This window comes from Enterobacter sp. MEB024, from assembly GCF_030209635.1.
Taxonomy (GTDB): Bacteria; Pseudomonadota; Gammaproteobacteria; order Enterobacterales; family Enterobacteriaceae; genus Enterobacter; species Enterobacter ludwigii.
Genome location: NZ_JARVRQ010000003.1, coordinates 229723 through 345065 on the forward strand (window position 1 = coordinate 229723; position 115343 = coordinate 345065).

98 protein-coding genes, 4 tRNA genes, 1 riboswitch and 1 other annotated feature (1 of these 104 running past the window's edge) are annotated in these 115343 nt (G+C 52.1%); of the genes, 65 read left to right on the plus strand and 37 right to left on the minus strand.

Annotation, left to right across the window (positions count from 1 at the left end):
* Positions 1-18, minus strand: partial view of a diaminobutyrate--2-oxoglutarate transaminase gene (locus QRN24_RS07295; protein WP_014170865.1) — the beginning only. The gene continues 1359 nt to the left of window position 1, outside the view; only the first 18 of its 1377 coding nucleotides appear in the window; it begins with the start codon at positions 16-18; its stop codon lies off the left edge, out of view.
* Positions 19-511: 493 nt separating this feature from the next.
* A riboswitch (TPP riboswitch) is annotated at positions 512-609 on the plus strand.
* A gap of 35 nt (positions 610-644) precedes the next feature.
* Here QRN24_RS07295 and thiM point away from each other — a divergent pair.
* Genes thiM through QRN24_RS07310 form a run of 3 tightly spaced genes read left to right on the plus strand, consistent with a single transcriptional unit; the run spans position 645 to position 3001 of the window.
* Positions 645-1415 carry a hydroxyethylthiazole kinase gene (gene thiM, locus QRN24_RS07300; protein ID WP_284942547.1) on the plus strand — a complete coding sequence of 257 codons (771 nt, stop codon included), beginning with the start codon at positions 645-647 and terminating at the stop codon, positions 1413-1415.
* Positions 1412-2212: a bifunctional hydroxymethylpyrimidine kinase/phosphomethylpyrimidine kinase gene (thiD, locus tag QRN24_RS07305; protein ID WP_272755554.1), complete on the plus strand. Its 801-nt coding sequence runs from the start codon at positions 1412-1414 to the stop codon at positions 2210-2212. Before thiM ends, thiD begins: the two co-directional genes overlap by 4 nt.
* Positions 2213-2254: 42 nt before the next feature.
* The gene (locus QRN24_RS07310; RefSeq protein WP_014170861.1) at positions 2255-3001 is read left to right on the plus strand and encodes a GntR family transcriptional regulator; all 747 of its coding nucleotides are present in this window, start codon (positions 2255-2257) and stop codon (positions 2999-3001) included.
* On the opposite strand, the gene QRN24_RS07315 is transcribed toward QRN24_RS07310, so the two are convergent.
* From QRN24_RS07315 to QRN24_RS07325, 3 genes are read right to left on the minus strand one after another with little or no spacing between them, the layout of a single operon-like run.
* The gene (locus QRN24_RS07315; protein ID WP_047955866.1) at positions 2975-3928 is read right to left on the minus strand and encodes a PfkB family carbohydrate kinase; all 954 of its coding nucleotides are present in this window, start codon (positions 3926-3928) and stop codon (positions 2975-2977) included. The genes QRN24_RS07310 and QRN24_RS07315 overlap by 27 nt on opposite strands.
* Positions 3925-4929: an ADP-ribosylglycohydrolase family protein gene (locus QRN24_RS07320; protein ID WP_284942548.1), complete on the minus strand. Its 1005-nt coding sequence runs from the start codon at positions 4927-4929 to the stop codon at positions 3925-3927. The genes QRN24_RS07315 and QRN24_RS07320 overlap by 4 nt, the downstream gene beginning before the upstream one ends.
* Entirely contained in the window at positions 4926-6203 is a 1278-nt protein-coding gene (locus QRN24_RS07325) for a nucleoside permease (protein ID WP_284942549.1), read from the minus strand. Before QRN24_RS07325 ends, QRN24_RS07320 begins: the two co-directional genes overlap by 4 nt.
* 251 nt (positions 6204-6454) lie before the next feature.
* Between QRN24_RS07325 and fbaB the strand changes: the two genes are divergently transcribed.
* Positions 6455-7507 (plus strand): class I fructose-bisphosphate aldolase, encoded by a 1053-nt coding sequence (gene fbaB, locus QRN24_RS07330; RefSeq protein ID WP_014170857.1) that lies wholly within the window; start codon positions 6455-6457, stop codon positions 7505-7507.
* A 54-nt stretch (positions 7508-7561) separates the two neighbouring features.
* Here fbaB and yegS read toward each other — a convergent pair whose 3' ends face one another.
* From yegS to QRN24_RS07375, 9 genes are all read right to left on the minus strand, one after another.
* Positions 7562-8461, minus strand: coding sequence for a lipid kinase YegS (yegS, locus tag QRN24_RS07335; protein WP_014170856.1), 900 nt, complete (start codon positions 8459-8461; stop codon positions 7562-7564).
* Between the two features lie 248 nt (positions 8462-8709).
* Positions 8710-10071 (minus strand): prephenate-dependent tRNA uridine(34) hydroxylase TrhP, encoded by a 1362-nt coding sequence (gene trhP, locus QRN24_RS07340; RefSeq protein WP_014170855.1) that lies wholly within the window; start codon positions 10069-10071, stop codon positions 8710-8712.
* A 154-nt stretch (positions 10072-10225) separates the two neighbouring features.
* A complete protein-coding gene (locus QRN24_RS07345; RefSeq protein WP_014170853.1) occupies positions 10226-10558 on the minus strand; it encodes a YegP family protein in 333 nt (110 codons plus the stop codon).
* 135 nt (positions 10559-10693) lie between these two features.
* Entirely contained in the window at positions 10694-11416 is a 723-nt protein-coding gene (baeR, locus tag QRN24_RS07350) for an envelope stress response regulator BaeR (RefSeq protein ID WP_014170852.1), read from the minus strand.
* Positions 11413-12816 (minus strand): envelope stress sensor histidine kinase BaeS, encoded by a 1404-nt coding sequence (gene baeS, locus QRN24_RS07355; RefSeq protein WP_020883244.1) that lies wholly within the window; start codon positions 12814-12816, stop codon positions 11413-11415. The genes baeR and baeS overlap by 4 nt, the downstream gene beginning before the upstream one ends.
* Positions 12813-14228, minus strand: coding sequence for an MFS transporter (locus QRN24_RS07360; RefSeq protein WP_014170850.1), 1416 nt, complete (start codon positions 14226-14228; stop codon positions 12813-12815). The genes baeS and QRN24_RS07360 overlap by 4 nt, the downstream gene beginning before the upstream one ends.
* Positions 14229-17306: a multidrug efflux RND transporter permease subunit MdtC gene (gene mdtC / locus QRN24_RS07365; protein ID WP_284942550.1), complete on the minus strand. Its 3078-nt coding sequence runs from the start codon at positions 17304-17306 to the stop codon at positions 14229-14231.
* Positions 17307-20429 (minus strand): MdtB/MuxB family multidrug efflux RND transporter permease subunit, encoded by a 3123-nt coding sequence (locus QRN24_RS07370; protein WP_284942551.1) that lies wholly within the window; start codon positions 20427-20429, stop codon positions 17307-17309.
* Positions 20429-21637, minus strand: coding sequence for an MdtA/MuxA family multidrug efflux RND transporter periplasmic adaptor subunit (locus tag QRN24_RS07375; protein ID WP_047955864.1), 1209 nt, complete (start codon positions 21635-21637; stop codon positions 20429-20431). The genes QRN24_RS07370 and QRN24_RS07375 overlap by 1 nt, the downstream gene beginning before the upstream one ends.
* A 729-nt stretch (positions 21638-22366) precedes the next feature.
* Between QRN24_RS07375 and ecpA the strand changes: the two genes are divergently transcribed.
* The 8 genes from ecpA to QRN24_RS07415 all read left to right on the plus strand — a co-directional run bounded on the left by ecpA (position 22367) and on the right by QRN24_RS07415 (position 31661).
* The gene (ecpA, locus tag QRN24_RS07380) at positions 22367-22951 is read left to right on the plus strand and encodes a common pilus major fimbrillin subunit EcpA (RefSeq protein ID WP_020883247.1); all 585 of its coding nucleotides are present in this window, start codon (positions 22367-22369) and stop codon (positions 22949-22951) included.
* 51 nt (positions 22952-23002) lie between these two features.
* Entirely contained in the window at positions 23003-23680 is a 678-nt protein-coding gene (locus tag QRN24_RS07385) for an EcpB family pilus assembly chaperone (RefSeq protein ID WP_014170844.1), read from the plus strand.
* A 55-nt stretch (positions 23681-23735) separates the two neighbouring features.
* Positions 23736-26228, plus strand: a complete 2493-nt coding sequence (locus tag QRN24_RS07390) for a TcfC E-set like domain-containing protein (protein WP_284942552.1) — start codon at positions 23736-23738, stop codon at positions 26226-26228.
* 4 nt (positions 26229-26232) lie between these two features.
* Positions 26233-27849: a fimbrial adhesin EcpD family protein gene (locus QRN24_RS07395; RefSeq protein ID WP_072255707.1), complete on the plus strand. Its 1617-nt coding sequence runs from the start codon at positions 26233-26235 to the stop codon at positions 27847-27849.
* On the plus strand, positions 27849-28541 hold the full coding sequence (locus QRN24_RS07400; RefSeq protein WP_446681994.1) for an EcpB family pilus assembly chaperone: 693 nt from the start codon (positions 27849-27851) through the stop codon (positions 28539-28541). The genes QRN24_RS07395 and QRN24_RS07400 overlap by 1 nt, the downstream gene beginning before the upstream one ends.
* Positions 28542-28637: 96 nt before the next feature.
* Positions 28638-29366: a winged helix-turn-helix domain-containing protein gene (locus QRN24_RS07405; RefSeq protein WP_284942553.1), complete on the plus strand. Its 729-nt coding sequence runs from the start codon at positions 28638-28640 to the stop codon at positions 29364-29366.
* A complete protein-coding gene (locus tag QRN24_RS07410; RefSeq protein ID WP_284942554.1) occupies positions 29341-29814 on the plus strand; it encodes a FidL-like protein in 474 nt (157 codons plus the stop codon). Before QRN24_RS07405 ends, QRN24_RS07410 begins: the two co-directional genes overlap by 26 nt.
* 359 nt (positions 29815-30173) lie before the next feature.
* Complete coding sequence (locus QRN24_RS07415) at positions 30174-31661, plus strand: EAL domain-containing protein (protein ID WP_047743112.1); 1488 nt, start codon at positions 30174-30176, stop codon at positions 31659-31661.
* Positions 31662-31702: 41 nt separating this feature from the next.
* On the opposite strand, the gene yegD is transcribed toward QRN24_RS07415, so the two are convergent.
* Complete coding sequence (gene yegD, locus QRN24_RS07420; RefSeq protein WP_020883253.1) at positions 31703-33055, minus strand: molecular chaperone; 1353 nt, start codon at positions 33053-33055, stop codon at positions 31703-31705.
* A 130-nt stretch (positions 33056-33185) separates the two neighbouring features.
* Here yegD and alkA point away from each other — a divergent pair, with 130 nt between their 5' ends.
* Positions 33186-34058, plus strand: coding sequence for a DNA-3-methyladenine glycosylase 2 (gene alkA / locus QRN24_RS07425; protein ID WP_284942555.1), 873 nt, complete (start codon positions 33186-33188; stop codon positions 34056-34058).
* Here alkA and QRN24_RS07430 read toward each other — a convergent pair.
* Positions 34023-37352 carry a diguanylate cyclase gene (locus QRN24_RS07430; RefSeq protein ID WP_284942556.1) on the minus strand — a complete coding sequence of 1110 codons (3330 nt, stop codon included), beginning with the start codon at positions 37350-37352 and terminating at the stop codon, positions 34023-34025. The two genes, alkA and QRN24_RS07430, sit on opposite strands and share 36 nt — an antisense overlap.
* 343 nt (positions 37353-37695) lie before the next feature.
* Between QRN24_RS07430 and udk the strand changes: the two genes are divergently transcribed.
* The 3 genes from udk to asmA all read left to right on the plus strand — a co-directional run bounded on the left by udk (position 37696) and on the right by asmA (position 40883).
* Complete coding sequence (udk, locus tag QRN24_RS07435) at positions 37696-38337, plus strand: uridine kinase (protein ID WP_020883256.1); 642 nt, start codon at positions 37696-37698, stop codon at positions 38335-38337.
* A gap of 91 nt (positions 38338-38428) precedes the next feature.
* Positions 38429-39010: a dCTP deaminase gene (dcd, locus tag QRN24_RS07440; RefSeq protein ID WP_020883257.1), complete on the plus strand. Its 582-nt coding sequence runs from the start codon at positions 38429-38431 to the stop codon at positions 39008-39010.
* Between the two features lie 22 nt (positions 39011-39032).
* Positions 39033-40883: an outer membrane assembly protein AsmA gene (gene asmA / locus QRN24_RS07445; RefSeq protein ID WP_279261462.1), complete on the plus strand. Its 1851-nt coding sequence runs from the start codon at positions 39033-39035 to the stop codon at positions 40881-40883.
* 46 nt (positions 40884-40929) lie between these two features.
* On the opposite strand, the gene QRN24_RS07450 is transcribed toward asmA, so the two are convergent.
* Complete coding sequence (locus QRN24_RS07450; protein ID WP_020883259.1) at positions 40930-42513, minus strand: TerC family protein; 1584 nt, start codon at positions 42511-42513, stop codon at positions 40930-40932.
* Between the two features lie 692 nt (positions 42514-43205).
* On the opposite strand from QRN24_RS07450, the gene QRN24_RS07455 reads away from it, so the two are divergent.
* From QRN24_RS07455 to ugd, 34 genes are all read left to right on the plus strand, one after another.
* Positions 43206-44345 (plus strand): polysaccharide export protein, encoded by a 1140-nt coding sequence (locus QRN24_RS07455; RefSeq protein ID WP_014170829.1) that lies wholly within the window; start codon positions 43206-43208, stop codon positions 44343-44345.
* 6 nt (positions 44346-44351) lie between these two features.
* Positions 44352-44795, plus strand: a complete 444-nt coding sequence (wzb, locus tag QRN24_RS07460) for a low molecular weight protein-tyrosine-phosphatase Wzb (protein ID WP_014170828.1) — start codon at positions 44352-44354, stop codon at positions 44793-44795.
* Positions 44796-44797: 2 nt separating this feature from the next.
* Entirely contained in the window at positions 44798-46960 is a 2163-nt protein-coding gene (gene wzc / locus QRN24_RS07465; protein WP_284942557.1) for a tyrosine-protein kinase Wzc, read from the plus strand.
* 22 nt (positions 46961-46982) lie between these two features.
* Positions 46983-47825: a colanic acid biosynthesis glycosyltransferase WcaA gene (gene wcaA, locus QRN24_RS07470; RefSeq protein WP_014170826.1), complete on the plus strand. Its 843-nt coding sequence runs from the start codon at positions 46983-46985 to the stop codon at positions 47823-47825.
* The gene (wcaB, locus tag QRN24_RS07475) at positions 47825-48316 is read left to right on the plus strand and encodes a colanic acid biosynthesis acetyltransferase WcaB (protein WP_014170825.1); all 492 of its coding nucleotides are present in this window, start codon (positions 47825-47827) and stop codon (positions 48314-48316) included. Before wcaA ends, wcaB begins: the two co-directional genes overlap by 1 nt.
* Entirely contained in the window at positions 48313-49530 is a 1218-nt protein-coding gene (wcaC, locus tag QRN24_RS07480; RefSeq protein ID WP_014170823.1) for a colanic acid biosynthesis glycosyltransferase WcaC, read from the plus strand. The genes wcaB and wcaC overlap by 4 nt, the downstream gene beginning before the upstream one ends.
* Positions 49505-50725: a colanic acid polymerase WcaD gene (gene wcaD, locus QRN24_RS07485; RefSeq protein WP_284942559.1), complete on the plus strand. Its 1221-nt coding sequence runs from the start codon at positions 49505-49507 to the stop codon at positions 50723-50725. Before wcaC ends, wcaD begins: the two co-directional genes overlap by 26 nt.
* Positions 50726-50741: 16 nt before the next feature.
* Positions 50742-51488 carry a colanic acid biosynthesis glycosyltransferase WcaE gene (gene wcaE, locus QRN24_RS07490; protein ID WP_014170821.1) on the plus strand — a complete coding sequence of 249 codons (747 nt, stop codon included), beginning with the start codon at positions 50742-50744 and terminating at the stop codon, positions 51486-51488.
* A gap of 15 nt (positions 51489-51503) precedes the next feature.
* Positions 51504-52052, plus strand: coding sequence for a colanic acid biosynthesis acetyltransferase WcaF (gene wcaF / locus QRN24_RS07495; protein ID WP_020883264.1), 549 nt, complete (start codon positions 51504-51506; stop codon positions 52050-52052).
* A gap of 24 nt (positions 52053-52076) precedes the next feature.
* Positions 52077-53198: a GDP-mannose 4,6-dehydratase gene (gene gmd, locus QRN24_RS07500; RefSeq protein WP_014170819.1), complete on the plus strand. Its 1122-nt coding sequence runs from the start codon at positions 52077-52079 to the stop codon at positions 53196-53198.
* A gap of 2 nt (positions 53199-53200) precedes the next feature.
* Entirely contained in the window at positions 53201-54166 is a 966-nt protein-coding gene (gene fcl / locus QRN24_RS07505) for a GDP-L-fucose synthase (protein ID WP_014170818.1), read from the plus strand.
* Between the two features lie 2 nt (positions 54167-54168).
* Positions 54169-54648, plus strand: a complete 480-nt coding sequence (locus QRN24_RS07510) for a GDP-mannose mannosyl hydrolase (RefSeq protein WP_072126435.1) — start codon at positions 54169-54171, stop codon at positions 54646-54648.
* Complete coding sequence (gene wcaI / locus QRN24_RS07515) at positions 54645-55868, plus strand: colanic acid biosynthesis fucosyltransferase WcaI (protein WP_284942560.1); 1224 nt, start codon at positions 54645-54647, stop codon at positions 55866-55868. Before QRN24_RS07510 ends, wcaI begins: the two co-directional genes overlap by 4 nt.
* A gap of 3 nt (positions 55869-55871) precedes the next feature.
* Positions 55872-57308, plus strand: a complete 1437-nt coding sequence (gene cpsB / locus QRN24_RS07520; protein WP_014170815.1) for a mannose-1-phosphate guanyltransferase — start codon at positions 55872-55874, stop codon at positions 57306-57308.
* Between the two features lie 109 nt (positions 57309-57417).
* Positions 57418-58788 (plus strand): colanic acid biosynthesis phosphomannomutase CpsG, encoded by a 1371-nt coding sequence (gene cpsG, locus QRN24_RS07525; protein ID WP_032680630.1) that lies wholly within the window; start codon positions 57418-57420, stop codon positions 58786-58788.
* A gap of 62 nt (positions 58789-58850) precedes the next feature.
* Entirely contained in the window at positions 58851-60245 is a 1395-nt protein-coding gene (gene wcaJ, locus QRN24_RS07530) for an undecaprenyl-phosphate glucose phosphotransferase (protein ID WP_014170813.1), read from the plus strand.
* Between the two features lies 1 nt (position 60246).
* A complete protein-coding gene (gene wzxC / locus QRN24_RS07535; protein ID WP_068794794.1) occupies positions 60247-61725 on the plus strand; it encodes a colanic acid undecaprenyl disphosphate flippase WzxC in 1479 nt (492 codons plus the stop codon).
* A gap of 17 nt (positions 61726-61742) precedes the next feature.
* Complete coding sequence (wcaK, locus tag QRN24_RS07540; RefSeq protein WP_032678527.1) at positions 61743-63023, plus strand: colanic acid biosynthesis pyruvyl transferase WcaK; 1281 nt, start codon at positions 61743-61745, stop codon at positions 63021-63023.
* Entirely contained in the window at positions 63020-64240 is a 1221-nt protein-coding gene (gene wcaL / locus QRN24_RS07545) for a colanic acid biosynthesis glycosyltransferase WcaL (protein WP_014170810.1), read from the plus strand. Before wcaK ends, wcaL begins: the two co-directional genes overlap by 4 nt.
* Before the next feature lie 12 nt (positions 64241-64252).
* Positions 64253-65644 (plus strand): colanic acid biosynthesis protein WcaM, encoded by a 1392-nt coding sequence (gene wcaM / locus QRN24_RS07550; protein ID WP_025203690.1) that lies wholly within the window; start codon positions 64253-64255, stop codon positions 65642-65644.
* Between the two features lie 189 nt (positions 65645-65833).
* Entirely contained in the window at positions 65834-66829 is a 996-nt protein-coding gene (locus tag QRN24_RS07555; protein WP_284942562.1) for an NAD-dependent epimerase/dehydratase family protein, read from the plus strand.
* A gap of 215 nt (positions 66830-67044) precedes the next feature.
* Positions 67045-67941, plus strand: coding sequence for a UTP--glucose-1-phosphate uridylyltransferase GalF (gene galF / locus QRN24_RS07560; protein ID WP_284942564.1), 897 nt, complete (start codon positions 67045-67047; stop codon positions 67939-67941).
* A gap of 214 nt (positions 67942-68155) precedes the next feature.
* A complete protein-coding gene (locus QRN24_RS07565; protein ID WP_284942566.1) occupies positions 68156-68959 on the plus strand; it encodes a glycosyltransferase in 804 nt (267 codons plus the stop codon).
* Between the two features lies 1 nt (position 68960).
* Positions 68961-70022 carry a glycosyltransferase family 4 protein gene (locus tag QRN24_RS07570; RefSeq protein ID WP_284942567.1) on the plus strand — a complete coding sequence of 354 codons (1062 nt, stop codon included), beginning with the start codon at positions 68961-68963 and terminating at the stop codon, positions 70020-70022.
* Positions 70015-71109, plus strand: coding sequence for an O-antigen ligase family protein (locus QRN24_RS07575; RefSeq protein WP_284942569.1), 1095 nt, complete (start codon positions 70015-70017; stop codon positions 71107-71109). Before QRN24_RS07570 ends, QRN24_RS07575 begins: the two co-directional genes overlap by 8 nt.
* Positions 71096-72142, plus strand: coding sequence for a glycosyltransferase family 4 protein (locus QRN24_RS07580; protein ID WP_284942571.1), 1047 nt, complete (start codon positions 71096-71098; stop codon positions 72140-72142). Before QRN24_RS07575 ends, QRN24_RS07580 begins: the two co-directional genes overlap by 14 nt.
* Entirely contained in the window at positions 72139-73026 is an 888-nt protein-coding gene (locus tag QRN24_RS07585; RefSeq protein WP_284942573.1) for a glycosyltransferase family 2 protein, read from the plus strand. The genes QRN24_RS07580 and QRN24_RS07585 overlap by 4 nt, the downstream gene beginning before the upstream one ends.
* On the plus strand, positions 73023-73958 hold the full coding sequence (locus tag QRN24_RS07590; protein WP_284942575.1) for a polysaccharide pyruvyl transferase family protein: 936 nt from the start codon (positions 73023-73025) through the stop codon (positions 73956-73958). Before QRN24_RS07585 ends, QRN24_RS07590 begins: the two co-directional genes overlap by 4 nt.
* A complete protein-coding gene (locus QRN24_RS07595; RefSeq protein ID WP_284942577.1) occupies positions 73948-75387 on the plus strand; it encodes a hypothetical protein in 1440 nt (479 codons plus the stop codon). Before QRN24_RS07590 ends, QRN24_RS07595 begins: the two co-directional genes overlap by 11 nt.
* A gap of 11 nt (positions 75388-75398) precedes the next feature.
* Entirely contained in the window at positions 75399-76409 is a 1011-nt protein-coding gene (galE, locus tag QRN24_RS07600) for a UDP-glucose 4-epimerase GalE (RefSeq protein ID WP_284942579.1), read from the plus strand.
* A gap of 153 nt (positions 76410-76562) precedes the next feature.
* Positions 76563-77969: an NADP-dependent phosphogluconate dehydrogenase gene (gene gnd, locus QRN24_RS07605; RefSeq protein WP_023325612.1), complete on the plus strand. Its 1407-nt coding sequence runs from the start codon at positions 76563-76565 to the stop codon at positions 77967-77969.
* Positions 77970-78060: 91 nt separating this feature from the next.
* Complete coding sequence (gene rfbB / locus QRN24_RS07610; RefSeq protein WP_284942582.1) at positions 78061-79146, plus strand: dTDP-glucose 4,6-dehydratase; 1086 nt, start codon at positions 78061-78063, stop codon at positions 79144-79146.
* Positions 79146-80027, plus strand: a complete 882-nt coding sequence (rfbA, locus tag QRN24_RS07615) for a glucose-1-phosphate thymidylyltransferase RfbA (RefSeq protein WP_284942584.1) — start codon at positions 79146-79148, stop codon at positions 80025-80027. Before rfbB ends, rfbA begins: the two co-directional genes overlap by 1 nt.
* 239 nt (positions 80028-80266) lie before the next feature.
* A complete protein-coding gene (ugd, locus tag QRN24_RS07620; RefSeq protein ID WP_284942586.1) occupies positions 80267-81433 on the plus strand; it encodes a UDP-glucose 6-dehydrogenase in 1167 nt (388 codons plus the stop codon).
* A gap of 53 nt (positions 81434-81486) precedes the next feature.
* Here the strand turns inward: ugd and QRN24_RS07625 are convergent, their stop codons facing one another.
* Positions 81487-82491, minus strand: coding sequence for an NAD-dependent epimerase (locus QRN24_RS07625; RefSeq protein ID WP_284942587.1), 1005 nt, complete (start codon positions 82489-82491; stop codon positions 81487-81489).
* A 193-nt stretch (positions 82492-82684) separates the two neighbouring features.
* Here QRN24_RS07625 and wzzB point away from each other — a divergent pair, with 193 nt between their 5' ends.
* On the plus strand, positions 82685-83665 hold the full coding sequence (wzzB, locus tag QRN24_RS07630) for an LPS O-antigen chain length determinant protein WzzB (protein ID WP_284942588.1): 981 nt from the start codon (positions 82685-82687) through the stop codon (positions 83663-83665).
* A gap of 165 nt (positions 83666-83830) precedes the next feature.
* A complete protein-coding gene (gene tnpA, locus QRN24_RS07635; protein ID WP_284942635.1) occupies positions 83831-84265 on the plus strand; it encodes an IS200/IS605 family transposase in 435 nt (144 codons plus the stop codon).
* A gap of 71 nt (positions 84266-84336) precedes the next feature.
* Here tnpA and hisIE read toward each other — a convergent pair whose 3' ends face one another.
* The 9 genes from hisIE to hisL all read right to left on the minus strand — a co-directional run bounded on the left by hisIE (position 84337) and on the right by hisL (position 91553).
* Positions 84337-84948 (minus strand): bifunctional phosphoribosyl-AMP cyclohydrolase/phosphoribosyl-ATP diphosphatase HisIE, encoded by a 612-nt coding sequence (gene hisIE / locus QRN24_RS07640; protein WP_284942589.1) that lies wholly within the window; start codon positions 84946-84948, stop codon positions 84337-84339.
* Complete coding sequence (gene hisF / locus QRN24_RS07645; protein ID WP_078774582.1) at positions 84942-85718, minus strand: imidazole glycerol phosphate synthase subunit HisF; 777 nt, start codon at positions 85716-85718, stop codon at positions 84942-84944. The genes hisIE and hisF overlap by 7 nt, the downstream gene beginning before the upstream one ends.
* Positions 85700-86437: a 1-(5-phosphoribosyl)-5-[(5-phosphoribosylamino)methylideneamino]imidazole-4-carboxamide isomerase gene (gene hisA, locus QRN24_RS07650; RefSeq protein ID WP_025203708.1), complete on the minus strand. Its 738-nt coding sequence runs from the start codon at positions 86435-86437 to the stop codon at positions 85700-85702. The genes hisF and hisA overlap by 19 nt, the downstream gene beginning before the upstream one ends.
* Positions 86437-87027 (minus strand): imidazole glycerol phosphate synthase subunit HisH, encoded by a 591-nt coding sequence (gene hisH / locus QRN24_RS07655; protein WP_284942590.1) that lies wholly within the window; start codon positions 87025-87027, stop codon positions 86437-86439. The genes hisA and hisH overlap by 1 nt, the downstream gene beginning before the upstream one ends.
* Entirely contained in the window at positions 87027-88094 is a 1068-nt protein-coding gene (hisB, locus tag QRN24_RS07660) for a bifunctional histidinol-phosphatase/imidazoleglycerol-phosphate dehydratase HisB (protein ID WP_228176594.1), read from the minus strand. The genes hisH and hisB overlap by 1 nt, the downstream gene beginning before the upstream one ends.
* Positions 88091-89152 (minus strand): histidinol-phosphate transaminase, encoded by a 1062-nt coding sequence (gene hisC, locus QRN24_RS07665; protein ID WP_284942591.1) that lies wholly within the window; start codon positions 89150-89152, stop codon positions 88091-88093. Before hisC ends, hisB begins: the two co-directional genes overlap by 4 nt.
* Entirely contained in the window at positions 89149-90453 is a 1305-nt protein-coding gene (gene hisD, locus QRN24_RS07670; RefSeq protein ID WP_106504322.1) for a histidinol dehydrogenase, read from the minus strand. Before hisD ends, hisC begins: the two co-directional genes overlap by 4 nt.
* 5 nt (positions 90454-90458) lie before the next feature.
* Positions 90459-91358 (minus strand): ATP phosphoribosyltransferase, encoded by a 900-nt coding sequence (gene hisG, locus QRN24_RS07675; protein WP_000886595.1) that lies wholly within the window; start codon positions 91356-91358, stop codon positions 90459-90461.
* A gap of 45 nt (positions 91359-91403) precedes the next feature.
* Positions 91404-91527 (minus strand) — a sequence feature (His leader region).
* Entirely contained in the window at positions 91503-91553 is a 51-nt protein-coding gene (hisL, locus tag QRN24_RS07680; protein WP_001364200.1) for a his operon leader peptide, read from the minus strand. Its footprint overlaps the feature before it by 25 nt.
* A gap of 174 nt (positions 91554-91727) precedes the next feature.
* Here hisL and QRN24_RS07685 point away from each other — a divergent pair, with 174 nt between their 5' ends.
* The 4 genes from QRN24_RS07685 to plaP all read left to right on the plus strand — a co-directional run bounded on the left by QRN24_RS07685 (position 91728) and on the right by plaP (position 95152).
* The gene (locus QRN24_RS07685; protein ID WP_014170788.1) at positions 91728-92552 is read left to right on the plus strand and encodes an SDR family oxidoreductase; all 825 of its coding nucleotides are present in this window, start codon (positions 91728-91730) and stop codon (positions 92550-92552) included.
* Positions 92553-92593: 41 nt separating this feature from the next.
* Positions 92594-93523, plus strand: coding sequence for a LysR substrate-binding domain-containing protein (locus tag QRN24_RS07690; RefSeq protein WP_014170787.1), 930 nt, complete (start codon positions 92594-92596; stop codon positions 93521-93523).
* A 218-nt stretch (positions 93524-93741) separates the two neighbouring features.
* Positions 93742-93804 carry a membrane protein YoeI gene (yoeI, locus tag QRN24_RS07695; RefSeq protein WP_099458931.1) on the plus strand — a complete coding sequence of 21 codons (63 nt, stop codon included), beginning with the start codon at positions 93742-93744 and terminating at the stop codon, positions 93802-93804.
* Positions 93794-95152, plus strand: coding sequence for a putrescine/proton symporter PlaP (gene plaP / locus QRN24_RS07700; RefSeq protein WP_014170786.1), 1359 nt, complete (start codon positions 93794-93796; stop codon positions 95150-95152). The genes yoeI and plaP overlap by 11 nt, the downstream gene beginning before the upstream one ends.
* A 58-nt stretch (positions 95153-95210) precedes the next feature.
* Here plaP and sbcB read toward each other — a convergent pair whose 3' ends face one another.
* Entirely contained in the window at positions 95211-96647 is a 1437-nt protein-coding gene (gene sbcB, locus QRN24_RS07705) for an exodeoxyribonuclease I (RefSeq protein WP_410172486.1), read from the minus strand.
* Positions 96648-96845: 198 nt separating this feature from the next.
* Here sbcB and dacD point away from each other — a divergent pair, with 198 nt between their 5' ends.
* From dacD to QRN24_RS07725, 4 genes are all read left to right on the plus strand, one after another.
* Positions 96846-98012: a serine-type D-Ala-D-Ala carboxypeptidase DacD gene (gene dacD, locus QRN24_RS07710; protein WP_284942592.1), complete on the plus strand. Its 1167-nt coding sequence runs from the start codon at positions 96846-96848 to the stop codon at positions 98010-98012.
* A 131-nt stretch (positions 98013-98143) separates the two neighbouring features.
* Positions 98144-98617, plus strand: coding sequence for a DNA gyrase inhibitor SbmC (gene sbmC, locus QRN24_RS07715; protein WP_032678501.1), 474 nt, complete (start codon positions 98144-98146; stop codon positions 98615-98617).
* Between the two features lie 92 nt (positions 98618-98709).
* Entirely contained in the window at positions 98710-99768 is a 1059-nt protein-coding gene (locus QRN24_RS07720) for an FUSC family protein (protein WP_020883296.1), read from the plus strand.
* Between the two features lie 168 nt (positions 99769-99936).
* Positions 99937-100272, plus strand: a complete 336-nt coding sequence (locus QRN24_RS07725; RefSeq protein WP_008499467.1) for a DUF496 family protein — start codon at positions 99937-99939, stop codon at positions 100270-100272.
* Between the two features lie 49 nt (positions 100273-100321).
* Here QRN24_RS07725 and QRN24_RS07730 read toward each other — a convergent pair whose 3' ends face one another.
* The 3 genes from QRN24_RS07730 to emmdR form a co-directional block, all read right to left on the minus strand.
* Positions 100322-100654, minus strand: coding sequence for a gamma-glutamylcyclotransferase family protein (locus QRN24_RS07730; RefSeq protein ID WP_047355728.1), 333 nt, complete (start codon positions 100652-100654; stop codon positions 100322-100324).
* Between the two features lie 53 nt (positions 100655-100707).
* Positions 100708-100783, minus strand: a tRNA-Asn gene (locus QRN24_RS07735).
* Between the two features lie 80 nt (positions 100784-100863).
* On the minus strand, positions 100864-102342 hold the full coding sequence (gene emmdR, locus QRN24_RS07740) for a multidrug efflux MATE transporter EmmdR (RefSeq protein WP_425462589.1): 1479 nt from the start codon (positions 102340-102342) through the stop codon (positions 100864-100866).
* 190 nt (positions 102343-102532) lie between these two features.
* Between emmdR and QRN24_RS07745 the strand changes: the two genes are divergently transcribed.
* Positions 102533-102608 (plus strand) — tRNA-Asn (locus tag QRN24_RS07745).
* Between the two features lie 119 nt (positions 102609-102727).
* On the opposite strand, the gene QRN24_RS07750 is transcribed toward QRN24_RS07745, so the two are convergent.
* From QRN24_RS07750 to shiA, 3 genes are all read right to left on the minus strand, one after another.
* Positions 102728-104500, minus strand: coding sequence for an aminopeptidase P family protein (locus QRN24_RS07750; protein WP_284942593.1), 1773 nt, complete (start codon positions 104498-104500; stop codon positions 102728-102730).
* An 18-nt stretch (positions 104501-104518) separates the two neighbouring features.
* A complete protein-coding gene (locus QRN24_RS07755) occupies positions 104519-105973 on the minus strand; it encodes an AMP nucleosidase (RefSeq protein WP_014170778.1) in 1455 nt (484 codons plus the stop codon).
* Between the two features lie 73 nt (positions 105974-106046).
* Positions 106047-107363, minus strand: coding sequence for a shikimate transporter (shiA, locus tag QRN24_RS07760; protein ID WP_020883300.1), 1317 nt, complete (start codon positions 107361-107363; stop codon positions 106047-106049).
* A 191-nt stretch (positions 107364-107554) separates the two neighbouring features.
* Between shiA and ldtA the strand changes: the two genes are divergently transcribed.
* Positions 107555-108454 (plus strand): L,D-transpeptidase, encoded by a 900-nt coding sequence (gene ldtA / locus QRN24_RS07765; RefSeq protein ID WP_040017923.1) that lies wholly within the window; start codon positions 107555-107557, stop codon positions 108452-108454.
* 61 nt (positions 108455-108515) lie between these two features.
* Here ldtA and QRN24_RS07770 read toward each other — a convergent pair.
* Positions 108516-108591: transfer RNA gene (locus QRN24_RS07770), tRNA-Asn, on the minus strand.
* A 320-nt stretch (positions 108592-108911) separates the two neighbouring features.
* Here QRN24_RS07770 and nac point away from each other — a divergent pair.
* Positions 108912-109829, plus strand: coding sequence for a nitrogen assimilation transcriptional regulator NAC (nac, locus tag QRN24_RS07775; RefSeq protein WP_284942594.1), 918 nt, complete (start codon positions 108912-108914; stop codon positions 109827-109829).
* Between the two features lie 96 nt (positions 109830-109925).
* Entirely contained in the window at positions 109926-110876 is a 951-nt protein-coding gene (gene cbl / locus QRN24_RS07780; protein ID WP_073396092.1) for an HTH-type transcriptional regulator Cbl, read from the plus strand.
* A 287-nt stretch (positions 110877-111163) separates the two neighbouring features.
* Here cbl and QRN24_RS07785 read toward each other — a convergent pair whose 3' ends face one another.
* A complete protein-coding gene (locus QRN24_RS07785; protein WP_047744884.1) occupies positions 111164-111772 on the minus strand; it encodes a glutathione S-transferase family protein in 609 nt (202 codons plus the stop codon).
* 170 nt (positions 111773-111942) lie between these two features.
* On the opposite strand from QRN24_RS07785, the gene QRN24_RS07790 reads away from it, so the two are divergent.
* Complete coding sequence (locus QRN24_RS07790; RefSeq protein ID WP_151712446.1) at positions 111943-112851, plus strand: LysR substrate-binding domain-containing protein; 909 nt, start codon at positions 111943-111945, stop codon at positions 112849-112851.
* Between the two features lie 43 nt (positions 112852-112894).
* Here QRN24_RS07790 and QRN24_RS07795 read toward each other — a convergent pair.
* Positions 112895-112970, minus strand: a tRNA-Asn gene (locus QRN24_RS07795).
* Positions 112971-113134: 164 nt separating this feature from the next.
* Positions 113135-115324 carry a TonB-dependent siderophore receptor gene (locus tag QRN24_RS07800; protein ID WP_014170770.1) on the minus strand — a complete coding sequence of 730 codons (2190 nt, stop codon included), beginning with the start codon at positions 115322-115324 and terminating at the stop codon, positions 113135-113137.
* Positions 115325-115343: the final 19 nt, after the last annotated feature.

Below are 115343 nucleotides of genomic sequence, written 5' to 3' on the forward strand. Positions count from 1 at the left end.
GACTTTATCCGTCATCATATCACTCCTACAACCGCCGCTTCGTTATGAGCAACGATTGAATAAAAAGTTAAAAAACAGATGGGGGCCTGAAAAAAACGCCGCCAATATAGAGCCTTTTGTCACGAGGCTCAATGGTTAATTTGTTTACTGTTTTATGACATGCGGTACGGGGGAGGGAATATCCTCATTTTAAGAATAAAAATTGCGCTTTATGCCAAACAAAAACAGCCGGTTACGCGTATTTTGTCAGGACTGTAAAAAGAGAGAAAAGTGTGTGACAAATCGTGCCATTGAGGGACGTTAAGGGGGGCAGATAGCCCCTTTAAGCGCATTATCTCGACATTACCTGCAAAATACCGGGGTCACGACAGGTTGTTTTTATTCCCGGACATAGCGGTTACAGGCTTCTCATTACATCTGATTGGTATAACAAAATCATGAAAGCGAGAAATCAACAGGTCTTGCATCACTGGTACTCTTCCCCTAATCTGCCAAATGTAAGTGAATTCTTACCAATGACTCGGGGTGCCCTTCTTAAATGAAGGCTGAGAAATACCCGTATTACCTGATCTGGATAATGCCAGCGTAGGGAAGTCAGATGCCTTCCCGGTCATCGCTTCTTCACGCACGGCAGGAGCGATACCATGCAGCCTGACCTGCTCGATTTACACGTTTTACATCAGTTTCGAACCCGTTCCCCGCTTACCCACTGTATGACCAACGATGTGGTACAGACCTTTACGGCCAATGTGTTACTGGCGCTTGGCGCTTCTCCGGCTATGGTGATTGAAGCCGAAGAGGCCGAGCAGTTTGCCGCGCTCGCAGATGCCCTGCTGATTAACGTCGGGACGCTGACGGCGCCGCGCGCCCAGTCGATGCGCCGGGCGATTGAGCGTGCAGTGGCCGCAGGGAAACCCTGGACGCTTGACCCGGTTGCCGTAGGGGCGCTGACGTTCCGCACCCGTTTTTGCCACCAAATCCTCGCCCTGAAACCGGCGGCCATTCGCGGCAATGCCTCGGAAATTCTCGCCCTTGCCGGGATGAGTGCGGGCGGGCGCGGCGTCGATACCACCGACACGGCGGCGGCTGCGTTGCCTGCCGCGCAGGCGCTGGCTCGCCAGACGAATGCCATTGTGGTGGTCACCGGTGAACGGGATTACGTCACCGACGGGCAGCGCACCCGCACGGTCGTGGGCGGTGACCCGATGATGACCCGCGTGGTGGGAACGGGATGCGCGCTCTCGGCAGTCGTGGCGGCGAGCTGCTCGCTTCCCGGTGACCGGCTGGATAACATTGCCGCCGCTTGCGGATGGATGAAACATGCCGGAACGGCGGCCGTCGCCCGGTCTGGTGGTCCCGGCAGTTTTGCCAGCGCGTTCCTCGACGCGCTCTACACTCTGGAGGAACGGGTATGAAACGGATTAACGCCCTTACCATTGCCGGTACCGACCCAAGCGGCGGCGCGGGCATTCAGGCTGATTTGAAAACTTTCTCCGCACTCGGCGCATACGGCTGCTCGGTGATTACCGCGCTGGTGGCGCAAAATACGCGTGGCGTGCAGTCGGTTTACCGCATTGAGCCGGACTTTGTCGCCGCACAGCTGGATTCGGTTTTCAGCGATGTACGAATCGACACCACCAAGATTGGGATGCTGGCCGAGACCGACATTGTTGAAGCGGTGGCAGAACGGCTTAAACGTTACCAGGTACAAAACGTGGTGCTGGATACCGTGATGCTGGCAAAAAGCGGTGACCCGCTGCTGTCCGCCTCCGCCGTCGAGACGCTGCGAAGTAAGCTGCTGCCGCAGGTGGCGCTTATCACGCCTAATCTGCCTGAAGCCGCTGCGCTGCTGGATGCGCCGCACGCGCAAAATGAGCGCGAAATGAAAGAGCAGGGGAATGCGCTCCTGGCGATGGGCTGCGGCGCCGTGCTGATGAAAGGTGGTCATCTTGATGATGAAGAAAGCCCTGACTGGTTGTTTACCCACGACGGTGCGCTGCGTTTCACGGCCCCGCGGGTACAGACCAAAAACACCCACGGGACAGGCTGCACGCTCTCTGCTGCGCTGGCGGCTTTGCGCCCCCGTCGTGACAACTGGGGGGATACGGTCCGCGACGCTAAAATCTGGCTCTCCGAAGCGCTGGCAAAAGCCGATACTCTCGAGGTTGGTCACGGTATTGGTCCGGTACACCATTTTCATGCCTGGTGGTAAGCCGTATACTGGCAACACACACCAGGCCTGAGAAAAACAGAGATGGAACAAGCGCATACCCGGTTAATCGACCAACTGAATGAACGCATTGCCGCCCCGGACAACACGCCGCTGTATCTGAAATTTGCCGAAACGGTAAAAAACGCGGTACGCAACGGGGTGCTGGAGCATGGGAATATACTGCCCGGCGAGCGCGATCTCAGTCAGTTAACCGGCGTGTCGCGCATTACCGTGCGCAAAGCGATGCAGGCTCTGGAAGCCGAGGGCGTAGTGACGCGCGCCCGCGGCTACGGGACGCAAATCAATAACATCTTTGAATACTCGCTCAAGGAAGCGCGCGGTTTTTCTCAGCAGGTGGTGCTGCGCGGCAAAAAGCCCAACACGCTGTGGGTGAATAAACGGGTGGTGAAATGCCCGGAAGAGGTGGCCAGCCAGCTGTCAGTACCGCCGGAGAGCGAGGTCTTTTTGCTTAAGCGCATCCGCTATGTCGATGATGACGCCGTATCGATTGAGGAGTCCTGGGTGCCGGTAGGGTTGATTCACGATCCGGATGCAATTGGGATTTCCCTGTATGACTACTTCCGTAGCCAGAATATCTTCCCGCAACGCACCCGCTCACGCGTCAGTGCCCGCATGCCGGACAGCGAGTTTCAGACGCATATCCGTATGGATGACAAAATCCCGGTGCTGGTGATCAAGCAGGTTGCACTTGATCAGCAGAACCGACCCATTGAGTTCAGCATCAGCTACTGCCGTAGCGATTTATACGTCTTTGTGTGCGAGGAGTAACGCCTCGCGCCCTGGCGCACAGTCGCCGCCGCGGTGGCTAACGACCCAGGCCGCCACTGCATTGCCAAGCGTAACGGCATCAGCCAGCGACCATCCTGCCGCCAGCCCGGCAAGCGTGCCACCGGCGTGGCTGTCGCCCGCACCGATCGTGTCGACGACGGTTGCGGGAAACGCCGGAACGTAGCCCGATTTATCACCCTCAAACCAGGCGGCACCGTCTTTATCGTGGCGAATAATCAGCGCCGAACCAAAACGCTGTAGCCACTGCGGACCGAGTGTTTCAGCTTCCATGCCAAATCGTCCCGCTGCCATCTCCGCTTCCTGGCGATTAAGCGATACCATCGGCCTACAGGCCATGATCCGCGCCATCAGCGCATCAGGAATATCGGCAATACGCGGCCCAAAGTCGATAAACGCGGTAACGTTTTCCAGTCCCTCCAGCCAGGCCGTCAGGAGCTCTCCGCACGGTGACGCCAGCTGATAGCCTGAGAGGTAGACCAGGCTTTCAGGCGGCACGTGCAGCGCATCCAGCCAGCGCTGTTGCCACTGGTTCTCCACGCCGCTAAACGACATAAAGGTCCGCTCACCGTCCGGTTCGACCAGCGCCAGACACCAGCCGTTGTCGCCCGTTTCTACTTCGACGACGCTGTGCAGATCCTGTTTGGCCATGGCGTTACGGATGATGTCTGCCCACACTCCGTGACCGACGGGGAGCGCGTTTTGCGCGGCGATCCCGAGCCGTTTCAGCGCAATAGCAATATTCAGCGCACAGCCGCCGATATTGACACCCTGTTGTTTGAGTTCGATATCACACCCGCGCCAGGGCAGGGCATAGGCGTCGGCGATCACGTCGATGACCGCGGCACCCAACACCGTGACCGGGCGAGTGGCGTGCAGTGTTTCAAGGCGTGCAGCAAAAGCACTCATACGCCCTCCCTTTGCTCCCGGAAGTGCAGCAGTTTTTCACAATATTGATTAAAGTCGAGGCGGTTTACGGCGTCGAGTTCCTCCCTGTACGCCGGGTCAATCGCCTGTACGCCGTGAAGCGCACCGCAGATTGCCGTCGCCATCGCGCCGATGGTGTCCGTATCACCGCCGAGGTTGGCGCACAAAATGGCGCAGCGGTTCGGGTCGGTGCCTGCCAGTTCGACCATCGCAATCGCCGCTGGAACCGACTCAAGCGTGCTGGTGCCCGCGCCAATAAGCTGGTAAACCTGCTCGCTGGCGGAATCGATGCCGTTGGCTTCACGCACGGTCTTAAGGGCGAGCTCAATCCGTGCCGCCAGCGATGCGCTGAAGGTGGTTGTTTTCGCTTCCTGTGCGTAGCGGGCAATACCTGGCAGGGCATCGACGATGTTCTGCCAGCGTTCACCGTCAATGGCACGCGACACTGCCCAGGCTATCACCACCGCGCCGGCAATCGCGAGGTCGGATTTATGGGTCGGGCTGGAGGCCAGCGCCACCTCTGCGACAAAGTGCTCCAGACGCGTGGCCGGCAGCAGGCAGCCCAGCGGAGAGGCGCGCATCGCCGCACCGTTGGTGACGCCGTTGTTTTCCAGCTCACTGACCGGCTTGCCGTCACGAATAGCGTTAAGCGCAATCTTCGATGTCGGACCTAACACATTCTTGTTAAACGCATCGAACGACTCCGCCCAGTGCAGAATATGTTTGCCGATAACATCTGCGTTGATCTGCCCGTCGCATTCGATAATCGCATCCGCCAGGCATAACGCCATTGACGTATCGTCGGTGAATTCTGCCTGCTTAAAATAGCAGGCGGCGTTATTTTCAGCCGGTCCGGGTAAAAAACGGTCGATCCAGCCGAAGTGCGCTTTGACGCGCTTTCTCGGCCAAAGCTCCGACGGCATGCCCATCGCATCCCCTAACGCTTGCCCGTAAAGGGCACCGAGAACACGTTCTTGTTTCATTTAACTTCCCCTCGTGTCAGCGCGGTATCGCCTTCAACCACCTCAATTGCGGTGATCTCTTTGTCCGATTCGCGGAAAAACAGCATAAACAGCACGGCGATCACGGCAATCATGATCCCTCCGAATGCCCACATTCCGGCCCAGTTGAAGGTCAACCCATTCACCGGCTCTTTGTATGCGAACATTTTTTCCATCATCACGCCGCCCAGGCGGTAACCTAACAGGCTACCAAACCCCTGACAGCACAGCGTAATCAGGCCTTGTGCGGCGGTGCGCATATGCACCGGCGCTTTTTTATCCACGTAGATATACGCGGTCACATAGTAGAAGTCGTAGCTCACGCCATGCAGCAAAATGCCGAGGAACAGCAGGGTATAGGTGAAGTACTGGTCGGCACCACCGTAAACAAAGAAGCCATAGCGGATGGCGGCGGTGAGCAGGCCCAGCAGCAAGACCTTCTTAATACCAAAGCGTTTGGTGAAGAACGGCAGCGCCAGCATAAAGAAGATTTCGGAGAACTGGCCGAGCGTCATCCAGCCGGTGGCGTTTTTCATCCCCACTTCGGTGAGATAGCCGTTGGCAAAGATGTAATAGAAGGCCAGCGGCATTGCGAACAGAAATGAGCAGAAGAAGAACACCAGGAAGTTTTTATCGCGCAGCAGGATCAGCGCATCCAGCCCCAGCATGACTTTGAAATCCATCTTGCCGGTACTCTTCGGCGGGGTGTTCGGCAGGAACAGCGCAAAGACACCGAGCAGGGCGGAGCTGCCCGCCGTCATCAGCAGCGGAATATTGGTATCGGAAATGTCGTTATAGCCCATCATCTGCGGCAGGAAACCGCACGCCAGTCCCGAGGCGATCCAGCCGAGGGTGCCCATCACGCGGATACGCGGGAAATCAGCCTCCACATCATCCACATTGGCGAAGGCAATACTGTTGGTCAGCGCAATGGTCGGCATATAGGTCAGGGAGTAAATCAGCAGCAGCGGGAAAAAGGTGCTGAACTGGGTTTGCTGTGCGGCGAAGTACATCACGATGGCACCGGCGAACATCAGTACGGCCAGTACTTTCTGCGCAGCGAAAAAGCGGTCGGTCAGTGAACCCACCAGAATGGGGGAGAGGATCGCGGCAATCGCGGTACAGGCATAAGACCAGCCAATTTCCCCGGCGGTAAAACCGCTTTTGCTCAGCCACAGCCACAGCGGTACAAACCACGCGCCCCAGATAAACCATTCAACAAACATCATGAATGACAGTTGGACTTTCGTTTTCATTGTTTAATCCTGCATGTCAGAGAGGGTACGCCTTTAACATACCACCTAATAATACCTTTTAAATACCTTTGCGGTGATTGTTTGATCAATGTAACAGTTTTGTTGTACACGAATCGAGCCAGCAGATTGTGCTGAAAAAAAATGCAAATGGTGGAAAATCTGTTAAGTCGGTACCAGGCTTAGTCTGCCCATAACGCTATGGGTCTGGATAAACACTCACCGACATCACGTCGGGCTTACGGGAGCATCACATGACTGATATTGCGCAGTTGCTTGGCAAAGACGCCGACAGCCTTTTACAGCATCGTTGTATGACCATTCCAGCCGACCAGCTTTATCTGCCTGGCCACGATTACGTCGACCGCGTGATGGTTGATAACAACCGTCCGCCTGCGGTACTGCGAAATATGCAGACCCTCTATAATACCGGGCGACTGGGGGGAACCGGGTATCTTTCTATTCTGCCGGTTGACCAGGGCGTTGAGCACTCCGCGGGCGCCTCCTTTGCGGCGAACCCGCTGTATTTCGATCCGAAGAACATCGTCGAACTGGCGATAGAAGCGGGCTGTAACTGCGTGGCGTCCACCTATGGCGTACTGGCCTCCGTATCGCGTCGCTATGCCCACCGCATTCCATTCCTCGTCAAACTGAATCACAACGAAACCCTGAGCTACCCGACCGAATACGATCAGACGCTTTACGCTAGCGTAGAGCAGGCGTTCAATATGGGTGCGGTCGCGGTTGGGGCGACGATCTACTTTGGTTCTGAGCAGTCGCGTCGCCAGATTGAAGAAATTTCTGCTGCCTTCGAACGCGCGCATGAGCTGGGTATGGTCACCGTTCTGTGGGCGTATCTGCGTAACTCCGCATTTAAGAAAGACGGAGTGGACTACCACGTTTCTGCCGACCTGACCGGCCAGGCGAACCATCTGGCGGCAACCATTGGCGCGGATATCGTGAAGCAGAAGATGGCGGAAAATAACGGCGGTTATAAAGCGGTAAACTTCGGTTACACCGATGACCGGGTCTACAGCAAACTGACCAGTGAAAACCCTATCGACCTGGTGCGTTATCAGCTGGCGAACTGCTATATGGGACGTGCCGGGTTAATTAACTCCGGTGGTGCGGCGGGTGGCGACACCGATCTCTCCGACGCGGTGCGCACGGCGGTTATCAATAAGCGCGCGGGCGGTATGGGGCTGATCCTGGGCCGTAAGGCGTTTAAAAAATCGATGGCTGACGGCGTGAAGCTGATCAATGCCGTGCAGGATGTGTACCTGGACAGCAAAGTGACTATCGCTTAAGACTTTTTGTAAAACGCTGGCCGGGTCAGGCGTTACCGCCGCCCGGCCACACTGTCAACGCAGAAGCTGGCAGTCCGGTGGCAGCCGGCACTGTAGCGCGCCCGGTAACACCTCAATGCGGAACTGCTTTCCGCTCAGCGGCTCTCCGTCAAGATTAAACGTCATGCCGTGTGGGGCATTCACTTCAAACCACGCGGATTTACCGGCAATAATATTCGGGCTCTCCTCTGGCTGGGTCAGGGTGGTAAATAGCGCAGGCAGCAGGCCATCACCCGTGAAAATACGCAGCTGTAACTGACCATCATTGATCAGCGCCTCCGGGCATAACTGCTGTCCGCCACCGGCCTGACGGCCATTGCCGATACCAATCACCAGCGCATCACCCTGCCACTGAAAGTTCTCGCCGTGAATCTCACAGCGGTCCGGCTTTAGGGTATCCATGCGCATCAGGCCATGGATCAGATACGAGACGCCGCCCAGCGCTGCCTTCAGCTTTTCAGGGGTTTCGCTGGTAATGCGCGTCCCGAATCCACCGGTCGCCATATTAATAAAACAGGTTTTTTCATTCACCTGAGCAATATCCACGGCGGTGGCTTTGCCGAGGATAGCCAGCTGCAGGGCTTTTCCCAGTTCTTCCGGGATCCCGGCGCTGGTGGCGAAATCGTTGGCCGTACCGAGCGGCAAAATGCCCATCACCGGGCGGTCGGTTGCGGGAAGATCTATCAGGGCGCCGGCAATTTCATTAATGGTGCCATCGCCCCCGCCAGAAATAATGGTTTCGACCCCGAGCTTCAGGCCTTCGTCGATATAGCGTGCCGCATCACCTTTTTCCCACGTCACTCGCACGTGTATACGCGCACCGTCTTCACGCAAATCCGTCACTGCCTGGCGCAACAAATCGTTGCCCGCACTTTTGCCATTGAGAATCAATAAACTGTCTGGATAGATTGCCATCCGCGCTGCTCCCTTTTTTAGCGTTAGTAAGAGTGTATAGCAGGGAGGAAAAAAGCGGGTAAGAACAGGATGAAAGGGAAAAAATAAGCCCGCGTAAGGGAGATTACGCAGGCTAAGGAGGTGGTTCCTGGTACAGCTAGCATTTATGGGTTATGTTTTTCAGCGGGGGGATAATACCCGTATTGAACGAAGCGGTATGTGATCCGATTCTAAGAATTATCCCAGCGCGAAAAAATTTCCCTGCTTGACTATTTACTGTGCGGGTTACGGGTACTTTCACCGTTGAAATTACGCATCAGTAGCGCAAACTCCAGCTCCACTTCTTCGGGTACCGGCAGCCAGACGGTATGGCCATTGCCTGGCGCTACGTCAATTGCTTCGCCTTTACCGTTTTCCAGATGTTCCAGGGTGAAGTTCATGTTGCCCTGCGGGGTCATTAACTCCAGGCTGTCGCCTTTGGTGAATTTGTTCTTCACCGCCACGGCGGCCAGCGCACCTTTGCGCTCACCGGTAAAATCACCGACAAACTGCTGGCGCTCGGAAACGGAATAGCCGTGTTCGTAGTTCTGGTAATCGTCATGGGTGTGACGACGCAGGAAGCCTTCGGTATAACCGCGATGCGCCAGGCCTTCCAGGGTTTCCAGCAGGCTGGTATCGAACGGTTTACCGGCAGCGGCATCGTCGATGGCTTTACGGTACACCTGAGCAGTACGCGCGCAGTAGTAGTAGGACTTGGTACGGCCTTCAATTTTCAGGGAATGCACGCCCATCTGCGTCAGACGCTCAACGTGCGCAATCGCACGCAGGTCTTTGGAGTTCATGATATAAGTGCCATGCTCGTCTTCAAAGGCGGTCATGTACTCACCCGGACGTTTGGCCTCTTCAATCATGAACACGCTGTCAGTTGGCGCGCCGATGCCTAAGGTTGGCTCCACGTTGGTCACCGGGATCGGCTCATGTTTGTGGACGATATTGCCAATGTCGTCTTCTTTGCCTTCCTGAACGTTATATTCCCAGCGGCAGGCGTTGGTGCAGGTACCCTGATTCGGGTCACGCTTGTTGATATATCCCGAGAGCAGGCAGCGACCGGAGTAGGCCATGCACAGCGCGCCGTGAACGAAGATTTCGATTTCCATATCCGGCACCTGCGTGCGGATCTCTTCAATCTCTTCCAGCGAAAGTTCACGAGACAGAATGACGCGGGTCAGCCCCATCTGTTTCCAGAATTTCACCGTTGCCCAGTTAACGGCGTTGGCCTGAACGGAGAGGTGAATATCCATCTCCGGGAAGTTCTCCCGAACCAGCATAATTAAACCCGGGTCCGACATGATCAGCGCGTCCGGTCCCATATCAACCACCGGCTTCAGATCGCGGATGAACGTTTTCAGCTTGGCGTTATGCGGCGCAATGTTGACCACCACGTAGAATTTTTTGCCCAGGGCATGTGCTTCGTTAATGCCGAGCTGCAGGTTCTCGTGGTTGAATTCATTGTTACGCACGCGCAGCGAGTAGCGCGGCTGGCCAGCATAGACGGCGTCAGCGCCATAGGCGAAAGCGTAACGCATATTTTGCAGCGTTCCCGCCGGGGAAAGGAGTTCCGGTTTAAACATGTTTGTTCTCGTTCTGATGACAGGTCAGATCCGCATGCACCAAGTGCAGCGGTAAGGGGAGATCCCCCACTTTAAGGGCGGGCATTGTAGCGCTGAGGGACAGGGAGGTAAAGCGCCGGGTCGTACCATCGCTAACCCGGCCGGAGGCGTGTCGTCAGGTATTGTCTTTTACCGTCTGGCTTGAACCGTTAGTTTTGACCGACGCGATGCCTTTATCTCGCGACTGTTCCGAGGCATACATCTGGCTGCTGCCAATAACCTGATGATTCCCGGCCTTCAGATTGAAGTGGAATTTACCGTTGGTGGCCACTTTCTTCTCATAACGTTCATCAGAAGGGCTATTGGTGCGGACGGAGGCGATACCGTTTTCGGCGGAATTTTTGGTGGTGTAAAGCTCACTGGTCAGGATCGTTTCTCCGTTTCCTGCTTTGAGAACAAACCTGAACTGACCATCACTGCTTTTGTTTAACTCGAACCAACCAGACATAGGAACTCCTTGAACGAAGTGGAATTATCTGCACCAGTTATCAATAAGCGAACCGGTAATGTGAGTATGGTTGATTCTTCGTTGCTTTCCAGAAATGAAAAACCCGCCAGCAGGCGGGTTCGGTAAGCTAAATGCTCAGGCTATCCTGCACGCATCCGCTTCCCATCGGTAGCCCACGCCATATACCGCACGGATAAATGACTGCTCCGCATCGAGCGCTTCCAGCTTGCGGCGCAGGTTTTTAATATGGCTGTCGATGGTACGGTCAGTCACGACGCGGTAATCATCATACAGACGGTTCAGCAGTTGCTCGCGGGAGAAGACCTTCCCCGGCTCGTGGGAGAGGGTTTTCAACAGGCGGAATTCGGCGGGGGTGAGATCCAGCAGCTTGCCGCGCCAGCTCGCCTGGAAGCGGCTTTCATCGACGATAAGTGGGCTTTCCGCGTCCAGTACCTGCAGTTCTCGATGGGGCTTGCAGCGGCGCAGAATGGTTTTTACACGCGCGACCACTTCACGCGGGCTGTATGGCTTGCAGATGTAATCATCCGCGCCAATTTCGAGGCCCAGCAGGCGGTCGATCTCTTCGATTTTCGCCGTCACCATCACCACCGGCACGTCTGAGAAGCGACGAATTTCCCGGCACAGGGTCAGGCCATCGGTTCCGGGGAGCATCAGATCCAGCAGGATCAGGTCCGGCGGCGTCTGGCGCACATAAGGCAGCACCTGATCGCCATGGCTGATAAGCGTGGGGGCATAGCTTGCCGCGCGTAAATAGTCGATCAGTAACTGCCCGAGCTTCGGCTCGTCTTCGACAATCAAAATGCGTGGCGTGTTTTCGTCAATCGGTAACTCGGTCATGCTTCTCTCGATAAATCCCGTTCCAGAGGTAACTCTACTGTAATGCTTACCCCGCCAAAAGGCGAATGGGCGGCGCGGATCGTGCCATTATGGGCCTCGACGATGTTTACGCAAATCGCCAGTCCCAGACCGGACCCGCCGCTGGCGCGATTGCGGGAGCCTTCGGTGCGATAAAATCGCTCAAACAGTTTTTCCAGCTGTGCATCCTGCACGCCGGGGGCGGAATCCGCAAAGGTCAGGGCAAAATGCCCGTTTTCTTGTTTGCCGGAAATATGCAGGCCACCGCCGCTGTCGGTGTAGCGCAGGCTATTTTCCAGCAGATTGTTGAACAGCTGCATCAGGCGGTCTTTGTCGCCAAACACCACGGCGCTGTCAGGCAGTGAGAGATCGATTTTCAGGTTGCGGCTGGCGAAACGTTCGCGGAAGGCACCGCTTACCACCTCCAGCACGTTTATCACATCGACGGGCGCTTTCTGGTAGGCCAGCGCGCCTTCGTCCGACATGGAGAGCTGGTGGAGGTCATCGACCAGTTTGGTCAGCGTGCCCACTTCCGCCTGCAGCGAGGCCACCGATTCGGGAGTGAACTGACGCACGCCGTCCTGAATAGCTTCCAGCTCGCCGCGCAGCACCGCCAGCGGCGTGCGGAGTTCATGGGAAATATCGGCCATAAAATCGCGTCGCATCTGCTGGTTTTTTTCCAGGGTGCTGGCAAGCTGGTTAAAGTCCTGCGCCAGCTTACCGAGTTCGTCCTGGCTACGGGTATCGACGCGGGTGGAGAAATCCCCGGCGGCCAGCTTATGCGTCCCTTCCACCAGCCGTTTAACCGGCGCGAGCAGACCGCGGGCCAGCGGGAAGGTCGCGAGCGCGGCCAGTAGGGTGGAGAGCGCGACAATCAACCAGCTGGTGCGGCGCTGCTGGCGATCAAAGTTGATATCGGTGTTACGCGTCAGGCGTTCAACCGGCGAGGCGATCACCCAGCCGACGGTGGCGTTATTCACTGTGATCGCCCGCTTTGTGCCATCTGGCGGAATGGGCGCGCGCGGGCCAACCAGTACGCGCATATCCTGGTCTATCACCCAGAACTGGGTGCGCCAGCCGTGCGGCGGCATCCCGGGGCCCGGGCGATCGTCACCGGTATCATGCTCAAGCGAGCGCAGGATCTGGAATACGAAGCGGTCGTTATTGCGCAGAAAACGCCAGTTACCGTGCAGGGCATACTGATCGCTCAGTGCATCGCTCAGCCCCTGTAAACGCTGTTCATTTCCATGCTTGATGTAATCAATAAAACCCCGTTCGAAACTGACCCGCACGGCCCAGTGCATGGTGACCAGCAGCACGATACAGGTGGCAAATATCGCCACAAAGAGTTTACCGGTAATGCCCGGACGCCAGAATTTCATGGTGCACTCCTTTTGCCGTGTCGGATAACGACGTTCTTACGGGTATCATCCGGCACTCTGGCGAAGATGAACGCGGGCAGGGCGATAATCACCGCCATGCTGAGATAGGTATACAAAAAGACCTGATGGGCGACCGGCGTGTCGACGCTAAGGTGATGCTGTCCGTACATGCCGAGCAGTAAACCGGCAAGGGTCACCCCTACGCTCATGGAGAGCTGCATGATCATCGACAGCAGGCTGTTTCCGCTGCTCGCCAGGTCATCCGGGAGTGCTTTTAACGTCAGGGTATTCATTGATGAAAAGCGCACAGAGTTAATTATGCCCTGGCAGAACAACACCAGCGGCAGCGCGTAGTACCAGCCCAGCAGCGCCACAGCCATAAACAGCAGGCTCACCAGGGCTAACCCAAGCGTCGCGGCGACCAGGACGTGGCGATAACCAAAACGGTTAACCACCTGCACCACGATGCGTTTCATTCCCATGCTGCCAAGTACCATCGGGATCATCATCAAGCCGGCGTGAAACGGTGAAAATCCCATTCCAATCTGCAAAAAGACTGGCGTCATAAAGGGCAACATGCCGCTGCCGACGCGCCCGGCAAAGCTCCCGAACAGGCCCAGACGATAGGTGGGGTTTTTAAACAGATCGAGCGTGAACAACGCGCTCTCGTTACCTCTGGCATGCCAGAGATACCACAGGATAGCGGTAATGCCGAGCGCCACCAGAAGGCCAAGCGTCAGGGCGGAAATCCCGAGGCCTTTTTGGCCATCAAGCGCGAGGGTGAGCATCGCCATCCCCGCCGCCAGCAGGATAAAACCCAGGAAATCAAAGCGCCGGGTCTGCATGGTGTAGTTAGGCATCAGCATCAGGGTGGCAATCGCGCCGATGATGCCCACCGGCAGGTTGATTAAGAAGATCCAGTGCCAGGAGGCATACTCCACCAGCACTCCACCCAGCGCCGGGCCAAGCAGCGGGCCGACCTGGCCGGGCAGGGTGACGAAGGTCATTGCGGCCATGTACTGCTCGCGGGGCACAATCTTCATCACCGTCAGCCGCCCGACAGGCACCATCATCGCCCCGCCAATGCCCTGTAACGCGCGGGCCATCACCAGTTGATCCAGCGTATTCGCCTGGGCGCAAAACAGCGAGCCTGTGGTAAACAGCACGATGGCGGTGAAAAAGATATTCCGCACGCCCACTTTGTCCGCCAGCCAGCCGCTGGCCGGAAGCATAACGGCCACCGTTAATACATAGGAGACAATCACCATATGCATATGCAGCGGACTCTCCCCCAGGCTTTTTGCCATCGAGGGGAGGGCGGTATTGACGATGGTTGTATCCAGCGACTGCATAAAGAAGCCGAAGGCGACAATCCACAGCTGCCAGCGCACGTGACGTGGGAGGTCGGTCATTTATTCGGTTACCGTCGTTCTGTTTTTACGCGAAAAACGCACCCGCAGGCGGTCAAAGAACAGATAGACCACCGGCGTGGTGTAGAGCGTCAGCAGCTGGCTCATCACCAGCCCCCCGACAATGGTGATCCCCAGCGGCTGGCGCAATTCTGAGCCGTCGCCGCCGGAAATCACCAGCGGCAGCGCGCCAAACAGCGCCGCCAGCGTGGTCATCATGATCGGGCGAAAACGCAGCAGACAGGCCTGGAATATGGCCTCTTCTGGCGTCAGGTTGCCATTTCGCTGGGCGTCCAGCGCGAAGTCCACCATCATAATGGCGTTTTTCTTCACGATGCCAATTAACAGCATGATACCAATCAGCGCAATCAGGCTGAAGGGTGCGCCGAACAGCTCCAGCGCCAGCAGCGCCCCGACGCCCGCCGACGGCAGCGTGGAGAGAATGGTCAGCGGATGGACGTAGCTTTCATAAAGCACGCCCAGCACGATATAGACCGTCGCAATGGCGGCCAGAATCAAAATCACCTGCGAATTCATCGTCTCCTGGAACACCTGCGCGGTACCGGCAAAACTGCCGCGTACCGTGGACGGCACGCCAAGCTGGGTCATCGCACGGTTGATTGCATCGCTGGCCTCAGAGAGGGACGAACCGGCTGGCAGGTTAAAGGAGATGGTCGATGCCGCCGAAAGGCCCTGGTGGTTCACCGACAGCGGCGCGTTCGCCGGCTGCCAGCTGGCAAAGTAAGAGAGCGGGATCGCCTTACCGTCGTTATTAATCACAAACATGTTGTCCAGCGCGCTGATGTCCTGGGTGTAACGCGGGTCCACCTCCATCACCACCTTGTATTGGTTCATGGGCTGGTAGATGGTGGAAATCTCACGCTGGCCGAAGGCATTGTTCAGCAGGCTGTTGGCGGCATCGACGTTAATCCCCAGACGTGACATGGTTTCGCGATTGTAGGTCAGCGCCATTTCTGCGCCGTTGTCCTGCTGATCGGAGTTAACGTCCGCCAGCTGTGGCAGGGCGGCCAGCGCCTTGCGGATCTTAGGCTCCCACTCGCGCAGGGCGGCTAAATCGTCAGAGAGTAACGTGTACTGATAGCTGGCGTTAGCCTGACGCCCGCCGACGCGGATATCCTGAACGGCCATCAAAAACAGATTAGCGCCCGGCTCTTTGGCGAGCTTCACGCGCAGGCGGTCGATAACCTGCTGGGCGGTTTCATTGCGCTCGTCACGCGGCTTCAGGGTGATAAACATCATCCCACTGTTCACCCGCGAACCGCCGGTAAAGCCGGTTACGTTATCTACCGCTTTATCTTCGCGGATGATCTTCATAAAGTCCTGCAGCTTGCCGCGCATGGCCTGAAACGAAATACTCTGGTCTGCCTGGATCCCGCCCATCAGCACCCCGGTGTCCTGCTCCGGGAAGAAGGTTTTGGGGATAGAAATGTACATCCAGACGTTGAGCACGATGGTGCCAATCAGCACCAGGCCGACAATGCGCGTATGCCTCAGCACCCACTTCAGGGACTTGCCATAGCTCTCCTGCATCGCCAGCAGGAAGCGACCAAACCCCTTACGGCGCGGCTGAGAGTGGGGCTGGCTGCGTTTTAACATCCAGCCGCACATCATCGGCGTGAGCGTGAGGGACACGATCAATGAAATACCGATGGCGACCGAGAGCGTGACGGCAAATTCCCGTAACAGCCGGCCAGGCAGGCCGCCCATCAGCAGTAACGGCAGGAACACCGCCACCAGCGACAGGCTCATCGACAGTACCGTAAAGCTCACTTCACGCGTTCCCTGCAGCGCGGCCTGCAGCGGTTTCATCCCCGCCTCCAGATGGCGCGAGATGTTCTCCAGCACCACAATGGCGTCATCCACCACGAAGCCGGTGGCAATCGTCAGCGCCATCAGCGAAAGGTTGTTAAGGCTAAATCCGCACAGGTACATCGCCGCGAAGGTCCCGATCAGCGAGACAGGCACTGCCACCGCAGGGATCAGCGTGGCCCGGCCTGAACGCAGAAACAGGAAGACCACCAGAATCACCAGCGCAACGGAGATCACAAGCGTCTGCTCTACCTCTTCAAGCGAGGCGCGAATGGTGGGGGAGCGATCCTGGGCAATCTGCAGATCGATCGCCGCCGGGATGGTCTGCTGGAGTTCCGGCAATCTCGCGCGGATACTGTTCACCGTCTCAATAATGTTGGCTTCCGGCAGCTTGCGGATCATCAGCAAAATGGCCGGTTTGGCGTTGGTCATCCCGGCGTTGCGCACGTCCTGCACCGAGTCGGTGACGCTCGCGACATCGCTCAGGCGCACCGCCGCACCGTTGTTGTAGTGAATGATCAGCGGCTGGTATTCCGCAGCGGTTTTCAGCTCATCGTTAGTCTGGATCTGCCAGCGGTGGCTACTGTCCTCAATGGCCCCCTGCGGTTTGCGCACGTTTGCATTGCTGATGGCAGAGCGCACATCGTCCAGTGAAACACCCTGGTTAAACAGCGCCTGCGGGTTTAAGCCCACGCGCACGGCGGGCAGAGAGCTTCCGCCAACGCTGACATCACCCACGCCGTTAATCTGGGCGAGGGTCTGCGCCAGTTGGGTGGAGGCGAAATCGTACAGTTGCCCCTGCGAATAGGTGTCCGAGGTAAGCGTCAGGATCATGATCGGCGCATCGGACGGGTTCGCTTTACGGTAAGTCGGACGGCCCGGCATCCCGCTCGGTAGCAGGTTCTGCGCGGCGTTGATCGCCGCCTGCACATCGCGCGCGGCGCCGTTAATATCCCGGTCGAAGCTGAATTCCAGAATGATGCGTGTGCTGCCAAGCGAGCTGCTGGAAGTCATCTCGTTGACCCCGGCAATTCGCCCGAGTGAACGTTCCAGCGGTGTGGCAACCGACGAGGCCATGGTTTCCGGTGATGCACCGGGCAGCGAGGCGCTGACCATGATCACCGGGAAATCCACCTGCGGCAGCGGGGCCACCGGCAGCAGCCGGAAGCCCAGGACGCCGCACAGGGTGATGGCGAGTGAGAGTAAAATCGTCGCCACCGGACGATAAATGAAGAGGGCGAAAAACTTCATTTACGCCTCCTCTTCACGTTTCGGGAAGCGGCTTCTCGTCCACAGCGCCAGACGGTCGAACAGCAGATAAATGACCGGCGTGGTAAACAGGGTCAGGACCTGGCTTACCAGCAGGCCACCGACCATGCCAATCCCCAGCGGACGACGCAGCTCGGCCCCGACGCCGGTACTGAGCATCAGCGGCAGGGCACCTAACAGGGCGGCGAGGGTGGTCATCAGGATCGGGCGAAAACGCAGCAGGCAGGCCTGGAAAATTGCCTCGCGCGGCGACATCCCCTGCTCGCGCTCGGCGGCAAGGGCAAAGTCGATCATCATGATGGCGTTTTTCTTCACGATCCCGATAAGCAGGATGATCCCAATGATGGCAATCACGTCCAGCTCGCTCCCCGCCAGCATCAATGCCAGCAGTGCCCCCACGCCCGCCGTTGGCAGGGTGGAGAGGATGGTAATCGGGTGAATAAAGCTTTCATACAGCACACCGAGCACGATATACATCGCCACCACGGCCGCGACAATCAGCCAGATGGTGTTGCCCAGCGCGGCCTGGAACGCCAGCGTGCTGCCCTGGAACTGGGTCTGAATATCGGACGGGAAGTTCAACGTCTTCTCTGCGGCCAGAATGGACTCCACCGCTTCGCCCAGTGAATAACCGTCCGGTACGTTAAACGAGATGGTGGTGGACGGGAACTGATCCAGATGGTTAATCGACAGCGGTGTGTAGCGCTCTTCCACCGTCGCGATGGCGCTGAGGGGCACGATGCCTCCGTCTTTGCTGGTCAGGCGCACCGAATCGAGCGCGGCCAGGCCGGGCGTGTTTTCCGTGTTGTGTTCCAGCACCACGCGATACTGATTCGCCTGGGTATAGATGGTGGAGATCAGACGCTGACCGAATGCGTTATACAGCGCGTTATCCACGTCGGCCATGGTGATCCCAAGCCGGCTGGCGGTATCACGGTTGACGTTCACATATGCCGCCAGCCCTTTGTCCTGCCAGTCGCTGCTGACGTCCGAGAGCTGCGGCAGGGCGTTGAGTTTATCCACCAGTTGCGGTACCCAGGTGCTGAGCGCATCAAGGGTGGTGGCCTGCAGCGTGAACTGGTACTGGGTACGGCTCACCTGGGTATCGATGGTTAAATCCTGAATCGGCTGGAGGTACAGCTCAATACCCGGCACGCGCGCTACGGCAGTTTGCAGGCGGTCGATCACCGTCTGCACGCGGTCGTCGCGATCGTCAAGCGGTTTAAGGTTGATCTGCAGGCGGGCACTGTTCAGCGACGGGTTGGTGCCATCGACACCGACATACGAGGTCAGGCTCTCTACTGCCGGATCTTTCATGATGATCTCTGACACCTGCTGCTGACGCTGCGCCATGTTAGCGAAGGAGACCGTCTGCGGTGCCTGAAGCGTGCCCTGGATAATGCCGTTGTCCTGAATCGGGAAGAAGCCTTTCGGGATGAAAATCCACAGCATAACGCTGAGCGCCAGCGTACCAAGCGCCACGCCAAGGGTTGCCCATGGATGGTTAAGCACTTTCGCCAGCACCCGTCCGTAAGCGGCAATAATGCGTTCGAACATCCGCTCAGAGGCGCGCGAGAAGCGGTTTTGCTTGCGCAGGGAGGCATGGCTCAGCATACGGGCGCACATCATCGGCGTGAGGGTAAGTGACACCACGGCGGAAATCAGAATGGCGACGGCCAGCGTCACGGCAAATTCGCGGAACAAACGCCCGACGATATCGCCCATAAACAGCAGTGGGATCAGTACCGCAATCAGTGAGAAGGTGAGGGAGATAATGGTAAAGCCGATCTCGCCCGCTCCTTTCAGCGCCGCGACTAACGGTTTTTCGCCTTTTTCGATATAGCGCGAGATGTTCTCGATAACAACGATAGCGTCATCGACCACAAAGCCGGTGGCAATGGTAAGGGCCATCAGCGTCAGGTTATTTATCGAAAAATCGAGGAACACCATGACGGCAAATGTTCCCACCAGTGAGAGCGGCACGGCGACGGCAGGAATGAGGGTCGCCGGCACGTTACGCAGGAACAGGTAGATGATCATCACCACCAGCGCAATCGCCAGCATCAGTTCAAACTGGGTGTCAGTCACGGACGCGCGAATATTGGTGGTCCGGTCAGACAGCACTTTCACGCTCACTGACCTGGGCAGGCTTTCAATCAGCTGCGGCAGCATAGTGCGAATGCTGTCTGCGGTTTCAATGATATTAGCACCCGGCTGGCGCTGGACGTTCATCACGATTGCCTGCTGTTTGTTGGCCCAGGCGCCGAGCCAGCTGTTTTCCGCACCTTGCTCAACGGTTGCCACATCGCCCAGACGCACCGGCGCACCGTTCTGGTACGCGACGATCAGCTGTCGATATTCATCCGCAGACTGCATTTGATCGTTCGCCGAGAGGGTCACGGCCCGGGTTGGGCCATCAAGCGAGCCTTTCGCCGAGTTGACGTTGGCGTTACTGATGGCGCTGCGGATGGTTTCGCTGGTGAGGCCCAGCGCGGCAATGGCCTGGGCGTTGAGCTTCACGCGCACCGCCGGACGTTGACCGCCGGCAAGCGTAACCAGCCCCACGCCAGAGACCTGTGAAATTTTCTGTGCCACGCGCGTTTCGACCATGTCTTCGACCTGAGTCATCGGCATGGCGGAGGAGGTGACGGCGAGCGTCATGATCGGCGGATCCGCCGGGTTTACTTTGCTGTAGACCGGTGGATTGGGCAGGTCCGATGGCAGCAGGTTGGTGGCTGCGTTAATCGCGGCCTGTACTTCCTGTTCGGCAACGTCGAGTGAGAGCGTAAGCTGGAACTGCAGCGTCACCACGGATGCTCCGCCGGAGCTTTGCGAGGACATTTGCTTCAGGCCAGACATCTGACCAAACTGGCGCTCCAGCGGCGCGGTGATGGCAGACGTCACCACATCCGGGCTCGCACCCGGATAAAGGGTGACCACCTGGATGGTGGGATAATCCACTTCCGGCAGCGCCGAGACGGGCAGGAAGCGATAGCCAATAATCCCGGCCAGCAGGATCGCCACCATTAACAGCGTGGTGGCAACAGGGCGCAGAATAAACAGGCGTGAAGGCCCACCTGTAGAGCTCGGGGGCATAACCTGCATCAGGAAGTCGCTCCCTGCTTAGCAGGCTGTTGCTGGCCTTCAACCACTTCGACTTTCGCCCCCTCGGTGAGACGATCAATACCGTCGGTAACCACGCGGTCACCTGCGGAAAGGCCGGCGCTGATCACCACCGTCTGGCTGTCCTGAATGCCGGTTTTCACCAGATGCTTGCTGACGTTATTCTCACTGTTAAGCACCCAGACAAAGTTCCCTTCGTTGCCCATCTGCAGCGCCGCCGTCGGGATAACGACCGCATTTTCCTGCGTTGCGACCAGCATCCGCGCATTCACGAACTGATTCGGGAAAAGCGCATCATCCTGATTGTTAAAGCGGGCTTTTAACTTGATGGTGCCGGTGGTGGTGTCAATCTGGTTATCCAGACTGAGCAGGGTGCCTTCGCTCAATTTTTGCTTGTTGGTGCGATCCCAGGCCTCCACAACCAGCCCTTTGCCGGCTTTTTGCGCCTGAACCACGGTTGCGATGTCGCTCTCCGGCAGGGTAAAGACTAAATCGACAGGATGCGTCTGGGTGATGACCACGATACCGGTGGTATCGCCGCTGGAAATCTGGTTGCCAATATCAACCTGCTTCAGACCGACGCGGCCGTCAATCGGGGCGGTGATGCGGCTCCAGTCGAGCTGTAACTGTGCGCTGGCCACGGCGGCTTCGTCAGCTTTAAGGGTGCCCAGCGCTTCGCTGACCAGAGACTGCTGCGTATCCAGTTCCTGACGCGATACCAGGTTGGTTTTCACCAGTTGCTGATAGCGTGCCAAATCGCGTCGGGCGTTCGCGAGCGTGGCCTTGTCTTTCGCAAGCTGGCCCTGTGCCTGCGCGAGGGTGACTTTAAACTGGCTTGGGTCAATTTCCGCCAGTAAGTCCCCGGCTTTAACCTGCTGGCCTTCCTGGAAGTGAAGCGCCATCAGCTGCCCGTCCACACGGCTGCGAACCGTAACGGTGTTGGCGGCGGTAATGGTTCCCAGCCCGGAGAGATAACGGGGCACCGCTTTATTTACCGCAGTAGCCGCCTGAACGGGAGCCAGCGCACCGCCGCGCATGCCGTGACGCCCGCCACTCGCGGGACGCTGAGATGGGCTGCTGGCACTTGCAGAAGTGTCAGAAGAGTGATTGTGCCAGAACCAGGCGGCGGCAAGAGCCACCACAATGATGCCAGCGGCGATTGCCCAGCGGGATTTGTTACTGCCTTTCATCGTTATACGTTCTCATCCTGAATACTTCGGGGAATGATACTAGTTTAGTCAGGCAACACGGCAGAAAAATGGAGGAAATATGGAAGACTGTCTGGATTTGTCTGATTGGCAGGGGAAGGGGCGCGGCGTGAGGCGGCCTTCAAATCGGATCAATTGCCAGTGCATAATTTACCAGGAATATTCCCTGCCACCTGAAATATTCTTATTATTTATCTGCCGGGTGAGAAACGGAGAAAGATAACAATTGGTTTTATTATTTAATTTGTCTTTAGGAAAATTTCATTATTCATCATGTAAGGATCGGAATATTCTCTGTCATACCAATATTTTTCATCTTGTTATCAAATCATTAACAAACTAATGATTTTTTGCAATGTGACGTATTTATTTGATTTGAAATATGTTTTTGTTATTCCTTTCAATGCACCACTTTTGATTTGTATCAAAAAGCTAAAACAGTTTAAATTACCTAAAATTGCGATGATTATAGTTTTTTATTTTAAAAATGTTATTTAAATAGTTTTATATTTTTATTTAAGCGATCTCGTCATGAACGATTATGAGAAAAATCCTAACGACGGAGGTTTTTTTCGTCATTCGATTGGTTGTCCTGAAACATAATTCAAATAATACTTTTTTGGCGCGGTAAATCCCGTTCGCATTTAAATGGAGCTTCCAGGTTATTTATTAAATGGCACCTGGCAGTACGTTTGTTCTCAGGAGATGAAAATGAAAAAATTATTACTGGTGGCCTCTCTGGTTTCTGTATTTGCTGCTGCAAATGCTATGGCTGATGTTACGGCATCTGCCACCGCATCATGGGATGCAACGGCAACGAAAGATACAACCAGCCTGCTGGTCGTGACCCCATTGAACTCGCTGACGTTCCAGTATGCAGAGGGCCTGAATGGGTTTAACACTCAGGATGGCGCTTTTGATGTGACGATTCAGGGACAGGAAAGTGCAACCGATTTTGAACTGACTGCTCAGGTCATCAGCAATACGCTGACCAATGCAAGCGGTGATGCATCTACCCTGAATGTGGGCGTGGCATGGAATGGTCAGGCGCTGTCTAACTCTGCCGAAACCGTTCTGGTGAATGCGGCTTCCACTTCAGGTCTGGAAAGCCTGCTGGCCGATGGAGCCTATAACGGCGCTGAGCGTGTAAGCGATCAGTCCAGCTTCAAATTCTCCATCGCTTCAGCGACTTCTGACGGTTCGACTGCTGTAACTGACTATTCTGCGCTGCCAGATGGTTACTGGACGGGTGACGTAAAAGTTCAGTTCAATGCAACCTGGACCACTCCAGCGTAATGAATATTAATTCGGGAGAGGCTCTCTCCCGAATTTCGCAGGAATGCACTGATGAAGAAATATTTGCCACTCGCAGCGCTGGCAGGGATGGTCGTATCCTTTTCCAGTCTGGCGATTAATGTGGGTGATATCACGTCGATAATGACGGCCGATCAAAACGCGTTATCAAAAGAAATTATCAATACCACTGATTCCGCCCGCTATGTGAGCGTTACCGTAAAAAGGCTCTCTTCACCGCTGCCTGACGGAACAGAAATGCAATTTGAAACGTCGGGAGAATTACTTTCTACACCGGCGAGCCTTATTTTACCCGGTGATGCAAAAGATGTTTTTCGCTTTTTCTATAAAGGGCCAGAAGATGATAAAGAACGTTATTACCGGCTGCAGTGGGTTGACGAACCCGTAAGCGAAAGCGCATCGACTAAGGCTGGCAAAGCCGCGATTGCGACAGCGTCGGCAGAAATCGGGACAATACTGGTCGTGGCGCCACGCAAGGAACGATTTGAATACGGTCGTGACGGGGATGTCATCACCAACAAAGGCAACGTCTCGTTTCGGGTCATTGCTTACGGAGCCTGCAAAGAGGCGTCACAGGATCGGGGACGCGGGTGTCGCGAGCGTTATTACGTCATGCCAGGCACAAAAATAAGATTGCAGAAAAGCGATGTGTCAAACAGTCGCACCCGCATTGGGATTTGGCATGGCAAGCAATTTATTACAGTGAAGTAATACACGGCGTCATTTCCGGTACCAGTAATAAAAATACCGAAAAGTAAGGATGCGTATGTCTTTTAAATATCTTATAGGAGGGAGTTTATTACTCTCTTATGCGCTAACATCAGGGGTTGCGCATTCTGCACCGGTTAAGATTGGTAATTATGTTATTCCAGGGGCATTCGCGCGTTCTCTTGAACAGGGGATGACGGTCCCTGTTTATATCCGCTACCAGGAGACGGATACAAAAAGCCAACAAAAAATTGCTGATGCGGTCATCTCGCTGGTTGAGGGAAATATCGTTGTAAAATCCATTATGATTGCCGATTTGCCCAATAACGCGGTGCTTTCAGAGAAAACGCGCGAGATGGTGGAAAAAATAGGCGATGCGAAATTTATCGACAATACCTCTCTTGCCCTTTCGCGAGACGCACGGCTGAAATTAAACGTCTCCTCTTTTCATCTGGAGATGATTGTCAGCCGGGATGCCCTGACTGAAGCGGTAGTCGCCCGCAGTTCATTGCTGGGACCGTCCAGCGTTGATCGACTATCTAATGTGCTGAATTACAACTTTGGCACCTATTACAATGACTACCGCAATGGCAGCAGCTCTCGCAGTTATTTAACACTGGATAACACCACCTCGTTGAGAGAGCACCACCTCAATATCAATGGCTCGGTCTATGGTATTGGCGAGAGTAACCGCTCCAGCAAACTGTATCGTGCCATGTATGAGCGCGATTATGAGGGTTATCGTCTGGCGTTGGGCATGCTCGACACCTGGAACGTTCAGTCGATCGCCAGCCTCAATGCGCTGAATGGCGGCAAGATCTACGGCGTCAGCTACGGTAATAAAGGCAGTACGGTGGTTGAAAACACCTCCCTGTCCTTGATCCCAATAACCATATTTTTGCCGTCTGCCGGTGAAGTGCATGTGTTTCGTGATGGGCGCTTGTTAAGCGTTCAGAACTTCAACATGGGCAGCTACGAAATTGACACCAGCCGGTTCCCTTACGGTGTGTATGACGTCACGGTGGATGTCGTGGTAAATGGCCGGACGGTGAACACCCGCGTCAGTCGGGTGAATAAAATTTTTGCCCGCCAGCAGGCCGCAGGCCTGCATGAAGTCGCATGGCAAATTTTTGGCGGTTCACTTGATTACGACCGCGTGAGTTATAAGCGCAATCATTACCGTGATGCCAGCAGTGAACAGACCTGGATTGCGGGTGGTGCGGCCTCGTTAACCCTGGCAATGCTCTCCGGGCTCACCCTGAAAACGACAGGTTATGGGTTTGATGACAATGCCGTCAATGAAACGGACATTACCCTTAACGTCAACGAATATGTCAGTGTCGGGACACAAACGCTGGTGGCGAACGACGGAACATGGCGCAACGTCAGCAGCGCCAGTCTTAATGCTCCAGGCGGGTTTGGATCGCTGTGGGCGTCGCGGGAAGACAGCAAAATCGGTAACCGTCTGCCGGTGCAGGAGCGGGATAACTATTCGATTGGCGCAACATTGAACCTGAGCCGGTTTATTCCGCACGGTGGCACGTTAACGGTCAGCCAGACCGAAAACCGCTATTCCGGTAATACCTACCGGAACCTGGATTACAGTACCACCCTCTATGCGGGACGGTACGCTACAGTGGGGTTACGGGCCGGGATACAGCGCTATTACTACAACAATACGAATGATGACGGACGTCAGGAACGCTATGTCAGCCTGGATTTATCGCTGCCGCTGGCCTCGTGGATGAGTGTCGGGGTTTCACGCGATCGCTACGGCGCAACACAGGGCAATATCAGCGCGCGTAAACAATTTGAGGATAGCGTTATTACGTCTGCAGGCATTTCCGCCTCGACTCGCCTGAGTGGAGAGCAGAACTACGACAACAATTACGCTGTAAATGGCAACCTGAGTTATGACACCCGCTATAACGGCGGTACGGTTTCGGTGACCCGTTCAGCGGACAACTCGACCAATATGAACTTCTCCTCTCAGGGTTCCGTTGCCTGGGCGGGTGGGGATTTTGGTCTGAGCAAAGAGCGACAGCGCTCGGGAATTATTGTGAAAACCGATCTTGTGGGTGATGGAAAGCTGGCCGCAAAAATAAATAACCGAAATTATATTCTTAGCGGCAAATCGAGCTTTATTGCACTCCCGCCTTACGCGCAATACAAGCTGGAAATTATGAATGATAAAAACTCTGAAGACAGTTTTGACATTGTCTCGGGCCGTAAACAGGCGCTTAACCTTTATCCCGGTAACGTCGGCGTGGTGTCACCTGAAGTGAAAAGCATGGTGACCGTGTTTGGCCGGGTGCGATATCCCAATGGTGAACTGGCGTCAAATACCGACATTCATAACCACATTGGCAAAACGCGCACCGACGCGAAAGGTGAGTTCGCCATTGATATTGATAAGAAGTATCCCGTTATTACCCTGGTGTCCGCCAACGGTAATATCTGCGAAGCGGATTTAGATCTGGAAAAAGCCAGGGGCGCTGCGTGGGTAGGGGATGTTAAATGTGCACCGCAAACCACGATGGCGCAGAGATAATGCTATGAAAAAAAGTGCTTCCGTTTTTATTTCACTCCTGTTTTTGGCGGGGTTAATTCCCTTCTCCGCAAGGGCACTGACCGCCTCATCGTCAGGGGCGATCAACAACACGTTTTTATTTATCGAGAACGACATTGACGGTGAGTATTTCATTACGCCGTCCGCGTTAGATCCCCGTTTCAGCGGCTCAAATACCTGGGTTAAATACGGTACCTCCCAGGTCAGCCTCGGTTACCTGGGTTATGTCATTTGGACTGCGCCGGCCAATAATTATCAGGATATGTGGATTGATAATTCGCCCATTGATGCTCCTTTCACAGGAATACGCTGCTACCGAGGTTCGCAGTGTCCGACGACGGGCTACATTGCCGGGCAGGGGGTGGATAACAATGGTTTTTACCACGCGCAGGTTGGATCCGTGGCGGGGGTTATTGGCGGAGCGTATGGCTTTGCTTCGCTGAGCAACTCAGCCTATGAGTATTTTCGTAATATGCCGACGGGTGGCAGCGAAACCTATGTTTTTAACCGCTGCTATACCTCGGTTAACTATGATTACGCCTCAGGACAACGCTGTAAGGATCAGACAACAGGTCGCTGGAATTACATCAATTACACGTTAAACAAGCGGGGACATCTGGCGCTGGAATCAACAAGTGCCTTTCAGGAGCTGTGGATCGCCAGTGATGGAACCCCAAGTATCACAAATGATTCCGGATCCTGTGAGCTGGGTGTCGTCAGTAACGTTGATGGCGTAATTTGTAAAATGGTCAAATACAACCTTGAGCAGACGCAAAATTTGACGGCATCGTTGACATTCAGAGCGTATATCGATTCTGCTGCGTTGGGTTTTACCCCTTCCGCAACCACCGTGAAATATTCAGGAAATGGCTCGACATGGTATAACTTCAGCGCCTCGACGGCGTATTACAACGTCTTTTCGACATCTGGCCAGTATATCTATGTCTTTTTGTCGAAAACATTCCTTAAGAATCTGGTGGATGCAGGCGTCAGTATTACCAACAGCCAGCCCTTTACGTTTGCGTTTACGAATGCATTAACCCCGGAGTCAGGCTATTACCAGTTTACCCCCTCTTTGCAACTCAATATTGTGCCGAAGGAGTATGGGATTAGCATTGTCTCATCGAATAATACGGCCTCTGCCAGTGGAAGCGGCACCATCGGAGATGACGCGCCGATCGAGATGGATTACGTCGTCACCGTATCGGGACCCCGTCAGGCTGACAGTATTACGGCCCAGGTTATCGGGGACAGCACGACAATCAACGATACCCCTTACTGCCTGTTTACGTCGGCCCAGGGGGGGATAAACGTGCCTGTCCCTGCCTATCTGCAATACAACACCGCGTCGGGAAGCCCTACTCAGGTGAGGAACAGCTGCAGTGAAAATGCCATTAGTCTGAACGATGCGTTATGGCAACAGGTGCCATGGGATGCCAACAACACGGATGATGGCAGCTTTTTCAGCACCAACTTAACGCTGCTGTTCCCGATGAATGATTCCCGCTCAGCACTGACGGTGGCTGGCGCTGACTGGGAAGGCGTGGTCAGCGCCAGTGGTGAAATCAAAGTCACCGCGAACTGGCTGGGAGTAACAAAATGATGCGCTGGCGGAAGGTCACGGAGGGTGTGGTGGGACTCTGCATTGCGCTTTACACGCTTTCTGCCCACGCGCTGTATCTGGACTCCACGATCTATGATATCCCCGCAGAGCGGTCGTTCATTAGCAAACGTATTTACAACGACAGCCACAAACAGAATGTGTACAGCATTTCGGCGATTAAAATCGACCGTCCAGGACCGGGTGGGGAAAAGCGTCTGCCAATAGAGGACGGGGAGTTGCTGTTTACACCGCTCACGTTTTCGCTCGCCCCGGACGCCGGGGAGTATTTTAAGATCTTCTATCGCGGGCCCGAGGATGACAAAGAGCGTTACTACCGGATTCAGTTTCGCGAGATGCCGGTAACGCTGTTTGCTGAACGTCATTCAGGCAAAGCAAGTGAAGCTGTGCCCGCTATTGCATTGGATACGATACTGGTGGTCAGGCCCAGAAAGCTGACGCTAGGTTATACTCTGGATGAGCAAAAAGGGGCGCTGACAAATACCGGCAATACGTTTTTCAGGATCATCGTACACAAGGGATGCCAGTCAACCGATGACGAGGCGACGATGCGTTACCTGCTGCCTGGAGAGACCTACCGAAGCAGCGCGTTAAACACTAAAAATAAAAAATTCATCGTTGCGTTGAAAAAATATATACCGATAGGCGATGGTTGTTTTAAAAATAACAGTTAAAGTTTAAAGAAACAGTTCTTATATTGCTAACTGAACTCTGGGAATATATTCTGTACTGCGTGCTGGCATTGCCGCCGATAATAAAAGAGTTCCCGGATGAAAAAGATAATCAATGGTCATATTGTATACGATTCAGAGACCAGAGCGCTAAGTGTACAGGGAGAAAGAGTGGTTCTGTCCGCTGCAACGGCAAGATTACTGGAGCTCTTTATTGCGAACAACCGCAAACAATTACATCGGGATCTGATTATAGAAGAAGTGTGGGGAAGGTATGGGTTGATCCCATCAGGTCACAGTCTGAATAAAAATGTCAGTATTTTGCGCAAAACGTTAGCAGAACTGGGAATGGATAATCTGATCGCAACTATCCCCCGAGAAGGATTTGTTTTTCAGGCGCAGATCGAAAACGTAAAAGAAGATGCGTTGCCGCATAGCATCACTGCATTAACCTCCGCCACCAAACCCGGGTTAAGGCGATACGGTAAAACGATCGTTGGCGGAATATTAGGCATCAGCCTGGTGATATCTGGCTTTGTCCTTCTGCCAAAATTATTACGAGATACCGATGGTGTCGTGCATGTACAAAAATCCGGTTCCTGTGAAATATTTACGACAGATGATAATTCAGTTGAGAAAATATCCACTTTTTTGAATTCATCCCGATGGCAGCAATTCAAATCTATCTGCAAGGGAAGAAATAAGGTCATTGTGTTTTATGATGACAATGGATTGTCTGCAGGTAATAAACTAAAGGAATCATTTTTCAGTATTTGTACGTTAGGCTCCCGGGGAGTTGCACATGCGTGCGAAAATTATGTATTTTAGTCTTGCCGTAGTGCTTGTTATCATTTTTTTGTTTTTATTTAAACGTCATGAGGTTCCGGCAGCGCTGGTATGCTCAGCGAAGAACCATCTTGTGCTCAATACGCAAAAAACAGGTATGCACATCGAAGGGGAGGTATTGCTGGTTTTCAGGATATCATCTGCTGAAGAGGGGGTATTGTCACAAGTGGGCGTGATTAATGTTAATGGGAAAAGCTACGCCATTAACCGTTCCACGATGCTTAAATTTTTAGGTAATGAAAGTGACGGCTACATACGTACCCAACGGGTTTCTGTGATCAAAAATGATAATGATGATTTGCCTGATGAGATCACGGGATTAATTATGTCTAAGCAACACAACTTCTATTATAAAATAATGCATATTGCGCACAATGTGTACGGTATACGCGATTTGCGACGCACCCTGTTGGTGTGTCGGGCAGCGTAATCCTCAGAATAGGGTATCGTCTTATTCTGAAATAATAACCTATGTGTCGCATCATTTATGGTTTTTTATTTTGTTAAAATAGTGTTTATTATCACTAAAGTTTGTCAGAATGTGAATATAAGCGCATAAGTTTGTACTCATTTCGGACCTCAGAATTCGCTACCGATACAGCAAGAATATTCTTATCATTTCCCCTGCGCTCAGTTTTATTGCAAGGGGGATGAGCTACTACACACTATGCAATCTAAAGGCATTTTATTTGTTTTACCTTAAGTCTATGTGAATACCAGGTCAATTGTGAATACACTTTCCTGTTCGGGAAGGCTGCGTTTTACAATGAAAACGTGATGGTGATTATTATGAATAAGAAAAAGGTCTTCCTGCTCAGTTATGACATTTATCTTTTCGCCGGGCTTAGGGCTTTTTTGCCTAATCTGGTACTGGTCGACAGTCAGACATTTATATCAGAGTCAGACCTTTCTTTTCAGCAATACAACTCCTGTCTGTTAATTGTTGATAACCGGATGCCCTTTTTCCTGGTGAAGAAATGGCTACATCGTAACAGTAGCCAGTTTATCATGGTAAACAGCGTTGTTCTCAGGTTGAGCGAAAATGAGTGTATTAATCGAGGCTATGAATACAGTACCTCAATTGATGTAACACTGCATTATACGACCGTCATCGATATACTCACGCGTATACTGATGACCACCCCGCAACCGGAATCACGCGTAAAATCAGATGAGCTGGACGTTTTCGCGTTAACCGAATTTGAGGCAGACATGCTTAATGCCATGATGACGAAAGAGGGGCAGGCCGAATTCTGCCGGGCAAATTCATTGACCACAAAATCCCTGTATCGCTACCGGGATAAAATAACGCACAGGCTTGGTTTTAAAAATTTTATTGAATCTATTATTTTTCTTATCCGTAATGGTTTCCTGACTGAAAGAGATGTGGGGCAGAACAGTACGTTAATGCGCAAATCCACCGGGCGTAGTTATGATAATAATGATGCGGGGCGTCTGAGTCTGGCACTCAAAAATGATGAAATTTTACCTTATTATCAACCCGTTGTCGGTGCAGGTGGTGAGCTGTGTGGTATAGAGATTTTGGCCCGCTGGCCATTAGGGCATAATTACACGATTTCGCAGCGAGAATTTATTCCGCTGGCAGAAAGCTGTGGCCTGATTAACGAACTCACCAGCTATTTAATGCATAAAGTTGCCAGTGACTTAAAGCAAAAGAGCAACGGGTTAAATACACCGCTGTTTGTGGCGTTTAATGTCAGTCCAACCACGTTAAGTAACCCGGTGTTTTATTGGGAGTGCCTCAATTTTTTAGAGCTGACAGAATCGTTACCGGTGAAGCTCATGATTGAGATTACCGAAAATCAAACGCTGGCCGTGACGCCTGCAATAAAAGAACTGATCCGTTCACTGCGTAATCGCGGGGTGATGTTTGCTCTGGATGACTTTGGTACAGGATACGCGAATTTATGCTATCTGAATGAACTCGAACTGGATGTCATAAAAATTGATAAGACCTTTATCAACGCTATCCAGGCTGATAACCAACCGCTGCCGATGCTGGAATCGATTATTAATCTGGCGATGATTCTGGGGCTGCGTACCGTGGCGGAAGGGGTGGAGTACGCTTATCAGCGAGAGTGGCTTATCAGCAAACAGGTGGATTACCTGCAGGGGTATCATTTCCTGCCCCCGGTGCCGTTCGCTGATTTCCGGCGATTTGTCGAGCAAAGCCAGCCGACGACAAGAGAAGCGGCATGCAAAAAGGGCAGCGTGCTGCCAGGTAAAAAGGAAAATGTGCGTTTTAACGCGCTGTAAACGACGGAAGCCCTGCGCATTTCGAGGGCTTCCGTCGGGGCTTAACGGAACATCACCTGTGCCCAGCGGGCCAGACCTGCCGTTACGGAGCCAAAGTCATCGCCACCGGCAATCGGAATACCCGGAAGCTGTTCCGCCAGCGCTTTCTTGATAAGCGGTGAACGGGCGCTACCGCCGGTCAGGTAAATCACATCCGGCTTCTCTTTACCATTCTCCAGCGCCAGTTGCACCTGCTCGAGGATCCGCTGCAGCGGCTGGGCGAGTGCCGTTTCCAGCCCTTCCTGCGATATCGCGGTCGCCAGCTCATCACTGATAAAAGGTAATGAGACAGCGTGTTCAGCACGGTCAGAGAGGGCGATTTTGCTCTCTTCAGCGGTACGCACCACGCGATAGCTGAGACGCTGACGCCACACTTTATAGAGCAGGGCGACTTTATCCGCGTCCTGCGCGTCGCGTACCAAATCGTTCAGAAAGCGCCCGTTCGCGGTGCTGTAAAAATCACTCTGCGCCGGAACGTCGTTGATGGCGATGGCGTTCCACCAGGGCAGAATTGGCAGGGCAATGCCTTTTTCGGTTTGTCCGCCCATGCCGAGCAGCGGCATCAGGCTTTTAAATGCCAGAGCAATGTCCAGGTCGTTACCGCCTACGCGGCAGCCGCTGTGGCCCAACAGGCTGGTTTCGCGGTCACGACGCTGATGCCATTGTGGCCCCATCAGCAGTAAAGAGCAGTCGGTGGTGCCCCCGCCGATATCCACAACGAGCACGCGTTGCTCTTGCGTTAATGTGGCTTCAAAATCCAGCCCTGCCGCTACCGGCTCATACTGGAAGACCACGTCACGGAAACCGGCTCGGTGTGCGGCGCGCTCGAGGATCCCCTGCGCTTGCTGGTTAGCCTCTTCACCGCCCAGACCCTGGAAGTTGATCGGGCGACCAATAACGGCCTGCGTGATGGGATCGGGTACCTGGGTCTGCGCCTGGTTACGGATGTGCAGCATCATGGCGCACACCAGGTCTTCGAACATCGCCACCTGCTGTGGTTTTAATCCGCTGGCGCCCAGAAACGACTTCGGGGATTTAACGAAGTAAACCTCTTCCGGATCGTCAATATAATGGCCCAGCGATGAGAGGCCAAACTGCACGCTGGAAGGGGTCACGTCGATATCTTCGTCGCGGTTAAAACTGACCGCCCGGCGCAGCAGCGCCTGGGTTTCCGCCGCGGTAGCGGGAACCTGATGATGACGGAACAGCCATTCACTGACCGCTTCGCGAGTGGGTGCGCAGAGCATTGATGGCAGCAGCGTGCTCTCTTTTTCCATCTTCAGGAGCTGTGGTTGCCCGTTTTGCATAATGGCAACCGAACAGTTTGCCGTACCGTAGTCAAATCCAATAAACACGATTAGTCCCCATGCCAGTGAGAAGGGGCGAGACTTTAGCGAAATGTCTGCCTGGCGACAACAGGAATATGAAAGCAAGGCGAAACAAGGCCTTTCGGTTTATGCTGAGGGGAACAAAAAAGGAGCGATGATGTATACCCTGACCTGGCAACCCCCTTACGACTGGCAATGGATGTTTGGTTTCCTTGGCGCACGTGCGGTAGCGGGCGTAGAGACCGTCACGGACCACTATTACGAGCGCAGTTTCGCCTGCGAGGGGCATCAGGGGATATTTCGCGTTACGCCGGACAGCCAAACCCCTACGCTTACCGTGACGCTCAGCCCGGGCTTGATTCCGGTTGCGCAGACCTGCCTTGAGCGTATCGGGCGACTTTTCGATCTTGACTGCGATCCTCAGGCGATCCGCTCGACACTGGGGGATCTGGGGGCCACACGGCCAGGCTTACGGTTGCCGGGGGCGATGGATGCCTGGGAGCAGGGTGTGCGGGCGATACTCGGGCAACTGGTTAGCGTGGCGATGGCGGCAAAATTGGCTTCCCGCGTTGTCGCCCTGTGCGGGGAGCCGGTTGAAGACGCCCCGGGTTATCTCTGCTTCCCGACCCCGCACGCGCTGGCCGCAGCGGACCCGCTGGCGTTGAAAGCGCTTGGAATGCCGGTAAAGCGGGCGGAGTCGATCGTTCATCTGGCTCAGTCTGTGGTGGACGGGACGTTTCCGCTTTCCCCTCCTGCGGATATTGAGGCGGGAACGAAGGCCTTACAGCAGCGGCCCGGGATAGGACGCTGGACGGCAAACTACCTGGCCCTGCGTGGCTGGCAGGCGAAGGACGTTTTTCTGCCGGATGATTATCTGATTAAGCAACGTTTTGCCGGGATGACGCCTGCGCAAATTCGGCGCTACGCCCAGCGCTGGCACCCCTGGCGCTCGTATGCGTTGCTGCACATCTGGTATACCGATGGCTGGGCGCCATCAGTTGATGGCGAAATAGCTGGTATTAAGCAGTAGATCCAACGGCTGCGGCTCGGCGATGGTGTCGCCGTAAATAAAATCAATGCCGATGCCGGAGAGCGTGTCCATCATGATGGGCTGGTTACACGGACCGGCGATGGTTTTCATGCCCAGGCGCTGGGCGTGCCCCTGAACGATCGTCACCATCATCTCATCCATCAGGTTGCCATAAACATTCGTCACCATTTCCGTATCAAGCATCAGATAATCGGCCATATTGGCGCTGAGGTGGCTAAAGACGTTCATATCGCGTCCCACCTGGCTGAGCACGACGCGGCAGCCAGCATGGCGAAGCTTTTGCAGGCCCTGCTGCAGGTTCTCATCCGGGTTACATACCACGTCGGCAGCGATAACCAGATGCAGCAGACGGCCTGGCATGGGGCTCTTCTCCAGCAGGTCGACAAGTTCATCAACCAGCGTGACGCTTGCTAAACCTGCTTCAGACAGCGGAAGCGCGACCCCCATGCCTTTGTGGGCGACCTGTGCGGCGGAGGTGCGGAAAAACTCGTTGAAGATACGTCTGTCAAGGGCGTGCAACAGTTCAGGCTCCGCAAGTCCGGAGCGGAACGCATGCTCTTCCTGCACTTCGCCCTGGCTGGTCCACAGGCGTAATGAAATCAGCCAGAAGTTGCAGCTTTCCGGTATCCGTGGAGACGCGACGCTGCGGGCAATCATCATCAGATGATTGTCTTTAATCATGTGCCACTGCTCATCAAGCGACATCATGCTGCGCATGCCGTGGTCCCGTTCCTGCTGGGGTTCATAAACCGTGACGACGCCGCGTCCGCTGTTTTTCGAGGCGTAACAGGCGATATCCGCCTGCGACATGATTTCTGAAGCCTGACGGTTATTTTCATCAATCAGAGTGATACCCGCGCTGGCGCCGATCCGGTGCAGACGTCCTTCCCACATAAAGTGATAGTCATTGATGGTGTTAATCAGACGGCCGGTAATATAACGCGCGCTTTCGATATTGCAGTCCGGGAGCAACAACCCGAATTCGTCCCCGCCGAGACGAGCCAGCACGTCGCTGGAGCGGAGCATGGTCAATATTAATGACGAAAGCTCCCGCAGCAGAGCATCACCCGCCGCATGGCCTGCAGTGTCGTTGACGGCTTTAAAACGATCGAGATCGATAAACACCAGCGCATGGCGCTGGCGTGTCTCCTGTACGGTCTGTAAGAGCCGTTTGAGGTGGTTTTCGAAACTGACCCGGTTTGCGAGGTGGGTGAGGGCATCGTGCGAGGCACTGTAACTGAGCTGACGCAGCATTTTGCGCGATTCCGTCACGTCCTGAATCACGATCACGGAGCCAATGTTCTGCCCGTCCAGCGTACTGAGCGGGGTAATGCTGTAGTGGATATCGTAGTTGCCGCCGGTACGGCAGTTCAGCACCACGTCCTGGTCTATATCGGAACGAGACATATCGCCGCTGTGAATATTCTCCATCAGCGGTCCCTTTTCACCAAAGGTGATGTGCAACACTTTCAGGACAGGCTGCCCGATAGCCTCGGTCTGCAGCCAGCCGCTCATTTTCTCGGCAACCGGGTTCATAAAGGTGACATTCATGTCGATATCGGTACACAACACCGCTTCGCCGATGGAATCGAGGGTAATGTGCAAACGCTCTTTTTCCTGGAACAGCGCTTCGTTGAGCTGCTTCACCTCGGTCATGTCCATGTTGATGCCGAGCAGGCGTTCGACTTCACCCTGTTTGTTCAGTACCCGGTTCGCCAGAGAGCGTATATGGCGCACGCCTTCTTTAACACGAATGCGGAACTCAAGCTTAAACGGCAAACGTGAAATGAGGGAATCCCGGAGCACCTTTTCAGCGTGAGCGCGGTCTTCCGGGAGCATCGTTTCGTGCCAGAGCTGCCAGGTGGGCTTGATGTGCGGCGGGATCTCATACAGCTCAAACATCCGCTTATCCCAGCTGATAATGTCTGGCTCCAGATCCCACTCCCAGATGCCGATACCGCCCGCTTCGTTGGCGAGGGTGATGCGCTCCATCAGGCGTTTATTGACCCACTCGGTCTGCTTCAGGTCGTTAATATCTTCAATCTGGGCGATAAAATAGAGCGGTGAACCGTCGGTGTGGCGCACCACGGAGACGGCAAGCAGGGCCCAGACCACTTCACCATTGCGGGTGTAGTAACGCTTCTCAAGGGTGTAGGTGTTGATGTCGCCGTTGACCAGCTGCTCCAGCTGTTCGAGATCGGTATTCAAATCTTCCGGCCAGGTTAACTGCTGGAAGGTGAGGGCCTGAAGCTCCGTCTGACTGTATCCCAGGAAGTTACACAGGGCTTTATTGGCCTGAAGCCACTGCCCCTCAATGCTGACCAGCGCCATGCCGATGGCGGAATACTCCATCGCGTTACGAAAACGCGCTTCACTTTCGGTGATATGTTTGCGTTCGGCGCGAAAGGCATACATCACCATGGTCATAATATTGGCCGGCAACAGCATCATTAAAAAGGGCAGCCAGGGCGCGTTCAGCGTCACCAGCAGGTTTTGCGGCGTCATGGATACAGGGTTACGCGTCATGATCAGCGAGACCATCATTACGGTGACCAGAAACACCAGAAACGCCTCCATTCGCGGCAGGCGCACGGCGCTCCACATAAGCAGAACGATAACGCAGGTGAAGGGCCACGGCAGCCAGGTAATCGCCATCCAACTGAGAGCCAGCGTCACGGCCATGGTGGCCAGCGTTTCCAGCAGCAATTTTGGGTTGCGGTGACGCAGCAGATAATGTGGTTTAAACAGTAACCCTAACGGTACCAGCGCCAGCGCACCAATCGCTTCTGATAACACCCAGACGAGAAAATTACGCAGCGGCTCCGGACCCGGCACCAGAAGATACACCAGCACTCCGCCAACCAGCGGTGGCACCAGCGCACTGCCGATGGACAGACGGATCCAGTCATTCAGATTCTGCAGGGGGTTATACCACGGGAGCAGTTTACGCAGTAACACCGCGCCAATCACGGCTTCAACCACGTTGATAGCGGTATAGGTCGGGTTGATCGACGACCAGGAGAAAAGCATCCACGCGGCCAGGATATTGCCAAACGAGCAGGCCAGGGCGATACCCGGCCACATCTTTCCTGCATGACGGTAAAAGGCCACCATCATGATGGCGGTAGGGAACCAGAGCGGGGCGAGCAGGGTGCCGAAGCGGGTCAGCTCCAGCGAAAATAAGGTAAAGATAAAGGTGACCAGGCCCAGACAGACAAGTCGCAATAAAGGATGTGGGGTGGTAACCAAAACCCGCTGGTATTGTTTATTCATTACCGCTTTATCCAGAGACGCCATGCCGTCAGGAGAGAAGTCCGGACGAGTGAATTTGATAATTTGGTTTATGCTAGTACAAACAATTTACAATTCATATGGCGACTGCTCATAATTTGACATCATAGACTTATTAAATAGTTACTCGGTAAAAAATCCCCGACAAACGCTGAAAAAACGTGCGTTTAAATTTCACAAAGGGATCATTTCGTCGCTTTTCACCCTGTCTCGCAGAACCTGCGCTTTCGACTGGTATCATGCCCGCGAAATCCCTATAATTGCCGCGTTTGACGCTCCGGCGTCGTCCTTCCTTAACATCCAGGTTAATCAGGTCGCTAAATTTATGACTGATAAGTCTCATCAGTGCGTCATTATAGGCATCGCCGGCGCATCGGCTTCAGGTAAAAGTCTTATTGCCAGTACGCTTTACCGCGAACTGCGTGAACAAGTTGGTGATGAGCATATCGGCGTCATTCCCGAAGACAGCTATTACAAAGATCAATCCCATCTGTCGATGGAAGAACGCGTAAAAACTAACTATGACCATCCTAATGCGATGGATCACAGCTTACTGTTCCAGCATTTAGAAGCACTTAAAAGCGGCCAGGCAATTGAACTTCCCGTCTATAGTTATGTAGAACATACCCGTACGCAGGAAACGATCCGTATCGAACCGAAGAAGGTCATTATCCTTGAAGGTATTTTGCTTCTGACCGACTCCCGTCTGCGTGAATCAATGAACTTCTCGATTTTCGTCGATACGCCGCTGGATATCTGCCTGATGCGCCGCATTAAGCGTGACGTGAATGAGCGTGGACGTTCGATGGACTCCGTGATGGCGCAATACCAGAAAACTGTCCGCCCGATGTTCCTGCAATTCATTGAACCATCCAAGCAATACGCCGATATCATCGTGCCTCGCGGCGGTAAAAACCGCATAGCCATTGATATCTTAAAAGCGAAAATCAGCCAGTTTTTTGAATAAGCCGCGCGAATTGTGTACCGTTCAGGGATAACCTGGTTTTGCCCTGAGTCTTTATGGCTTCAGGGTACGATGCATGAAAGGAGAAAGTGCGATGCGTCTTTGTGATCGCGATATTGAAGCCTGGCTGGATGAAGGCCGTCTGTCTATTACACCACGTCCACCCGTGGAGCGTATCAATGGTGTGACTGTTGATGTGCGCCTGGGAAATAAATTCCGCACCTTTAGCGGCCATACCGCACCGTTCATCGACCTTAGCGGGCCGAAGGATGAAGTCAGCGCCGCGCTTGATCGCGTGATGAGTGATGAAATCGTTATTGACGAGGGCGAAGCCTTTTATCTGCATCCGGGTGAACTGGCGCTGGCGGTGACCTATGAATCCGTGACGCTGCCTGCGGACCTGGTCGGCTGGCTCGATGGCCGTTCTTCTCTGGCGCGACTGGGGCTGATGGTTCACGTGACCGCGCACCGTATCGATCCAGGCTGGTCGGGCCGTATCGTGCTCGAGTTCTTCAATGCCGGTAAACTGCCTCTGGCACTGCGTCCAGGGATGATGATCGGTGCGCTGAGCTTTGAACCGCTAACCGGTCCGGCAGATCGTCCTTATAACCGCCGTCAGGACGCTAAATATCGCGACCAGCAGGGTGCGGTCGCGAGCCGTATTGATAAAGACTGATCGTTAGTCCACTGAGGATGCTATGAGAAGAGTTCTGACAACGCTGATGATTTTGCTGGTGGTTCTGGTTGCTGGCCTTTCGGCGTTAGTCCTGCTTGTTAACCCTAATGATTTCCGTGCTTACATGGTGCGGCAGGTCGAAGCGCGTAGTGGTTATCAACTGAAGCTTGATGGGCCGCTGCGCTGGCACGTCTGGCCGCAACTCAGCATTCTCTCAGGCCGCATGTCGTTAACCGCGCCGGGTGCCTCCCAGCCGCTGGTCTCTGCCGATAACATGCGTCTTGATGTGGCGTTGATCCCGCTCTTTTCACACCAGTTGCAGGTCGACCAGGTGATGCTGAAAGGGGCGGTGATTCAGCTGACGCCGCAAACTGAAGCCGTGCGTGACTCGGATGCGCCGGTCGCCCCGCGGGAAAATACGCTGCCCGACGAGCCGACGGATACGGGCTGGTCATTTGATATAGCCAAACTGAAAGTCGCCGACAGCGTGCTGGTTTTCCAGCATGAGTCCGACGAGCAGGTAACCGTCCGTAACATCAACCTGAAGATGGAGCAGGACGCCCATCATGTTGCCTCGCTGGAGTTTAGCGGAAGGCTGAACCGCGATCAGCGCGATCTGAATCTGTCGCTGAACGCCAACGTGAATGCCTCAGATTACCCCCATCAGCTCACGGCGGATATTCAGCAACTGAACTGGCAACTGACGGGAGCCGATCTTCCTGCCCAGGGGATCACCGGTCAGGGAACGCTGCAGGCCGTGTGGCGCGAAGAGCAAAAACAGCTTGAGCTGGATAACCTCAATCTGCAGGCGAATGACAGCAGTCTGACAGGGCAGGCGAGCGTCACGCTTGAGGAGAAGCCGAAGTGGGTAATGAATCTGCAGTTTGACAAGCTCAATCTGGAGAACTTACTTCCGCCTCAGCCAGCGGGTGCAACCGACGGTAACGCCGCTCAGAATGGGCAAAGCCAGCCGTCCAAGCCGCGTCCGGTCATCTCCTCGAGTCTTGATCAGCCAGACTATAACGGTCTGCGTGGATTCACGGCCGATATCTTACTGAAAGCTAACAGCCTGCGCTGGCGCGGTATCGATTTTACCGACGTGAGCAGCCAGATGTTTAACCATAACGGTTTGCTGGTGATCTCCGAACTGAGCGGCAAAATGGGCGCCGGACATCTTTCTCTGCCGGGCACGCTGGACGTGCGTAAAGAGACGGCCAGCGCCGAATTCCAGCCGCGTCTCGACAACGTTGAGATTGGTACCATCCTTAAAGCCTTTAATTACCCGATCTCCTTAACGGGCCAATTGACGCTGGCGGGTGACTTCTCGGGGACAAAGATTGATGCTGAGGCTTTCCGCCGCGAATGGCAGGGGCAGGCCCATCTTGATCTGAAAGACTCCCGTATGGAAGGGCTTAACTTCCAGCAGCTGGTACAACAGGCGGTGGAGCGCAGCAGTGATGTCAAAGCCCAGGAAAACTACGACAGCGCAACGCGCCTCGACAGCTTTACCACTGACCTGACGCTGGATAACGGGCAGCTCACCCTCGACGGAATGCAGGGAACCTCTTCACTCCTGTCGTTAACCGGTGAAGGTAAGCTGGATCTGGTGAAAGAGACGGCGGATACCCGATTTAACGTGCGGGTACTTTCCGGCTGGCAGGGTGAAAATAAACTGATCGACTTCCTTAAAGAGACGCCGGTTCCGCTCACTGTCTATGGCAAATGGCAGGCGCTGAATTACAGCCTTCAGGTGGATCAGATCCTGCGCAAACATCTGCAGGACGAAGCGAAACGTCGTCTGAACGACTGGGCGGATCGGAATAAAGATTCACAGTCAGGGAAGGATGTGAAGAAGCTGTTAGATAAGCTTTGATGCCCGAGCGCCCGGTAGCGCACATGCTACCGGGCAAAACAACTCATTAAACCTCATAGTCCAGTTCTTCTTCATCCCGCAGTGGAATGAGCTGCACCTTCTGTACACGGTGGCTCTCAACCTGCAACGTTTTAAGCAGATAGTCGCCCACCTGAACCTCTTCTCCCGGTTGCGGGATACGCTGCAAATATTCCATCAGCAGACCGGCAATAGTGTGATACTCGCGTTTTTCATCCAGCGGTAGCGGCACATATTGCACCAGGTCTTCCAGCGGCATATGGCCGTTCGCCGTCCACGACCCGTCGGCATTTTTCTGGATGTCGTGGCGCGCATCAATCTCATCCACTTCGTTGGGCAAATTACCGGCGATGGTTTCCATGACGTCGCTGAGCGTGACCAGTCCTTCAACGGAACCGAATTCATCCACCACAAAGGCAAAGTGAGTGCGCGCGTTACGGAACTGCTCAAGAGCAGAAAGCAGCTGCAGTCCCTCAGGGAAGACCAGCGGCTGGCGTACCAGGGCACGCAGATTGAGTGCTTCACCGTGCAGCTGCTGTTGCAGCAGGTCGATGACGTGCACCACGCCCAGCAACTCCTCTTCCTCTTCACCGCCGGTGACAACCACGCGGGTGTGCTGGTTTTTATCCAGCAGTGCGCGAATGTGCTCCTCCGGTGCCGTCAGGTCGATATGCTCGATGTCATGCCGTGATGTCATGATGCTGCTGACCGTCCGCTGATTCAGATTGAGCACCCGCTCAATCATCAGTCGCTCCTGCGGATTAAAGATCAGCCCGTCACTGTGATCGGCAAGCATCGCGGCGGATTCCGCATCCAGTTCTGCATCCTCTTTTTTCCCGCTCAGCAGGCGCATGACCGTGTCGGCCGTGCGTTGACGTAACGTCTGATTCGCTGAGAGGAAGCGGCGACGGTTGAATATCGCCAGCTGGTTCAGCGCTTCAATCATTACTGAGAAACCAATGGCGGCATACAGATAGCCTTTCGGAATGTGGAATCCAAACCCGTCTGCCACCAGGCTAAAGCCAATCATCAGCAGGAAACTCAGGCAGAGAATAACAATGGTCGGGTGGCTGTTAACGAACCGGGTCAGGGCTTTACTTGCCATCACCATCAGCGTAATGGCAATGATCACTGCGGCCATCATCACGGCCAGGTGGTCAACCATCCCGACGGCGGTGATCACCGAGTCCAGTGAGAAGACGGCGTCCAGCACCACGATTTGCGCCACCACAGGCCAGAATTTTGCCCCGCGTCGCTGGGTCGGGTTTTCACTGTCTTTGCCTTCGAGCCGCTCATTAAGTTCAACCGTCGCTTTAAACAGCAGGAACAAGCCACCGAAGAGCATGATCAGGTCACGGGCGCTGAAGCTCAGGCCGTGAACGGAGAACAGAGGCTGTGTGAGCGTGACCAGCCAGGAGATAGAGGCCAGCAGCAGCAACCGCATCACCATCGCCAAAAGCAGGCCCGTTACGCGAGCGCGGTCACGCTGAGAAGGGGGCAGTTTTTCGGCGAGGATGGCGATAAAGACCAGATTATCAATACCGAGCACCAATTCGATGACAACCAGCGTCACCAGTCCGGCCCAGATTGATGGATCGGCAATCCATTCCATAGTAATAGCAATACCTTCTGTTATATGACGAATGTCACACTTCGATCATGGATAAAGCGGCGGGAAATTGCAATGCCGGGCTGAGATTTCTCTTAATAAGGCCGAACAAAAAGAGAGCAATACGCTGGCGCTGTAAATAAGGTAATTACGTATATTTTATTACGCACAGTACATTTTAGGATATATCGCAATTAATGGTTTTTATTGTTGCTTTGTCAATATAAAGAAAATCCTAAAAGGTCAAAACTTTGCTCTTAATATTAATCTTAAAAACAGTTATTAGGACAGTTGTCTCCTTGCCTGCTATTAGGTTAGCTGCAACAATTCCTCCAGCATCAAATGTTAAATCTCCTTGTTGCTATTATTGTTTCGGTCTTCAGGAATGGTTATTGATTATCCGTCGGGCGTTTTTGCGGCTGATATATTTCCAGAAGACCTTGTTCAAGAGGGTGTCTATCCATAACACATTGTTTAGTCAGTGGATTGGTAACTGAAAGCCAAGGGCGGTAGCGTGCCTGAAAGCGTGTGAATCAGCCTCGATTATTCTGTCAATAGCCAATGGATGAATAAGCTTTTTTTAGGACTGATGCCAGTTATATTTCTATTTGATTAACTGCATGCTGAAACCCAATACGACCCGGCTTATTTTAAATTGCACAGGATAATTACTCTGCCAAAGTGATAAATAATCAATGATGAAATCCAAAATGAAATTGATGCCATTATTGGTGTCTGTGACCTTGATGAGTGGTTGTACGGTCTTTCCCGGCAGCAATATGTCAACAATGGGTAAGGATGTGATCAAGCAGCAGGATGCCGATTTTGATCTCGACAAAATGGTGAATGTTTATCCACTCACGCCACGTCTGGTCGAACAATTACGCCCACGTCCGAATGTTGCTCAGCCGAATATGTCTCTGGATCAGGAGATTGCCTCCTACCAGTACCGCGTGGGGCCGGGTGATGTCATCAACGTCACCGTCTGGGACCACCCTGAACTGACCACACCAGCGGGCCAGTACCGTAGCTCAAGCGACACCGGTAACTGGGTACAGTCAGACGGCACCATGTTCTATCCCTATATTGGCAAGGTACACGTTGCCGGGAAAACGCTCGCCGAAATCCGCAGTGATATTACCGGCCGCTTAGCGCAGTACATCGCCGACCCGCAGGTGGACGTTAATATCGCCGCATTCCGCTCGCAAAAAGCCTATATCTCCGGACAGGTGAATAAATCCGGTCAACAGGCCATCACCAACGTACCGCTGACCGTTCTGGATGCCATTAACGCAGCCGGCGGTTTAACCGACGGTGCCGACTGGCGCAACGTGGTTCTGACGCACAACGGCAAAGAGCAGCGCATTTCGCTGCAGGCGCTGATGCAAAACGGTGACCTGACTCAGAACCGTCTGCTCTATCCGGGCGACATTCTCTACGTACCGCGCAATGACGATCTGAAAGTGTTCGTGATGGGCGAAGTTAAGAAACAGAGCACCCTCAAAATGGACTTCAGCGGCATGACCCTGACCGAAGCGCTGGGTAATGCAGAGGGTATTGATCTGACCACCTCCAACGCCACCGGTATCTTCGTGATCCGTCCGCTGAAAGGTGAGGGCAGTGCGAAAGGCAAGATTGCCAACATCTACCAGCTGGATATGTCCGATGCGACGTCTCTGGTGATGGCAACGGAGTTCCGTCTCCAGCCATACGATGTGGTGTATGTCACCACCGCACCGGTTGCCCGCTGGAACCGTCTGATCAACCAGTTGCTGCCAACCATCAGTGGCGTTCGCTACATGACGGATACGGCGCGCGACATTCATACCTGGTAATCCGCGATGTTTAACAAAATTCTGGTGGTATGCGTGGGGAACATTTGCCGTTCCCCTACGGCTGAACGGCTGCTGAAACTCTACCAGCCCGAACTGACCGTTGAATCCGCAGGGCTGGGTGCGCTGGTCGGTAAAGGTGCCGATGAGCGCGCAACGAGCGTGGCCCGCGATCATAACCTTTCGCTCGACGGGCACATCGCCCGTCAGGTCACCGGCCGCATGTGCCGGGAGTATGACCTGATCCTGACGATGGAAAAACGCCATATCCATGCGCTGTGTGATATCGCACCGGAGATGCGCGGCAAGGTGATGCTGTTTGGTCACTGGGACAATGAACGCGAAATCCCCGATCCATATCGCAAAAGCCATGAGGCCTTCGAGGCGGTATACACCTTACTTGACCAGTCTGCCCGTCAGTGGGCGCAGGCACTGAAAGCTCAGCAGGGATAACAATGACAGAAAAAACAAAACCTTCTGCCGCCCCGACTTCGGGCAGTGATGAAATCGATATTGGTCGCCTGGTCGGCACCGTCGTAGAGGCAAAGTGGTGGGTGCTTGGGATCACCGCCGTGTTTGCCGCGGCGGCCGTCGTCTATACGCTGTTTGCGACGCCCATCTACAGTGCCGATGCGCTGGTGCAGATTGAGCAGAATACCGGTAACTCGCTGGTGCAGGACATTGGCTCCGCACTGGCGAACAAACCGCCGGCCTCCGATGCGGAAATTCAGCTGATCCAGTCGCGCCTGGTTCTGGGTAAAACCGTTCACGACCTCGGCCTTGATATCTCCGTCACCAAAAATACCTTCCCGATCTTTGGTGCCGGCTGGGACCGTCTGATGGGACTCAGCAACGACACGGTCAAAGTGACTGACTTTGTGCTGCCAAAAGGAAGCGCGGATCAGACCTTTACCCTGACGGTGTTAGGCCCGAAACAGTACCAGTTGACCAGCGATGCGGGCTTTAGCGCGCGCGGTGAAGTGGGGCAGATGCTGACGAAAGAGGGTGTCAGCATGATGGTCAGCGCGATCCACGCCCAGGAGGGCGGTGAATTTACCGTGACCAAATTCTCCACGTTGGGAATGATTAACAATCTGCAGAACAACCTGACCGTCACTGAAAACGGCAAGGACACCGGTGTCCTGAGCATGACCTTTACCGGTGAAGATAAGGATCAGATCCGCGACATCCTCAACAGCATCACCCGTAACTATCTTGAGCAAAACGTTGAGCGTAAATCGGCTGAAGCAGCGAAAAGCCTGGCATTCCTCGCTAAACAGCTTCCGGAAGTCCGCGCCCGCCTGGATGATGCCGAGAACAAGCTTAACGCCTATCGTCAGGATAAAGACTCTGTCGACCTGCCGCTGGAAGCGAAATCCGTTCTCGACTCGATGGTTAACATTGATGCGCAGCTTAACGAGCTGACCTTCAAAGAGGCGGAAATTTCCAAGCTTTATACCAAGCGCCACCCGGCCTACCGTACGCTGCTCGAGAAACGCCGCACGCTGGAAGAAGAGAAGGCGAAACTCAACGACCGCGTCACTGCGATGCCTAAAACGCAGCAGGAAATCGTACGTCTGACCCGCGATGTGGAATCCGGACAGCAGGTGTACATGCAGCTGCTGAATAAACAGCAGGAGCTGAAAATCACCGAAGCCAGTACCGTTGGTGATGTGCGCATCGTTGACCCGGCCATCACCCAGCCTGGGGTGCTGAAGCCGAAGAAAGCCCTCATCATTCTCGGCAGCATTATTCTGGGTCTTATCCTCTCCATCGTTGGCGTGCTGCTTCGCTCGCTGTTCAACCGTGGAATCGAAAGCCCGCAGGCACTGGAAGAGAGCGGTATCAACGTCTACGCCAGCATCCCGCTGTCGGAGTGGCAAAAATCGCGTGACAGCGTCAAAACCACCAAAGGCGTTAAGCGTTACAAACAAAGTCAGCTGCTGGCAGTGGGTAACCCAACCGATCTGGCCATCGAAGCGATTCGTAGTCTGCGTACCAGTCTGCACTTCGCCATGATGCAGGCCAAAAACAACGTCCTGATGCTGACCGGTGTCAGCCCGTCAATTGGTAAGACCTTTGTTTGTGCCAACCTGGCGGCGGTAGTGAGCCAGACCAATAAACGGGTGCTGCTGATCGACTGTGATATGCGTAAGGGCTATACCCACGAACTGCTGGGTACCAATAACGTCAACGGGTTGTCGGAAATCCTGCTGGGCAAAGGTGAGATTAGCCAGAGTGCAAAACCGACGACGGTGCCGAAGTTTGACCTTATTCCGCGTGGTCAGGTGCCGCCGAATCCATCAGAGCTGCTGATGAGTGAACGTTTTAGCGAGCTGGTGGAGTGGGCGAGCAAAAACTATGACCTGGTGTTGATTGATACCCCACCGATTCTGGCGGTGACCGATGCCGCCATTGTGGGCCGCCATGCCGGCACCACGCTGATGGTGGCGCGTTACGCGGTGAACACGCTGAAGGAAGTGGAAACCAGCCTGAGCCGCTTCGAGCAAAACGGAATTGAAGTGAAAGGGGTGATCCTGAACTCCATCTTCCGTCGTGCGACCGGTTACCAGGATTACGGTTACTACGAGTACGAATACAAGTCTGACAGTCACTAATCGTTAGCTTTCGGGGAAGACCATGACTACACAACGCCCTTTAGTTTCTATTTATATGCCGACATGGAATCGTCAGCAGCTGGCGATCCGCGCAATAAAATCTGTGCTGCGACAGGATTACGATAACTGGGAACTGATCATCGTTGATGACTGTTCTTCCTCGTACGAACAGCTGCAAAAGTTTGTGACTGACCTTAACGACCCGCGCGTGGTTTACACGCACAACGAGATTAACTCCGGTGCGTGCGCGGTGCGTAACCAGGCGATTATGCAGGCTAAAGGCCAGTATCTGACCGGCATCGACGACGATGACGAATGGACGCCGAACCGTCTGTCGATCTTCCTGTCGCACAAAGCACAGCTGGTGACGCATGCGTTTTTGTATGCCAACGACTATGTCTGTCAGGGTGAAGTTTACTCGCAGCCTGCCAGCCTGCCGTTGTATCCGAAATCGCCTTACTCACGCCGCCTGTTCTATAAACGCAACATCATCGGTAATCAGGTCTTTACCTGGGCGTGGCGCTTTAAGGAGTGCCTGTTCGATACCGAGCTGAAGGCTGCGCAAGATTACGACATCTTCCTGCGCATGGTGATGGAGTATGGCGAGCCGTGGAAGGTGGAAGAGGCGACGCAGATCCTGCATATCAATCACGGGGAGATGCAAATCACCTCGTCGCCGAAGAAATTCTCTGGTTACTTCCACTTTTACCGCAAGCACAAGGACAAATTCGACCGTGCCAGCCGGAAGTATCAGCTGTTTACCCTCTATCAGATCCGCAATAAGCGCATGAACTGGCGCACGCTGCTCACGTTGTTGTCCGTGCGTAACGGCAAGCGTCTGGCTGATGGACTTCGGGGGAAATAATGTTTCTGGAAGATTGCCGCGCTAACAGCTGGAGCCTGCGCCCGTGCTGCATGGTTCTGGCGTACCGCATCGCGCATTTTTGCTCGGTGTGGCGCAAGAAAAATGTTTTAAACAATCTCTGGGCAGCACCGGTGCTGGTGCTGTACCGCATCATTACTGAATGTTTTTTTGGTTATGAAATTCAGGCCGCTGCCACCATTGGTCGCCGTTTTACCATTCATCACGGTTATGCCGTGGTGATCAACAAATTCGTTGTAGCCGGTGATGATTTCACTATTCGCCACGCGGTCACCATCGGTAACCGTGGGCCCGACAGCCTGGCCTGCCCGGTGATTGGCAATAACGTCGAGCTGGGCGCGAACGTGGTCATCATTGGCGACATCACGATTGGTAACAACGTCACGATAGGCGCAGGGAGCGTGGTGCTGGACAGTATTCCGGATAACGCGCTGGTGGTGGGTGAGAAAGCCCGCGTGAAGGTGATCAAATGAACATTCTGCAATTTAACGTCCGTCTCGCAGAGGGCGGGGCGGCCGGTGTGGCGCTGGATCTTCACCAGCGCGCGCTGCAAAAAGGACTTCAGTCTCGTTTTATTTACGGTTATGGCAAAGGCGGTAAGAAAAGCGTCAGCCACGATAACTACCCGCAGGTGCATAAGCACACGCCGCGCCTGACTTCCGTGGCCAACATTGCCTTGTTCCGCCTGTTTAACCGCGATCTGTTTGGCAATCTTAACACCCTTTATCGCACCGTGACGCGCTCCCAGGGGCCGGTTGTACTGCATTTCCACGTGCTTCACAGCTACTGGCTGAATCTGGAAGAGGTGGTGGCGTTTTGCCAGAAGGTGCAGGCCCACAAACCGGATACCCGCTTCGTCTGGACGCTGCACGATCACTGGAGCGTGACCGGTCGCTGCGCCTTTACCGACGGGTGTGAAGGCTGGAAAAGCAACTGCCAGAAGTGCCCGACGCTGAGCAACTATCCGCCGGTGAAAGTGGATCGTGCCCATCAGCTGGTGGCCGGAAAGCGCCAGCTGTTCCGCGACATGCTCTCGCTCGGCTGTACGTTTATCTCCCCAAGCCAGCACGTTGCCGATGCCTTTAACAGTCTGTATGGGGCAGGGCGCTGTCAGATCATCAATAACGGTATCGACGTGGCGACAGAAGCGATTCTGGCCGAACTTACCCCGGTTGCAGAAACCCCGGGTAAACCAAAAATCGCTATCGTTGCGCATGACCTGCGTTACGACGGCAAAACCAATCAGCAACTGGTGCGCGACATGATGGCGCTGGGTGACAAGATTGAACTCCACACCTTCGGCAAGTTCTCGCCGTTCGAAGGAGCTAACGTGGTGAATCACGGGTTTGAAACCGACAAGCGCAAACTGATGAGCGCCCTCAATGGGATGGATGCGCTGGTATTCAGTTCGCGCGTGGATAACTACCCGCTGATCCTGTGCGAAGCGCTCTCCATCGGTGTGCCGGTGATTGCCACCCACAGCGATGCGGCACGTGAAGTGCTGGAAAAATCGGGCGGGACCACGTTTGCGGAGCATGAGGTGCTGCCTCTGGTGCAACTGCCGAAGGCGCAGATCGCGCAGGCCGTTTTTGGCACCGACCTGGAATCGTTCCGCAACCGCAGCCGCAAGGCCTACAGTGGACAACAGATGCTGGAGGAATATGTCTCGTTCTATCAGAGTCTGTAGTTATCTGCTGCTGCCGCTGATTTACCTGCTGGTCAACGTCAAAATTGCCCAGCTTGGCGAAAGCTTCCCGATAACCATAGTGACCTTCTTGCCCGTTCTGCTTCTGCTGTATGTCGACAAAATCAACCTCAAGAAGCTGATGATGGCCTTAGGGCTGGGCGTGGGTCTGACGCTATTTAACTACATCTTTGGTCAGTCTCTGGATGCCAGTAAATACGTCACCTCCACCATGCTGTTTGTTTATATCGTCATTATTATTGGCATGGTCTGGAGTATTCGTTTCAAGGTTATTTCGCCACACAATTATCGGAAAATCCTTAGGTTCTTTTATATTGCCGTTGCGTTAATTGTTATGCTTGCTGCACTGGAAATGGCGCAAATTATTTTGACCGGTGGCAGTAGCCTGATGGAGATAATTTCGAAATATCTCATTTACAGTAACAGCTATGTATTGAACTTCATCAAGTTTGGCGGAAAGCGTACGACATCCCTCTATTTTGAACCGGCGTTTTTTGCTCTGGCACTAATCTCAATTTGGCTCAGCATCAAACAGTTTGGTATCAAAACCCCTAAGACCGATGCTATGATTCTTGCAGGAATTGTTCTGTCAGGATCGTTCTCAGGGGTAATGACATTTATCCTGTTTTACCTGCTGGAGTGGGCGTTCCAGTACCTGAACAAAGATGCGATTAAGAAAAAACTGCCGCTGGCGATTATCTCTCTGACAGTATTTATGGTTGGCGTGATATTTGCCTTCCCATACATCTCAGAACGCCTGGGAGATTTGGGAACCGAAGGCTCGTCATCCTATTATCGTATCATTGGTCCGCTGGTGATGGTGGGTTATTCCTTAACCCATATCGATGGTGTAGTAAGATTCGGCTCACTTTACGAATATGTTGCATCATTCGGAATCTTTAACGGTGCGGATGTCGGTAAAACCATAGACAATGGCCTGTATCTGTTAATTATCTATTTTTCGTGGTTCGCCGTACTGTTGACACTGTGGTATCTGTTTAAAGTTTTCAAAATGATGATTAACGCGTTTGGTGATAACCAGAACTTTCGCGTGCAGCTTTATCTGTTTACACCGGTGTCGTTGTTTTTTACCGGGTCAATATTTAGCCCGGAATATGCTTTCTTGATTGTCTGTCCGTTTATTCTGCGCAAAGCGCTTAATATTACGAACGTATGACGAAATGAGGTGATTTATGTTTCTTAGCGTCATTACTGTCGCTTTTCGTAATTACGAAGGGGTGGTAAAAACCTGGCGCTCGCTGCGCAACCTGGCGCGCGATCCAAGCCTCACCTTTGAGTGGATTGTGGTCGATGGCGGCTCGAACGATGGTACGGCGGAGTTTCTGGAAAAACTCAACGGTGAGTTCAACTTACGTTTCATCAGCGAGAAAGATAAAGGCATCTACGATGCGATGAATAAAGGCATCGACATGGCGCAAGGCCGTTATGCCATCTTCCTGAATTCCGGTGACGTATTCCATGAGGATGTGGCGTTATTTGCCCGTCAGCTGGCGCGCCAGAAAGAGGATGCGATGTACATTGGCGACGCGCTGCTCGATTTTGGCGATGGGCATAAAGTTTGCCGCAGTGCGAAACCCGGCTGGTATATCTACCACAGTTTGCCTGCCAGCCATCAGGCCATTTTCTTCCCGGTAAAAGGTCTGAAAAAACAGCCTTACGATCTGCAGTATAAAGTTTCTTCAGATTATGCGCTGACCGCCAGCCTGTATAAATCAGGTTACCCGTTCCGTCGAATTAAAGGGCTGGTATCTGAATTTTCAATGGGCGGTGTGTCAACGTCTAATAATCTGGAACTGTGCCAGGATGCCAGAAATGTGCAGCGTAAAATATTAGGCGTGCCGGGGTTCTGGGCGGAATTATCTTATTTATTACGTCTGCGTACCACGGGTAAAACGAAAACCTTATATAACAAAGCCTGAATATAAGGAAACGTAATGCAGGATCTTAAAGGTTTCTCCGTGCCGAAAGGCTTTCGGGGCGGGAGCGGTATTAAAGTGCAGTTGTGGTGGGCCGTACAGGCCACCTTATTTGCCTGGTCACCGCAAATACTGTACCGCTGGCGAGCTTTTTTATTGCGTCTGTTTGGCGCAAAAATCGGAAAAAACGTAGTCATTCGCCCGTCGGTAAAAATTACCTACCCGTGGAAATTAACGCTTGGGGATTATGCGTGGGTAGGGGATGACGCGGTGTTATATACCCTTGGCGATATTACGATTGGCGCAAATTCAGTGGTTTCACAGAAGTGTTATTTGTGCACCGGCAGTCACGATTTTATGAGTCAGCATTTTGATATTACCGCCACTCCGATTGTGATTGGCGAAAAATGCTGGCTGGCGACAGATGTTTTTGTTGCACCTGGTGTTTCTGTTGGCGATGGCACGGTAGTCGGTGCCCGCAGCAGCGTTTTTAAATCGCTACCGGCAAATAAAATTTGCCGTGGCAACCCCGCAGTGGTGATACGCGAACGCGTTGAAACTGATTAAATTCATAAGTAGAGGAATATAAACATGTCTAAAGTCGCTCTCATCACCGGCGTTACCGGACAGGATGGTTCTTACCTGGCAGAACTGCTGCTGGAAAAAGGTTATGAAGTACACGGTATTAAGCGTCGTGCTTCTTCATTCAACACCGAACGTGTGGATCACATTTATCAGGATCCTCATGCGGCGAACCCGAAATTCCATCTGCACTACGGCGACCTGACCGATACTTCCAACCTGACCCGTATTCTGCAGGAAGTGCAGCCGGATGAAGTGTACAACCTGGGCGCGATGAGCCACGTTGCGGTCTCCTTCGAATCTCCGGAATACACCGCTGACGTTGACGCAATGGGTACGCTGCGTCTGCTGGAAGCGATTCGCTTCCTCGGCCTTGAGAAGAAAACCCGTTTCTACCAGGCATCCACGTCTGAGCTGTACGGTCTGGTGCAGGAAATTCCTCAGAAAGAGACTACCCCGTTCTACCCACGTTCTCCGTACGCCGTGGCGAAATTGTACGCGTACTGGATCACCGTGAACTACCGTGAATCCTACGGCATGTATGCCTGTAACGGCATTCTGTTCAACCACGAATCCCCACGTCGCGGTGAAACATTCGTTACCCGTAAAATCACTCGCGCTATCGCTAACATCGCACAGGGTCTGGAATCTTGCCTGCACCTCGGCAACATGGATTCCCTGCGTGACTGGGGCCATGCCAAAGACTACGTAAAAATGCAGTGGATGATGCTGCAGCAGGAAAAACCAGAAGACTTCGTTATCGCAACCGGCGTGCAGTACTCCGTACGTCAGTTCGTTGAGATGGCTGCCGCTCAGCTGGGTATCAAACTGCGCTTCGAAGGTACCGGCGTGGAAGAGAAAGGCATCGTGGTTTCCGTAACCGGCCATGACGCACCGGGCGTGAAACCGGGCGACGTGATTGTACAGGTTGACCCACGTTACTTCCGTCCTGCTGAAGTGGAAACCCTGCTGGGCGACCCAACCAAAGCACACGAAACACTGGGCTGGAAACCAGAAACGACTCTGCAGGAGATGGTTTCCGAGATGGTTGCCAAAGATCTTGAAGCAGCGAAAAAACACTCCCTGCTCAAGTCTCATGGCTACGAGGTTGCCATCGCGCTGGAGTCCTGAGAATGACAAAACAACGTATTTTTGTCGCGGGTCATCGCGGAATGGTGGGTTCCGCGATTGTTCGCCAGCTTGAACAGCGCGGTGATGTCGACGTGATTGTCCGTACCCGTGACGAGCTGAACCTGCTCGACAGCAAAGCGGTACAGGACTTCTTCGCCAGTGAACGTATTGACCAGGTGTATCTGGCGGCGGCGAAAGTGGGCGGCATTGTTGCCAACAACACGTATCCGGCGGATTTCATCTACGAGAACATGATGATTGAGAGCAACATCATTCACGCAGCGCATCTGCACAACGTGAATAAGCTGTTGTTCCTCGGCTCATCCTGTATCTACCCGAAAATGGCGAAGCAGCCGATCGCTGAGAGCGAACTGCTGCAGGGCACGCTGGAAGCAACCAACGAGCCGTATGCGATTGCCAAGATTGCCGGGATCAAGCTGTGCGAATCCTACAACCGTCAGTATAACCGCGACTATCGTTCGGTGATGCCGACCAACCTGTACGGACCGCATGACAACTTCCACCCGAGCAATTCGCACGTGATCCCGGCGCTGCTGCGTCGTTTCCACGAAGCAACGGCCGAAAATGCACCGGATGTGGTGGTGTGGGGCAGCGGGACGCCAATGCGTGAATTCCTGCATGTGGATGACATGGCGGCTGCCAGCATCCACGTAATGGAGCTGGATCGTGAGGTGTGGCAGGAAAACACCGAACCGATGCTGTCGCACATTAACGTCGGTACTGGCGTGGATTGCACCATTCGTGAGCTTGCGCAAACCATCGCGCAGGTGGTGGGTTACAAAGGCCGCGTGGTCTTTGACGCCACCAAACCGGACGGCACGCCGCGCAAACTGCTGGACGTGACCCGTCTGCATCAGCTGGGCTGGTATCACGAGGTATCACTGGAGCAGGGGCTGGCAAGCACCTACCAGTGGTTCCTTGAAAACCAGCACCGCTTCCGGGGGTAATGATGTTTTTAAGTCAGGAAGATTTTGCCACGGTAGTGCGTTCCACTCCGCTCATCTCAATTGATTTGGTGGTGGAAAACGAACGCGGCGAGTTCTTGCTGGGAAAACGAACCAACCGTCCTGCACAGGGCTTTTGGTTCGTGCCCGGCGGGCGCGTGCAGAAGGATGAGACGCTGGAAAATGCTTTTGAGCGTCTCACTCTGGCGGAACTGGGCCTGCAACTGCCGATGGCGGCAGGCCAGTTTTACGGGGTCTGGCAGCACTTCTATGACGATAACTTTTCGGGCACCGGTTTCACCACGCACTATGTGGTGCTCGGTTTTCGCCTGAAGGTGAGTGAGGCAGACCTGCGTCTGCCTGATTCTCAGCATGACGACTACCGCTGGCAGACGCCAGAGGCGTTGCTGGCCAGTGACAATGTGCATGACAACAGTCGTGCCTATTTCCTGGCCGATCGTCAGTCCGGAGTGCCGGGCTTATGAAAATTCTGGTGTACGGAATCAACTATTCGCCGGAGTTAACCGGAATCGGTAAATACACCGGCGAAATGGTCGAGTGGATGGCGAGCCAGGGACATGACGTGCGGGTCATTACCGCGCCGCCATACTACCCGGAATGGAAAGTAGGTGAGCGCTATTCAGGCTGGCGCTACCGTCGCGAAGAGGGTGCCGCGACCGTCTGGCGTTGCCCGCTGTACGTGCCGAAACAGCCCTCAACGCTGAAGCGGTTACTTCATCTGGGCAGCTTTGCCCTGAGCAGTTTCTTCCCGCTGATGGCGCAACGTCGCTGGAAGCCGGATCGCATTATCGGTGTGGTGCCAACGCTGTTCTGCACCCCAGGCATGCGCCTGCTGGGCAAACTCTCCGGCGCGCGCACGCTGCTTCACATTCAGGATTATGAAGTGGACGCCATGCTCGGCCTGGGAATGGCCGGCAAAGGTAAGAGCGGGAAGGTGGCGAAACTCGCCAGCGCCTTCGAGCGCAGCGCCCTGCATAATGTGGATTATGTCTCGACCATCTCGCGCTCAATGATGAACAAAGCGCAGGAGAAGGGCGTACCGGCGGAAAAAGTGATCTTTTTCCCCAACTGGTCTGAAGTGGCGCGTTTTCGCGACGTAACAGACAGTGACGCTCAGGCGCTACGCGCTCAGCTCGGTCTGCCTGACGACCAAAAAATCATTCTTTACTCAGGCAACATCGGCGAGAAGCAGGGGCTTGAGAGCGTCATCGACGCCGCACAGCAACTGAGCCATCAACCCTGGATGTTTGTCATCGTCGGGCAGGGCGGCGGAAAAGCGCGACTGGAAAAAATGGCCAACGAACGCGGCCTGACGAACGTGAAATTTTTCCCGCTTCAGTCTTACGAGGCACTGCCTGCGTTGCTGAAGATGGGCGACTGCCATCTGGTAGTACAAAAGCGCGGCGCGGCAGACGCGGTGCTGCCGTCCAAGCTGACCAACATTCTGGCAGTGGGCGGTAACGCGGTGATCACGGCGGAAGCCGAAACAGAATTAGGCCAGCTGTGCGACAGCTATCCGGGGATCGCCGTTTGCGTGGAACCGGAATCGGTCCCGGCGCTGGTCACTGGCATTGAACGGGCACTTGCCATGCCAAAAACGAACACGGTGGCACGTGAATATGCCGAACGCACGCTCGAGAAAGAGAACGTGCTGAGCCAATTTATTGCAGATATACGGGGATAAATCATGAGTCAAACCACTTTGTATCCGGTTGTGATGGCAGGTGGCTCTGGTAGCCGGTTGTGGCCGCTGTCCCGCGTGCTCTATCCAAAACAGTTCCTCTGCCTGAAAGGGGAGCTCACCATGCTGCAGACGACGGTTAACCGCCTGCAGGGTGTGGAGTGTGAAAGCCCGGTGGTGATTTGTAACGAACAACACCGCTTTATTGTCGCCGAGCAGCTGCGCCAGCTGAACAAACTCACAGAAAATATCATTCTGGAGCCTGCCGGACGTAACACCGCCCCCGCGATTGCGCTGGCGGCGCTGGCGGCCAAACGCAGCAGCCCGGATTGCGATCCGCTGATGCTGGTTCTGGCGGCAGACCATGTTATTCAACAGGAAGAGTCGTTCCGCGAGGCGGTACGCGCGGCTATTCCTTACGCCGAAAACGGCAAACTGGTGACTTTCGGCATCGTGCCGGACCTTCCGGAAACCGGCTACGGGTATATTCGTCGTGGCAATGTGACCCCGGGCGAAGGCGACAGCGTAGCGTTTGACGTGGCGCAGTTTGTCGAAAAACCGAATCTGGAAACCGCGCAGGCGTATGTGGCCAGCGGTGAATATTACTGGAACAGCGGGATGTTCCTGTTCCGCGCTGGCCGTTACCTGGAAGAGCTGCGCAAATATCGCCCGGATATTCTGGACGCCTGCGAGAAAGCGATGGCGGTAGTGGATCCGGATCTCGATTTTATCCGTGTTGACGAAGCGTCTTTCCTCGCCTGCCCGGAAGAGTCAATTGACTATGCGGTAATGGAACGCACGGCCGATGCCGTTGTGGTACCGATGGATGCGGGCTGGAGTGATGTTGGCTCCTGGTCCTCCCTGTGGGAGATCAGCGCCCATACCCCGGAGGGTAACGTCCATCACGGTGATGTTATCAGCCACAAAACGGAAAACAGCTATGTCTACGCCGAGTCCGGTCTGGTGACCACAGTTGGCGTGAAGGATCTGGTGGTCGTACAGACGAAAGACGCCGTGCTGATTGCTGACCGTAATGCCGTGCAGGACGTTAAAAAAGTGGTGGAGAAGATCAAGGCCGATGGTCGCCATGAACACCATATCCACCGCGAGGTGTATCGTCCGTGGGGCAAATATGACTCCATCGATGCCGGTGAACGTTACCAGGTGAAACGCATCACCGTGAAACCGGGGGAGGGGCTGTCGGTACAGATGCACCACCACCGTGCCGAGCACTGGGTCGTGGTGGCGGGTACCGCCAAAGTCACGATTGATGGCGAAGTGAAACTGCTTGGCGAAAACGAGTCAATCTATATTCCGCTGGGAGCCACGCACTGTCTGGAAAACCCGGGGAAAATTCCTCTCGACTTAATTGAAGTGCGCTCCGGTTCGTACCTGGAAGAAGACGATATTGTCCGTTTCCAGGACCGTTACGGGCGGGTATAGCGCCGTCTCTAAAGCCGGATAGCGTTTCGCGCATCCGGCCTGCGAATGAATAAAAACAAATTTGCCTGTTAATCGGGCGGGCCAACTGTTGCCTGAAAAAGGGGTCATCATGGAAAAATTAACCTGTTTTAAAGCCTACGATATTCGCGGCAAGCTGGGCGAAGAGCTGAATGAAGACATTGCGTGGCGCATTGGCCGCGCATACGGCGAATATCTTAAGCCACAAACGATTGTCCTGGGCGGCGATGTGCGCCTGACCAGTGAGTCCCTGAAGCTGGCGCTGGCAAAAGGGCTGCAGGATGCGGGAGTAGACGTGCTGGATATCGGCTTGTCCGGCACCGAAGAGATTTACTTTGCCACCTTCCACCTCGGCGTGGACGGCGGTATCGAAGTGACGGCCAGCCATAACCCGATGGACTACAACGGTATGAAGCTGGTGCGCAAGGGCGCGCGTCCTATCAGCGGCGATACCGGTCTGCGTGACGTGCAGCGTCTCGCCGAAGCTAACGATTTCCCGCCGGTGAATGAAGCGAAACGCGGCAGCTATAAGCAGATCGACCTGCGTAAAGCGTACATCGACCACCTGCTGGGTTACATCAACGTTGCAAACCTGAAACCGCTGAAGCTGGTGATCAACTCCGGTAACGGCGCGGCCGGCCCGGTGGTGGATGCGCTCGAAGCCCGCTTTAAGGCCCTGAACGTGCCGGTAACCTTCGTTAAGGTCCATAACACCCCGGACGGCAACTTCCCGAACGGTATCCCGAACCCGCTGCTGCCGGAGTGCCGCGACGACACCCGTAACGCGGTCATCGAACACGGTGCCGATATGGGTATCGCCTTTGACGGCGATTTCGACCGCTGCTTCCTGTTCGACGAAAAAGGCCAGTTCATCGAAGGCTACTACATTGTCGGCCTGCTGGCGGAAGCGTTCCTCGAGAAGAACCCGGGCGCGAAGATCATTCACGATCCGCGTCTGTCCTGGAACACCGTGGATGTGGTGAACGCCGCGGGCGGCCAGCCGGTGATGTCCAAAACCGGTCATGCCTTCATCAAAGAGCGTATGCGCGAAGAAGACGCCATTTATGGCGGCGAGATGAGCGCCCACCACTATTTCCGCGATTTTGCCTACTGCGACAGCGGGATGATCCCGTGGCTGCTGGTCACCGAGCTGCTGTGTCTGAAAGGGCAGACCCTTGGCGAGCTGGTACGCGACCGCATGGCGGCCTTCCCGGCAAGTGGCGAAATCAACAGCAAACTGGCGCAGCCGGCCGAGGCCATTGCCCGCGTGGAGCAGCATTTTGCCCTCCATGCGCTGGAAATTGACCGTACCGACGGCATCAGCATGGCGTTCCCGCAGTGGCGTTTTAACCTGCGCTCTTCAAATACCGAGCCGGTGGTGCGCCTGAACGTGGAATCCCGCGCGGATACCGCGCTGATGGAAGCGCGAACGAAGGACATTCTGGCGCTGTTGAATCAGTAAATAGCTTTCCCCCTCACCCTGATGTGGGGTGAGGGGGCAGGTGTTGAACTAAAGGAACAACGATGACGAATCTAAAAAAACGCGAACGAGCGAGAACGAATGCATCGTTAATCTCCATGGTGCAGCGTTTTTCTGATATCACCATCATGGTCGGCGGATTATGGGTGGTGAGTTGGGTAAGCGGGCAATCCTTCTTCTACATGCATCTGCTCATGGCGCTGATTGCGCTGGTTGTGTTCCAGATGATCGGGGGGATGACCGACTTCTACCGTTCGTGGCGTGGTGTGAAAATGACCACCGAACTGATGCTGTTGCTGCAGAACTGGACATTAAGCCTGATCTTCAGCGCAGGGCTGGTGGCATTCAGCCATGATTTTGATAATCGCCTGGTGACGTATCTGTGCTGGTACCTGATTACCAGCGTCGGCATGGTCGTATGCCGCACCCTGATCCGTTTTGGTGCCGGCTGGCTGCGTAACCGCGGTTATAACCGTCGCTTTGTCGCCGTGGCGGGGGATTTGCCGGTAGGGAAGGTGCTTCTCGATAGCTTCCGCAAAGAGCCATGGTTAGGTTTTGAAGTGGTCGGGATTTATCATGACGCGAAGCCTGGCGGCGTGCCTTCAGACTGGGCTGGTAATTACGAACAGCTTATTGAGGACGCCAAAGCCGGCAAAATTCATAACGTCTACATCGCGATGCAGATGAAAGATGAATCCCGCATTAAGAAACTGATGCGTGAACTGGCCGATACCACCTGTTCGGTGATCCTGATCCCGGACGTCTTTACCTTTAACATCCTCCATTCCCGTATTGAAGAAGTGAACGGCGTGCCGGTCGTGCCGCTGTATGACACCCCGCTGTCGGGTATCAATCGCGTGCTCAAGCGCCTGGAAGATATCGTGCTCTCTTCACTGATCTTACTGCTGATCTCCCCGGTGCTGTGCTGCATTGCCCTGGCGGTGAAGCTGAGCTCCCCGGGCCCGGTTATTTTCCGTCAGACCCGCTACGGCATGGACGGTAAGCCCATCATGGTGTGGAAATTCCGCTCAATGAAGGTGATGGAGAACGACAAGGTCGTGACCCAGGCGACGCAGAACGATCCACGCGTTACGCGGGTGGGGAACTTCCTGCGCCGTACCTCGCTGGATGAGCTGCCGCAGTTTATCAACGTCTTTACCGGTGGCATGTCGATTGTCGGACCCCGTCCCCATGCCGTGGCTCACAACGAACAGTACCGCTCGCTGATTGAAGGCTACATGTTGCGCCATAAAGTGAAGCCAGGCATTACCGGCTGGGCGCAGATCAACGGCTGGCGCGGCGAGACCGACACGCTGGAAAAAATGGAAAAACGCATCGAATTCGACCTGGAGTACATCCGTGAATGGAGCCTCTGGTTCGATATCAAGATCGTCTTTCTGACCATCTTCAAAGGTTTCGTGAACAAAGCGGCGTACTAAGATGAGCTTACGTGAAAAAACCATCAGCGGCGCCAAATGGTCAGCGATGGCGACCATTGTCATCATTGGCCTCGGCCTGGTGCAGATGACGGTGCTGGCGCGCATTATCGATAACCACCAGTTCGGTCTGCTGACCGTCTCGCTGGTGATTATCGCGCTGGCCGATACGCTGTCTGACTTCGGCATTGCTAACTCGATTATCCAGCGCAAAGAGATCAGCCATCTGGAATTGACCACGCTCTACTGGCTGAACGTTGGGCTGGGGGTGTTCGTTTTCGTGCTGGTGTTCCTGTTGAGCGATACCATCGCCAGCGTGCTGCACAACCCCGATCTGGCACCGCTGATGCGTACGCTCTCGTTTGCTTTTGTGGTGATCCCGCACGGGCAACAGTTCCGCGCGCTGATGCAGAAAGAGCTGGAATTCAACAAGATTGGGATGATCGAGACCAGCGCCGTTCTCGCTGGGTTTACCTTTACCGTGGTCAGCGCCCATTTCTGGCCGCTGGCCATGACCGCTATCCTCGGGTATCTGGTTAACTCTGCCGTGCGTACGCTGCTGTTCGGCTACTTTGGTCGCAAGATTTACCGTCCTGGGCTGCATTTCTCTCTCGCTTCGGTGTCATCCAACCTGCGTTTTGGCGCGTGGCTCACCGCCGACAGCATCATCAACTATGTCAACACTAACCTCTCCACGCTGGTGCTGGCACGCATCCTCGGGGCGAGCGTCGCGGGCGGGTACAACCTGGCGTACAACGTTGCGGTAGTACCACCAATGAAGCTCAACCCGATTATCACCCGCGTACTGTTCCCGGCGTTCGCCAAAATTCAGGATGACACCGAGAAGCTGCGCGTCAATTTTTACAAGCTGCTCTCTGTGGTGGGCATTATCAATTTCCCGGTTTTGCTGGGGCTGATGGTGGTCTCGAGCAACTTCGTGCCGCTGGTGTTTGGCGAGAAGTGGAACAGCATTATCCCGATCCTGCAGCTGCTGTGCGTGGTGGGGCTGCTGCGATCCGTTGGCAACCCGATTGGCTCACTGCTGATGGCTAAAGCGCGGGTTGATATCAGCTTCAAATTCAACGTGTTTAAAACGTTCCTGTTTATTCCGGCGATTATCGTCGGTGGACATATGGCCGGCGCCATTGGGGTCACGCTTGGTTTTCTGCTGGTGCAGATCATCAACACCATACTGAGCTACTTCGTGATGATCAAGCCGGTGCTGGGCTCCAGCTACCGGCAGTACATTCTGAGCCTGTGGCTGCCGTTTTATCTGTCACTGCCTACCCTTGCGGTGAGCTATGGCCTGGGCATCGTGCTCACTGGCCATCTGCCGCTCGCGGCCATGCTGGCAATACAGGTCGCAGCAGGTGCACTGGCGTTTGGCGTGATGATTGTGCTGTCACGTAATGCGCTGGTGGTGGAGATGAAGCGCCAGTTTTGCCGTAACGAAAAAATGAAAACGCTGCTTCGCGCAGGCTAGTTATTTAAGAGGCCATTATGAAATTACTTATTCTTGGCAACCATACCTGCGGCAACCGTGGCGACAGCGCCATTCTGCGCGGTTTATTGGATGCGATTAACACCCTTAAGCCTGAGACTGAAGTGGACGTGATGAGCCGTTATCCGGTCAGCTCTTCCTGGTTATTGAACCGCCCGGTAATGGGCGACCCGCTCTACAGCCAGATGAAGCAGCACAACAACGCTGCCGGCGTGATGGGACGCGTGAAGAAAGTTCTGCGCCGTCGCTATCAGCACCAGGTGTTGCTGTCCCGTGTAACTGATACCGGCAAGCTGCGTAACATCGCCATTGCTCAGGGCTTCACGGATTTCGTTCGACTGCTGTCGGGCTATGACGCCATTATTCAGGTCGGCGGATCGTTCTTCGTCGATCTTTACGGTGTGCCGCAGTTTGAGCACGCACTCTGCACATTCATGGCGAAAAAACCGCTGTTTATGATTGGTCACAGCGTCGGGCCGTTCCAGGATCCGCAGTTTAACCAGCTGGCAAACTATGTCTTTGGCCACTGCGATGCCCTGATCCTGCGTGAGTCGGTAAGCCTCGATATGATGAAACGCAGCGAGATTGACACCTCTAAAGTGGAACACGGGGTGGACACCGCCTGGCTGGTGGATCATCAGGACGACAGTTTCCAGGCGAGCTACGCAGTGCAGCACTGGCTGGACGTGGCGGGGAAACAGAAAACGGTCGCCATCACCCTGCGCGAACTTGCACCGTTTGATAAACGTTTAGGCACCACCCAGGCGGCGTATGAGAAAGCGTTTGCTGACGTGGTTAACCGTGTGCTGGACAGCGGATACCAGGTGCTGGCGCTTTCAACCTGTACCGGCATCGACAGCTATAACAAAGATGACCGCATGGTGGCGCTGAACCTGCGCAACCTGGTAAACGATCCGTCCCGTTATCACGTGGTGATGGACGAACTGAACGACCTCGAGATGGGCAAATTGCTCTCAGCCTGTGACCTCACCGTGGGCACGCGTCTGCACTCGGCGATCATTTCGATGAACTTTGGCACGCCGGCCATTGCGATTAACTACGAGCACAAGTCAGCCGGCATTATGCAGCAGCTTGGCATGCCTGAAATGGCCGTTGATATTCGTCATCTGCTGGATGGTTCGCTTGGCGCGATGGTGGGCGATACCCTGGGGCAACTGCCTGCCATCAATGAACGCCTGGCCGTCGCGGTGAAAGCCGAGCGCGAGAAGGGAATTGGGATGGTGAAATCGGTGCTCGACCGCGTCCGGGAGGGGAAATGAAGGTTGGTTTCTTCTTACTGAAATTTCCACTGTCGTCAGAAACCTTTGTGCTGAACCAAATCACCGCGTTTATCGATATGGGATACGACGTGGAGATCATCGCCCTGCAAAAGGGCGATACACAAAATACCCATGCGGCGTATACGCAGTATGGGCTGGAGGCGAAAACCCGCTGGCTGCAGGACGAGCCCTCAGGAAGAGTAAATAAGCTGCGCCACCGGGCCAGCCAGACCTTACGCGGGATCCATCGTGCATCGACCTGGCGCGCGCTGAATGTTTCCCGCTATGGCGCGGAATCTCGCAACCTGATCCTGTCCGCCATTTGTGGTCAAACGGCGCAGCCGTACCGCGCCGATGTGTTTATTGCTCACTTTGGCCCGGCGGGCGTGACCGCCGCCAAACTGCGTGAGTTGGGGGTGATTGACGGTAAAATTGCGACCATCTTCCACGGTATCGACATCTCCAGCCGCGAAGTATTGAACCACTACACGCCGGAGTATCAGCAGCTTTTCCGCCGTGGCGACATGATGCTGCCCATCAGCGACCTGTGGGCCGGGCGTCTGAAAAACATGGGCTGTCCGCAGGAAAAAATCACCGTTTCGCGTATGGGCGTGGATTTAGAGCGCTTTACCCGCCGCCCGGTCAAGGTGCCGGGAAAACCGCTGCAGATTATCTCTGTGGCGCGTCTGACGGAGAAAAAAGGTCTGCACGTGGCCATCGAAGCCTGCCGCCAGCTGCGAGCGCGCGGTGTGGATTTCCGCTATCGCATTCTCGGTATTGGCCCGTGGGAGCGTCGTCTGCGCACGCTTATCGAACAGTATCAGCTGGAAGATTACGTGGAGATGCCAGGTTTTAAGCCAAGCCACGAGGTGAAGGCCATGCTGGATGAGGCGGATGTATTCCTGCTGCCTTCCGTGACCGGCGCCGATGGCGATATGGAGGGGATCCCGGTTGCGTTAATGGAGGCGATGGCCGTCGGTATTCCGGTGGTGTCGACCCTGCACAGCGGGATCCCGGAGTTAATCAAGTCTGATTACTCCGGCTGGCTGGTACCGGAGAATAATGCGATGGCCCTTGCGGATCGTTTAGCCGAATTTAGCGGCATCGACCAACAGGCGCTGGAGCCCGTTATCCACAACGCCCGACAAAAAGTTGAAGCAGATTTTAACCAGCAGGTGATTAATCGCCAGTTAGCGAGCCTGCTGCAAACGTTGTAACGCCGAGGTTGTATGCTGAAAAAGATTACCCGACGCACCTTTGTCTCTTCTTTATCCGTCCTGGCGGCTACGCCGCTGCTGTCGTCCCGCATTGCGCGGGCGGCAACCGGAAAGACGGTCTCTGTTAACCAGTACAACAACAACGACTGGATCGCCGCCTTTAAGCAGGCATTTAACGAAGGCGACACCGTTGTTGTCCCTGCCGGGCTCACCTGTAAAAACATCAATACGGGCATTTTCATTCCTGACGGTAAAACGCTGTTGATCCGCGGTGCGTTAACGGGAAATGGTCGCGGACGCTTCGTGCTACAAGAAGGCAGTAAAGTGATTGGTGAAGGTGACGGCCGCACGGAGAACATTACGCTGGACATTCGCGGTTCAGACTGTGTGATCAAAGGGCTGGCAATGAGCGGCTTTGGACCGGTGACGCAGATCTACATTGGCGGCAAAAAGCCGCGCGTCATGCGCAACCTGCTGATTGATAACATCAGCGTAAGCCAGGCGAACTACGCCATCCTGCGCCAGGGATTCCATAATCAGATAGATGGCGCGCGCATCACTAACAGTAAATTCAGCCATCTCCAGGGCGACGCGATTGAGTGGAACGTCGCCATTAATGACCGTAACATCCTGATCTCCGATCATGTGATTGACAACATTAACTGTACGAACGGCAAGATCAACTGGGGCATCGGCATTGGTCTCGCCGGCAGCACCTACGACAACGATTATCCGGAAAAGCAAACCGTGAAGAACTTCGTGGTGGCAAATATCACCGGCAGCAACTGTCGTCAGTTAGTCCACGTCGAAAACGGTAAGCACTTTATTATTCGCAATATTAAGGCCAAGAATATCACTCCTGACTTCAGCAAGAAGGCGGGAATAGACAACGCCACGGTAGCCATTTATGGCTGTGATAATTTCATTATTGATAATGTCGATATGGTCAATAGTGCCGGCATGCTGATCGGCTACGGTGTAATAAAGGGCGACTATCTCTCGATACCTCAGAACTTTAAGCTGAACGACATTCGCCTGGATAATCGCCAGCTTGCGTACAAACTGCGCGGAATACAAATTTCCTCCGGCAACGCCACCTCCTTTGTGGCCATCACCAACGTTGAGATGCAGCGGGCTACGCTTGAGTTGCACAACAAACCGCAGCACCTCTTCTTGCGTAATATCAACGTGATGCAGGAAGCTGCCGTCGGCCCGGCGCTGAAGATGAATTTCGACCTGCGTAAGGATGTCCGAGGCAAGTTTATGGCTAAAGATGAGACCTTACTGTCGCTGGCGAACATCAAGGCTGTGAATGAGAAAGGGCAGAGCTCCGTGGATATTGACCGCGTGGACCAGCAGGTGGTGAATACGGAGCGGCTGAATTTTGCGCTCCCGCACAGATGACGGTGAGAGCCTTAGGCGTATGCCATTCAATCTGATGTAACCCCTAAAAATTTGTTACTGAATTCAGCGGTTTTAAGGTTTATAATCCCTGAAATTACTTTGCAAGATTTGTTTAATCAACAGCGCTACCTCAGGGAAAGAAGCGATTGCCAGAGGTTCGCCATACACACATAACGCATTGAGTGGATTATGAACGATAAGGTTTTGTTTATTGGCGCGTCTGGTTTCGTCGGAACTCGTTTAATCGAGATTTCCAAGACTGATTTTGATGTTACTAACTTCGACAAACAGCAGAGTCATTTTTATCCGGATATAACTGTTTCCGGTGATGTTCGTAATCAGGATCAACTCGATCAGGCGCTTGCTGGATTTGAAACTGTCGTGCTGCTCGCCGCTGAGCACCGTGATGACGTTAGCCCAACATCGCTATACTATGATGTAAACGTAGAGGGTACTCGTAACGTATTGTCTGCTATGGAAAAAAATAACGTTAAGAACATTATTTTTACCAGTTCTGTGGCAGTGTATGGTCTTAACAAAGTGAACCCTGACGAGTCTCATTCCCATGATCCCTTCAACCATTACGGTAAAAGCAAATGGCAAGCGGAAGAGGTTCTGCGCGAGTGGTTTAATAAAGCACCAGAAGAAAGATCCCTGACAATCGTCCGTCCTACAGTCATCTTTGGTGAGCGTAACCGTGGGAATGTTTACAACCTGCTTAAACAAATTGCAGGGGGTAAATTCGCCATGGTAGGCGCAGGGACAAACTACAAATCAATGGCTTATGTCGGTAACATTGTTGAATTCATCAAATTTAAACTGATCAATGTTAAGCCGGGTTACGATGTCTATAACTATGTAGATAAACCAGACCTGAACATGAATCAGCTAGTTTCAGAAGTTGAGAAGAGTCTCAGTAAAAAAATCCCTTCAGTTCATCTTCCTTACCCGCTTGGCATGTTAGGTGGGTATTGCTTTGATATTCTTAGCAAAGTTACCGGAAAGAAATATTCAATAAGCTCTGTTCGCGTGAAAAAATTCTGTGCAACGACGCAGTTTGACGCGACCAAGGTACACAGCTCTGGATTTAAAGCGCATTACACCTTATCTCAGGGACTGGATCGTACGCTGAAGTACGAGTTCGTTCATGAGAAGAAAGATGACATAACGTTTGTATCTGAATAATGCCTCAAAGGTTGCGATTTGTCGGAAACAGAGGAATGTGCGGTTTTCACAGCAGGGTTTCCGATAATTCTGGGTCACACTTAATGCATACTCATGTTTAGTAATGTGAGCTTTAGCTCGAAATGTGATTCGCATAAGGCGCAGTAGACTTCTTGATCGGGCAATTTTCCTGATTAGGTCTATACTTCGTCAACCATTTTAAGGTGGAAGATAAAATGACCAATTTGAAAGCAGTTATACCGGTAGCGGGTCTGGGCATGCACATGTTGCCCGCCACAAAGGCCATTCCTAAAGAGATGCTGCCGATCGTTGACAAGCCGATGATTCAATACATCGTTGACGAGATTGTTGCTGCTGGGATTAAAGAAATCGTTCTGGTGACGCACTCTTCGAAGAACGCCGTCGAGAATCACTTCGACACCTCTTATGAACTTGAAGCGCTTCTTGAGCAGCGCGTTAAGCGTCAGCTTCTGGCTGAAGTTCAGTCTATTTGCCCTCCAGGCGTGACCATCATGAACGTGCGCCAGGCGCAGCCGCTGGGTCTGGGCCACTCTATCCTGTGCGCGCGTCCGGTAGTGGGTGATAACCCGTTCATCGTGGTTCTGCCGGACATCATCATCGATAATGCTTCTGCCGATCCGCTGCGTTATAACCTGGCGGCAATGGTCGCACGCTTCAACGAGACGGGCCGCAGCCAGGTACTGGCGAAACGTATGAAGGGCGATCTCTCTGAGTACTCTGTTATTCAGACTAAAGAGCCGCTGGAGACGGAAGGGCAGGTGAGCCGTATCGTTGAGTTTATCGAAAAGCCAGATCAGCCGCAGGCCCTGGACTCCGACCTGATGGCAGTAGGCCGTTATGTGCTGAATGCGGATATCTGGGCAGAACTTGAAAAAACCGAGCCGGGCGCCTGGGACCGTATTCAGCTGACCGATGCGATTGCTGAGCTGGCGAAGAAGCAATCGGTTGATGCCATGCTGATGACCGGCGACAGCTATGACTGCGGCAAGAAAATGGGGTATATGCAGGCGTTTGTGAACTATGGTCTTCGGAATTTGAATGTTGGAGTTAAGTTTAAGGATTCAATCCATAAACTATTAACCCGCACATGAATTCGTTGTTTCAGTTTTATTTTGGCCTCTTAAGAGGCCAAATGTTTTTGTTAATAATGTTATGAATAATAAAACTGCAAAACTGATTTAAAAGAGAGAAACTACTCCAAACAAAAAGTATCAGATTTTATTATCAAGTAAATTTCAAAATGATATTTTGATTTTCAGAACTCTGGTAACTGTTGAGCCAGGGGCGGTAGCGTGGGAAAAATAAATGCATAAATTTTCTGTTTTAATGTCTTTATATCATAAAGAAAAATGTCAATATCTAGATTCGTGCCTTAAAAGTCTTCAAAAACAAACAGTTCCTGCGGATGAAATCGTTATTGTGCTTGATGGACCAATACCAAAATCCTTACTGGACATAATTGAAATATGGCAAAATCTGTTACCAATAATTACAATCCCTCTTGAGAAGAATGTAGGACTAGGAAAAGCTCTTAATATAGGATTGCGAAAGTGCTCACATTCTCTTGTAGCTAGAATGGATACTGATGATTATGCACTTCCTTACAGATTTGAAAAACAAATTGAACAATTTTCTTTATATCCGGATCTGATTTTAATTGGAAGTAATGTTGATGAGTTTGACTGCGACTTGGACCAAAAAACGAGCAGCAAGAAGATACCTCTTTCAATGAAAGAAATAAAGGAATTCAGTATAAAAAGAAACCCCTTCAATCACATGACTGTAATGTTTAAAAAAGAAAAAATTATAACTGCTGGAGGTTATTTAGATCATCCATTAATGGAAGACTATAATCTTTGGTTAAGATGTTTGGCACTAAATTATCAAATGGCAAATATTGAGTCCTCACTTGTTAAAGTAAGGGCTGGAAATGAAATGGTTTCAAGAAGGAAAGGAATGAATTATTTAAAAAGTGAATATGATTTGTTTAAGTTGAAGAATTCATTGAAAATAGATAATGTTTTTAATAACTTTAGGATATTTTTATGTCGAGCTCTTTTGAGGTTAATCCCACTAACTTTATTGCGGATTATATATTCATTGAGGTGATATGAAAATTGCTATCATAGTAAATAGCCTAGAAAAAAAAGGGCCGGTTATAGTTGCTATCGAACTAGCAAAAAAATTAAGTGCGAAATTTAACAACGTAGATGTTATTTATTTAAAAAATAAGGGTAACGCATTCAAACACCATAATATAAATTATATCAAGTTCAGTTCACAAACGTTCTTTTCATTATATGAATATGATGTTGTGCATTCTCATTCTTTATTGCCGGATATGATAAATGCATTATCATGTCTATATACATGGAGAAGGAAAAGAAATGCAAATACAGTGAGCACCATCCACAATAATATTTTTTCAGACCTGAATAATGAATACGGATTTTTGAAAGCAAATATAATGAAGTTAGCATGGATGCTATCATGGACATTAATACAAACTAAAGTTTGTATCAGTAAAAGTATGCTATCCAGCTATGATCAACTCAACGTATTTAAAACAGGCAAATGGACTTATGTGTACAATACTGTAGAACGTCCTATGTTATCTGAGGCATCAGTTAAAGATATTAAGCAAATTGATATTCTAAAAAAATTAAAAGAGAATGGAAAAAAAATAATAGGTTCTTGTGCGGTAATTACTGAAAGAAAAGGGCTTCAATATCTTATAAATAGCGCACGTAATTTAAGTGATGACTATATAGTTATCATCGTGGGCGACGGGCCATATAAGCAACATTTAAATAAAATAATCAACGACAATAATATTCAAAACGTGATTCTTTTTGATAAAACTAATGAAGTCCATGCTTATATGAGACTTATTGATATTTATGCAATGCCTTCAATCTCTGAAGGTTTTGGATTGGCGGCTATTGAGGCAATTCAGACAGGCTGTAAATTAATTTGTAGCCGCATTAATACTTTCAAGGAATTGTTTGGGGACAATTGTCTCTATTTCGATTTAGACAATAATTTGGAGTTAGTTGAAGCAATAATGAAAGCTGATGCATTCAACTATACAGAGTTGAGAAAAATTGTTGATGAAAAGTTTAACGCAGAACAATTCGTTAAGGGATACTTAAAGGCATATCTAGATGATTAATAAACAAAATAATTTCTATCGGTTTTATTATTTTTGGAGTGTGCCGTGTGGCTTTTATATTTACGGGTTTTTCCCTGCCCCGTATTATTTGTCTTTCTTACTCGGGGTGGTTTTTTTTACGATTTGTAGCATAAGAAAAATAGACGTAAATACATTTGTATTGTTTTTTCTTAATATTTCTTACTTTTTTATTCTGCTCATATACTCAAAAGTTAATGTTTGGAGTTATTATTTTATAGGAATATTGACATTTTTACTTTTAGTGTCCCTGCGCGGAAACTTAACTGTAGAACATGCGAACCGTATAATATCTAAAACAGTAAGATTTTCCATTGCTCTTCTATCTATTGATACTATTCTCCGCTTTGCTTACCCGCGTGAAGAATATCTTGAAAAAATACAAGAGCAAGGGCATGTTGATTTCATATTTTATGGCTATAAACACAGTTTTCTTTTCCAGGATAGTAATTTTGTAGGGCTTTTTGCATTATCGATATATTTTTTGGTACGGAATAACATTAATCTCTTTAAATATCAAAAAATAACGATATGCTTATTAATTGTTATTTTGGTTCTAACATTTTCTCGCGCTGCCATTATTTCTTGCGCTCTAGTAGAGCTTATAATCATATTTAATCGCTCGCGTTTAAATTTCCGCTCTAAACTAGTGATTGTTATGATGTTGTTTTTACCAATATTATATGCGTTACTAAATATAGTCAGCCATTCTTCGGACCAAAGTTTTGAGTCTAAATTTATGTTGATTCATAAGTTCTTGAAAACATTTTCGGAAGCTGATTTGCTCCAAATATTTTTTGGTTGGGGTTTAGATAATACACGTGATCATTGGGGGATTGCAGCCCATAATTTATATAACACACTACTATTGGAAACTGGATTATTTGGTTTTTGTTTAGTTATTCTTTCGATATTATATTGTTGTATGATTAATAAAAGAACGAAATATCATGTGTTGAGTTTGGGTATTGCTAGCCTCTCATTTGGTCTAATTTTTACTCCGATTTTAATACCGCTTGCACTGAATATCATTTCAAACGGAGGTGAAAGTAAAAATGAGCATTACTGAAAAGATAATTTTCATATCTGGGTCACATGGAGTTTTTGGTGGTGGTCAAGTTTATCTTTATGAGTTGGATAAAGAGCTAAAGCGCAGAGGTATAGAATCTTGCGTTATGTCATCAGATTCAATTTATGACAGAAACCTTGAAATACCCCGAATAGATACATGGTCATATAAACTCAAAAATTTCGCTAAGCTTGTGAAAATACTTAAAAAGCATGATCCAGATAGAAAAGCAAAAATAGTATTAAATGATATAACATTATCTATGTTATCTCTCATATTAAGAATGCACGGATGGACAGTATATTCGTTGATACACATGAGCATTTTCAATACTAATATAAAATCAAAATTTGTAAAGTTGAGTTATCCAGTTATTCGTGCTTTTTTCATTAGATCGGGTTCCAAATTAATACTGAGTGTAAATAGAGAAAATGAAAAAATATTAGGTAAAAAAAGTCGATATATTGGTAATTTTACTGTTAACAAGTGGCAGGAAACTAGCCTTACAATTAAAGACATCGATTTTATTTATGTTGGTAGATTTGATGTCGAAAAGCAACCTCATCTTTTTGTTAATATCATGTGTGGTTTACGTGAAAAAGGGCTTTATTTTAAAGCGGTGATGATTGGTGATGGCAATTTGACCTCCGAGGTTGTTGAACTTATAAATAGAAAAAAATTAAATGATTTAATTGAATTTAAAGGATTCCTTGAACGGGATGAAATCCTTGCGTATTATGAGAAAGCAAAATTAATTATCATAACCAGTAAAACTGAAGGATTACCCACAGTGTTACTTGATGCTGCAACGAGAAATGTTGATTTCGTTTCACCACCACTTGGAAGTATCCCGTACATAAATAATTACTACAAGGTAGGAAAGGTACTTCCGCACAACGAAATGCAAAGGTATCTTGAGTTATTCATAAAAGATGAAGTCGCTAAACATCAATCTAATGAGAAATTAAAATTTTTCGCAGATAGTCACCACATTTCATCTTTTGCTCAAAAATTTTTAGAAATTATTAAATGAACATAAAATTTAGCATTGTTATACCTTTGTATAATAAAGAGCGTAATATTAGAGAAACCCTAAATAGCATCCTAAAACAAGATTTTAATGATTATGAAATTGTTGTAATTGATGATGGTTCTACTGACAACTCTCTTGACATTGTATCTTCTCTTGCCCGAACCTCGGAGAGGATAAAATTATACAGATACGACAATGCAGGGGTATCTATTGCGCGAAATCGTGGAATTGAAAAGTCAAGAGGTGCATTCATTATATTTTTGGATGCTGATGATGTATTATTTGATGGATACTTATTGGATGCAAATGAAACAGTTGATAAGATCAATGGTGATTTTGCATTATTGGGATATAACTATCAGATAAATAATAAACCAAATGTGCCTTTAGATTATCCAGAAGGATATGTTAATTATTTTGAACTTTATTTGAAATTTGGACCACCATTTTGCTCGTCATCTGTAATTATGAACAAAATATGTATAAACGATTCATCGGAAACATTTCCTCCGGGGGAGTGGTTGGGTGAGGATATATATGCTTGGTCAAAAATAATACTGAGGGGTGGGAGGGTGTACTTTAGGAATAAAGTTGCATCCAAATATGTTATTGAAGCATCTGGAGCGATGAAAAAGAAAAAAACTTTAATTAAGTTACTTAGGGATGATTCAGAGCTAATTTCAAATGAACAATGTTTTTTAGATTTCCTTCTTTTACATAAAAAAGATTATCTAAGAAGTTGTTTAGTAAATGGTGACTATAATGAAGTGAGAAGTTTTCTTGCCAATAATAAAGATAAGGGATTGAGACTATATAAGATGATCGGCTATATACCATATATCATCATTAAAATCATACTAATATTAAAAAGGAAGTTTAAATGAAAAATTTGGTTCTCGGATATTTCGACCTTAATTTTGGCGACGATTGGTTAATACACCAGTTTATCAATGATTATGATCTTGATAATGTAATTTTACTGATGAATAATTCTCATCTTTTCACTCCATACGCTAACAATCAAAATATTAGTTTCTCAGGAAAGTCAGGTAAACTGAAGTCGTTTCTTTTTTGTGATGAGTTAGATATAGTTGGTGGTTCTATGTTCCAACAAGGTGATAATTGGTTAAGACATTACTGTAAGCTATATGTACTTGTTAACATTGCTAAAATGTTGAATAAAAAAATTCGCATTATAGGGTGTAACATCAATAAAAATGACAGTAAGGTGTTAAATTTTATTTTAAGACGCATTTTCAGAAAGGTTGATTCAATAAGGGTGCGTGATAAAAAATCATATGATCTTTTTGTCGGACATTTTGGACTAAAAAGTGAAGTGGTCGAGTTGTCATTAGATTTGGCAGATAAATCCATTAGTTTCCAACATAATAAAAAAAATTATTGTGCCGTTTCAATAATAAATAACTCCAAAATTGACAAGGCGCATTATTTTAGTTGGTTGTTAAATAAAATAAAAAAAATTCACTCTTCACATCACGTCAAAGATTTTATTTTCTATGCTTTTGATTCAGGAAATGAGTCAGATGAGAAAGCTGTATTGCAATTTTTAGAATTTGCAAAATATGATATAATTGATTTAAATTTAAGAATTAAAACTGAGATATATAAAGGCGATGTAAGCGGATTTATAAAGAGTTGGCAGGAGAGTGATTTTGCATTATGCACCAGGTTTCATTCATATATCTTAGCTCGTAATTCAATGCAACACTTTGAGATATATAACTATTCCCCGAAGATTGAAGAATATATAATGACACATCATCCGCATGAGTTGAGATATTTAAATGTTAGCTAATCTATTAATCCCTTTAGCATCATTTGGGATAGTTTCTCTGTTTAGTGTTTTCATGACACCTTTTTTTATTTCGTATTTTAATTATGAAGGGCTTGGCGTAATTTCAAATACGAATGCTGCATTACAATCTCTTTTCTTTATAGGAGGTGCACTGACAACCGTTTATTCAAGGGCTTATAGCAATAATGAATCACTTTGCTCTAAATCTTCAGTTATGGCTGAGCTTAATAACCTACTTTCTTGGTTGTCACTGTTATCTATTCTGTGTTGCGTTGGCATAGGGTTTTATGCTTTAAATAAAAATGACACTGTGTTTTGGTACTATTCGATAGCCTTTATGTCGTGTGCTATAATTATCAAGTCTCAATCCTATACATTAATCCCATTTTCAAAAAATAAAATTTATGTTAACTCGTTAATTGATTCTGGCCGAACTATTGTAAGAAATATCATCTGTTTGGCAATCGTTATGTTTTTCATTAAAGATATAAGTGCTAATGCTATTGCGATGTTTGTATCGGCGTTAGTTATTTTGTTTGTGTTGATGTTCTTTTATCCTTCCAATAAAATATTTATCATTTCGAAGGTCAAGTTAAACGATAATATGAAAAATTCACTATGGGTATGTATTAATCAAGGAGGGGCATACCTTTTTTCTTTTGCTGATATTGTTATGGTGAATGTATTATTAGGGCATTTTTTGGGGGGGGTGTATTCCTTGCTGATACAGTTACCTCTCCTCTTTAAAACCATAGGTTCGGTTGCGCAAAATAGCATTTCAAGTTTTGTCGTAAAGTTTGCTGTTCTATCAAAAGATGATACTAAAACAGTGGGTAATGTGCTGTTTAAGTGTTTCCTTTTTTATTCATTTTTCATTGGAACAGCTTTTGTTTTATTAGCGCAGTATAAATATTTGATTTTTAAAACATGGTTAGGAGAAGGTGTGAACCTAAACATCCTGAATAATTTTGATTATATTTGTTATTTTATGATGAGTGTATCCATTTTATCTCTTACCAATATATTCCTTGCGGGTTGGGGTTTTTTTTCTTTCCCTGCAAAAATGACCGTGTTATTTTCTGTGATGTCTTTGTTTCTCGTGGTTATTTATAACTTCTTTTTTGAAGATATTACATATATTATTGTTTTTACTATAATTTATAGCTTCCTACTTTTAAAAAATATAATTTGTCTATTGTTTTTTTATATTTCATCAAAAATAGGCGTATTAAAGTTTTTTTCGCTCATTATTTTTTCATTTTTAATGGTATTAGTGATTTTCATATTAACCACTTCTATAAGAAAAGCAGTTACTAATGAAATGCTTTCTTTAAGCATCTCAGTAATAATTTTGGCAGTTCTTTCCCTGCCTTTGTTAAAAATGTTCAGAGATTTTAAAGTGTTATTGAACGAGAAGTTAACACCTTAGGAGTGTTTCGGATGACTATTCTTCTTACTGGCGGTTTAGGATATATTGGTTCTCATACAGCAGTGACTCTGATAGAGAAGGGTTATGATATAATCATTTTTGATAATCTTTCAAATTCTAATATTGAGATGGTTGACAGAATAAAAGAAATTACCAATGCCAACTTTTCTTTTGTTAAAGGTGATGTTCGCGACGTAAATGATTTGAAACAAGTTTTCCGTGCGGGTAATATATCACATGTAATACATTTTGCGGGGTTGAAATCTGTTGGGGAATCATCCTCTAATCCACTGAATTATTATGAAGTAAATGTTATCGGTACTTTCAATTTATTGAAGGTTATGATTGCTTCAAATGTCTCAAGTTTAATTTTTAGTTCTTCAGCAACCGTTTATGGTAACCCCGAAACAATCCCGTTGAATGAAGACTGTAGAACTGGAGATATAACTAACCCCTATGGTAATACTAAGTTTGTTGCTGAAATTATGCTAAAAGATGCGCTTAAAGCATACCCGAGGATGAAAATAACATTACTTCGCTATTTTAATCCAATCGGTGCGCATCCTTCTGCTCTTATAGGTGAAAAGCCAACAGGTATACCTAATAATCTAGTTCCTTATCTTGCAAAAGTAGCAGCAGGCGAATTAGATTGTCTGTCGATATTTGGGCAAGATTATAATACTAAAGATGGGACGGGGGTAAGAGACTTTATTCACGTAATGGACTTAGCTGAAGGACATGCTGCTGTAATAGATAAAAATGATACGTTAGATAATTTCAACGTATTTAATCTTGGCACTGGAGTAGGTTATTCTGTTCTCGAGTTAATTAAAACATTTGAATCTATTTCAGGCAAGAAAATCAATTATAAATACGTAGAACGCAGGCCGGGTGATGTGGGGGAATGCTGGTCAAACCCAATTTTAGCTTACCAAAAACTAGATTGGCAGGCAAAAAGAAATCTCAAGGAAATGCTCTTAGATGCATGGCGTTGGGAAATGAAAAGTACCATTGCTAAATAAAACAATGCTTTTACCAAGGAATATATATTTCATGCCGAGAGTGCATCAAATCATTATTTTAAGCTATTAGTAGGAAAAAGAATTCTTTTGCGTTATTGTAAACTTTTACTGGAAACGTATAATCTTCTTGATAAGACCTGACAGGAGTATGTAATGTCCAAGCAACAGATCGGCGTTGTCGGTATGGCAGTGATGGGGCGCAACCTGGCGCTCAACATCGAAAGCCGTGGTTATACCGTCTCCGTTTTCAACCGCTCCCGTGATAAGACCGAAGAAGTGATTGCCGAAAACCCGGGCAAAAAACTGGTTCCGTTCTATACGGTGAAAGAGTTTGTTGAGTCCCTGGAAACGCCTCGTCGTATCCTGTTAATGGTGAAAGCGGGCGCGGGTACTGATGCAGCTATCGACTCCCTGAAGCCTTACCTCGAAAAAGGTGACATCATCATTGATGGCGGTAACACCTTCTTCCAGGACACCATTCGTCGCAACCGTGAACTGTCTGCTGAAGGTTTCAACTTCATCGGTACCGGTGTTTCCGGTGGTGAAGAGGGCGCACTGAAAGGCCCATCTATCATGCCTGGTGGTCAGAAAGAGGCGTACGAACTGGTTGCGCCAATCCTGACAAAAATCGCTGCGGTTGCGGAAGATGGCGAGCCGTGTGTGACCTATATTGGTCCGGACGGTGCAGGCCATTACGTGAAGATGGTTCACAACGGCATCGAATACGGTGACATGCAGCTCATCGCAGAAGCTTACTCCCTGCTGAAAGGCGGCCTGAACCTCTCTAACGAAGAACTGGCTGAAACCTTTACCGAGTGGAACAAAGGCGAACTGAACAGCTACCTGATTGACATCACCAAAGATATCTTCACTAAGAAAGATGAAGAGGGTAAATACCTGGTTGATGTGATTCTGGACGAAGCTGCGAACAAAGGTACCGGTAAATGGACCAGCCAGAGCTCTCTGGATCTTGGTGAACCGCTGTCTCTGATCACCGAATCCGTCTTTGCGCGTTACATCTCTTCCCTGAAAGAACAGCGTGTTGCGGCATCCAAAGTGTTGTCTGGCCCACAGGCTAAACCCGCGGGTGATAAAGCTGAATTCGTCGAGAAAGTTCGCCGAGCTCTGTACCTGGGTAAAATCGTCTCTTACGCGCAGGGCTTCTCTCAGCTGCGTGCCGCGTCAGACGAGAACAACTGGGATCTGAACTACGGTGAGATCGCGAAGATCTTCCGCGCAGGTTGCATCATTCGTGCACAATTCCTGCAGAAAATTACCGATGCTTATGCGGAAAACGCGGGTATTGCTAACCTTCTGCTGGCGCCATACTTCAAGAAGATCGCTGACGAATACCAGCAGGCGTTGCGCGATGTGGTTGCTTATGCCGTTCAGAACGGTATACCAGTACCAACCTTCTCCGCAGCAGTGGCGTACTACGACAGCTACCGCGCTGCCGTTCTGCCTGCGAACCTGATTCAGGCGCAGCGCGACTATTTTGGCGCGCATACCTACAAGCGCACTGATAAAGAAGGCGTGTTCCACACAGAATGGTTGGATTAATCTGATTCTGCCATTCCATAAAGCCCGGTAGCGATACCGGGCTTTTTTATCTTGTAAAATCCACTCAACTCACTTTAACGGAATAGACTGCGTGAAAATTCTAGTTACTGGCGGTGCCGGGTTTATTGGCTCCGCGGTTATACGACATATTATTAGCAATACTCAGGATAGCGTTGTTAACGTTGATAAATTAACCTATGCCGGTAACCTGGAATCCTTGCGTGAAGTAAGTGATAGTGAACGTTACGTTTTTGAGCATGCTGATATATGCGATAAAAATGCCATAGAACGTATATTTGCCACTCATCAGCCTGACGCGGTGATGCATTTGGCAGCTGAAAGCCATGTTGACCGTTCTATTACTGGACCGGCTGAATTCATTGAAACCAATATTCTTGGCACCTATGTTTTGTTAGAGGTCAGCCGTTCTTACTGGTCGTCACTGAACGGAGCAGCAAGATCTGCATTTCGTTTTCATCACATTTCAACTGATGAAGTATATGGTGATTTGCCTCATCCAGACGAATATCATGAAGCTACTCCGTTGCCACTCTTTACTGAAAAAACGGCATATGCACCAAGTAGCCCTTACTCAGCATCGAAAGCTTCCAGCGATCATTTAGTGCGCGCGTGGATACGTACCTACGGTCTGCCGGGAATTGTGACAAACTGTTCCAATAACTATGGGCCTTACCATTTTCCGGAAAAACTCATTCCACTTGTCATCCTGAATGCTCTGGAAAGTAAACCCTTACCCATTTACGGTAAGGGCGATCAGATCCGCGACTGGTTATACGTGGAAGATCATGCGCGTGCACTTTATACCGTTCTGACAACGGGTGTCGTGGGGCAAACGTATAATATTGGCGGGTACAACGAGAAGAAAAATATCGAGGTTGTACACACCATATGCGATCTGCTGGATGAAATCGTGCCCAAGGAACGATCCTATCGGGAACAAATTACTTATGTTACTGACCGTCCAGGGCACGACCGCCGTTACGCGATCGACGCTCACAAAATCAGTGCCGAACTGGGCTGGAAACCGCTTGAAACCTTTGAAAGTGGTATTCGCAAAACCGTTGAGTGGTATTTGAACAATCAGAAATGGGTTTCTAATGTTAAAAGTGGCGCCTATAAAAGCTGGATTGATCAGAATTATGGGGAACGTAAGTAATGATTAAGCGTAAAGGTATCATTTTAGCTGGCGGATCTGGCACACGTCTTTACCCCGTCACGATGGCGGTAAGTAAACAATTGTTGCCGATTTACGATAAGCCGATGATCTATTATCCGCTATCAACACTGATGCTTGCTGGCATCAGGGACATCCTTATTATCAGCACGCCACAGGATACGCCGCGTTTTGAGCAACTGCTGGGTGATGGTAGCCAGTGGGGGCTGCGTCTGCAGTATAAAGTGCAACCGAGCCCCGACGGGCTTGCTCAGGCCTTTATCCTTGGCGAAGAGTTTATCGGAAACGACAACTGTGCTCTGGTGTTAGGGGATAACATTTTCTATGGACATGACCTTCCGCGACTGCTTGAAGGGGCTGCAAGTCAGGAAGAAGGGGCGACCGTTTTTGCCTATCATGTCAGCGATCCGGAGCGTTATGGTGTTGTTGAATTTGACAAAGAAGGGACCGTAATTGGCCTTGAGGAGAAACCTCAACAACCCAAAAGTAATTACGCCATAACCGGTCTTTATTTTTATGACAATGATGTCATTGAGATGGCTAAAAGTTTGAGCCCATCGGATAGGGGTGAATTGGAAATCACCGATATCAACCGTCTTTATATGCAACAGGGCAGATTGTCTGTCGCAATGATGAGACGAGGATACGCCTGGCTGGACACCGGAACACACCAAAGTATGATTGAGGCCAGCAATTTTATTGCCACGATTGAAGAACGGCAGGGATTAAAAGTATCTTGCCCTGAAGAGATCGCGTTCCGTAGAGGTTTTATCGATGCAGGGCAACTTAGGGTACTGTCAGAACCATTGAAAAAAACTGGTTACGGCCAATATTTGCTCAATCTTACTAAGGGATTAGTCTGATTTGATTCAGCTTACCGCTTGCTCGTTACTGGCTGTGATAATCGTTTAATTGCCCATCGTTGCTGGAGTACAGGTGTTTTACACAGCGTTTTTTAATGCTTGATGCTGGAATTAAACCTTCTTCGCTAAATCTGGGTAACTTGACAGTGAAATATCATTAGCGATAAAAAACCATCAGTTACTCATTGTAGTGGTCTTTTAAAGGCCATCTGAAACTCAAACTTGAAGAAATCAAACGAATGAAAATAACTATCTCCGGAACTGGCTATGTCGGTCTTTCTAATGGCATTCTGATTGCCCAGAACCATGAAGTGGTTGCGCTGGATATCGTGCAGGCCAAAGTGGATATGCTGAATCAGAAGAAATCTCCGATCGTCGACAAAGAGATTGAAGAGTATCTGGCGAACAAACCGCTGAATTTCCGTGCTACCACCGATAAAGAAGATGCTTATCGTGATGCGGACTTTGTCATCATTGCGACCCCAACAGACTACGATCCAAAAACCAACTATTTCAACACTTCGACGGTTGAAGCGGTGATCAAAGACGTTATCGCGATTAATCCGAATGCAGTGATGATCATTAAGTCGACCATTCCGGTCGGTTTTACTAAATCAATCAAAGAAGAGCTGGGTATTGATAATGTCTTCTTCTCGCCAGAGTTTCTGCGCGAGGGCAGGGCGTTATACGATAACCTGCACCCATCCCGTATCGTGATCGGTGAGCGCTCTGAGCGTGCGGAGCGTTTTGCTGCATTGCTGCAGGAAGGCGCAATCAAGAAAGATATCCCGGTGCTGTTTACCGATTCCACCGAAGCCGAAGCGATCAAGCTGTTCGCAAATACCTACCTGGCAATGCGTGTCGCTTACTTCAACGAGCTGGACAGCTATGCCGAGAGTCTGGGCCTGAATACCCGCCAGATCATCGAAGGCGTGTGCCTCGACCCGCGTATTGGTAACCATTACAACAACCCGTCGTTTGGCTACGGCGGTTACTGCCTGCCAAAAGATACCAAGCAGCTGCTGGCAAACTATCAGGCGGTGCCTAACAATTTGATTTCCGCGATTGTGGATGCCAACCGCACGCGTAAAGACTTCATTTCTGATTCCATTCTGGCGCGTCAGCCAAAAGTGGTGGGTGTCTATCGTCTGATCATGAAGAGCGGTTCTGATAACTTCCGCGCCTCTTCCATTCAGGGGATCATGAAGCGTATTAAGGCGAAAGGCGTGCAGGTCATTATCTATGAACCAGCGATGCAGGAAGACGAGTTCTTCCACTCCCGTGTGGTTCGCGATCTGGACGCTTTCAAGAAAGAAGCGGATGTGATTATCTCGAACCGTATGGCGGAAGAGCTGGCAGATGTGGCGGATAAGGTTTATACCCGCGATCTGTTTGGTAGCGACTAATCTCCTTTCTACCGCACATAAAAAACCCGGCTCATGCGCCGGGTTTTTTTGTATTAAACCTTATAGAAATTACGGTACCAGTCGACAAAGTTCTTCACTCCGTCTTTTACCGAGGTATGCGGTTTAAATCCAATGACGTCATACAACGCCTTCGTATCGGCGCTGGTTTCCAGCACGTCACCGGGCTGGATGGGCATCATGTTTTTTTCTGCCTTTTTACCTAACGCATCTTCCAGCGCGGTAATGTAATCCATCAATTCGACAGGCGAGCTGTTACCGATGTTGTAGACGCGATACGGCGCGGAGCTGGTCGCTGGCGAACCGGTCTCAACGGTCCAGTTCGCATCAGCCTGAGGGATCACATCCTGCAGGCGGATGATCGCTTCAGCGATATCATCGATGTAGGTGAAGTCACGCTTCATCTTGCCGTAGTTGTAGACATCGATACTCTTGCCTTCAATCATCGCTTTGGTGAACTTGAACAGCGCCATGTCCGGGCGTCCCCACGGACCGTACACGGTAAAGAAACGCAGGCCAGTTGTTGGCAGGTTATAGAGATGCGAGTAAGTGTGCGACATCAGCTCGTTGGCTTTTTTGGTCGCAGCATAAAGTGAGACGGGATGATCGACCGAGTCGTCAGTCGAAAAAGGCATCTTGCGATTAAGGCCGTAAACGGAGCTGGAAGACGCATACAGAAGATGCTGTACCTTGTGATGGCGACAGCCTTCCAGCACGTTGAGGTGCCCTACCAGATTGGCATCTGCATAGGCATGAGGATTTTCAAGCGAGTAGCGTACACCTGCCTGAGCGGCCAGGTGGATGACGCGATCAAATTTCTCACGGGCGAACAGTGCGGCCATGCCTTCACGGTCGGCCAGGTCAAGCTTGTGGAAGGCGAAATTATCAGATGTCAGCAGATCCAGACGTGCCAGCTTAAGATTGACATCATAGTAGTCATTCAGGTTATCAATACCGACGACCTGATGACCGGCATCCAGGAGTCGTTTGCTGACATTTGCGCCGATAAAGCCTGCTGCACCCGTTACCAGAAATTTCATACCTTCCCTCATAAATATGTGTTCTTACTGATGCCATCACGCATCACGTTGCGTCTATCATAGCGCGGCGGATGCCAGTTACATAACCCATCTTTCCGATTTAACTCATCGGATTCTTATAGAAAAATCCGTAGCAACAGATACACTATGTGAACATGTTTATTTTTGCCCTTTATCATCTGTTAGGGATTGTATGACGCAGAACGACAATAACCTGGTCAGCAGAAGTAATGACCCGGAGCAAATTGATTTACTTGATTTAGTGCTGCAACTGTGGCGTGGGAAGTGGGTTGTTGGAGCTTTTGTTGCTGTATTTATCATATTGGCTGGGATCTACATTACCGTAGCAAAAGAGAAATGGACATCGTCCGCCATCATTGCCCAGCCGGATGCCGCGCAGATTGCAACGTATGCAAATGCATTGAACATCCTTTATGGTGGTGCCGCACCGTCAATTTTGGATATCCAGACCCGTGCAATCGGTCGTTTTAATTCATCTTTTTCAGCATTAGCGCAGGCGCTTGAAAATCAGGAAATTTCGGAAAAGCTAACCATCGATTCCACGGTTAAGGGACAAGCATTTCCATTGACCGTCAGTTATGTTGGTGAAACTGCCGAAGCTGCGCAAAAGCAGCTTGCCCAGTATATTCAGCAGGTTGATGAACAGACGGCGAAAGAACTGGCGCTTGACCTAAAAGATAACATTAAGCAGCAGATCACAACCCTGAATGACTCCCTGGAGAACCAGGAGAAAGTTTCTCAGGAGCAAAAAGATCTGCGTATCAAACAGATTACTGAAGCGCTGAAGAACGCAGAGGCAGCGAAAATCACGTCTCCACAGATTCAGCAAACTCAGGACGTAACGCAGGAAACCATGTTCCTGCTGGGCAGCGAAGCGTTGAAATCGATGATTGAAAACGAAGCGTCACGTCCACTGGTGTTCTCTGGAGCGTACTATCAGACTAAGCAGAACTTGCTGGATATTGAAAAACTAAATGTGAATCCAGACACTATCCACGTCTATCGCTATGTAATGAAACCGAATCTCCCAGTTCGACGTGACAGTCCGAAAAAGGCTATCACTCTGATCCTTGCCGTACTTCTTGGCGGGATTATTGGTTCGGGTGTGGTGTTGGGTCGCAACGCATTGCGGAACTACAAGCCAAAAGCGTGATTCTCATCAGATAAAAAAGCCGGAGATTATCTCCGGCTTTTTTATTGTCATCCCTAAACCACCTCCTGGGGAGGTGGTGATTGTTCCTGTAAGGCTCTAGCCTGAAGAATGCCCATGTCGGAATATCTTTGCTTACTCACCACAAGTAAAAGGAGACAAACCGACATGGGGCTTTACAGGAGTTCATCACATGTATATTGGCGTTGTAAATACCACATAGTCTGGACGCCGAAGTGCCGTTTCAGGATCCTGAAAGATAAGCTGGGTAAAGAACTTTACAGGACAATCTACATTCTCTGCGGAATCAAAGATTGTGAGGTTCTGGAGCTAAATGTTCAGCCAGATCATGTACATCTTGTTGTCATTGTCCCACCGAAAATCTCTATATCCACTCTGATGGGGCATCTGAAAGGCCGCGGCGCTATCAGGCTCTACAATCGTTTTCCGCACATAAGGAAGAAGCTATGGGGCAATCATTTTTGGTCCCGCGGATACTTTGTAGATACGGTGGGGGTAAATGAAGAAATAATCAGACGATATGTGCGGCATCAGGAGAAAACGGAACAGACACATGAACAGTTGATGGAATTGTTTGAGTAGTTAGTGGAAAGTGATAGTAGCCCCCCTTACAGGGGGCATTCTCAAAAGCCACCTTCTAAGAAGGTGGTCTTTTACTTATGTCTCTTACGTAAATTCTCAATCACCGCCGTTAAATCAAGCTCCTGATCCTGCAGCAGTACCAGCAGGTGATACATCAAATCCGACGCCTCGTTCGTCAGTTCCTCGCGGTCATGTACGGTCGCGGCCAGCGCTGTCTCAACGCCTTCTTCCCCCACCTTTTGTGCGATACGTTTGGTTCCGCTGGCGTAGAGTTTCGCCGTATACGAACTTTCAGGATCCGCTGTTTTACGCTCAGCGAGTATCTGTTCCAGCTGATACAGGAACAGCCACTGGTGGCTTGCGTCGCCGAAGCAGCTGCTGGTGCCCTTGTGGCAGGTTGGGCCGATCGGATTCGCCAGTACCAGAAGCGTATCGTTATCGCAGTCCGGCGTAATGCTGACCACATTCAGGAAATGGCCAGAGGTTTCCCCTTTGGTCCACAGGCGCTGTTTGGTGCGCGAGAAAAAGGTGACCTTACCGCTGTGGAGCGTTTTTGCCAGCGCGTCCTGGTTCATATATCCCAGCATCAGCACTTCACCTGAGACGGCATGCTGTACAACCACCGGCAGTAATCCGTCAGTTTTTTCCCAGTCCAGCTGTGCCTGTTGTTGCTCTGTTAACATATCCTGATCTCCACGCCCTGGTCGGCCAGGTACGTTTTTAACTCACCAATATTGATAATCTGTTTGTGGAACACGGAGGCCGCCAGCGCGCCGTCAACGTTTGCATCGCGGAAGGCTTCCAGAAAGTGTTCCATGGTGCCTGCACCGCCGGAAGCAATCAGCGGTACGTGGCAGACCGCGCGGACTTTTTTCAGCTGCTCCAGGTCATAGCCGTTACGCACGCCGTCCTGGTTCATCATGTTCAGCACAATTTCGCCAGCGCCACGTTTCTGGACTTCCTGCACCCAGTCCAGCGTTTCCCATTGGGTTACGCGGGTCCGGCTTTCGTCGCCGGTGTACTGGTTGACATGGTATTTACCCGTTGCGGCGTCATACCAGGTGTCAATCCCCACGACAATACACTGTACGCCAAAGCGATCGGCCAGACGGGTAATCAGCTCCGGGTCTGCCAAAGCAGGGGAGTTAATGGAAATCTTATCGGCACCAAAGGAGAGGATTTTTGCCGCGTCTTCCGCAGATTTAATCCCGCCTGCCACGCAGAAGGGAATATCAATCACTTCTGCCACGCGCGCCACCCAGCTTTTATCCACGACGCGGCCATCGCTGGAGGCGGTGATATCGTAAAACACCAGCTCATCTGCGCCTTCTTCAGCGTAGCGTTTTGCCAGCGGGACGATATCGCCAATGATTTCGTGGTTGCGGAATTGCACGCCTTTCACTACCTGGCCGTCACGTACGTCCAGGCAAGGGATTATCCGTTTTGCCAGCATTGAATCGCCTCCGTCACAGTAAATTTACCTTCCAGCAGGGCCCGGCCCACAATCACGCCCTGTACGCCCGTTCCGCGCAGCGCGGCAATATCAGTGATATCACCAATACCGCCCGACGACTGGAAGGCCACCTGCGGATAACGTGCGCAGACTTCTTGGTATAAAGAAACGTTAGAGCCTGCCAGCGTGCCGTCGCGGGAGATATCGGTGCACAGCACGTGCTTCAGGCCAACGGGCAGATACCTCTCAACCAGCTCTTCCAGCGTCACCCCGGAATTTTCCTGCCAGCCGCTGACTGCAACCTGCTTGTTACCCTGTTCGTCGATACGAACATCCAGCGCCAGCACCAGCGCGTCAGCGCCAAAGCGGCGGAACCAGGCTTTAACCTTTTCAGGATCGTTAACGGCAGTCGAGCCGACGACCACACGCGCCACGCCAGCGTCCAGCAGCGCCGCAACGTCATCTTCCGTACGCACGCCACCGCCTACCTGGACGGGCACATCCACGCCGGCCACCAGTTTTTTAAGAAGTGGGATTTGACGTTTTGTCGGATCTTTTGCGCCAGTCAAATCCACCAGGTGCAGCACCTGCGCGCCCTGGGCGGCATAATCCTGCAGACGTGGCAAGGGGTCGTTACCGTAGTCGCGTTGCTGCCCGTAATCGCCCTGATGGAGACGGACAACCGTGCCGTCGATTAAATCTAAAGCGGGAATAATCATTACATCTCCAGGAAGTTTTTCAGCAACTGTGCGCCTGCGGCACCCGAACGTTCCGGGTGAAACTGCACGCCGAAGAAGTTATCTTTCTGCACCGCCGCGGTAAATGCTTCGCCGTAATTGCACTGGGCAATGGTGTACGGATTTACCGGCATGGCGTAGCTGTGCACGAAGTAAAAATAGGCCCCTTCTTCAATGCCGCGAAACAGTCTGTCACCGGCTTTGGCATAAACACGGTTCCAGCCCATGTGCGGCAGAGGCAGACCGTGATCGGTCATTTTCGGCACGTCTTCGTCGATAATCCCGAGCAGATCAACGCCGTTGCTCTCTTCACTGCGTCGGCCCAAGAGTTGCATGCCCAGACAAATTCCCAGCACCGGTTGAGTACAGGCTTTGATGAGACTCACCAGCTCACGCTCGTGGATCTGATCCATCGCCGCCTGCGCTGTCCCTACGCCGGGCAGAAAAAGTTTATCGGCGCGCAGTACGACGTCCGGGTCGCGACTCACGTCCGGTGCATAACCGTGGCGGGCAATTGCCGATTTTACGGAGTTCAGATTGGCGCATCCGGTATCCAGAATCACCACATTCATTACAGCACTCCTTTCGATGAGGGCAGGGCGTCACCTTCCACACGAATCGCCTGGCGAAGGGTACGGCCAAAGGCTTTGAACAGGCTTTCCACGCGGTGGTGGTCGTTCTTGCCCTTGGTCTTGAGGTGCAACGTCAGGCCCATGGTGTAGGACAATGAACGGAAGAAGTGTTCAACCATTTCGGTGCTGAGGTCGCCCACGCGCTGGTAGGTGAAATCCGCTTTGTATTCCAGGTGTGGGCGCCCGGAGATATCCATTGCGCAGCGCGCCAGGCACTCGTCCATCGGCAGCACAAAACCAAAACGGTTGATGCCGCGTTTGTCGCCGAGTGCCAGCTTCAGCGCTTCACCCAGCGCCAGGCCGGTATCTTCCACGGTGTGGTGATCGTCGATATACAAATCGCCTTTCACGGCGATCTCCATGCGGAAACCACCATGGGTCGCGATCTGGTCCAGCATATGGTCAAAGAAACCCACACCGGTGTGGATCTTGCTGCCGCCTTCACGATCCAACCAGACCTTAACGTCGATTTGCGTCTCTTTGGTGTTGCGCTCAACGTGCGAGTAGCGGTCACGCTGGGTCAGTTGATCACCAATTTTTGCCCAGTTAAGGGTGGAACGGTCATAGCGCAGCCCGGAGATACCCATGTTCTCCGCCAGCGTAATATCGGTCATGCGATCGCCAATGACATAGCTATTGGCTTTATCCAGCACGTCATCCGTCAGGTAGCGTTCGACCAGCTTAACCTTCGGCTTGCGGCAGTCACATTCATCGGCAGGCAGGTGTGGGCAGATCAGCACCTCATCAAATTTAACGCCCTGAGAGGTCAGCACCTGCATCATCAGGTTATGCGGGCCGTCAAAATCCGCCTGCGGGAAACTGTCGGTACCCAGCCCGTCCTGGTTCGTGATCATCACCAGCTTATAGCCGGCTTTCTGCAGCTTGAGCAGTACCGGGATTACATCGGGTTCAAAAGCCAGTTTGTCGAAACGATCGACCTGAAAATCGGTTGGCGGCTCCGAAATAAGGGTACCGTCACGATCGATAAAGAGGGTCTTCTGGCTCATACTTTCTCCGCTTTCAGGGCGTCAATCACGCGCTGACTCTCTGCACGGGTGCCTACGGTAATACGCAAACAGCCGCTTAAGGATGGTTGTTTATTTTGGTCTCGTAAGATAATGCCCTGATCCCATAAAGATTTAAATACGGCACTCGACGCGGTAAAGCGTACCAGGATGTAGTTGGTTTCAGAGTCGAATACCTGCTCCACGCAGGGAATATCTTTCAGGGCAGTGACCAGATACTGCCGTTCTTCAAGGATTTGTGCCACGCGTTCGCGCATCGCCTTGATCCCCTGAGGGGCCAAAGCCTGCGCCGCAATGTCGGCAACCGGCGTAGAGAGTGGATATGGCGCAATCACTTTCATCAGCAGGTCGATGACTTCTTTATTGGCCAGCGTAAAGCCGCAGCGCAGGCCAGCGAGAGCGAAAGCTTTTGACAGCGTACGCAGTACAACCAGGTGCGGGTACTCCTCGAGCCAGCCTGTCAGCGTCGCCTGCGGGCAGAACTCAATATAGGCTTCGTCAGCCACCACCAGCGCTTTACCGCGCGTCATCTCCAGCAGGGTTCGAATGTCCTGCGGGTTGATAATCTGCCCGGTCGGGTTATTTGGACTGCAGACGAACACCACTTTCACGCCGTCAAGATTGTCGGCAATCCCCTGCAGATCGAGCTGCCAGTCTTCCAGCGAAAGCACGTTACGGCACGCCACGCCAAAAGTTTCTGCGCTGACGCTGTACATTCCGTAGGTTGGCTGGCAGTACATCACCGCGTCTTTACCCGGTTCGCAGAAGGCTCGGATCAGCAGTTCAATGCCTTCATCTGCCCCCCTGCTGACCAGCACCTGCTCAGGCTTTACGCCTGCATACCGGGCGTAATTTTTGATAACCGCTTTCGGCTGGCATTCCGGATAGCGGTTCAGCGTTTGCTGCGACAGCTCGAACTGTACGGCCGTCGGATATTCGTTGGCGTTCAGCCAGACATCACCGTTGCCACCCAAACGACGAGCAGACTGATAAGGCGTCAGGCGACGGACATTTTCGCGGGCTAATTCTTCAATGCTCATGCTTGCTCCTTCAGGGCTGCAACGCGCAGCGTAACGGCGTTTTTGTGGGCGGTCAGACGTTCGGCGGCGGCCAGGGTCTCAATGGTGGAGGCCAGAGAGGCAAACCCCTCGCGGGACAGCTCCTGTACGGTCATGCGTTTCTGGAAATCCGCCAGCCCGAGGCTCGAACAGGTTGATGTATAGCCGTAGGTTGGCAGAACGTGGTTGGTGCCGGAAGCGTAATCGCCGGCGGATTCCGGTGACCAGTCGCCAAGGAAGACCGAACCTGCGCTGGTAATGCTGTCAACCAGATCGCGCGCATTGCGGGTCTGGATAATCAGGTGTTCCGGGCCGTACTGGTTGGAGATGGCAATGCACTGCGCCAGATCGCGCGCCACAATCAGGCGGCTTGCTGAGAGTGCCTGGCGTGCCGTGTCGGCGCGCGGCAGGTCGGCAAGCTGACGTTCAACGGCTTCACCCACGCGTCTTGCCATATCCGCTTCCGGCGTCAGCAAAATAACCTGTGAGTCCGGGCCATGTTCTGCCTGGGATAACAGATCGGAGGCGACGAAGTCCGGCGTTGCACCGCTGTCGGCAATCACCAGCACCTCCGAAGGACCGGCAGGCATATCAATTGCGGCACCGTCCAGACGCTGGCTGACCTGACGCTTTGCTTCGGTCACATACGCGTTGCCCGGGCCAAAAATTTTGTCCACTTTAGGAATGGATTCGGTACCAAACGCCAGCGCGGAAATTGCCTGTGCACCCCCCACTTTATACACCGCCTGTACGCCACACAGTTTTGCCGCATAGAGAATTTCATCGGCAATCGGAGGCGGCGAGCACAGTACTACTTTCTGACAACCGGCGATGCGTGCCGGGGTTGCCAGCATTAATACGGTAGAGAACAGCGGGGCGGAACCACCGGGGATGTAAAGCCCCACCGACGCAACCGGACGCGTGACCTGCTGGCAGCGTACGCCGGGCACGGTTTCCACATCGACCGCCTGCAATATCTGCGCGGTGTGGAAGGTATCAATGTTTTTCACCGCGACGGCCATCGCCTGTTTGATCTCGTCACCGAGGCGGCTTTCCGCGTCCGTGATTTCCTGTTCGGTTACCTTTAAAGCGCCAACCTCGGTTTTATCAAACTTTGCGCTGTATTCCCGCAGCGCATCGTCGCCACGGGCTTTGACGTTATCAAGGATCTCGGCCACGGTGCGGGTAATGCTTTCTGAGGCGGAAATCGCCGGACGCATCAGCAGCGCGCGCTGTTGTTCTTGCGAACAATCGTTCCAGTTGATGATTGTGTTAAAGCTCATGGCCATCACTCCATCATCTTCTCAATTGGCAGCACCAGAATTGAGCTTGCGCCCAGCGCCTTCAGTTTTTCCATGGTTTCCCAGAACAGGGTTTCGCTACTGACCATGTGCATGGCGACGCGCTGCTGGTCACCGGCCAGAGGCAGGATGGTCGGGCGCTCTGCGCCTGGCAGCAGGGCAATGACCTCATCAAGACGTTCGGTTGGCGCGTGCATCATGATGTATTTCGATTCACGGGCCTGAATCACGCCCTGAATACGGGTCAGCAGTTTATCGATCAGCTGCTGTTTCGCATCGGCCATTTCGCCGTCGCGCTGGATAAGGCACGCTTTGGAGCGGTAAATCACTTCCACTTCACGCAGACCATTCGCTTCCAGCGTGGCGCCCGTAGAGACGAGGTCACAGATGGCGTCAGCCAGACCCGCGCGCGGCGCCACCTCAACAGAGCCGTTCAGCAGGCAGGATTTAAACTGCACGCCTTTCTGATCCAGGTAACGTTTTAACAGGTGAGGGTAGGAGGTGGCGATACGTTTGCCGTTCAGCGCGGCCGGGCCGTCCCAGGCTTCATCGACAGGCGTGGCCAGCGACAGGCGGCAGCCACCGAAGTCCAGACGACGCAGGGTAAAATAGCGTGGATCTTCACCCTGGGCACGGCGGGTCAGGAGCTCTTCTTCCAGCACGTTTTCACCGATGATGCCGAGGTCAACAACGCCATCCATCACAAGGCCGGGAATATCGTCATCACGCACGCGCAGAATGTCGATGGGCATATTTTCAGCCAGGGCAATCAGGCGCTGGGTGTGCAGGTTGATTTTAATCCCGCAGCGGGCGAGCAGTTCGCGTGAATCATCACTCAAACGGCCTGATTTTTGAATAGCTATGCGTAAACGTGAGTTATCTAACATTCTGTTTTCCTCGTTAACCTGTTTTAACCTGTCTGAATTTGGTCCAAAAAAAAGCCCCCGGAAGAAGATCTTCCGGGGGCTTTTTCATGCGTTCATGCACCACTGGAAGATCCAAACGTCTTCCAGCACACATCGCCTGAAAGACTAGTCAGGATGATGGTGATGATGGTGGTGTTTAAATTGAACGCGTGTCATAAAATTCTCGATGAATGCTTATTCATTTGATGTCTTTTAACCTAAACCAGTTGTATGACTGATTGCAAGGGCTTTTTTTGATCATTAATTCATTTCATATTGACGCTATGAATTGTGTGTTCTGCCGGGCTGGCGTAGCCTTAAGAAAGACGAGTAAAAGTCAGGAGAATTCGCATGAAAAAGGTCGCGATTGTCGGTTTAGGTTGGCTGGGAATGCCGCTGGCGATGTCATTAGCCGCAAAAGGCTGGCAGGTGACCGGAAGCAAAACAACGGCGGATGGGGTAGAAGCGGCGCGCATGTGCGGTATTGACGGCGTCGAGCTGCGTCTGGAACCCGAACTGGTGTGTGATGCTGACGATCTGGACACGCTGATGAACGTTGATGCGCTGGTGATTACGTTACCGGCACGGCGCAGTGGCCCGGGCGAATCATTTTATCTGCAGGCGATGCAGGAGATTGTCGACAGCGCGCTGGCGCATCACGTCCCACGCATTATTTTTACCAGCTCAACCTCGGTCTACGGCGATGTTGACGGCGTGGTGAAGGAGACCTCTGAGCGTCATCCCGTTACCGCGAGCGGTAAAGTGCTGAAAGAGCTGGAAGACTGGCTGCATCATCTTCCCGGCACCCAGGTCGATATCGTACGGCTGGCAGGTCTGGTTGGCCCCGGACGACATCCAGGGCGCTTCTTCGCGGGAAAATCCGCGCCAGACGGACAACATGGCGTCAATCTTGTGCATCTTGATGACGTAATTGCCGCAATAGAACTACTCTTACAGGCTCCAAAAGGTGGGCACATCTATAATATATGTGCGCCTTCTCATCCAGCGCGTAGCACGTTTTACCCGCTGATGGCACGCCAGCTGGGTCTGGTTCCGCCTGTTTTTGGTGAAGCAAAGGACGAAAGTAAAGGCAAAATTGTTGATGGCAATCGCATTTGTCATGAGCTGGGGTTTGAGTATCAATATCCCGATCCGCTGGTGATGCCGATGGAATAAGTTTCTCAGCGGAAACGATCGCACACCGGAAGGGGGCGAACATGAAACCGCTGCTGGATGTTCTTATTATTCTGGATGCACTGGAAAAAGAGGGGAGCTTTGCCGCTGCTTCGGCAAAGCTCTTCAAAACCCCGTCGGCGCTGAGCTATACCGTTCATAAACTGGAAAGCGATCTTAATATCCAGATCCTCGATCGCTCTGGCCACCGCGCCCGTTTTACCCGTACCGGACAGATGCTGCTGGAGAAGGGGCGCGACGTCCTGCATACCGTTCGCGAACTGGAAAAACAGGCCGTCAAACTGCACCAGGGATGGGAGAACGAACTGGTCATCGGCGTTGATGATACTTTTCCGTTTTCTCTTCTGACGCCGCTGATTGAGGCGTTCTATCAGCACCACAGCGTAACCCGATTAATCTTCATTAATGGCGTGCTGGGCGATTCATGGGATGCCTTAACTCAGGGCAGGGCAGATATTTTTGTCGGTGCGCTGCATGAACCGCCCCAGTTAAGCGATTTCGGTTTCGCCCGGCTGGGTGTGCTGGAGCAGGTTTTCGCCGTCGCGCCACACCATCCGCTCGCGCAGGAGCCGGAACCCCTTAACCGGCGCACGATTAAAGGCTACCGCGCCATTGTGGTCGGTGACAGCTCGCGTCCCGACTGTGCGGCCTCCACGCAGTTGCTTGATGAGCAGGAGGCGATCACGGTGTTCGACTATAAAACCAAGCTGGAGCTGCAAATCAGTGGCCTGGGGTGCGGCTATTTACCCCGCTATCTGGCACAGCGGTTTTTAGACAGCGGTGCGCTTGTTGAAAAACAGGTGCTTGCACAAAGCAGCAATGAATCGGTGTGGGTCGGCTGGAATGAACAAACTGCGGGGCTGGCAAGCGCGTGGTGGCGGGACGAAATTTTAGCAAATAGTGCTATTGCTGCCGTTTACTCGCAAAGCAGCGTCGAGAAATCAGCCAGTTAGAAAAAAGAAAATCGCCCCGGGCGTTGCAAAGTATTGCCTTTTGTATCCGATGTGGGGCAAAATGCGCCGCTGCAACCAAATGAATAATCGACGATATAAAAGGCGTCGGTTATTTTTTTTTGCACGTATGAAACGAAACTAAAAACCAAGAGGCCGGGCTTCGTACCGGATAGATATTTACTAAAATCCGACAGTTGTTGTCGCTGAGGAATACAGAAATGGGGCAATTTTTCGCTTACGTGGCGGTTATCACCGTAAAGGAGAATAACTATGTCGCATAACGCAACTCCAAACACCTCTCGCGTGGAATTACGTAAAACCCTTACGTTAGTTCCGGTTGTTATGATGGGCCTTGCCTATATGCAGCCAATGACGCTGTTCGATACATTCGGTATCGTATCAGGCCTCACAGACGGTCATGTGCCGACGGCTTACGCCTTCGCGCTGATTGCGATCCTCTTTACCGCGCTGAGCTACGGTAAACTGGTCCGTCGCTATCCGTCTGCCGGTTCCGCCTACACCTATGCCCAGAAATCCATCAGCCCGACCGTTGGCTTTATGGTGGGCTGGTCTTCGCTGCTCGACTATCTGTTCGCGCCGATGATCAACATTCTGCTGGCTAAAATTTATTTTGAAGCACTGGTGCCGTCGATCCCTTCGTGGATGTTCGTCGTGGCGCTGGTGGCCTTTATGACGGCGTTCAACCTGCGCAGCATCAAGTCCGTTGCGAACTTTAACTCCGTTATTGTTGTGCTTCAGGTCATCCTGATTGCCGTGATTCTGGGCATGGTTATCTTTGGTGTCTTCCACGGTGAAGGTGCAGGTACCCTGGCGAGCAGCAAGCCTTTCTGGTCTGGTGATGCGCATGTGATCCCAATGATTACTGGGGCAACCATTCTGTGCTTCTCCTTTACCGGTTTTGACGGCATCAGCAACCTGTCTGAAGAGACCAAGGACGCAGAGCGTGTTATCCCGCGTGCTATCTTCCTGACGGCGCTGATTGGTGGTCTGATCTTTATCTTTGCGACCTACTTCCTGCAGCTGTACTTCCCGGATATCTCTCGCTTTAAGGATCCGGATGCCTCTCAGCCAGAAATTATGCTCTACGTGGCGGGTAAAGCGTTCCAGGTTGGCGCGTTGATCTTCTCCACCATCACGGTACTGGCATCCGGCATGGCCGCGCATGCAGGCGTTGCACGTCTGATGTACGTAATGGGTCGTGACGGCGTATTCCCGAAAAGCTTCTTCGGCTACGTTCACCCAACCTGGCGTACGCCGGCAATGAACATCATCCTGGTCGGCGCTATTGCTCTGCTGGCGATTAACTTTGACCTGGTGATGGCAACTGCGCTGATTAACTTCGGTGCGCTGGTGGCGTTCACCTTTGTTAACCTGTCGGTTATTTCTCAGTTCTGGATCCGTGAAAAGCGTAATAAAACGCTGAAAGACCACTTCCAGTATCTGTTCCTGCCGATGTGTGGTGCGCTGACCGTGGGTGCGCTGTGGGTTAACCTGGAAGAGAGTTCCATGGTGCTTGGCCTGATTTGGGCGGGTATCGGCCTGGTTTACCTGGCGTGCGTCACGAAGAGCTTCCGTAACCCGGTTCCTCAGTACGAAGACGTTGCGTAAGAACTAAGTAAAAAAAACCGGAGACCATCGCCTCCGGTTTTTTTTCGCCCAAAATCTGTCAGACGATTTCCTGCGCATACTGATACAGCGCTTTTAACAGCGCCTGCTTTTCAGCATTTCCTTCATACTGGCTATACAGCATCTCCAGCTCCTGCGCATAGCTCTGCAGAAATTCCGGTGTAAACACATGACGACGATGCTGAAGCCAGCGCGCCTGTTCGGTTTCATCCAGCGTGCCAGGATAGTTGCGCGCGCGGTAATTAAACATCAGTTTTTCGATACGTGCGTCCGCGAAGGTAATATCCAGCGCGGGTAAGTTACGCGGTTCGGTTTGCAGAACAATATTCATTGCCGCACGGTCTGCGTCGCTGAAAAAGCCGTTGTACAATTGTGCATCGACGTTGTCTGACGGAACAAAGGGTTCGGCTTCGGCAAAGATCGCCACCGCTTTCTCACGCACCTGCGGGTTTTCACGCAGTACCTTGAGGTTATCCAGGCAACGCTGACGGTTAATCCCCAACCTGTCGGCATCCTCTGCGCGCAGAGTATTGGCCTGGGCCAGGACCGGACATTTATTGATATGGACCAGTTTGACCGGCACCGCGGGCAGATCGCCGAGTTCATCTTTTGGGGTGTAGAGCCGTTCGCGCAGCGTATCGCTGTCGAGATCGAGCAGCGGTGTAATATCACCGGCTAAATCCACCATAATCACGGCATTACGGTTATCCGGATGCCAGGCCAGCGGTGCGACCCAACTGGTATTGCCGCGCCAGGCGCCAAACATACCGGAGATATGCACCAGCGGTTTCATCTGCGGCACATCAATCAGCGTGGTGAGTTTGTGCTTGCTGCGGTGGCTCAGCAGATAGTCAAACAGCCGCGGCTGAGCAGTTTTCACCAGCTTTGCCATAGCAATGGTGGCGTAGACATCGGCCATCGCATCGTGGGCATTACTGTGCTCAATACCATTTGCGCGCGTCAGGTGTTCCAGTCTGAAACTCGGCAGCCCTTCATCATTCTCAGGCCAGTTGATCCCTTCCGGGCGCAGCGCATAGCAGGCACGCATAATGTCGAGCAAATCCCAGCGCGAGTTGCGGTTCTGCCAGCTCCAGGCATAAGGATCGTAGAAGTTGCGGTAGAAGATATTGCGCGTCACTTCGTCATCGAAACGGATGTTGTTGTAACCGACCACGCAGGTATTCGGGACGGTGAAGAGGTCGTGAATGCGCCGGGCGAATGCGGCCTCGTTCACGCCTTTGTCCCGGGCTTCCTGTGGGGTGATCCCGGTGACCATTACCGCGCCGGGCTGGGGCAGGTAGTCATCGGCCGGCTTACAGTAAAAGACCTCAGGCTCGCCAATGATGTTGAATTCGTCGTCGGTACGGATGGCCGCAAACTGTGCCGGTCTATCCAGCGCCGGGTGGGTGCCAAAGGTTTCGTAGTCGTGGAACAAAAATGTAGGGCGCGCGGCTGAATCAGACACCAGTAATACCATCCTGTTAAAAAATGACGTCTCTATGGTAAACGATCGTGCAGGTCAGTCCGAATAAAAAGCGCCCTCACCGTGCAAATTTGCGAGGCAGCTTCAGCGTAAAATCTGCTTTCTGTCACATTTTTTTGCAATTAAGCCAGGTAACGACAACAGAACTCCCGTAAAAAGGTCATCGATTTTTAATGACCTGAGGATATACCGTTGAAACGCCGTCTGTTTATTGCTGTTTCTTTACTCGCTTCGAGTGTCTCTTCTGCCTTGGCGGCCGATCCGCTGGATTTTTCGCCGCAGCCTCCGGCCATTCAGGCGGGCTCCTGGGTGCTAATGGATTACACGACTGGTCAGATCTTAACGGCGGGCAACGAACATCAACAACGTAATCCGGCGAGCCTGACCAAGCTGATGACGGGCTACGTTGTCGATCGGGCCATCGACAGCCACCGCATTACCCCGGATGACATCGTTACCGTTGGCCGCGACGCGTGGGCAAAAGGGAACCCGGTGTTTGAAGGATCGTCGCTGATGTTCCTGAAAGAGGGCGATCGCGTCTCGGTGCGCGACCTGAGCCGTGGTCTGATTGTGGATTCCGGTAACGACGCCTGCGTGGCGCTGGCGGATCACGTAGCGGGTGGTCAGCCGCAGTTTGTGAAGATGATGAACGACTATGTACAAAAGCTGAACCTGCGCGATACCCACTTTGAAACCGTCCACGGTCTGGACGCGCCGGGCCAGCACAGCTCTGCCTATGACCTGGCCGTGCTCTCCCGGGCTATCATTCACGGCGAGCCAGAGTTCTACCACATGTACAGCGAAAAGAGCCTTACCTGGAACGGGATCACCCAGCAAAACCGTAACGGCCTGCTGTGGGATAAAACCATGAACGTTGATGGCCTGAAAACGGGGCACACGTCGGGAGCGGGCTTTAACCTGATTGCGTCAGCGGTTGACGGTCAGCGTCGTTTAATCGCGGTGGTGATGGGCGCTGACAGCCCGAAAGGGCGTGAGGAACAGGCCCGGAAGCTGCTGCACTGGGGGCAGCAGAACTTTGATACGGTGCAGATCCTGCATAACGGCAAAAAAGTGGGAACAGAGCGTATCTGGTACGGCGATAAAGAGCAGGTGGAACTGGGCACCGACCAGGATTTCTGGCTGGCCTTGCCTAAAACAGAAGTTCCTAACATCAAAGCCAAGTACGTGCTGGATAAAAAAGAGCTGGAAGCGCCGATTGCGGCTCATCAGCGGGTAGGGGAGATCCAGCTTTACGACCGTGACAAAGTCGTGGCGCACTGGCCTCTGGTGACGCTCGAAGCGGTGAATAAAGGCGGCCTCTTCTCCCGTCTGAGCGATTATCTGCATCACACGCTGTAACGGCCTGCATTAAAGCACATGAGCAGACTGGCGCGGTTGCGAGTCTGCTCACATAATAAACACTCCTCGTTTGCTGAACAGTTAAAACCTGCTTTATAGTGTATAAATATACAGTAATAAAAGGAGGCAGCATGGACTACAGCATCAAGCAGCAACAGAAACGTAAAATCGCCGGCTTTCATCTGGTCGGGCCGTGGGACAAAACGGTAAAACAGGGCTTCGAACAGTTAGTCATGTGGGTGGATGGACGTCACATTCAGCCGCTGGAGTGGGTTGCGGTTTACTACGATAATCCGGACGAGGTCCCGGCAGAAAAATTGCGCTGTGACACGGCCGTAACGGTCCCGGACGATTTTGTCATTCCTGAAAACAGCGAAGGCGTCATGATGACGGAAATCGCCGCTGGAGAGTATGCGGTGGCGACGGCACGCGTTGAAAACCATGACTTCGCGACCCCTTGGAACCAGTTCTTTAATTCCCTCTTGCAGGACAACAGCTACCAGATGGCCCCTAAACCCTGCTTCGAGCGCTACCTTAATGATGGTAACGCGGACGGTTACTGGGACATCGAAATGTATATTGGTGTAGAGCACAAAGCCGGTTAAGCCTGGTTATTACAGGGTTTTTCAGCCGGGTGTGATCCGCCCGGCTGAAAACACAGTACAATTGTGATTTGCCGTGTAGCTGGAGAGCGGGTGTGCGTCCCGACAAATCATTAACCCCTTTTGAAATTCGTCTGTACAAACACTACCGCGTGGTACATGGGTGCCGTATCGCGCTGGCCTTTGTGTTGACGTTTGTGCTGGTTCGTTTGCTGGATGTTCCTGAGGGAACATGGCCGCTTATCACGCTGGTGGTCGTGATGGGGCCTATTTCGTTCTGGGGGAACGTTGTTCCACGCGCCTTCGAGCGCATTGGCGGTACCGTTTTAGGCTCTGCCCTGGGGCTTATCGCGCTGAAGCTTGAGCTTATCTCGTTTCCGGTTATGTTGATCTGGTGCGGTGCCGCGATGTTCCTTTGCGGCTGGCTGGCTTTAGGCAAAAGGCCCTATCAGGCGCTGCTGATTGGTATCACGCTGTCGGTGGTGGTCGGTGCCCCGGCAGGGGATATGACGACCGCCCTGTGGCGAAGCGGGGACGTTATCCTCGGCTCATTGCTGGCTATGCTTTTTACCGGCATCTGGCCACAGCGTGCTTTTCTGCACTGGCGTATTCAGATGGCTAACTATGTCACCGCGTTCAACCGCGTCTATCAGGCCGGATTTTCCCCTAACCTGGTTGAGCGCCCCCGGCTGGAAAAACACCTGCAAACGATCCTCAACGATGTGGTCAGGATGCGCGGGCTGATTACCCCGGCCAGCAAAGAAACCCATATCCAGAAATCCATTTTTGAAGCCATACAGACGGTAAGCCGCAATCTGGTATGCATGCTTGAGCTGCAAATCAACGCGCACTGGGCTTCTCGTCCCAGCCACCTTTTAATGCTCAACGCCCATACCTTAAAAGAGACGCAGCAGATGACGCAGCAAACGCTGTTGACCATCGCCCACGCGCTTTATGAAGGTAACCCGCAGCCCATCCTGGCGAACAGTGAACGTCTGAATGAGATCGTTGCGGAGCTGAAGCAGTTAATGAATGAGCGTCAGAGCGATAACGTCGCGGAAACGCCTATTCATGGTTATGTCTGGCTGAGTATGGAGCTGGCGCGGCAGCTGGAGCTACTGTCACATCTCATTTGCCGGGCGCTGCGCAAATAAAGAGCAGCTATCTCCATATGTGACGCCTGCTGCTTCGATTCAGCATCAATTGGGGTTATGATAGCTTTAAACGATATACTCATTGTCATTCGCAGCCGCTGTCAGTAAGGTTATTGTTACAACGGTTGCTTTAACGAATCCGAATCTCACATTATCAGGGGTGTAAAAATGGAAACTACCAAGCCTTCGTTCCAGGATGTTCTGGAATTCGTCCGCCTGTTCCGCCGCAAAAACAAACTGCAGCGTGAAATCCAGGACGTTGAGAAGAAGATCCGTGACAACCAAAAACGTGTCCTGCTGCTCGATAACCTGAGCGACTACATTAAGCCAGGCATGAGCGTTGAGGCTATTCAGGGCATCATCGCCAGCATGAAGAGTGACTACGAAGACCGCGTTGATGACTACATCATCAAAAACGCTGAGCTGTCTAAAGAACGCCGTGATATCTCCAAGAAACTGAAAGTAATGGGCGAAATCAAAAACGGTGAAGCCAAAAGCGAGTAATCGCCGATGAATACAAAAAAGGCTCTCTGGTGACAGAGAGCCTTTTTTATTACGCAGTACGCGGCTGTAGCTGATAAATCCAGGCGTTGACCTGTTTTCCATCCGGCGTGGTCACATTGACCTCAACCCGATCGTAGCCGTCTTCAAATTCGTCCAGCATTGGCCAGTGTGCACTCAGGCTATCAGAGATAAACAGCAAGCCCTCCACGCGTGGGCCGTCCGGGTGCAGCACTATCCCCGGAAAATCTGCCGCCGCGCCCCAGCCACGTTCGTAAAACGTTCCGGTGACAAAACCGGCCTGCCATTCGCCACCGATGTTTTCAAGAATATGTGCATTCGCGTGACCCGGGCGTAGCGTGCCGTAGACAAACAGAGCGTTCATTTTCCCTCACCAGCAAAGCAAAAAGCCTGCTATAAAAGCAGGCTTTTTAAATTTGGCTCCTCTGACTGGACTCGAACCAGTGACATACGGATTAACAGTCCGCCGTTCTACCGACTGAACTACAGAGGAATCGTGTGAACGGGGCGCATATTATCGATGCTCCCCGATGATGTCAAAGGCAGAATGCATATTTCTGACTGTTTGCCGAATTATTCTCCACTTCGCGCATTTGTCAGGCATTCTGTTGATTCTGTGGTCGTTGGTTCCTGTTTTATTCGCGGGTATTTCCAGAGCCAGCGCCCACTGACCATACGCCAGTAGAACAACGCCCCACGCACCGCCCAGTCAAGGAACATCCCCAGCCAGACGCCGACTACCCCCATGCCAAGCATGACCCCGAGCGTGTAACCCACCACCACACGGCAACCCCACATGCCGAGCATCGACACCCACATCGCGAAGCGTGCATCGCGTGCCCCTTTCAGCCCGGCAGGCAAAACCCATGAAGCCGCCCAGATGGGCATAAAGGCCGCGTTCAGCCAGATCAGGATCTTAACGACCTCTTTGACATCATCTTCGTGGGTATAAAAAGAGGCCATAAGCCCGGCAAAGGGGGCGCTTCCCCAGGCGATCAGCGTCAGGCCAATGGTTGACAGCCAGAAGACGTGCCGCAACTGCCGTTCCGCCTGCCCTATCTGCCCTTTCCCCAGCCGTTTACCGGTGATGATGGTCGACGCCGAACCGAGGGCGTTGCCCGGCAGGTTTATCAGGGAGGCGATGGAGAAGGCAATAAAGTTACCGGCGATAACGTCAGTCCCCATCCCGGCGACAAACATTTGCGTCAGCAGCTTGCCCCCGTTAAACAACACGGATTCAATACTGGCGGGAATACCAATTCCCATCACTTCCCAGATAATGGCGAAGTTAAAGGGGCGGAAATAGCTCTTCAGCGTAAGGCGAAGTGACGGCGTGATCCCCGCCATCAGCACCCCGAGAATGGCAGCAGCACCGATATAACGTGAAATCGTTAACCCCAGCCCGGCACCCACGAACCCGAGCCCGTCCCAGGAGAAGACGCCGTAGATCAGCACGCTGCTGATAATAATATTCAGGATGTTCATCCCGCCGTTTATCAGCAACGGAATTTTGGTGTTGCCCGCCCCGCGCAGCGCGCCGCTGCCAATCAGCGCGATGGCTGCAGCCGGATAACTCAGAACCGTCATTTCCAGGTAGGTCAGCGCCAGGTCCTTAACTTCATTTGTGGCCTCACCGGCGACAAAATCGATAATTTCCCTGCCGAAATAGTGGATCACCGCCGCCAGCACGATCGAGAAAATGGTCATGATCATCAGCGACTGTCGGGCAGCCTCGCGCGCACGTTTAGGATCGAGCTTGCCGAGGCTAAAGGCGACGACAACTGTCGTCCCGAGGTCAATGGCGGCAAAAAAAGAAATAACCACCATGTTAAAGCTGTCCGCCAGCCCGACACCGGCCATCGCCTCTTTACCCAGCCAGCTGACCAGGAAGGTACTCAGCACCCCCATCAACAGAACGCAGGTGTTTTCCAGGAAAATAGGCACGGCAAGGGGGGTGATTTCACGCCAGAACAGAACACGATAGCTTTTACGCTTTGCATACCATGGCGTGCGCATAATCGCCTGGCGTAGGGGGGCAGTGACGTTCAAAATGGACCTTAACGAGAAAGTTGAAACTCCATTTCAAATGATGGGGGAGAAATGCTAAACCTGCAAAGTATTTTCCATAAAAAGATGTGTGGATTTACAACAAACTGTCGACAGAATCATCAATCGATCGCTAATCGCTAAGATCAGGTTTGACAAAACTTTTTTCGCCGCTAAGATAAGCCTCCACAACGATTCCTCTGTAGTTCAGTCGGTAGAACGGCGGACTGTTAATCCGTATGTCACTGGTTCGAGTCCAGTCAGAGGAGCCAAATTTAAAAAGCCTGCTTTTATAGCAGGCTTTTTGCTTTTCTGCGTTCTGAAAAGGTCAGATGCGACGGGCTTACAGCCGGGTCAGGCGAAACCGCCGCCCGGCATCCACCTGATATTTCTAGTGGTTAACCCCAACCGGCATCGTCGCCTCAAGCAACCATTGCCGCGCGTCGCTGTCGACCAACGGTAACAGGGCCTCACGCACCTGCTGATGATACTCATCCAGCCACTGTTTTTCCTGTTCGTTCAACAGCTGTAACTCGACCTGGCTCAGGTCGATCGGGATCAGCGTCAGTGAGGAAAACGTGCAGAATCCCGGACGGCTTTCGACAATCTCCACCTGGTTTTCAATGCGGATCCCATGGCTGTCCGCCAGATAATATCCAGGCTCGATAGTCATGATGGTGCCGGCCACCAGGGGCCACGGGTTAACCTTTTTGGCGAGACGATGCGGGTTCTCATGAATAAGCAACTGATGTCCTACGCCATGCCCTGTCCCGTGATCGTAATCCAGCCCCATTTCCCACAACGGGCGACGCGCGAAGGCATCAAGCTGATGGCCCTGGCTGCCGGAGGGAAACTGTAAGGTTATCAACGACAGGAACCCTCTCAGTACGGCGGTGTAGTGCAACTTCTGCTGTGGCGGCACGCTACCCCATGCCAGCGTACGCGTGGCGTCAGTGGTGCCGTTATGATACTGACCGCCGGAATCATTAAGGTAAAAATGATGTTGACCGATGGGCTTATTGCTGGCTTTGCTTGAGTGATAGTGGCACATCGCCGCATTACTGGAGGAGGCGGAGATGGTGGCAAAACTTTGCTCAATAAATCCAGGCTGCTGTTTACGGAATGCAAGCTGCTGCGCCTGCGCTTCCAGCTCCGTCAGCGGTTTTCCCGCCGCCTCACGTAGGGGGACTTCACGGCTTAGCCAGGCCAGGAAATTCACCCAGGCAGCACCGTCCTGGTGATGACACTCGCGATACCCGGCAAGTTCGACCGGGTTTTTAGTAGCTTTCATCAGAGTGATGGGATCGGTTCGCCAGACTATTTCGCCCTCTGGCTCAATGGCAAAGCGCAGGGCGACCGGCGCGGAATCGGCATCAACCATCACCCGCTTGCCTTGTGACAGGCGCTGGCAGCGTTCGATAAAGGCATCCTGTGGCGCAATCCTGAACGTATTTCTCACGCTCTCGGGTAGCTCGCTGAGCTTATTGTCGTTAACAAACCACTCCACGCTACCGTCACGATCAAGAAGGGCAAAGGAGAGGGGAACAGGACTGGATGGAATGTCAGTGCCACGCACGTTCAATAGCCAGGCGATGTTATCCGGCAGAGTCACGGCCAGATAATCGGCATCGTGTGCGGCCAGCACGGCGGCAACGCGCTGGCGTTTGGCGAGGCTGCTTTCGCCACTGACCTCCACCGGCATTTCTCGAATACGTCCCGCCGGCGCGGCAGGGCGATCGTGCCATAAGGTATCAAACGGCGACTGACTGAGCGGAACCAGTTCACAGGGTGTTGCAGACAGTTGCCCGAACTCCGTATTGGTCATCAGCAGTGCTTCAAACCCAATACGCATGCCAGACCCCACGTTGGCTGTGAGCCATTCGGCCAGCGGTTCATTGTGCAGATGGTGGATTTCAATTTCATCCATATTGACCTGAAGGCGAGCCTGAACCTGATAGCGGCCATCGACAAACAGCAGCGCTGTGTTTTTCAGTATCAGCGCCAGACCTGCGGAGCCATCAAAGCCCGTCAGCCAGGCCAGCTTTTCATCGTACGGCGCGCAATACTCACTCTGCCAGGCATCCGCGCGCGGCACGATCATGCCATCAAGATTGTTTTCCTGTAGCCACCGGCGCAGGGCCGATAAGCGTGATGGGGTGTGCATGGTTATTCCTTGTTCTGGTTAGCGGAATGGCGGCTCGTTGAAGGTACGTAATTTACGGGAATGCAGCCTGTCACCTTCCGCACGCAGCAAATCAATGGCGCGAATGCCGATTTGCAGATGTTCGGAGATTGCCCCTTCATAGAAACGGTTGGCCTGACCCGGAAGCTTAATTTCGCCATGCAGCGGTTTGTCGGAAACGCACAGCAGCGTGCCGTAAGGGACACGGAAGCGATATCCCTGTGCGGCGATGGTGGCGCTTTCCATATCAATCGCGACGGCACGGCTGAGGTTGAAACGCAGCGCGGAGGCGGAGTAACGCAGTTCCCAGTTGCGGTCATCCGTCGTCACTACCGTACCGGTACGCAGACGCTGTTTAACTTCTTCACCCGGCATACCGCTCACCTCTTTGGTGGCGTCATACAGCGCACGCTGCACTTCGGCGATGCTCGGGATAGGAATATCCGGTGGAAGCACAGCGTCAAGCACATGGTCATCACGCAGATAGGCGTGTGCCAGCACGTAGTCGCCAATCAGTTGGCTTTCACGTAGGCCGCCGCAGTGTCCAATCATCAGCCACACGTCCGGGCGCAATACCGCCAGATGGTCGCAGATGGTTTTGGCATTTGACGGACCAACCCCGATGTTAATTAAGGTGATCCCCTGGCCGTCAGCGGTGATCAGGTGCCAGGCAGGCATCTGGTGTTTTTTCCACGCCAGGTCGGAGATGGCCTGCTCGGGTGCCTCGGTTTCCGCGGTGATCCAGATCCCGCCGGCGCAGGACAGCGCGATGTAAGGGCTATCCGGGTCGAGGATCTGGCTACAGCCCCAACGGACAAACTCGTCGACATAGCGGGTGTAGTTGGTAAACAGTACAAAGGGCTGGAAATGGTCGACGGGCGTCCCGGTGTAGTGACGCAGGCGCGCCAGAGAGAAATCCACGCGGCGGGCATCAAAGTGCGACAGCGGTGAAAATTCTGCCGGGTGGTAGATCCCATCCGCCGTCTCATCGCCAATCTGCGACAGCTCGGTGGTCGGGAAATGGCGCGTCAGCCCCGCGCTCATGGAGCGGTCAAGGGTTAATGCCGAACCGTCAATCACATACGGATACGGGATCTCATGCTGTGAAGGTTCAACGGCAATGTGCGCACCGTAATCCTGATACAACAGCGTGAGTTGCTCTTCAAGATAAGGGCGGAACAGTGCAGGGCGGGTGACGGTGGTGCTGTAGCAGCCGGAGTGGGTAAAGCGTGCGTAGGCGCGCGTTTTCGGCGTGTTAGTCGCGCTGCCGTCCCAGGTGACGGAAAGCGATGGATAAACAAAAAGGCCCTTACTTCTGGCCTTTTCGTCGGGGAGTTTCCCTGTTTCGATATACTCACTGATGGCGCTGCGCAGCGCGTTGACGGACTGTTCATACAGTGCATCGAGTTTTTCCAGTGCCTGAGCCGGGGTCAGGCTGGAGCCCTTATTATTCATCTCTGTCTCCTTGTTCCACAGGTGTGCGACTCTACCCGATAGTATGTCACACGCCTGTGAAACAAAAGTGAGATCAGGTGTGGCTCGTCTCTTTCATCAATAGCGCCGTCGCCGCTGACAGCAGGCAACCGGCCAGCAGATAAAGTGCCACACTGTGCCAGTTGCCGCCGGAGAAGGTCACCAGCGCGGCGGCAATAAATGGCGTAAACCCGCCGCCGACCACGCTTGCCACTTGATAGCCTACGCCCGCGCCGCTGTAGCGATAGCTTGCCCCGAACAGTTCGGTAAACATGGGCTGCTGCACGCAGACCACCATATCGTGGGCGATGTTAGCGAGCATGATAGCAAAGAAGACAATCCAGAAGATCGACTGTGCCTCCAGCGCCATGAAGAACGGCCAGGCGCTGAGGGTGCCAATCAGCGCCCCGGTAATATAGACGCGACGGCGACCAAACCTGTCCGCCAGCCAGGCGAAGCTGGGGATAGTCAGGCAGCTGATCCCGCCGACCAGCAGGCCAATGTTCAGGAACAGCTCGCGGGGCAGACCGAGATTTTGCGTTGAATAATTGAGGGCAAACGCGGTCACGATATACATCGTCAGCAGTTCGCACAGGCGCAGGGCAATAATTTTCAGAAAAGCGCCAGGATGCCGGACAAGCGCTTCCATCACCGGCAGCCGTTTTCTGGCAACGGGCGGTTCTTGCCGCTGTTGTTCGAACTCAGCAGATTCTTCCATGCCGTTGCGGATCCACAGGGCAGCGACAACCAGCACGATGCTGAAGATAAACGGAATGCGCCAGCCCCAGCTCAGGAATTGTTCATCGGTGGTGAAGTGGCTCATCAGCGACACCAGCCCGGTGGAGAGCAGCAGACCTACGCCATAGCCCACCTGCACGCCGCTGCTGTAAAACGCTTTCTTGTTTTTTGGGGCACTCTCAACGGATAACAGCGCCGCGCCACCCCATTCGCCGCCTACCGCGAAGCCCTGAATGGCGCGCAGCGTAACCAGAAGCACCGGTGCCCACCAGCCAATGGTGGAAAATGAAGGGAGAACGCCAATCAGCGCGGTGGCGATGCCCATCATCCAGACGGTGAGCATCAGCATGCGTTTGCGACCGAGACGGTCACCGAAGTGGCCGAAGATCACTCCGCCCAGTGGACGAAACAGGAAGCCGACGCCAAAGGTAGCAAACGCGGCGAGCGTACCCATTGCCGGGCTAATCTGGGGGAAGAATTCGCGGTTAAACACCAGCGCGGCAGTAATGCCGTAAAGCAGAAAATCATACCAGTCGACGACGGCACCCGCGAAGCTGCCGAGGGCTGCGCGGCGGGCACGATTGAGCGAAGGTGTCTCCTCGTTGGGATGTGTGGAGGTGAGAGTGGAGTCCATAGTTGTCCTGTCTGCACGTATTTCTAATTATTGGTATAAGAAAAGGTCACTCACATAGCCACCGTCATATAAACGGAACGTATGAGACTACCGCGCCAGGGCGCGTGTGCAAACTGATTTTATTTCCTGATGGGTAATGCAAAGCGGCTACGCTATGCTTAGCAAATCAAGGTGCGACTGAGGAAGGGAATATGTGTCGTATAAATGTGTTGAGTTGTCTTGCTGCATTACTTATCAGCCAGAGCGTTCAGGCGGTAAGTTATCCTTTACCGCCGACAGGCAGTCGGCTGGTGGGCACTTCGCAAACCATTACCGTGCCGGATCACAATACGCTACCGCTCGAAGCGTTTGCCGCGCAATACGGGCAGGGTCTGAGCAATATGCTGGAAGCGAACCCGGGCGTGGATCCTTTTTTGCCTAAATCCGGTACGCAACTGGTGATACCCCAGCAGCTGATTTTGCCTGACACCGTCCGCGAGGGAATTATCGTTAATGCGGCAGAAATGCGCCTCTACTATTACCCACCGGGAAGCAACACTGTTGAAGTGTTACCCATCGGCATTGGTCAGGCCGGGCGCGAAACCCCGCGAAACTGGGTCACAGCGGTAGAACGTAAGCAGGAAGGCCCCACCTGGTCTCCTACGCCGAATACGCGCCGTGCCTATGCGGCAGAGGGGAAAACGCTGCCTGCATTCGTGCCCGCTGGGCCCGATAACCCAATGGGACTGTATGCGATTTATATTGGCAGGCTGTATGCCATTCACGGGACAAACTCCAATTTTGGCATCGGACTGCGGGTGAGCCAGGGGTGTATTCGTCTGCGCAATAACGACATTAAATATCTTTTCGATAACGTCCCGGTAGGCACCCGTGTGCAGCTTATCGATCAGCCCGTTAAAGTGACGACAGAGCCGGACGGCAGCCGCTGGGTTGAGGTGCATGAACCGCTATCACGGAACCGGGCGGAATTTGAATCGACCCGGAAAGTGCCTTTGCCGATATCTGCCTCGCTGCGAACCGAGCTTGTCAACGAGGGGGCGGGCGCGGAACTGGAACGTCGGTCAGGGATGCCGGTTAAGCTCGGCAACTGAGGGCAATTTTACCTGCCGCAGAAAAGCAAAAAGCCTGCTATAAAAGCAGGCTTTTCAAATTTGGCTCCTCTGACTGGACTCGAACCAGTGACATACGGATTAACAGTCCGCCGTTCTACCGACTGAACTACAGAGGAATCGTGTGAACGGGGCGCATATTATCGACGTCAGCCGGCCTTGTCAAAGGGTGGATCAACGCCTTTTGATCGTTTGCTGACAAAATCAGCAAAATGGCGTTTTTGACGCCGGAATGCACCGTAATGGTGCGCACATACCCCTAATGGGGCAGATCATAAACTGCTGTTTCAGTAATAAAACCGCTGCTTATGATTAGCTTTCCTTATTTTCAGCCGCTTAGCGACAAATCAGACCTCTTCGTAAAACTGGCATTCATATTGCAAAACCCTATCAACAATGAAAAGCCAGTACCGGCACAGCATTTCGAACAGGGGGCAAAATGAACTTAAGACGACTGAAATACTTCGTAAAAATCGTCGATATCGGCAGCCTGACTCAAGCGGCGGAAGTGCTGCATATCGCGCAGCCTGCGCTGAGCCAGCAGGTGGCTACTCTGGAAGGCGAGATGGATCAGCAGCTGTTGATCCGCACCAAACGTGGCGTGACGCCAACGGAAGCAGGCAAAATCCTTTATACCCATGCGCGCACCATCCTTCGCCAGTGCGAACAGGCGCAGCTGGCGGTGAATAACGTGGGCCAGACGCTGAGCGGCCACGTATCCATTGGGCTGGCTCCGGGAACGGCCGCGTCCTCTATTACCATGCCGCTGCTGCAGGCCGTCCGCGCAGAGCTGCCAGAAGTGCTGGTTTACCTGCATGAGAACAGCGGTTCTGTGCTGAATGACAAACTTCTTAGCGGCCAACTGGATATGGCGGTGCTGTACGACCGCTCACCGGTGGCCGGGATCACCAGCCAGCCGCTGCTGAAAGAAGATCTCTACCTTGTGGGCACCCGCGACTGTCCGGGGCAGAGCGTCGATCTGACGGTCGTTGCAGAAATGAATCTTTTCCTGCCACGTGACTACAGCGCGGTGCGCGTGCGTGTGGATGAAGCGTTTTCCCTGCGCCGCCTGACGGCAAAAATTATCGGTGAAATTGATTCCATCTCCACGCTAACCGCCGCTATAGCCAGCGGTATGGGTGTGACAGTTCTGCCTGAATCCGCAGCACGTTCGCTGTGCAGCGCGGCAAACGGCTGGATGGCGCGCATCACCACGCCTTCGATGAGCTTACCGCTGTCGCTGAATATGTCCGCGCGCGGATCGCTGTCACCTCAGGCGCAGGCGGTAAAAGAGATTCTGATGTCCCTGGTCAGCAAACCGTCTCTGGAGAACCGTGAGCTGCAGCTGGTGAGTTGATATTCCATAAAAGCATAAGATGCTGGTTTTTATTATTTGTTCTGCAGGTCGGCTGACTCTAACAATAGCGTTATGTCAGATGCGCCGGAGTGAATCGTGAATTTCCAGCAACTTAAAATTATCCGTGAGGCGGCCAGGCGGGACTACAACCTGACCGAGGTCGCCAATATGCTTTATACCTCTCAGTCCGGCGTCAGTCGCCATATCCGCGAGCTGGAAGAAGAACTGGGGATAGAGATTTTTATCCGTCGCGGCAAGCGCCTGCTTGGCATGACGGAGCCGGGAAAAGCCTTGCTGACCATCGCGGAGCGGATCCTCAACGAGGCCAGCAATGTGCGTCGCCTGGCGGATCTCTTTACCAATGACGCCTCGGGCGTCCTCACTATCGCCACCACCCACACCCAGGCGCGTTACAGCTTGCCGCCGGTGATTAAAGCCTTCCGTGAACTTTTCCCTGACGTTCGTCTGGAGCTTATCCAGGGCACACCGCAGGAAATTGAAGTGCTGTTGCAAAACGGTGGGGCAGATATCGGCATTGCCAGTGAACGCCTGAGCAACGATCCGCTGCTGGTGGCTTTCCCGTGGTTTCGCTGGTACCACAGTCTGTTACTTCCCGTCGACCATCCGCTGAATCAGGTTACGCCCCTGACGCTGGAAGATATCGCGAAATGGCCACTGATTACCTACCGGCAGGGTATTACCGGACGCTCGCGCATTGATGAAGCCTTTAACCGCAAAGGCTTAACGCCGGATGTGGTGCTGAGTGCACAGGACTCTGATGTAATCAAAACCTACGTCGAGCTGGGGCTGGGCATTGGTCTGGTGGCGGAACAGTCCGGTGGTGAACGCGAGACGGAGAGCCTGGTACGACTGGATACGCGTCATCTCTTTGATGCCAATACCGTATGGCTCGGCCTGAAGCGTGGACAACTGCAGCGCAACTATGTGTGGCGCTTTATCGAACTCTGCAACGCCGGGCTGTCCGTGGATGAGATTAAACGTCAGGTGATGGAGCCAGAAGAAGTGGCGATTGATTATCAGATTTAAGCCCCTTATAGCACCCGTCCCCGTCGACAAGAAGCACAAGCCTGCAATTAAAGCAGGCTTTTTTATTGAAACCGTTTAATTTCCTGACCGCTTGTTCTCAAGAATACCCAGATGAATAACGATACCTTGTGACGTCATAAGATTGTTTTATATTGAAATGTTTCTCATATTTTCCATTGGGTTACATATAAGAATAAATAAAAAAATATGAATCTTTTAGATGAGGATAATATTCGCGTGCGGCAAAAAAAGGGGCTGAAAAGCCCCATAACACGCCGAGCGAAGCGTTAACTAAAAGGGTACTTTTTAAATGCCGCCTGGTTTTCGAAAACGTCGGCCACCGCCTGAATTCTTTTAAAATCCCCGGCGTTAACGACGTGAGGGATCATTGACTGAATAAATGTCCAGATAACCGTACTGGTAACAGCAACCTGATCGGCCACCGCGTTTTCCGGGCGTGCTTCCAGCAGCGCGTTCCATTCCCGACAGGCAGCCAGCAGCTGGACGGTAATACGTTCTATCCACGGATTATGTTGTTTCTCCGCCGGGCGCAGATTGTGTTCGTACACATTTTGCACAGCTTTCTCCGCGGCGGCGAGGATAAAGCCCAGCGTCTGGAGATCGTTCGCCAGTGCATCCGGCGTCACGGGCAGGAGTCTCCGTTCAGGCGCGGCCTGAGCCTCAAAATAATTCAGTATGAGAGACGAGTCCATCAGATGTGTTCCATTCTCCAGAACCAGCGTTGGCGCTTTTACCGCAGGGTTAATCCGGGAAAATTCCTCAAACGTGCTGAATACGGACAACGGCTGGCTTTCAAACGCAACGCCATAAAGTTCCAGGGAGACCGCCACGCGGCGTACATAAGGAGAATCCATCATGCCAATCAGCTTTATCATGATTCCCGTTTTCCTGTCTGTGTGAAAAAACGCTTCATTGAAGATGATAAACAGACATTACAATAAATTCGTTATGGCGAATATCATCAGTATCTTACGGCCTAAGTTAGTATTACTGACAGATTGGCCGGTTAGCGTTTATCAGATTCAGTGTATGAGGGCGTGGTTTCATGTCGGATTTTCCACCTATCGCAAGTTTGCGTAGTTTTGAAGCTGTGGCTCGCCTTGGCAGCGTAACGCTTGCGGCGAAAGAGCTTCACGTTACCCATTCCGCCATCAGCCAGCAGATTAAAGTGCTGGAGGAAATGGTGGGGGTGAAGCTGTTTATCCGTTATGGGCGAGGGGTGCAGATCAACGAAGAGGGGCGTCTCTACGCGTTACAGGTGCGCGAAGCACTGAATCATATCGCAGATGCCACCCGGTTAGTGCAGGTGAAACCGAGAATACTGGAACTGACGCTGGCGATGGTGCCGTCTTTTGGTTGTCACTGGTTGTTGCCGCGTCTGGAGCGGTTTCGGGAAAAATATCCACACATCACGCTGCGGATCCAGGCCAGTCTGACGATCACCCGCATGCAGCAGGAAGGGATAGATGTGGCGATACGCATGGGGAAAGGTAATTGGGAAGGAAGCAACTGCCATTATCTTTTTTCAGATGAACTGATTGTGGTTGCAGCACCCGGTTATAACGGCGGCGTCCTCCCGGCAACGCCAGCTGAGGTGGCGAAGAGTAAAATCATATTCTCCATGGAGTCGTGGAAAACCTGGTGTTTCAATGCGGGACTGGAAAAAGATATTGTGCCCGGCGGGTTATGCATTAACGACTCAAATTTAGTCCTTGAGGCTGTCAGACTCGGTAAAGGTATCGCGCTGGAGCGTCGCTCTCTGGTACAGGATGCCATCACCCGGGGCGAGCTGGTCCAGCTTACCTCTTTCACTGCACCTTATCCCTGGCCTTACTGGCTGGTGACATCGCAGTTAAGGGAAGCGAAACCGGAGGTGGCTCTCTTTAGTGAGTGGCTGGATGAGGAAGTGGCGACCTGGCGTCAGGTGACAGGGGCTGTGGAAAGTAACGGCTAACAGAAAGGCAAAAAGCCTGCTTTAAAAGCAGGCTTTTCAAATTTGGCTCCTCTGACTGGACTCGAACCAGTGACATACGGATTAACAGTCCGCCGTTCTACCGACTGAACTACAGAGGAATCGTGTGAACGAGGCGCATAGTATCGACCTCAGTCCGTCTTGTCAAAGGGGGAAAACGCACTTTTCGTTCGTTTGCCGACAATTTCAGCAAATCGCTGATTTTATAGCAAATTTGTGCTGAAATTACACAGCAAATTGCGCCGCCCGCAGGCGGCGCGCAGGATTAGAACAGTACGGAGTAGTTCAGACCAAACGTACGGCCACGGCCTTTATAAGTATACAGACCTGGTGCACCGTAGGTTGGGCTATACAGCCCCGGCGCACGCTGACCCCAGGCGGTGGTGTAGTCTTTGTCCAGCACGTTTTCCACGCTGAAGCTCACTTTACCCACCGGCAGGTCGTAGCTGCCCAGGAAGTCGACCGTGTTATAGCCATCGATCTTCTTACCGTCGGCATCTGACACGTCAAAGGTCTGAGTACTCTGCACGCGCAGGGTCCAGTCGCCCGGTGCCCAGTTGACCCAGGCGCTGGCTTTCGACGGGCTGGCGCTGTCTACCGTCAGCTTCTCCCATTTGCCGTTTTCGCGGGTTTCAGACTTAATGGCGTTAAAGTTCGCGCCCGTGCTCCAGTCGCTGTCGGTGAAGAAATAGTCCACCTGGCCTTCAATCCCGTAGATACGACGTTTGTCGTCTTCCAGGTTGATGGTCATGTCCGTTTTGTTGATGGTGATGGTTTTGTCCGAGAGCGAGTAATACGCCGCAACCTGCGTGCGCAGGTTATCGCCGGTGTAGCGCCAGCCCAGCTCATACGCGTTAACCTTAATGCCGTCCAGCGTCGAGTCGTTAACGTTCACGCTGTTCAGCAGGCGATAGTGCCCGTCGACAAGCTGGTAGGTACCGGAGCCGTAGTACTTCGCCAGGTCCGGAATTTCGAAGCCCTGGGAGAAGTTAAACCACAGCTGCTGCTGTTCGGTCAGACGGCCAAGGATCCCGGCGTTGAACAGGAAATTGTTGTAATTGGTTTTCCCGCCCGGTACCGCATCAGCCGATGTGGCTTTCCCGTTAGCGATGGCCTGTTGCTGGGTATAACCAACGAAGTCATCCACCTTGTTTTCGGTGTACTGATAGCGCACGCCGCCGCTCAGGGTAATGGCATCAATGTCGTAGCTGGCCTGCAGGAACGGGGCGAGGTTGGTAATGCTGTAACCCGGGTAACGGCCCACGTTATAGGCGTTCTCCAGATCCATACCGCCGCTTGCTGCCGCTTTGTCCAGATTGAAGAACTGCTGGTTAGCGTCGAAGGTTTCGTGGTCAGCATCCACACCCCAGGTCAGCGTTAAATCATCCATCGGTTTGCTGTTCAGCGTCAGCTTGCCGCCGTAAAAATCGGTTTTCTGCTGCGACGCACCGATGCTGCTCACCACGCCTTTGGTCAGTGTCGGGAACGGGTAGTAGGTCAGGCTTTCGTCACGATAGTAAATCTGTGCGACCAGATCCTGGCCCCAGAAATCGGTGTTGGAATACTGCAGGTTAATCAGATGCCGCTCTGTGCCCGGCAGGCGGTCAGAGTTCAGGTTGCCTTTATTGTAGGCTTTGGCATCACCCGTAACCGCGGAGAAGTTTTCCCCGAGGAACAGGCCGTGCTTCCCGTCGGACTCGCTCTTGTAGTATTGCGTCGTAAGCTGCAGCTGCTGGTGATCGTCGATGTTGAGGGTGCCTGTTCCCATCACATCCAGACGGTCGGAATATTGTAATCCGGTCTGGGTGTTATCAATAATCACCTCGTTGCCTTTGCCGTCGTACCAGCCGCCGTAGCGCTGATACGATACTGACAACCGGCCAGAGGCATTGTCGTTGCCGCCGCTCACCGCGGCTGACACGTTCTCATCGTGATCGTTATGGCTGTTAAAGCCACTCTTTGCTCCGGTCTGGAACTCCACTTCGGTATCAGGCTGGCCTTTTTTGGTCACGATATTCACCAAACCGCCGGTGCTGCCGCCGCCGTAGAGGGACGTGGCGCCGGAGATCACTTCGATACGGTCAATGTTGAACGGATCGATGGAGTCGAGCTGGCGGCTGTCGCTGCGGGAGGAGTTCAGGCGCACGCCGTCCACCATCACCATCATCGAGCGGCCGCGCAGGTTCATACCGTAGTTGGTGCGGCCCTGGCTGCTGACGTCCATGCCCGGGATCAACTGCGCCAGGACTTCTTTAATCTCTTTTCCACCCTGAACCTGCTGTTCAATCTCAGCACGCTCAATAACCCAGGTAGTCTGCGCCATCTCCGCCACGCTGCGGTGCGCGCGGCTGGCGGAGACAACAATATTTTCTTCCTTTTGTTCTTCCGCCCACGCAGAGGTAGAAAGCATTGCAAGCAAGCAAGGATTTAAAACCCAAAGATGAGAACGTTTCATTGTTATGTAGTTCCTGAAT

Excerpts from the sequence above, each read along its gene's own strand:
- thiM (WP_284942547.1), top strand. The coding sequence starts at position 645 with ATGCAGCCTGACCTGCTCGATTTACACGTTTTACATCAGTTTCGAACC.
- thiD (WP_272755554.1), top strand. The coding sequence starts at position 1,412 with ATGAAACGGATTAACGCCCTTACCATTGCCGGTACCGACCCAAGCGGC.
- QRN24_RS07310 (WP_014170861.1), top strand. The coding sequence starts at position 2,255 with ATGGAACAAGCGCATACCCGGTTAATCGACCAACTGAATGAACGCATT.
- QRN24_RS07315 (WP_047955866.1), bottom strand. The coding sequence starts at position 3,928 with ATGAGTGCTTTTGCTGCACGCCTTGAAACACTGCACGCCACTCGCCCG.
- QRN24_RS07320 (WP_284942548.1), bottom strand. The coding sequence starts at position 4,929 with ATGAAACAAGAACGTGTTCTCGGTGCCCTTTACGGGCAAGCGTTAGGG.
- QRN24_RS07325 (WP_284942549.1), bottom strand. The coding sequence starts at position 6,203 with ATGAAAACGAAAGTCCAACTGTCATTCATGATGTTTGTTGAATGGTTT.
- fbaB (WP_014170857.1), top strand. The coding sequence starts at position 6,455 with ATGACTGATATTGCGCAGTTGCTTGGCAAAGACGCCGACAGCCTTTTA.
- yegS (WP_014170856.1), bottom strand. The coding sequence starts at position 8,461 with ATGGCAATCTATCCAGACAGTTTATTGATTCTCAATGGCAAAAGTGCG.
- trhP (WP_014170855.1), bottom strand. The coding sequence starts at position 10,071 with ATGTTTAAACCGGAACTCCTTTCCCCGGCGGGAACGCTGCAAAATATG.
- QRN24_RS07345 (WP_014170853.1), bottom strand. The coding sequence starts at position 10,558 with ATGTCTGGTTGGTTCGAGTTAAACAAAAGCAGTGATGGTCAGTTCAGG.
- baeR (WP_014170852.1), bottom strand. The coding sequence starts at position 11,416 with ATGACCGAGTTACCGATTGACGAAAACACGCCACGCATTTTGATTGTC.
- baeS (WP_020883244.1), bottom strand. The coding sequence starts at position 12,816 with ATGAAATTCTGGCGTCCGGGCATTACCGGTAAACTCTTTGTGGCGATA.
- QRN24_RS07360 (WP_014170850.1), bottom strand. The coding sequence starts at position 14,228 with ATGACCGACCTCCCACGTCACGTGCGCTGGCAGCTGTGGATTGTCGCC.
- mdtC (WP_284942550.1), bottom strand. The coding sequence starts at position 17,306 with ATGAAGTTTTTCGCCCTCTTCATTTATCGTCCGGTGGCGACGATTTTA.
- QRN24_RS07370 (WP_284942551.1), bottom strand. The coding sequence starts at position 20,429 with ATGCAGGTTATGCCCCCGAGCTCTACAGGTGGGCCTTCACGCCTGTTT.
- QRN24_RS07375 (WP_047955864.1), bottom strand. The coding sequence starts at position 21,637 with ATGAAAGGCAGTAACAAATCCCGCTGGGCAATCGCCGCTGGCATCATT.
- ecpA (WP_020883247.1), top strand. The coding sequence starts at position 22,367 with ATGAAAAAATTATTACTGGTGGCCTCTCTGGTTTCTGTATTTGCTGCT.
- QRN24_RS07385 (WP_014170844.1), top strand. The coding sequence starts at position 23,003 with ATGAAGAAATATTTGCCACTCGCAGCGCTGGCAGGGATGGTCGTATCC.
- QRN24_RS07390 (WP_284942552.1), top strand. The coding sequence starts at position 23,736 with ATGTCTTTTAAATATCTTATAGGAGGGAGTTTATTACTCTCTTATGCG.
- QRN24_RS07395 (WP_072255707.1), top strand. The coding sequence starts at position 26,233 with ATGAAAAAAAGTGCTTCCGTTTTTATTTCACTCCTGTTTTTGGCGGGG.
- QRN24_RS07400 (WP_446681994.1), top strand. The coding sequence starts at position 27,849 with ATGCGCTGGCGGAAGGTCACGGAGGGTGTGGTGGGACTCTGCATTGCG.
- QRN24_RS07405 (WP_284942553.1), top strand. The coding sequence starts at position 28,638 with ATGAAAAAGATAATCAATGGTCATATTGTATACGATTCAGAGACCAGA.
- QRN24_RS07410 (WP_284942554.1), top strand. The coding sequence starts at position 29,341 with ATGCGTGCGAAAATTATGTATTTTAGTCTTGCCGTAGTGCTTGTTATC.
- QRN24_RS07415 (WP_047743112.1), top strand. The coding sequence starts at position 30,174 with ATGAATAAGAAAAAGGTCTTCCTGCTCAGTTATGACATTTATCTTTTC.
- alkA (WP_284942555.1), top strand. The coding sequence starts at position 33,186 with ATGTATACCCTGACCTGGCAACCCCCTTACGACTGGCAATGGATGTTT.
- QRN24_RS07430 (WP_284942556.1), bottom strand. The coding sequence starts at position 37,352 with ATGAATAAACAATACCAGCGGGTTTTGGTTACCACCCCACATCCTTTA.
- udk (WP_020883256.1), top strand. The coding sequence starts at position 37,696 with ATGACTGATAAGTCTCATCAGTGCGTCATTATAGGCATCGCCGGCGCA.
- dcd (WP_020883257.1), top strand. The coding sequence starts at position 38,429 with ATGCGTCTTTGTGATCGCGATATTGAAGCCTGGCTGGATGAAGGCCGT.
- asmA (WP_279261462.1), top strand. The coding sequence starts at position 39,033 with ATGAGAAGAGTTCTGACAACGCTGATGATTTTGCTGGTGGTTCTGGTT.
- QRN24_RS07450 (WP_020883259.1), bottom strand. The coding sequence starts at position 42,513 with ATGGAATGGATTGCCGATCCATCAATCTGGGCCGGACTGGTGACGCTG.
- QRN24_RS07455 (WP_014170829.1), top strand. The coding sequence starts at position 43,206 with ATGATGAAATCCAAAATGAAATTGATGCCATTATTGGTGTCTGTGACC.
- wzb (WP_014170828.1), top strand. The coding sequence starts at position 44,352 with ATGTTTAACAAAATTCTGGTGGTATGCGTGGGGAACATTTGCCGTTCC.
- wzc (WP_284942557.1), top strand. The coding sequence starts at position 44,798 with ATGACAGAAAAAACAAAACCTTCTGCCGCCCCGACTTCGGGCAGTGAT.
- wcaA (WP_014170826.1), top strand. The coding sequence starts at position 46,983 with ATGACTACACAACGCCCTTTAGTTTCTATTTATATGCCGACATGGAAT.
- wcaB (WP_014170825.1), top strand. The coding sequence starts at position 47,825 with ATGTTTCTGGAAGATTGCCGCGCTAACAGCTGGAGCCTGCGCCCGTGC.
- wcaC (WP_014170823.1), top strand. The coding sequence starts at position 48,313 with ATGAACATTCTGCAATTTAACGTCCGTCTCGCAGAGGGCGGGGCGGCC.
- wcaD (WP_284942559.1), top strand. The coding sequence starts at position 49,505 with ATGTCTCGTTCTATCAGAGTCTGTAGTTATCTGCTGCTGCCGCTGATT.
- wcaE (WP_014170821.1), top strand. The coding sequence starts at position 50,742 with ATGTTTCTTAGCGTCATTACTGTCGCTTTTCGTAATTACGAAGGGGTG.
- wcaF (WP_020883264.1), top strand. The coding sequence starts at position 51,504 with ATGCAGGATCTTAAAGGTTTCTCCGTGCCGAAAGGCTTTCGGGGCGGG.
- gmd (WP_014170819.1), top strand. The coding sequence starts at position 52,077 with ATGTCTAAAGTCGCTCTCATCACCGGCGTTACCGGACAGGATGGTTCT.
- fcl (WP_014170818.1), top strand. The coding sequence starts at position 53,201 with ATGACAAAACAACGTATTTTTGTCGCGGGTCATCGCGGAATGGTGGGT.
- QRN24_RS07510 (WP_072126435.1), top strand. The coding sequence starts at position 54,169 with ATGTTTTTAAGTCAGGAAGATTTTGCCACGGTAGTGCGTTCCACTCCG.
- wcaI (WP_284942560.1), top strand. The coding sequence starts at position 54,645 with ATGAAAATTCTGGTGTACGGAATCAACTATTCGCCGGAGTTAACCGGA.
- cpsB (WP_014170815.1), top strand. The coding sequence starts at position 55,872 with ATGAGTCAAACCACTTTGTATCCGGTTGTGATGGCAGGTGGCTCTGGT.
- cpsG (WP_032680630.1), top strand. The coding sequence starts at position 57,418 with ATGGAAAAATTAACCTGTTTTAAAGCCTACGATATTCGCGGCAAGCTG.
- wcaJ (WP_014170813.1), top strand. The coding sequence starts at position 58,851 with ATGACGAATCTAAAAAAACGCGAACGAGCGAGAACGAATGCATCGTTA.
- wzxC (WP_068794794.1), top strand. The coding sequence starts at position 60,247 with ATGAGCTTACGTGAAAAAACCATCAGCGGCGCCAAATGGTCAGCGATG.
- wcaK (WP_032678527.1), top strand. The coding sequence starts at position 61,743 with ATGAAATTACTTATTCTTGGCAACCATACCTGCGGCAACCGTGGCGAC.
- wcaL (WP_014170810.1), top strand. The coding sequence starts at position 63,020 with ATGAAGGTTGGTTTCTTCTTACTGAAATTTCCACTGTCGTCAGAAACC.
- wcaM (WP_025203690.1), top strand. The coding sequence starts at position 64,253 with ATGCTGAAAAAGATTACCCGACGCACCTTTGTCTCTTCTTTATCCGTC.
- QRN24_RS07555 (WP_284942562.1), top strand. The coding sequence starts at position 65,834 with ATGAACGATAAGGTTTTGTTTATTGGCGCGTCTGGTTTCGTCGGAACT.
- galF (WP_284942564.1), top strand. The coding sequence starts at position 67,045 with ATGACCAATTTGAAAGCAGTTATACCGGTAGCGGGTCTGGGCATGCAC.
- QRN24_RS07565 (WP_284942566.1), top strand. The coding sequence starts at position 68,156 with ATGCATAAATTTTCTGTTTTAATGTCTTTATATCATAAAGAAAAATGT.
- QRN24_RS07570 (WP_284942567.1), top strand. The coding sequence starts at position 68,961 with ATGAAAATTGCTATCATAGTAAATAGCCTAGAAAAAAAAGGGCCGGTT.
- QRN24_RS07575 (WP_284942569.1), top strand. The coding sequence starts at position 70,015 with ATGATTAATAAACAAAATAATTTCTATCGGTTTTATTATTTTTGGAGT.
- QRN24_RS07580 (WP_284942571.1), top strand. The coding sequence starts at position 71,096 with ATGAGCATTACTGAAAAGATAATTTTCATATCTGGGTCACATGGAGTT.
- QRN24_RS07585 (WP_284942573.1), top strand. The coding sequence starts at position 72,139 with ATGAACATAAAATTTAGCATTGTTATACCTTTGTATAATAAAGAGCGT.
- QRN24_RS07590 (WP_284942575.1), top strand. The coding sequence starts at position 73,023 with ATGAAAAATTTGGTTCTCGGATATTTCGACCTTAATTTTGGCGACGAT.
- QRN24_RS07595 (WP_284942577.1), top strand. The coding sequence starts at position 73,948 with ATGTTAGCTAATCTATTAATCCCTTTAGCATCATTTGGGATAGTTTCT.
- galE (WP_284942579.1), top strand. The coding sequence starts at position 75,399 with ATGACTATTCTTCTTACTGGCGGTTTAGGATATATTGGTTCTCATACA.
- gnd (WP_023325612.1), top strand. The coding sequence starts at position 76,563 with ATGTCCAAGCAACAGATCGGCGTTGTCGGTATGGCAGTGATGGGGCGC.
- rfbA (WP_284942584.1), top strand. The coding sequence starts at position 79,146 with ATGATTAAGCGTAAAGGTATCATTTTAGCTGGCGGATCTGGCACACGT.
- ugd (WP_284942586.1), top strand. The coding sequence starts at position 80,267 with ATGAAAATAACTATCTCCGGAACTGGCTATGTCGGTCTTTCTAATGGC.
- QRN24_RS07625 (WP_284942587.1), bottom strand. The coding sequence starts at position 82,491 with ATGAAATTTCTGGTAACGGGTGCAGCAGGCTTTATCGGCGCAAATGTC.
- wzzB (WP_284942588.1), top strand. The coding sequence starts at position 82,685 with ATGACGCAGAACGACAATAACCTGGTCAGCAGAAGTAATGACCCGGAG.
- tnpA (WP_284942635.1), top strand. The coding sequence starts at position 83,831 with ATGGGGCTTTACAGGAGTTCATCACATGTATATTGGCGTTGTAAATAC.
- hisIE (WP_284942589.1), bottom strand. The coding sequence starts at position 84,948 with ATGTTAACAGAGCAACAACAGGCACAGCTGGACTGGGAAAAAACTGAC.
- hisF (WP_078774582.1), bottom strand. The coding sequence starts at position 85,718 with ATGCTGGCAAAACGGATAATCCCTTGCCTGGACGTACGTGACGGCCAG.
- hisA (WP_025203708.1), bottom strand. The coding sequence starts at position 86,437 with ATGATTATTCCCGCTTTAGATTTAATCGACGGCACGGTTGTCCGTCTC.
- hisH (WP_284942590.1), bottom strand. The coding sequence starts at position 87,027 with ATGAATGTGGTGATTCTGGATACCGGATGCGCCAATCTGAACTCCGTA.
- hisB (WP_228176594.1), bottom strand. The coding sequence starts at position 88,094 with ATGAGCCAGAAGACCCTCTTTATCGATCGTGACGGTACCCTTATTTCG.
- hisC (WP_284942591.1), bottom strand. The coding sequence starts at position 89,152 with ATGAGCATTGAAGAATTAGCCCGCGAAAATGTCCGTCGCCTGACGCCT.
- hisD (WP_106504322.1), bottom strand. The coding sequence starts at position 90,453 with ATGAGCTTTAACACAATCATCAACTGGAACGATTGTTCGCAAGAACAA.
- hisG (WP_000886595.1), bottom strand. The coding sequence starts at position 91,358 with ATGTTAGATAACTCACGTTTACGCATAGCTATTCAAAAATCAGGCCGT.
- QRN24_RS07685 (WP_014170788.1), top strand. The coding sequence starts at position 91,728 with ATGAAAAAGGTCGCGATTGTCGGTTTAGGTTGGCTGGGAATGCCGCTG.
- QRN24_RS07690 (WP_014170787.1), top strand. The coding sequence starts at position 92,594 with ATGAAACCGCTGCTGGATGTTCTTATTATTCTGGATGCACTGGAAAAA.
- plaP (WP_014170786.1), top strand. The coding sequence starts at position 93,794 with ATGTCGCATAACGCAACTCCAAACACCTCTCGCGTGGAATTACGTAAA.
- sbcB (WP_410172486.1), bottom strand. The coding sequence starts at position 96,647 with ATGGTATTACTGGTGTCTGATTCAGCCGCGCGCCCTACATTTTTGTTC.
- sbmC (WP_032678501.1), top strand. The coding sequence starts at position 98,144 with ATGGACTACAGCATCAAGCAGCAACAGAAACGTAAAATCGCCGGCTTT.
- QRN24_RS07725 (WP_008499467.1), top strand. The coding sequence starts at position 99,937 with ATGGAAACTACCAAGCCTTCGTTCCAGGATGTTCTGGAATTCGTCCGC.
- QRN24_RS07730 (WP_047355728.1), bottom strand. The coding sequence starts at position 100,654 with ATGAACGCTCTGTTTGTCTACGGCACGCTACGCCCGGGTCACGCGAAT.
- QRN24_RS07750 (WP_284942593.1), bottom strand. The coding sequence starts at position 104,500 with ATGCACACCCCATCACGCTTATCGGCCCTGCGCCGGTGGCTACAGGAA.
- QRN24_RS07755 (WP_014170778.1), bottom strand. The coding sequence starts at position 105,973 with ATGAATAATAAGGGCTCCAGCCTGACCCCGGCTCAGGCACTGGAAAAA.
- shiA (WP_020883300.1), bottom strand. The coding sequence starts at position 107,363 with ATGGACTCCACTCTCACCTCCACACATCCCAACGAGGAGACACCTTCG.
- ldtA (WP_040017923.1), top strand. The coding sequence starts at position 107,555 with ATGTGTCGTATAAATGTGTTGAGTTGTCTTGCTGCATTACTTATCAGC.
- nac (WP_284942594.1), top strand. The coding sequence starts at position 108,912 with ATGAACTTAAGACGACTGAAATACTTCGTAAAAATCGTCGATATCGGC.
- QRN24_RS07785 (WP_047744884.1), bottom strand. The coding sequence starts at position 111,772 with ATGATAAAGCTGATTGGCATGATGGATTCTCCTTATGTACGCCGCGTG.
- QRN24_RS07790 (WP_151712446.1), top strand. The coding sequence starts at position 111,943 with ATGTCGGATTTTCCACCTATCGCAAGTTTGCGTAGTTTTGAAGCTGTG.
- QRN24_RS07800 (WP_014170770.1), bottom strand. The coding sequence starts at position 115,324 with ATGAAACGTTCTCATCTTTGGGTTTTAAATCCTTGCTTGCTTGCAATG.